The 115343-nt window shown below is 42.0% G+C and carries 114 protein-coding genes and 7 tRNA genes (1 of these 121 running past the window's edge); 23 read left to right on the forward strand and 98 right to left on the reverse strand.

Annotated elements, in window-relative coordinates:
- Window positions 1-1090 (reverse strand): M20 family metallopeptidase (locus L0951_RS05160; RefSeq protein ID WP_234110012.1); only part of this gene is annotated, 1090 nt, incomplete at its 3' end.
- Between the two features lie 502 nt (window positions 1091-1592).
- On the opposite strand from L0951_RS05160, the gene L0951_RS05165 reads away from it, so the two are divergent.
- Window positions 1593-2504 (forward strand): hypothetical protein, encoded by a 912-nt coding sequence (locus tag L0951_RS05165; protein ID WP_234110014.1) that lies wholly within the window; start codon window positions 1593-1595, stop codon window positions 2502-2504.
- Window positions 2505-2813: 309 nt separating this feature from the next.
- Here the strand turns inward: L0951_RS05165 and L0951_RS05170 are convergent, their stop codons facing one another.
- The 5 genes from L0951_RS05170 to L0951_RS05190 all read right to left on the reverse strand — a co-directional run bounded on the left by L0951_RS05170 (window position 2814) and on the right by L0951_RS05190 (window position 9942).
- Entirely contained in the window at window positions 2814-3179 is a 366-nt protein-coding gene (locus L0951_RS05170) for a restriction endonuclease (RefSeq protein ID WP_234110016.1), read from the reverse strand.
- Between the two features lie 48 nt (window positions 3180-3227).
- Window positions 3228-4739 carry a class I SAM-dependent DNA methyltransferase gene (locus L0951_RS05175; RefSeq protein WP_234110019.1) on the reverse strand — a complete coding sequence of 504 codons (1512 nt, stop codon included), beginning with the start codon at window positions 4737-4739 and terminating at the stop codon, window positions 3228-3230.
- Between the two features lie 407 nt (window positions 4740-5146).
- Window positions 5147-5605 (reverse strand): IS200/IS605 family transposase, encoded by a 459-nt coding sequence (gene tnpA / locus L0951_RS05180; RefSeq protein ID WP_234110020.1) that lies wholly within the window; start codon window positions 5603-5605, stop codon window positions 5147-5149.
- A gap of 192 nt (window positions 5606-5797) precedes the next feature.
- Window positions 5798-7132 carry a restriction endonuclease subunit S gene (locus L0951_RS05185; RefSeq protein WP_234110022.1) on the reverse strand — a complete coding sequence of 445 codons (1335 nt, stop codon included), beginning with the start codon at window positions 7130-7132 and terminating at the stop codon, window positions 5798-5800.
- Window positions 7132-9942 carry a type I restriction-modification enzyme R subunit C-terminal domain-containing protein gene (locus L0951_RS05190; protein ID WP_234110024.1) on the reverse strand — a complete coding sequence of 937 codons (2811 nt, stop codon included), beginning with the start codon at window positions 9940-9942 and terminating at the stop codon, window positions 7132-7134. The genes L0951_RS05185 and L0951_RS05190 overlap by 1 nt, the downstream gene beginning before the upstream one ends.
- A 447-nt stretch (window positions 9943-10389) precedes the next feature.
- Between L0951_RS05190 and L0951_RS05195 the strand changes: the two genes are divergently transcribed.
- Window positions 10390-11031: a DUF6266 family protein gene (locus L0951_RS05195; protein WP_234110026.1), complete on the forward strand. Its 642-nt coding sequence runs from the start codon at window positions 10390-10392 to the stop codon at window positions 11029-11031.
- A 112-nt stretch (window positions 11032-11143) separates the two neighbouring features.
- On the opposite strand, the gene L0951_RS05200 is transcribed toward L0951_RS05195, so the two are convergent.
- Entirely contained in the window at window positions 11144-11395 is a 252-nt protein-coding gene (locus L0951_RS05200) for a helix-turn-helix domain-containing protein (RefSeq protein ID WP_234110028.1), read from the reverse strand.
- A 752-nt stretch (window positions 11396-12147) separates the two neighbouring features.
- Here L0951_RS05200 and L0951_RS05205 point away from each other — a divergent pair.
- A complete protein-coding gene (locus tag L0951_RS05205; protein ID WP_234110030.1) occupies window positions 12148-13383 on the forward strand; it encodes a YaiO family outer membrane beta-barrel protein in 1236 nt (411 codons plus the stop codon).
- Here the strand turns inward: L0951_RS05205 and L0951_RS05210 are convergent.
- The 13 genes from L0951_RS05210 to L0951_RS05270 all read right to left on the reverse strand — a co-directional run bounded on the left by L0951_RS05210 (window position 13380) and on the right by L0951_RS05270 (window position 28010).
- On the reverse strand, window positions 13380-16808 hold the full coding sequence (locus tag L0951_RS05210) for a sulfatase-like hydrolase/transferase (protein ID WP_234110032.1): 3429 nt from the start codon (window positions 16806-16808) through the stop codon (window positions 13380-13382). The two genes, L0951_RS05205 and L0951_RS05210, sit on opposite strands and share 4 nt — an antisense overlap.
- Window positions 16802-17872, reverse strand: a complete 1071-nt coding sequence (locus L0951_RS05215) for a HEAT repeat domain-containing protein (protein WP_234110034.1) — start codon at window positions 17870-17872, stop codon at window positions 16802-16804. Before L0951_RS05215 ends, L0951_RS05210 begins: the two co-directional genes overlap by 7 nt.
- A gap of 4 nt (window positions 17873-17876) precedes the next feature.
- On the reverse strand, window positions 17877-18233 hold the full coding sequence (locus L0951_RS05220; RefSeq protein ID WP_234110035.1) for a response regulator transcription factor: 357 nt from the start codon (window positions 18231-18233) through the stop codon (window positions 17877-17879).
- 8 nt (window positions 18234-18241) lie between these two features.
- Window positions 18242-22159 carry a response regulator gene (locus L0951_RS05225; RefSeq protein WP_234110037.1) on the reverse strand — a complete coding sequence of 1306 codons (3918 nt, stop codon included), beginning with the start codon at window positions 22157-22159 and terminating at the stop codon, window positions 18242-18244.
- A 378-nt stretch (window positions 22160-22537) separates the two neighbouring features.
- Entirely contained in the window at window positions 22538-22801 is a 264-nt protein-coding gene (locus L0951_RS05230) for a GIY-YIG nuclease family protein (RefSeq protein WP_234110039.1), read from the reverse strand.
- 206 nt (window positions 22802-23007) lie between these two features.
- Window positions 23008-23081: transfer RNA gene (locus L0951_RS05235), tRNA-Ala, on the reverse strand.
- 155 nt (window positions 23082-23236) lie between these two features.
- Window positions 23237-24037 (reverse strand): class I SAM-dependent methyltransferase, encoded by an 801-nt coding sequence (locus L0951_RS05240; RefSeq protein WP_234110040.1) that lies wholly within the window; start codon window positions 24035-24037, stop codon window positions 23237-23239.
- 66 nt (window positions 24038-24103) lie between these two features.
- Window positions 24104-24520, reverse strand: a complete 417-nt coding sequence (locus L0951_RS05245; protein WP_234110381.1) for an EamA family transporter — start codon at window positions 24518-24520, stop codon at window positions 24104-24106.
- 43 nt (window positions 24521-24563) lie between these two features.
- Window positions 24564-25916 carry a histidine--tRNA ligase gene (gene hisS / locus L0951_RS05250; RefSeq protein WP_234110042.1) on the reverse strand — a complete coding sequence of 451 codons (1353 nt, stop codon included), beginning with the start codon at window positions 25914-25916 and terminating at the stop codon, window positions 24564-24566.
- Window positions 25917-26183: 267 nt separating this feature from the next.
- Window positions 26184-26633, reverse strand: a complete 450-nt coding sequence (locus L0951_RS05255) for an HRDC domain-containing protein (RefSeq protein WP_234110043.1) — start codon at window positions 26631-26633, stop codon at window positions 26184-26186.
- A 91-nt stretch (window positions 26634-26724) separates the two neighbouring features.
- The gene (locus L0951_RS05260; protein WP_234110045.1) at window positions 26725-27165 is read right to left on the reverse strand and encodes an HRDC domain-containing protein; all 441 of its coding nucleotides are present in this window, start codon (window positions 27163-27165) and stop codon (window positions 26725-26727) included.
- Window positions 27166-27260: 95 nt separating this feature from the next.
- Window positions 27261-27590: a single-stranded DNA-binding protein gene (locus tag L0951_RS05265; protein WP_234110047.1), complete on the reverse strand. Its 330-nt coding sequence runs from the start codon at window positions 27588-27590 to the stop codon at window positions 27261-27263.
- Window positions 27591-27671: 81 nt separating this feature from the next.
- Window positions 27672-28010 carry a single-stranded DNA-binding protein gene (locus L0951_RS05270; protein ID WP_234110048.1) on the reverse strand — a complete coding sequence of 113 codons (339 nt, stop codon included), beginning with the start codon at window positions 28008-28010 and terminating at the stop codon, window positions 27672-27674.
- Between the two features lie 231 nt (window positions 28011-28241).
- Between L0951_RS05270 and L0951_RS13685 the strand changes: the two genes are divergently transcribed.
- The 5 genes from L0951_RS13685 (at window position 28242) to L0951_RS05290 (ending at window position 34209) form a co-directional block, all read left to right on the forward strand.
- On the forward strand, window positions 28242-28370 hold the full coding sequence (locus L0951_RS13685; RefSeq protein WP_262908444.1) for a hypothetical protein: 129 nt from the start codon (window positions 28242-28244) through the stop codon (window positions 28368-28370).
- Window positions 28371-28710: 340 nt separating this feature from the next.
- A complete protein-coding gene (locus tag L0951_RS05275; protein ID WP_234110050.1) occupies window positions 28711-30444 on the forward strand; it encodes an amidohydrolase in 1734 nt (577 codons plus the stop codon).
- 351 nt (window positions 30445-30795) lie between these two features.
- A complete protein-coding gene (locus L0951_RS05280) occupies window positions 30796-31314 on the forward strand; it encodes a GNAT family N-acetyltransferase (RefSeq protein WP_234110051.1) in 519 nt (172 codons plus the stop codon).
- A gap of 41 nt (window positions 31315-31355) precedes the next feature.
- Window positions 31356-32936, forward strand: a complete 1581-nt coding sequence (locus L0951_RS05285; RefSeq protein ID WP_234110053.1) for a Na+/H+ antiporter — start codon at window positions 31356-31358, stop codon at window positions 32934-32936.
- Between the two features lie 214 nt (window positions 32937-33150).
- On the forward strand, window positions 33151-34209 hold the full coding sequence (locus L0951_RS05290; protein WP_234110055.1) for an NAD(P)-dependent alcohol dehydrogenase: 1059 nt from the start codon (window positions 33151-33153) through the stop codon (window positions 34207-34209).
- 241 nt (window positions 34210-34450) lie between these two features.
- Here L0951_RS05290 and L0951_RS05295 read toward each other — a convergent pair whose 3' ends face one another.
- From L0951_RS05295 to L0951_RS05340, 10 genes are all read right to left on the reverse strand, one after another.
- Window positions 34451-36616 (reverse strand): TonB-dependent receptor, encoded by a 2166-nt coding sequence (locus L0951_RS05295; RefSeq protein ID WP_234110056.1) that lies wholly within the window; start codon window positions 36614-36616, stop codon window positions 34451-34453.
- Between the two features lie 38 nt (window positions 36617-36654).
- Window positions 36655-37197 (reverse strand): hypothetical protein, encoded by a 543-nt coding sequence (locus L0951_RS05300; RefSeq protein WP_234110057.1) that lies wholly within the window; start codon window positions 37195-37197, stop codon window positions 36655-36657.
- A 43-nt stretch (window positions 37198-37240) separates the two neighbouring features.
- The gene (locus L0951_RS05305) at window positions 37241-37714 is read right to left on the reverse strand and encodes a hypothetical protein (RefSeq protein ID WP_234110059.1); all 474 of its coding nucleotides are present in this window, start codon (window positions 37712-37714) and stop codon (window positions 37241-37243) included.
- The gene (locus L0951_RS05310) at window positions 37714-40521 is read right to left on the reverse strand and encodes a T9SS type A sorting domain-containing protein (RefSeq protein ID WP_234110062.1); all 2808 of its coding nucleotides are present in this window, start codon (window positions 40519-40521) and stop codon (window positions 37714-37716) included. The genes L0951_RS05305 and L0951_RS05310 overlap by 1 nt, the downstream gene beginning before the upstream one ends.
- Window positions 40522-40624: 103 nt before the next feature.
- A complete protein-coding gene (locus tag L0951_RS05315; RefSeq protein WP_234110063.1) occupies window positions 40625-41893 on the reverse strand; it encodes an ectonucleotide pyrophosphatase/phosphodiesterase in 1269 nt (422 codons plus the stop codon).
- 68 nt (window positions 41894-41961) lie between these two features.
- Window positions 41962-42681 (reverse strand): 23S rRNA pseudouridine(2604) synthase RluF, encoded by a 720-nt coding sequence (gene rluF, locus L0951_RS05320; RefSeq protein ID WP_234110065.1) that lies wholly within the window; start codon window positions 42679-42681, stop codon window positions 41962-41964.
- 62 nt (window positions 42682-42743) lie between these two features.
- Window positions 42744-43445, reverse strand: coding sequence for a tRNA pseudouridine(55) synthase TruB (truB, locus tag L0951_RS05325; protein WP_234110067.1), 702 nt, complete (start codon window positions 43443-43445; stop codon window positions 42744-42746).
- Between the two features lie 120 nt (window positions 43446-43565).
- On the reverse strand, window positions 43566-44381 hold the full coding sequence (locus L0951_RS05330) for an undecaprenyl-diphosphate phosphatase (RefSeq protein WP_234110069.1): 816 nt from the start codon (window positions 44379-44381) through the stop codon (window positions 43566-43568).
- Between the two features lie 47 nt (window positions 44382-44428).
- Complete coding sequence (locus L0951_RS05335) at window positions 44429-44728, reverse strand: DUF3098 domain-containing protein (RefSeq protein ID WP_234110071.1); 300 nt, start codon at window positions 44726-44728, stop codon at window positions 44429-44431.
- Window positions 44729-44733: 5 nt separating this feature from the next.
- On the reverse strand, window positions 44734-45633 hold the full coding sequence (locus tag L0951_RS05340) for a cell division protein FtsX (protein ID WP_234110073.1): 900 nt from the start codon (window positions 45631-45633) through the stop codon (window positions 44734-44736).
- Between the two features lie 238 nt (window positions 45634-45871).
- Here L0951_RS05340 and rsmA point away from each other — a divergent pair, with 238 nt between their 5' ends.
- Window positions 45872-46642, forward strand: coding sequence for a 16S rRNA (adenine(1518)-N(6)/adenine(1519)-N(6))-dimethyltransferase RsmA (rsmA, locus tag L0951_RS05345; protein ID WP_234110075.1), 771 nt, complete (start codon window positions 45872-45874; stop codon window positions 46640-46642).
- Window positions 46643-46680: 38 nt separating this feature from the next.
- On the opposite strand, the gene L0951_RS05350 is transcribed toward rsmA, so the two are convergent.
- The 4 genes from L0951_RS05350 to ggt form a co-directional block, all read right to left on the reverse strand.
- Complete coding sequence (locus tag L0951_RS05350) at window positions 46681-51519, reverse strand: choice-of-anchor L domain-containing protein (RefSeq protein ID WP_234110076.1); 4839 nt, start codon at window positions 51517-51519, stop codon at window positions 46681-46683.
- 135 nt (window positions 51520-51654) lie between these two features.
- On the reverse strand, window positions 51655-52452 hold the full coding sequence (locus L0951_RS05355) for a TIGR02757 family protein (protein WP_234110079.1): 798 nt from the start codon (window positions 52450-52452) through the stop codon (window positions 51655-51657).
- An 11-nt stretch (window positions 52453-52463) separates the two neighbouring features.
- Window positions 52464-53384: a ribonuclease Z gene (locus L0951_RS05360; protein WP_234110081.1), complete on the reverse strand. Its 921-nt coding sequence runs from the start codon at window positions 53382-53384 to the stop codon at window positions 52464-52466.
- Between the two features lie 178 nt (window positions 53385-53562).
- On the reverse strand, window positions 53563-55245 hold the full coding sequence (gene ggt / locus L0951_RS05365) for a gamma-glutamyltransferase (protein ID WP_234110084.1): 1683 nt from the start codon (window positions 55243-55245) through the stop codon (window positions 53563-53565).
- Window positions 55246-55326: 81 nt separating this feature from the next.
- On the opposite strand from ggt, the gene L0951_RS05370 reads away from it, so the two are divergent.
- The 6 genes from L0951_RS05370 (at window position 55327) to rplI (ending at window position 60371) form a co-directional block, all read left to right on the forward strand.
- A complete protein-coding gene (locus L0951_RS05370) occupies window positions 55327-56289 on the forward strand; it encodes an NAD-dependent epimerase/dehydratase family protein (protein WP_234110085.1) in 963 nt (320 codons plus the stop codon).
- Window positions 56290-56352: 63 nt separating this feature from the next.
- Window positions 56353-57105, forward strand: a complete 753-nt coding sequence (locus tag L0951_RS05375; RefSeq protein WP_234110088.1) for a polysaccharide deacetylase — start codon at window positions 56353-56355, stop codon at window positions 57103-57105.
- A 164-nt stretch (window positions 57106-57269) separates the two neighbouring features.
- A complete protein-coding gene (locus L0951_RS05380) occupies window positions 57270-58868 on the forward strand; it encodes a T9SS-dependent choice-of-anchor J family protein (protein ID WP_234110090.1) in 1599 nt (532 codons plus the stop codon).
- A gap of 131 nt (window positions 58869-58999) precedes the next feature.
- Window positions 59000-59341, forward strand: coding sequence for a 30S ribosomal protein S6 (gene rpsF, locus L0951_RS05385; protein WP_048500129.1), 342 nt, complete (start codon window positions 59000-59002; stop codon window positions 59339-59341).
- A gap of 27 nt (window positions 59342-59368) precedes the next feature.
- Window positions 59369-59671: a 30S ribosomal protein S18 gene (gene rpsR / locus L0951_RS05390; protein WP_048500128.1), complete on the forward strand. Its 303-nt coding sequence runs from the start codon at window positions 59369-59371 to the stop codon at window positions 59669-59671.
- A gap of 178 nt (window positions 59672-59849) precedes the next feature.
- Window positions 59850-60371: a 50S ribosomal protein L9 gene (rplI, locus tag L0951_RS05395; RefSeq protein WP_234110092.1), complete on the forward strand. Its 522-nt coding sequence runs from the start codon at window positions 59850-59852 to the stop codon at window positions 60369-60371.
- 90 nt (window positions 60372-60461) lie between these two features.
- Here rplI and L0951_RS05400 read toward each other — a convergent pair whose 3' ends face one another.
- The 5 genes from L0951_RS05400 to L0951_RS05420 all read right to left on the reverse strand — a co-directional run bounded on the left by L0951_RS05400 (window position 60462) and on the right by L0951_RS05420 (window position 68959).
- Window positions 60462-61796 carry a PDZ domain-containing protein gene (locus tag L0951_RS05400; protein ID WP_234110095.1) on the reverse strand — a complete coding sequence of 445 codons (1335 nt, stop codon included), beginning with the start codon at window positions 61794-61796 and terminating at the stop codon, window positions 60462-60464.
- A 109-nt stretch (window positions 61797-61905) separates the two neighbouring features.
- Window positions 61906-63321 (reverse strand): hypothetical protein, encoded by a 1416-nt coding sequence (locus L0951_RS05405; protein WP_234110097.1) that lies wholly within the window; start codon window positions 63319-63321, stop codon window positions 61906-61908.
- Between the two features lie 145 nt (window positions 63322-63466).
- Window positions 63467-66337 (reverse strand): M16 family metallopeptidase, encoded by a 2871-nt coding sequence (locus L0951_RS05410; RefSeq protein WP_234110099.1) that lies wholly within the window; start codon window positions 66335-66337, stop codon window positions 63467-63469.
- Window positions 66338-66402: 65 nt separating this feature from the next.
- The gene (aspA, locus tag L0951_RS05415; RefSeq protein WP_234110101.1) at window positions 66403-67803 is read right to left on the reverse strand and encodes an aspartate ammonia-lyase; all 1401 of its coding nucleotides are present in this window, start codon (window positions 67801-67803) and stop codon (window positions 66403-66405) included.
- Between the two features lie 127 nt (window positions 67804-67930).
- Window positions 67931-68959 carry an N-acetylmuramoyl-L-alanine amidase gene (locus L0951_RS05420; protein WP_234110103.1) on the reverse strand — a complete coding sequence of 343 codons (1029 nt, stop codon included), beginning with the start codon at window positions 68957-68959 and terminating at the stop codon, window positions 67931-67933.
- Window positions 68960-69091: 132 nt separating this feature from the next.
- Between L0951_RS05420 and L0951_RS05425 the strand changes: the two genes are divergently transcribed.
- The 5 genes from L0951_RS05425 (at window position 69092) to L0951_RS05445 (ending at window position 71065) form a co-directional block, all read left to right on the forward strand.
- Window positions 69092-69176, forward strand: a tRNA-Ser gene (locus L0951_RS05425).
- Between the two features lie 20 nt (window positions 69177-69196).
- Window positions 69197-69271 (forward strand) — tRNA-Pro (locus tag L0951_RS05430).
- A 40-nt stretch (window positions 69272-69311) separates the two neighbouring features.
- Window positions 69312-69385: transfer RNA gene (locus L0951_RS05435), tRNA-Arg, on the forward strand.
- A gap of 108 nt (window positions 69386-69493) precedes the next feature.
- Window positions 69494-70735, forward strand: coding sequence for a tyrosine-type recombinase/integrase (locus L0951_RS05440; RefSeq protein ID WP_234110105.1), 1242 nt, complete (start codon window positions 69494-69496; stop codon window positions 70733-70735).
- A 129-nt stretch (window positions 70736-70864) separates the two neighbouring features.
- Complete coding sequence (locus L0951_RS05445; protein WP_234110107.1) at window positions 70865-71065, forward strand: hypothetical protein; 201 nt, start codon at window positions 70865-70867, stop codon at window positions 71063-71065.
- A gap of 116 nt (window positions 71066-71181) precedes the next feature.
- Here the strand turns inward: L0951_RS05445 and L0951_RS05450 are convergent, their stop codons facing one another.
- From L0951_RS05450 to L0951_RS05730, 58 genes are all read right to left on the reverse strand, one after another.
- Window positions 71182-71652, reverse strand: a complete 471-nt coding sequence (locus tag L0951_RS05450) for a M15 family metallopeptidase (protein ID WP_234110109.1) — start codon at window positions 71650-71652, stop codon at window positions 71182-71184.
- The gene (locus L0951_RS05455) at window positions 71649-72344 is read right to left on the reverse strand and encodes a hypothetical protein (RefSeq protein ID WP_234110111.1); all 696 of its coding nucleotides are present in this window, start codon (window positions 72342-72344) and stop codon (window positions 71649-71651) included. Before L0951_RS05455 ends, L0951_RS05450 begins: the two co-directional genes overlap by 4 nt.
- Window positions 72313-72798 (reverse strand): phage holin family protein, encoded by a 486-nt coding sequence (locus L0951_RS05460; RefSeq protein ID WP_234110112.1) that lies wholly within the window; start codon window positions 72796-72798, stop codon window positions 72313-72315. Before L0951_RS05460 ends, L0951_RS05455 begins: the two co-directional genes overlap by 32 nt.
- A 13-nt stretch (window positions 72799-72811) precedes the next feature.
- On the reverse strand, window positions 72812-73378 hold the full coding sequence (locus tag L0951_RS05465) for a hypothetical protein (protein WP_234110115.1): 567 nt from the start codon (window positions 73376-73378) through the stop codon (window positions 72812-72814).
- Between the two features lie 2 nt (window positions 73379-73380).
- Window positions 73381-74418 (reverse strand): hypothetical protein, encoded by a 1038-nt coding sequence (locus L0951_RS05470; RefSeq protein ID WP_234110116.1) that lies wholly within the window; start codon window positions 74416-74418, stop codon window positions 73381-73383.
- Window positions 74418-76103 (reverse strand): hypothetical protein, encoded by a 1686-nt coding sequence (locus L0951_RS05475; protein ID WP_234110117.1) that lies wholly within the window; start codon window positions 76101-76103, stop codon window positions 74418-74420. The genes L0951_RS05470 and L0951_RS05475 overlap by 1 nt, the downstream gene beginning before the upstream one ends.
- Window positions 76104-76208: 105 nt before the next feature.
- Window positions 76209-77915, reverse strand: a complete 1707-nt coding sequence (locus L0951_RS05480) for a hypothetical protein (protein ID WP_234110118.1) — start codon at window positions 77913-77915, stop codon at window positions 76209-76211.
- A complete protein-coding gene (locus L0951_RS05485) occupies window positions 77878-80052 on the reverse strand; it encodes a hypothetical protein (protein ID WP_234110120.1) in 2175 nt (724 codons plus the stop codon). Before L0951_RS05485 ends, L0951_RS05480 begins: the two co-directional genes overlap by 38 nt.
- Window position 80053: 1 nt before the next feature.
- Window positions 80054-83647, reverse strand: a complete 3594-nt coding sequence (locus L0951_RS05490; RefSeq protein ID WP_234110123.1) for a hypothetical protein — start codon at window positions 83645-83647, stop codon at window positions 80054-80056.
- An 86-nt stretch (window positions 83648-83733) separates the two neighbouring features.
- Entirely contained in the window at window positions 83734-84084 is a 351-nt protein-coding gene (locus L0951_RS05495) for a hypothetical protein (protein WP_234110124.1), read from the reverse strand.
- 87 nt (window positions 84085-84171) lie between these two features.
- Window positions 84172-84756 carry a hypothetical protein gene (locus L0951_RS05500; protein ID WP_234110126.1) on the reverse strand — a complete coding sequence of 195 codons (585 nt, stop codon included), beginning with the start codon at window positions 84754-84756 and terminating at the stop codon, window positions 84172-84174.
- On the reverse strand, window positions 84735-85139 hold the full coding sequence (locus L0951_RS05505) for a hypothetical protein (RefSeq protein WP_234110127.1): 405 nt from the start codon (window positions 85137-85139) through the stop codon (window positions 84735-84737). The genes L0951_RS05500 and L0951_RS05505 overlap by 22 nt, the downstream gene beginning before the upstream one ends.
- 48 nt (window positions 85140-85187) lie before the next feature.
- Window positions 85188-85484 carry a hypothetical protein gene (locus tag L0951_RS05510; protein WP_234110129.1) on the reverse strand — a complete coding sequence of 99 codons (297 nt, stop codon included), beginning with the start codon at window positions 85482-85484 and terminating at the stop codon, window positions 85188-85190.
- The gene (locus tag L0951_RS05515) at window positions 85477-85944 is read right to left on the reverse strand and encodes a hypothetical protein (RefSeq protein ID WP_234110131.1); all 468 of its coding nucleotides are present in this window, start codon (window positions 85942-85944) and stop codon (window positions 85477-85479) included. The genes L0951_RS05510 and L0951_RS05515 overlap by 8 nt, the downstream gene beginning before the upstream one ends.
- A gap of 57 nt (window positions 85945-86001) precedes the next feature.
- Window positions 86002-86886: a hypothetical protein gene (locus L0951_RS05520; protein WP_234110133.1), complete on the reverse strand. Its 885-nt coding sequence runs from the start codon at window positions 86884-86886 to the stop codon at window positions 86002-86004.
- Entirely contained in the window at window positions 86877-87437 is a 561-nt protein-coding gene (locus L0951_RS05525) for a hypothetical protein (RefSeq protein WP_234110135.1), read from the reverse strand. The genes L0951_RS05520 and L0951_RS05525 overlap by 10 nt, the downstream gene beginning before the upstream one ends.
- Window positions 87427-88101 (reverse strand): hypothetical protein, encoded by a 675-nt coding sequence (locus L0951_RS05530; RefSeq protein WP_234110136.1) that lies wholly within the window; start codon window positions 88099-88101, stop codon window positions 87427-87429. The genes L0951_RS05525 and L0951_RS05530 overlap by 11 nt, the downstream gene beginning before the upstream one ends.
- Window positions 88102-88103: 2 nt before the next feature.
- Window positions 88104-88403: a hypothetical protein gene (locus L0951_RS05535; protein ID WP_234110138.1), complete on the reverse strand. Its 300-nt coding sequence runs from the start codon at window positions 88401-88403 to the stop codon at window positions 88104-88106.
- Between the two features lie 34 nt (window positions 88404-88437).
- Window positions 88438-89733 (reverse strand): hypothetical protein, encoded by a 1296-nt coding sequence (locus L0951_RS05540; protein WP_234110139.1) that lies wholly within the window; start codon window positions 89731-89733, stop codon window positions 88438-88440.
- 12 nt (window positions 89734-89745) lie between these two features.
- Complete coding sequence (locus L0951_RS05545) at window positions 89746-90603, reverse strand: hypothetical protein (RefSeq protein WP_234110141.1); 858 nt, start codon at window positions 90601-90603, stop codon at window positions 89746-89748.
- Entirely contained in the window at window positions 90600-90731 is a 132-nt protein-coding gene (locus L0951_RS13690) for a hypothetical protein (protein ID WP_262908445.1), read from the reverse strand. Before L0951_RS13690 ends, L0951_RS05545 begins: the two co-directional genes overlap by 4 nt.
- Window positions 90712-91893: a phage portal protein gene (locus L0951_RS05550; protein WP_234110143.1), complete on the reverse strand. Its 1182-nt coding sequence runs from the start codon at window positions 91891-91893 to the stop codon at window positions 90712-90714. Before L0951_RS05550 ends, L0951_RS13690 begins: the two co-directional genes overlap by 20 nt.
- Before the next feature lie 143 nt (window positions 91894-92036).
- On the reverse strand, window positions 92037-92288 hold the full coding sequence (locus L0951_RS05555) for a hypothetical protein (RefSeq protein ID WP_234110145.1): 252 nt from the start codon (window positions 92286-92288) through the stop codon (window positions 92037-92039).
- 10 nt (window positions 92289-92298) lie between these two features.
- Entirely contained in the window at window positions 92299-92676 is a 378-nt protein-coding gene (locus L0951_RS05560; RefSeq protein ID WP_234110147.1) for a hypothetical protein, read from the reverse strand.
- The gene (locus L0951_RS05565) at window positions 92676-93692 is read right to left on the reverse strand and encodes a DNA-methyltransferase (protein WP_234110148.1); all 1017 of its coding nucleotides are present in this window, start codon (window positions 93690-93692) and stop codon (window positions 92676-92678) included. The genes L0951_RS05560 and L0951_RS05565 overlap by 1 nt, the downstream gene beginning before the upstream one ends.
- A gap of 324 nt (window positions 93693-94016) precedes the next feature.
- Entirely contained in the window at window positions 94017-94253 is a 237-nt protein-coding gene (locus L0951_RS05570) for a hypothetical protein (protein WP_234110150.1), read from the reverse strand.
- Between the two features lie 44 nt (window positions 94254-94297).
- Window positions 94298-95764: a hypothetical protein gene (locus tag L0951_RS05575; RefSeq protein ID WP_234110151.1), complete on the reverse strand. Its 1467-nt coding sequence runs from the start codon at window positions 95762-95764 to the stop codon at window positions 94298-94300.
- Between the two features lie 85 nt (window positions 95765-95849).
- Window positions 95850-95924, reverse strand: a tRNA-Cys gene (locus tag L0951_RS05580).
- Between the two features lie 90 nt (window positions 95925-96014).
- A tRNA-Ile gene (locus tag L0951_RS05585) sits at window positions 96015-96156 on the reverse strand.
- A 57-nt stretch (window positions 96157-96213) separates the two neighbouring features.
- A tRNA-Met gene (locus L0951_RS05590) sits at window positions 96214-96286 on the reverse strand.
- Between the two features lie 147 nt (window positions 96287-96433).
- A complete protein-coding gene (locus L0951_RS05595) occupies window positions 96434-96889 on the reverse strand; it encodes a hypothetical protein (RefSeq protein ID WP_234110152.1) in 456 nt (151 codons plus the stop codon).
- Window positions 96882-97115: a hypothetical protein gene (locus L0951_RS05600; protein ID WP_234110153.1), complete on the reverse strand. Its 234-nt coding sequence runs from the start codon at window positions 97113-97115 to the stop codon at window positions 96882-96884. The genes L0951_RS05595 and L0951_RS05600 overlap by 8 nt, the downstream gene beginning before the upstream one ends.
- A complete protein-coding gene (locus L0951_RS05605; protein WP_234110154.1) occupies window positions 97072-98553 on the reverse strand; it encodes a DNA-methyltransferase in 1482 nt (493 codons plus the stop codon). Before L0951_RS05605 ends, L0951_RS05600 begins: the two co-directional genes overlap by 44 nt.
- An 82-nt stretch (window positions 98554-98635) precedes the next feature.
- The gene (locus L0951_RS05610; protein WP_234110155.1) at window positions 98636-99076 is read right to left on the reverse strand and encodes a RusA family crossover junction endodeoxyribonuclease; all 441 of its coding nucleotides are present in this window, start codon (window positions 99074-99076) and stop codon (window positions 98636-98638) included.
- A complete protein-coding gene (locus L0951_RS05615; protein ID WP_234110156.1) occupies window positions 99073-99369 on the reverse strand; it encodes a helix-turn-helix domain-containing protein in 297 nt (98 codons plus the stop codon). The genes L0951_RS05610 and L0951_RS05615 overlap by 4 nt, the downstream gene beginning before the upstream one ends.
- Before the next feature lie 41 nt (window positions 99370-99410).
- Window positions 99411-100301, reverse strand: coding sequence for a hypothetical protein (locus L0951_RS05620; protein WP_234110157.1), 891 nt, complete (start codon window positions 100299-100301; stop codon window positions 99411-99413).
- On the reverse strand, window positions 100267-101013 hold the full coding sequence (locus L0951_RS05625; protein WP_234110158.1) for a hypothetical protein: 747 nt from the start codon (window positions 101011-101013) through the stop codon (window positions 100267-100269). The genes L0951_RS05620 and L0951_RS05625 overlap by 35 nt, the downstream gene beginning before the upstream one ends.
- A gap of 15 nt (window positions 101014-101028) precedes the next feature.
- A complete protein-coding gene (locus L0951_RS05630) occupies window positions 101029-101367 on the reverse strand; it encodes a hypothetical protein (protein ID WP_234110159.1) in 339 nt (112 codons plus the stop codon).
- Between the two features lie 331 nt (window positions 101368-101698).
- Window positions 101699-103525 (reverse strand): DEAD/DEAH box helicase, encoded by a 1827-nt coding sequence (locus L0951_RS05635; protein ID WP_234110160.1) that lies wholly within the window; start codon window positions 103523-103525, stop codon window positions 101699-101701.
- 1 nt (window position 103526) lies between these two features.
- A complete protein-coding gene (locus L0951_RS05640) occupies window positions 103527-103733 on the reverse strand; it encodes a hypothetical protein (RefSeq protein ID WP_234110161.1) in 207 nt (68 codons plus the stop codon).
- Window positions 103730-103987, reverse strand: coding sequence for a hypothetical protein (locus L0951_RS05645; protein WP_234110163.1), 258 nt, complete (start codon window positions 103985-103987; stop codon window positions 103730-103732). The genes L0951_RS05640 and L0951_RS05645 overlap by 4 nt, the downstream gene beginning before the upstream one ends.
- Window positions 103984-105264, reverse strand: coding sequence for a PcfJ domain-containing protein (locus L0951_RS05650; protein WP_234110164.1), 1281 nt, complete (start codon window positions 105262-105264; stop codon window positions 103984-103986). Before L0951_RS05650 ends, L0951_RS05645 begins: the two co-directional genes overlap by 4 nt.
- Window positions 105261-105614, reverse strand: a complete 354-nt coding sequence (locus L0951_RS05655; protein WP_234110166.1) for a Cas9 inhibitor AcrIIA9 family protein — start codon at window positions 105612-105614, stop codon at window positions 105261-105263. Before L0951_RS05655 ends, L0951_RS05650 begins: the two co-directional genes overlap by 4 nt.
- Before the next feature lie 173 nt (window positions 105615-105787).
- Entirely contained in the window at window positions 105788-106522 is a 735-nt protein-coding gene (locus tag L0951_RS05660; RefSeq protein ID WP_234110167.1) for a hypothetical protein, read from the reverse strand.
- A complete protein-coding gene (locus L0951_RS05665) occupies window positions 106503-106727 on the reverse strand; it encodes a hypothetical protein (protein WP_234110169.1) in 225 nt (74 codons plus the stop codon). The genes L0951_RS05660 and L0951_RS05665 overlap by 20 nt, the downstream gene beginning before the upstream one ends.
- The gene (locus L0951_RS05670; RefSeq protein WP_234110171.1) at window positions 106720-107145 is read right to left on the reverse strand and encodes a hypothetical protein; all 426 of its coding nucleotides are present in this window, start codon (window positions 107143-107145) and stop codon (window positions 106720-106722) included. Before L0951_RS05670 ends, L0951_RS05665 begins: the two co-directional genes overlap by 8 nt.
- The gene (locus tag L0951_RS05675; RefSeq protein ID WP_234110173.1) at window positions 107138-107695 is read right to left on the reverse strand and encodes a hypothetical protein; all 558 of its coding nucleotides are present in this window, start codon (window positions 107693-107695) and stop codon (window positions 107138-107140) included. The genes L0951_RS05670 and L0951_RS05675 overlap by 8 nt, the downstream gene beginning before the upstream one ends.
- A complete protein-coding gene (locus tag L0951_RS05680) occupies window positions 107692-107952 on the reverse strand; it encodes a hypothetical protein (RefSeq protein WP_234110175.1) in 261 nt (86 codons plus the stop codon). The genes L0951_RS05675 and L0951_RS05680 overlap by 4 nt, the downstream gene beginning before the upstream one ends.
- Window positions 107953-108047: 95 nt before the next feature.
- Entirely contained in the window at window positions 108048-108269 is a 222-nt protein-coding gene (locus tag L0951_RS05685; protein ID WP_234110177.1) for a hypothetical protein, read from the reverse strand.
- Window positions 108269-108448 carry a hypothetical protein gene (locus L0951_RS05690; protein ID WP_234110179.1) on the reverse strand — a complete coding sequence of 60 codons (180 nt, stop codon included), beginning with the start codon at window positions 108446-108448 and terminating at the stop codon, window positions 108269-108271. The genes L0951_RS05685 and L0951_RS05690 overlap by 1 nt, the downstream gene beginning before the upstream one ends.
- Window positions 108448-109185, reverse strand: coding sequence for an MBL fold metallo-hydrolase (locus L0951_RS05695; protein ID WP_234110181.1), 738 nt, complete (start codon window positions 109183-109185; stop codon window positions 108448-108450). Before L0951_RS05695 ends, L0951_RS05690 begins: the two co-directional genes overlap by 1 nt.
- A complete protein-coding gene (locus tag L0951_RS05700; RefSeq protein ID WP_234110183.1) occupies window positions 109185-110063 on the reverse strand; it encodes a recombinase RecT in 879 nt (292 codons plus the stop codon). The genes L0951_RS05695 and L0951_RS05700 overlap by 1 nt, the downstream gene beginning before the upstream one ends.
- Before the next feature lie 17 nt (window positions 110064-110080).
- Window positions 110081-110632 carry an exonuclease domain-containing protein gene (locus tag L0951_RS05705; RefSeq protein ID WP_234110186.1) on the reverse strand — a complete coding sequence of 184 codons (552 nt, stop codon included), beginning with the start codon at window positions 110630-110632 and terminating at the stop codon, window positions 110081-110083.
- A 92-nt stretch (window positions 110633-110724) separates the two neighbouring features.
- Window positions 110725-112728: an AAA family ATPase gene (locus tag L0951_RS05710; protein WP_234110190.1), complete on the reverse strand. Its 2004-nt coding sequence runs from the start codon at window positions 112726-112728 to the stop codon at window positions 110725-110727.
- 2 nt (window positions 112729-112730) lie between these two features.
- Window positions 112731-112886 carry a hypothetical protein gene (locus L0951_RS05715; protein ID WP_234110191.1) on the reverse strand — a complete coding sequence of 52 codons (156 nt, stop codon included), beginning with the start codon at window positions 112884-112886 and terminating at the stop codon, window positions 112731-112733.
- The gene (locus L0951_RS05720) at window positions 112883-113050 is read right to left on the reverse strand and encodes a hypothetical protein (protein WP_234110193.1); all 168 of its coding nucleotides are present in this window, start codon (window positions 113048-113050) and stop codon (window positions 112883-112885) included. The genes L0951_RS05715 and L0951_RS05720 overlap by 4 nt, the downstream gene beginning before the upstream one ends.
- A gap of 4 nt (window positions 113051-113054) precedes the next feature.
- Window positions 113055-113240, reverse strand: a complete 186-nt coding sequence (locus L0951_RS05725) for a hypothetical protein (RefSeq protein WP_234110195.1) — start codon at window positions 113238-113240, stop codon at window positions 113055-113057.
- An 11-nt stretch (window positions 113241-113251) separates the two neighbouring features.
- Window positions 113252-113488, reverse strand: a complete 237-nt coding sequence (locus tag L0951_RS05730; protein WP_234110197.1) for a hypothetical protein — start codon at window positions 113486-113488, stop codon at window positions 113252-113254.
- Between the two features lie 107 nt (window positions 113489-113595).
- Between L0951_RS05730 and L0951_RS05735 the strand changes: the two genes are divergently transcribed.
- Together L0951_RS05735 and L0951_RS05740 are read left to right on the forward strand one after the other, a co-directional pair.
- Window positions 113596-114288, forward strand: a complete 693-nt coding sequence (locus tag L0951_RS05735; RefSeq protein WP_234110199.1) for a helix-turn-helix transcriptional regulator — start codon at window positions 113596-113598, stop codon at window positions 114286-114288.
- A 45-nt stretch (window positions 114289-114333) separates the two neighbouring features.
- Complete coding sequence (locus L0951_RS05740; protein WP_234110201.1) at window positions 114334-114645, forward strand: hypothetical protein; 312 nt, start codon at window positions 114334-114336, stop codon at window positions 114643-114645.
- A 341-nt stretch (window positions 114646-114986) separates the two neighbouring features.
- Here the strand turns inward: L0951_RS05740 and L0951_RS05745 are convergent, their stop codons facing one another.
- Window positions 114987-115178 (reverse strand): hypothetical protein, encoded by a 192-nt coding sequence (locus L0951_RS05745; protein WP_234110202.1) that lies wholly within the window; start codon window positions 115176-115178, stop codon window positions 114987-114989.
- A gap of 105 nt (window positions 115179-115283) precedes the next feature.
- Here L0951_RS05745 and L0951_RS05750 point away from each other — a divergent pair, with 105 nt between their 5' ends.
- Window positions 115284-115343: the start of an ABC transporter ATP-binding protein gene (locus L0951_RS05750; RefSeq protein WP_234110203.1), read on the forward strand. It continues 636 nt past the right edge of the window; the window shows 60 of its 696 coding nt (coding positions 1-60); the start codon lies at window positions 115284-115286; its stop codon lies off the right edge, out of view.

The following is a 115343-nucleotide window of genomic DNA, read 5'->3' on the forward strand; positions in this document are numbered from 1 at the left end:
GTGCTGATTCGGCTGCCCTTCTTACTGCGTTGACACAATCCGCATCATTTTCATTCGCATAAAAATGCGCTAAAAACTCATGTTCCAATCCCAAATGATGCTTTTTACAGACTTCTGCTGCCAGCCGAATAACGCTTTGCTCCAGTTCCGCCAGTCCTTCATTGGTCCAGCTTCTCAGGGTCAGATGAATTTCCGCATCGCCGGCAGATATGCCATAGTCCCGGCTCCCCATGGTCACGTGCACCGGGGTTACCAGTCTGAAATCAGCGGATTGGGGATGATTATGCTGCAGCGCCTGCAGTCCGCTCAATATTTCAGCGATGGCCAACGAGGGATTCAGTCCATTTTCGGGTTCTGCGGCGTGAGCGGTCTTTCCTGTAATTTTGATGATCACGCTGTTTACTGCTGCGGTAAACGAATGATCCTTCACCACAATTTGCCCTAAAGGATAACCCGGTAAATTGTGCAGTGCATAAACTTCGTCAAATGCCAGGGTTTTAAATCTTTCGTCATTCATTACTGCCTGTGCACCTTGGCCATTTTCTTCGGCGGGCTGAAAGAGCAGATGCACTTTTCCGCTGCTCAGCGGATTTTCAGACAGCCAGGCTCCCACACCGGCCAGCATTGCTGCGTGTCCGTCATGTCCGCACTGATGTCCTTTGCCTTCATGCACGGATTTATAGGCCAGCTCACCTTCCTCCTGAATGGGCAGCCCATCCAATTCTGCTCTGAACAACAAAGATTTCCCCGGTTTTCCCGAATCAAAAGTCACCAACACGCCTGTTCCGCCCACTTCAGTTTCGATGCGGGTATAGGGCAGATCATCAAAAAACGCCACCACCGCCGCAGCGGTTTCCACCTCCTCCCCAGAGATTTCGGGGTGTTGATGGAGGTGTCGGCGTAATTGAATTAATTGGTTTAAAGTGTTTATTTCCATAACTGACAGACACTCCCGGGTCCGGTATTTAATTATTTCATGCATCATCAGCAAACATGCGCTCATGCCGGCAAATGTGTGGCAGGCACCATGTCTGAAGATTGCTTCAGTGCCGCTCAAAGATACGAAATCGTTGATAAAACTGTTTCCCATCCAGCAATACTTTTGATGCACATTCTGCAGCTTTTTGTCATAGGGAAACAAACCGAGATGCTACAAGGCTATGATTTCAACAGACACGTGTATATGATCTAACGGATTTCCAAAGAGAGTCCAAAGTGAGGACACTTCGGACAGCGGTAGGGATGGAATGTTAAGGATATTTTGCCTAGTGGATATGTGCTATATTTAGGCTTTAAGTGGGGACACTTTGTGAAGCTATGGGAATTGCCGTTTACCGGCCCGGAGTGAACACACTTCGTGCAGCGGGTCTAACGGATCCAAAGGGGGTCCGAAGTGAGGACACTTCGGACAGTGGGATAGTCGGGGGACAAACCTTTATTGATGCTTATTTCCTGCAATTTTGTTTCGATGTTAAAAAAGTTACTGATTAACAAAGATAGAAAATGTAATTTTATGCACATATTATTTGTATAATATATGCATGCGGACTTCAAAACCCATTCATGTCAATTATTAATTTAGTAACAAAAAAATGAAAAACAAAACCATTTCAAAGCAAAATATTACGTTCTTAACTTTTTTGATACTGATTTCTGTTCTTTCGTGTAAAAGCAAACAGTTGAGCGAAAACCAAAAAGAGGTAAATTATATTCCATATTACTTGGAGGTTTATAAAGCTGATAGTTTGAGGATTATTGGAAAAAATAAGGAAGCATTTGTGAAATTGGATAGTTTGTTTAAGATCTACAAACCTCTTAACCAAATTTATCTTTACGAAATGTCCAATTATGTTCGCCTTGCTGAATTGGAAAAACGAAAGGAAAACATAAGACCCGTTTTGGAAAATTTAATTAAAGATTGGGGATTAAATAAAGAAAAGATTGAAAAGGATAGTTTGATTGCTTTGGCAGTGCAACGAAACAAGATTAGTGCTGAGGAAATTAAAAATTGGGAAACAGTTTTTCAAAGTAAATTAAATAATGATTATCAGGCGAAGATGGGCGATATAAGAGCCAAAGACCAAGCTGTGAGAAAATCGTATGATGATCCAGATGCAATCAGACTGGTTGATGACAATAACTATGTTGAATTCAGTGGTCTTTTAAACAAATATGGTTATCCAACCTATCAAAAAATTGGTATGCCACTTTCTGTGTTTTTAATGGCTTTTTATCCACATATTGCGAATGCAAGCTCAGATTTTGAAAAAAACAAGAAGTTACTTATGAAATATGTAAAATCTGGAGAAGCAAGTCCGATGCATATTTTTTCATTGATAGATGGAAAATATGTCCATCAGCATAAGGTATTTTTTTTCGGTGATGATGGAATTTGGACCGGTGTTGTTGAAATTCAAAAAGTACCAAAAGATACCATTGAAAACCGAAGAAAGCAATATGGCTTACCATCTTTAGAATATGCAATTTGGAAAAGAAACCAATAACAAACCTATTATTTAACTATGAAATTTAATCTATGACTGTATACATGGAAATCCATCGCATCAGAAATAAAAGACTGCACAGTTTTTCGCTTAGTAAGTACACCCTGCATCAGAGCTACATGGAAATTAAAGTAAATTTCTTTTAGCATTCGTTAGTTATTAGGACAGCTATGTTAAGGCAAAATAAAAGGTAACATAGAAAAAATTGCATTACGATGAACATTCTCTTCCATTATTCTCCTACAAAATAAATAGAATGAAGGGCAAATGTTGTTTTTGCATATCATCTAGTTTGTAATAATAAGATTGTCACAGAGAAATAAGACGTTCAAAATCTATATGTTCTATATGTTCTCGGGAGTCTTCAGCTTCCTTAACTGCAGGTTTCAAGAAAGTACCAGCAGATACAAATATACCTACATCTATGTTACGTTTCAGTGTACCTGCTAACTTCTGAATATCGTCGCTAGAGACCGCATCGTTTTCTCCTGAGCCCAATCCAAACATACACCCTTTGAACCGGGAGGTAATAATCCCGAAATCCTCTCCCCATTTGAATGGAAAAGACTGTTCAGATACATTCAACTGTGCTGATTCGGCTGCCCTTCTTACTGCGTTGACACAATCCGCATCATTTTCATTCGCATAAAAATGCGCTAAAAACTCATGTTCCAATCCCAAATGATGCTTTTTACAGACTTCTGCTGCTAACCGAATAACGCTTTACTCCAGCTCTTTTACGATCTCCCGAAAACTTGCTAAACCAGCTTCAATATTGTCAATAATCTCCAGCGCCAGAACATCCGGATCAGGCAGGTTATCCAAATCTGTTAAGCTTTGGTCTTTCACCCAGAAGATATCCAGACTGGTTTTATCTCTTGCAATAATTTCATCATAACTGTATTTTCTCCAGCGGCCGTCTGGGTTTTCTTCACTCCAGGTTTCCTTGCGTTTGTATCTATTTTCCGGATGGTAACATTGTACAAAGTCTTCTAAATCAGCTTCTGTCAGAGGCTTTTTCTTCAGCGTATGATGAACATTGGTTCGGTAATCATAAAACCAGACTTCTTTTGTCCACGGGTCTTTACTGGCAGGTTTGTTATTGAAGAACAACACATTTGCCTTCACTCCATTGGCATAGAAAATACCGGTTGGCAAGCGCAAAATAGTATGCAGTTCCGTCGTCTTTAATAACTGCTTTCTGATTTCTTCTCCGGCCCCGCCTTCAAACAAAACATTGTCTGGCAAAACCACTGCTGCTTCACCATCAATCTTCATCAGGGATTTAATATGCTGCAGAAAATTCAGCTGTTTGTTGCTGGTGGTTTCCCAGAAATCCTGACGGTTATAACTGATGTCTTCTTTCTCAATCTCGCCGTCTTCGTTCGTAACGGTCATGCCACTTTTCTTGCCAAAAGGAGGATTAGCGAGTACATAATCGTAGGTTTCACTTTCAGCGGCTATTAACGCATCATTTGATTTGACTAAAGGTTCAGTATTTATTTCCCCAATACCGTGTAGGTACAAATTCATCAGACACATTCGGCGGGTGCTGGCAACGATTTCATTGCCGTGAAAAGTACTGTTCTTCAGGAACATCTTTTCATCTTTATCCAGTTTATTGTTTTCTGTAAGCCAGTCGTAAGCGGCCAAAAAGAAACCGCCCGAACCGCAAGCCGGATCAATAACTGTTTTCATCGGCTTCGGCTGTACACAGGCTACCATTGTTCTGATTAATGCTCTCGGTGTAAAGTATTGTCCTGCTCCCGATTTAGTGTCTTCCGCATTCTTTTCCAGCAAGCCTTCGTAGATGGTTCCTTTTACATCAGCTCCCATCATGCTCCAGTCTTCTTTGCCGATCATGGTGATGATGCGCTGCAGGTTAGACGGATCCTGTATTTTGTTCTGACTCTTCACATAGATTTGTCCCAACATTCCTTTTTCCGTACCCAATGAACGCAATGCCTGAATGTAAAACGATTCCAGTTCTGCACCGTTTTTAGAAACCAGGTTCTCCCACGAACAAATTTCTGCACCTGCTATTTCTTTACCTTCAACATCTTTCAGTCGTGGTAATTTTAGGTTTCTGTTGTAAGGTGGTTTATTTAATTCATCCACCATTTTAAGGAACAGCAGATAGGTGATTTGTTCAAGGTAATCTCCATATCCAACTCCATCGTGGCGCATTACATTCGCCAGGTTCCATATTTTTGATACTATTGCTGATTCTGTCATTTTTATTTATTATTTAAAGCTCCGCAGGAGCGATATATGAATAGCCGTGTTTTTTTTAAAATACCCCAAGCTTCGTAGGAGCGAAATATCAATAGCCGTGTTTTTTTAAAATACCCCAAGCTCCGTAGGAGCGAAATATTAATAGCCGTATTTTTTAAAATATCCCAAGCTCCGTAGGAGCGAAATATCAATAGCCGTGTTTTTTTAAAATACCCCAAGCTCCGTAGGAGCGAAATATTAATAGCCGTATTTTTTAAAATATTCCAAGCTCCGTAGGAGCGAAATATCAATAGCCGTATTTTTTAAAATATCCCAAGCTCCATAGGAGCGAAATATCAATAGCCGTATTTTTTAAAATATCCCAAGCTCCGTAGGAGCGAAATATTAATAAATATGATAATTAAAGATTATTCTTCATCAAACAGATATTCATCTTTAAAATCAATTTGATAGGCTTTTAAAAATTCAACATATTCTTCTTTAAAGGTTTTTTTTCTATGATGCTCTTCTTGATTTTTAATATATTCAATTACATTGGGAACAACCGATTGACTTACGGTAAATGCACCAAAACCGGTTTGCCATTCAAAATTGATGTTTGTTAATTTTTTCTCATTGATCCATTTAGATGAATTGGCTTTTATATCGCGAATTAAATCTGATAAATTACAATTGGGTTTGGTACCTATTAATAAATGAATGTGGTTGGGCATTCCATTTACAATCATTAGTTTCTGGTTTTTATTGGAAATAATACCTGAAATGTATTTATATAATTCGTCTTTCCATTTGTCTGAAATGAAATTGTTTCGTCCTTTTACCGCAAAAACAATATGGAAATATAATTGTGTGTAGGTATTTGCCATTGTTATTAGATGCCTTTATTATTAATATGTCGCTCCTACGGAGCTTGATAATGATATCTTATTTTTGCTATTGATATTTCGCCACTATGTGGCTATTGATATTTTGCCACTATGTGGCTATTGATATTCCGCCACTATGTGGCTATTGATATTCCGCCACGCTGTGGCTATTAATATTCCGCTCGTACCGAGCTATTCATATTTCGCCACGCTGTGGCGCGGTTTCTTTTTGCTTGGTTTAGCTTTTATCTCTTTTTGCTCTGCTTTTATCCGCTCCAGCAACACGCTTGCAGGTTCGTAATCTGCAGCAAATTTACATTCTGCCAGTTCCTGTGCGGTTAACAAACTACCTTCAAATGCTTTTTTAAGGATGCTTTGGCGCAAGGCTTCTGCTTTTTCTAAACCTGCTGCGATGTTTTGTTCTATGGAATCACAAACGGATAAACGGGATTCGATTTGTTTGACGATTTCGTTTTGGATTAAAAGGGACGGAAATGGAACTAATGTTTCTTTAATTGCATTCATTCCAACATTTCCTTGTCCAGTATTTCCAGTTTCTGCCGAGAAGAAATCATCTTTAAAATAATCAGTAGAAAAGTAATGCAAATAATACTTTGGATTACAGTCTTCATTAAACCTTATAGCAGCCAAACGCTGATTCAGTAAAAGGTTTTCATTCTTAACTAACGCTGAAAATCCATAATCTCTTTTATTTCTTGTTCCAGTAAGTGATATAACAATGTCATTATCTTTTAAAAGATATTTTCTTATCTTATCATTTATTTGATTAACAAAAACAGGATTGGAATCTAATCTAATTAAATCGGGTCTAATGTTTCCGATTCTAATTACTTGATAAATTCCCTTTTCTACGAAATCAGGACTTTTGAATGCAAAACCACCAATCGCTTCAGAAATATTGATTAATTTCTGTTCTCTTTTCTCCCCCTCAAAAGCCTTTTTCAAAACCGCTTGCCTGTAAATTTTTAATTGCTGTTGTGCTTTTTTTAAATCTGCAACACCGGCATCTAAACTGCTAAATAAACTTTCTAATTTTTTAACAATGGCTCGTTGTTCGGGAAGAGGTGGTAAAGGAAATCTAACTTTAGAAAAGTTTGTTTTATTAACAAGAGAAACAGTAACCGCTGTACTTAATTCTTCTAACTGATTTCTAAAGTTACTTGATTGTGCCTTGTAATAAATATATTTAGGATAGACGAACTTATTAGGCTTTAAAGCATTTATTTGCTGGTTAAATGCAACTTCAAATTTCGAGTTCATTGCGACCCTACCCAAGTTGCCAATACAGGTAATTAATACGGAATGTTTAGGTAAAATTCTTGCAACTTTAGCTCCTTCTTCTGTTAAAAATTCTGATGCATCTTCTACCTCTTTATTATTAATTTCTGGTGGTTTTATAAAGGGGATATTCCCTCCATATAGTAATGGATTTGCTTTTGATGGAGTATTTCCAGTTACCACGTCAAAAACATCTCCAATTTCACATTCTATCCAATCTTCCCTCATTATGCAGCTAAAACTTCATTTAATTCATTAATAATACTATCCATTTCATTACCAAACAATTGGTACATCTTTCCTCTGCCGCCTTTGCTGTCAAACGGGTTATAATCTAAATCGTCCAGCTCAATATGGTAAGAACTTACGATGTGGTCCTTGATCATCCGCAGCCATTCCATCTGCTCGTTACTAAAGCGGTTGTGCTGTCCGGCATTTTGGGCAAATATCCAGTGCTTAAAATTTTCGTCAATGGTTTTATCAAATGGCTTCAGTTCTTCATCGATGCCACACACTTTTCTGATCAGAGAAACCAATGCTGTGAGTTCATCTTTCGGGCAATCGCTTTTCACTTCTTCTAACCCCGCATAGGCATTCCAGATGTTCGCCGGAGCCAACAGCGGTTTTTCCAGTTTCAGTTTGTCCATTACTTCTTTGATCATTTTAAAAGTAATGTTGCGGCGATTGTAAGGCTGGTCGTAAAAAATACTCAGTGCCTGGATCTCGTCTTTATGGGCTTTCAGGTATTCGCTGAAATCATTGATCAAAGCCTTGGCTTTGTCCACCGATTCGTTGTCCCATTCTGCTTTGGTTACTTCATCCAGATTGATATGGTCGATAATCTGGTCATGCTGTTTGCGCACATTATCGATATGGTCGTTCAGTTTGCCATTAAATGTTAATGAGGCCGTCTTCAGCAACACTTCCTGCGCTTCGGCTCTGGCTTCTTCTTCTTTGGCAGGCGTACGTTCATTCACCGGGATTTTCGCGATAATGGCTTTTGTTTTATCGGCAATGACATCCGCATCGAAAGCTTCAATCAGTTCGCGGGTCATCTGTTTTAAACTTTTGCCTTTTGCCAGTTCCTGAATTTTCTCTTTTTCGGGGTCGGTCAGCTGTTTTTCCAGACGGATCAATCGGTTTGCCAAAGAAAGATACACATCTTCTTCCTGCACGCCCATGGTTACGGCCTGCAACAAATCTTTTAACGGAATGGTTGGGGCACGTTCCAGCGGACGGCTGTCGGTCTTTTTTGATTTGGTGGCACCTACAGCATCTACAATCACGAAATGGGTTTTCGCATCGGCAGTTTTGGTCACCAGTTTTAATTTATCGGCGGAAATGGTACGCGTACCACGTCCTTTCATCTGCTCAAAATAATTGATGCTTCTCACATCCCGCATAAAGAGCAATACCTCCAAAGGTTTTACATCGGTGCCGGTCGCAATCATATCTACGGTAACCGCAATGCGTGGGTAATAGTCGTTCCTGAAACGGTTCAGAACCGATTTAGGATCTTCATCAATCTTATAGGTTACCTTTTTACAGAAATCATTGCCTTCATCAAACACTTCTCTGATGATGTTGATGATGTCATCGGCGTGGCTGTCGGTTTTGGCAAACACCAACGTCTTAGGCACTTCATATTCCCCGTTTTCATCAAAACGCCTGGGGAAAATGTCCTTTCTCAGCGCTTCTTTATAAGCCGTCATTATGGTTCTGATTTGGCTGGTGTTGACTACCTTTTTATCCAGATCATTTCTGGCATATTCCGTGTCTTCATCTTCCTGCTGCCAGCGTTTGGCTCTCGACAGTTTATCTCTTCTGTCCACAAACCAGCCTTTTTCGATCAAACCACCATTTGTGGAAATATCGGTTTCAATTAAATATACATCGTAAGGAACATTCACCCCATCAATGACTGATTGCTCATAGGTATATTCACTTACTACATTTTGATTAAAGAAACCAAAAGTTCTTTTATCAGGCGTTGCAGTTAAGCCGACCAGAAAAGCATCGAAATAATCCAACACCTGCTTCCAGAGGTTGTAAATGGAGCGGTGGCATTCGTCGATAATAATAAAATCAAACTGCTCAATAGGAACTTTTGGATTATAAGCTACCGGAATGGCATCTTTTTTTGCCAGTTGTTTTTCTATCCAGGAAGAGTTTTCATTGGGATTGACCACATCTTCCTCTTCATCCATTTCTTCGCCCTGCAAAATAGAATACATCCGCTGAATGGTAGAAATACAGACCTGACTTTCGTCGGCAATATAACTCGAAGTCAATCGCTGCACATTGTACAGCTCGGTAAATTTGCGGTTATCATCCTGTGGTTGATAGGCTCTGAATTCCTGCTCGGCCTGTTCACCTAAGTTTTTGGTATCGACTAAAAATAAAACACGTTTAGCCTTTGCAAATTTCAATAAGCGGTAAATAAAAGTAGCTGCAGTAAAGGTTTTACCTGCACCCGTTGCCATCTGTATCAGGGCTTTTGGCCGGTTGCCTTTAAACGATTTTTCTAAATTATTGATTGCAATGATCTGTGCCGGACGCAAATTTGTTTCATCCAATACAGGATAATCTAAAAACCTTCCTCTTAAACTCTTTTCTCTTTTTGACCATTCCAACAAAGTTTCCGGCTTATGAAAACTGAAAATATTTCTGCCGCGGGGTTTTGGGTCGGTATAATCGGTAAAGCGGGTAACAACGCCCGTACTTTCATAAATATATTTTAATCCATCCGTGTTTTTGAAAAACTTTAATCCTGCCGAAGCATATTCCTTTGACTGCTCTTCCACCACGGTAAGCCGATGTCCCTCATCTTCCTTTTTGGCTTCGATTAAACCCAATGGTTTCTGATTTACGAATAACACATAATCTGCAGGACCAACACTTGTCTGGTATTCCCGCACCGCAATACCCAATCCCACACTGAAATCAATATTATTCTTTGACTGCACGTGCCAGCCAGCCTGTTGCAGCATCGCATCGATCTGATCACGGGATTTCTGTTCGGGATTCTGATTCGGCATAGGCTTCAGTTGATGAGGTAAATATAATTAATGCAGACCAATGAACAAAATGAAGCAGAGGAAAAAACGATTCTTGCGTCCTCAGTTATGGTTGGTTCTGCTGGCGTGCGCTGTCTTTTTCAAAAATAGCAAATAGGGAGTTTCCAAAAAAATGGAAAACCGTACCCCCCCTCCCCCCCTCTCCCACTTCCTTCAGTCGGCCATTCTTCGGGGCGGCTTCGGAAAAAACACCGATATAGCGAACCCCTCCCGAACCCTTACCGAACTGTTCCCGAACAAAAGGAAAACGGGCGGATCTACTGTGCGGAAAACCGGGTGGTCAAAAAAGGACAAAAACGGACATTTCAGGTCAGAATAAGTCATCTCCGGTCACGTTTCCGAAAATGCTTGTGTATTGAAAATCAACATATTAAATTTGGCCTGTATAACCATTAAAAATAAGAAATTATGGGAGAAATCAAGAAAGGAATCCTTGGAGGATTCAGAGGTACAGTAGGTACCGTAGTTGGCAGCACGTACAGAGGTAAAAGCATTATCCGCAGCCGCCCCACCGCAAGCCATAAACCGCCCACGGAAGAGCAGCTGCTGCAGCGGAAGAAGTTCCGTCTGGTGATTAAATTCCTCAACCCGCTGCAGGGCATTCAGTCTCAGCTGTTCGGGTCCAGGGCAGGAGTGAAATCCAGAGTCAACCTGGCAGTTTCCTACACGCTGCGCGAAGCGGTAAAGGTGGTAAACGGGGAGCCGGAACTGCTCTTCAACAAGGTACTGATTACCAAAGGGGAACTGTCCGGATTTAAAAATCCGCAGGTTACGCTGCAGGCCGGTGGCGTGGTGACCTGCTCCTGGGAAGATAACTCGGGACAGGCTACTGCCGCAGAGGATGACGTGTTCGGGTCTGCCATTTACTGCCCGGAGCTGAATGAGTTTGTGCTCACGGACGGCATTGCCATGCGGGCAGAACTCACCGCAGAGCAAGTAGTGCCGGACAGTTTCACCGGTAAACAGGTACAGGTGTATCTGTGGTTCCGGAACGCGGCAGGAAAGATTGCCTGCACTTCTCTGTACATGGGAGAAATGATGATCCTTTAGGGGAATCACCTCCCGCTGTTCATCAAAAAAGAGACTGCATCCACGGATTCAGTCTCTTTGTCTTTTACAGGATACCTTTTCCACCGGAAAAGTCATTCCTGCATTGCACATGCTACCGCCGTTTTCGAAGTACTTTTTTCAGAAAGGTCTTGGGGTAATAGTATTTACCGCCCAACACAAAAAAGTGCAACTGGCCGCTTTTTCTGTATCTGTAGAGGGTCTTGTCGCTAATGTTCAGGAGCATCTTGATGTCTGCACTGTCATAAAATCCTTTGTCTTCAGACTGCATTTTTTCAGTCATCGCTTTAATGGCGTCTATCAACTTCTGCAGCGCAACACCCTCTCCAAACTGTTCAGCTTCCATAGGCAATTGCCGGTCTGCCTCCGGTCTTCTGGCATTTTTTGAGCCCGCATCAATACTGCATGCGGGAATTGCAGTGAAGATTTTTGCCGTGCGTGCCCAGAAAATGTATGTCCGTTAAAAAAGTTAAAATAGGATCAAGATGCATACTTTTCACTCTTTTTTCCTACATTTGCTTTGCAGGCAGGGTATGCTGCATATCTTCAGGATACAGCGTTACCTCTTTCATCCATAGAAGAAGTCCGGAACTTTCTCAGGGTCTCATGGGCTTCTTTTTCCTGTATCTGGTGATGACTCTTTTTTTCAGCTGACCGATATTTCCGTCCATCGTTTTATTTTTAAAGTCGTTTCACCGGTGCTGAACAACCGGATTAATCTCCGGCCGAGCTGTCGTCAAAAAACGTTTTCATGATTTTTGGTCATCAGTTCACTGTCAAAACTACTGAGACCTGCATAACTGTACAATAGTGAAAACACCCCTTTTCAAGTGTCATTTAAAGAAAAAGCCCCCGCTGCTGCCCGAATCTTCCGTGTAGCAAATGATTTCGGCATGCTTTTAATAGTAAAGTCTGATCTTTAAAAAAACCGATTCGTTGCCGGAACCTTTCTGCTTTCTGCTTGCTGTGTGCTCCTGATTTTAACCAATATGGCTGAAAAGTATTTTCAAATTCTTATTTTTACCGCACTATTCAGGAAAAAAACATAGACCCTTCCTGATGCACAGTAATTTAAGAAATTTTTACACTGCCATTTTTATGAAACAGCGCCTCAGCATATTCGTTTTTCTTCTGTTTTCCTTTTCCCTGTACAGTCAGCAGCATCTGAGCGCTGATGAGCTGTTCCGGAAAGCAAGAACCACCGCCTTTGAAAAGAAAGACTATCCCGCCGCCATTGCGCTGGCACAGCAGGCACTGGAACAGTCCCCCGATTATACAGATATTTCAGTCTTTCTGGGAAGGCTGTTTACCTGGAGCGGAGATACGGAGGCGGCAAGAAATGTGTTTTCAACCCTGGCCGGGAAGAATGTGCAGGACGAAGATTTCTTTTTGGCCTATGCTTCCCTGGAATACTGGAATGACCAAAATTCAAAAGCGGTTGAAATCCTGAACAAAGGCCTGGCTTATCATCCGCAATCGGAGCCGCTTCTCCTGCTGAAAGCCAAAGCCCAGACTTCTGACCGGAACTATAAGGGAGCATACCAAACCGTGGGTGAACTGCTGGCATTGAATCCCAAAAACACAGAAGCAAGGGAGCTGGCCGTAAAAATCAATGATCTGAATGCGAAAAACGCCATCGGCATCACCTACAGCTTCTCCCATTTCGATAAGCAGTTTTCGGATGACTGGCACATGGTGGGAATCAGTTATAAAAGAGTGACACCGGTAGGATCTGTGATCCTTAAAGGAAACTATGCCAATAAATTTGCGGAAAGCGGCACCCAGTTTGAAATCGAAGCGTATCCGAGACTTTCGAAAATGTTTTATCTGTATGTGGGTGCAGGCTATTCGAATGACGTCGGCATTTTCCCGAAATACAGAACAGGTGCATCCCTCAACGCCAACCTTCCGAAAAGTTTTGAAGCGGAAATCGGTTACCGGCAGCTGTATTTTACCGACAATATCTGGTTATACACCGCATCTGTAGGGAAGTATTATAAGAACTTCTGGTTCAATCTCCGCACCTATATCACGCCGGATCATCAGAACATTTCCCATTCCTATACGGGAACGGTAAGGTACTACCCAAAAGGAGGGCAGGATTATTTTGCTTTTCAGGCGGGAACCGGCATCAGCCCTGAAGAAAACCGGAGCAACCTGCTGGAAATTGAAACCTTTAAGCTCAAAACCTTCAAACTGGGTGCTGAATACAGTTTTTCGGTACAGAAGACCAACCTGTTTTCAGTATCCGCCATGTATTTCAATCAGGAATTCCGCCCCAATGTTAAAGGAAACCAGTTTGATATTGGTGTAGGATACACCAAAAAGTTCTAGAATTCAGCCGACGTTTTTTTCATAAAATTCACCATCACCGAATCCGGCATGAGCTGATTGGTGGAATAAAATCTGGCATTGCGGCTTTTGAAATCGTCGAAGTATTTTTTCACCCTGTTCACAGCTGCAGGATCGTTGACCTCATCCTCTTCCATATTGTTCAGAAGCAGCAGCTGCTGATCTTCCAGATGATAAAACCCGTATTCGAAATCGATGAGCTGGTTTTTACTTTTCATGATCGGGATTCCGGTAGAAGTGAGATCCGAATCCGATTTCAGTCCTTTTCCTACCCAGGCCACGGTTTTCGGCGTGGTCAGCTGATAGTTGTTCCGGTAATAGGCAAGTATGGAAGGTGCAACATCGAAATGGCTCACGATCTTTTTAAAATGTCTGGCTTCTTTCAGCAGCGGCGAATAAATGAGCAGCGGCACATGGTAGCGGTCGATTTTGGACTGCAGGGTAATTTCGGGCATGCTGTGGTCGCCGGTGATCACGAAAACGGTATTTCCGAAATCAGGCCGTTTGCGGTACTCCTCGAAAAATCGCTTTAATGCATCGTCGGCATTCAGTACAGCTACGAGCTGTTTTTTATGCTGAGCTGCCCATTTTCTCTGTTCCTGCGAAAGCTCACCCGACTGCATTTTCTGTGCATATAATTTTTCGTAATAGTCCATATTATTAATTAAGAACGGACTGTGCGTGGACAGGGTAAGGATGGTGCTGAAATACGGTTTCGCTCCGGGTTTCTGCACCTGAAGCATTTTGGAAAACACAGCCTGGTCTTCATATCCCCAGCTTTCCCCGTTTTTGGCAGGCAGTTTTTTAAAGGGTGCTTTAAAGGAAGCTTCGTCCACAATATGATCCACCCCGGAGTAGTTCAGAAAATCTTTGGTTCTGTCAAATGACGCGTTTCCGCCATAGAAAAACGAGGTTTCAAATCCGTTCTTTTTCAGGATGTTATAGAGGTTGAAATGTTCCGGTGTTTTTTCAATTTCCATAAAGCCGTTCTTTCCGAAAGGCAGGGAGCCGGTTAAGGTAGGAAGTACAGAAAAAGTTCTTCCCGAAGAACTCAGGTTATTTTCCCAGTAGAGACTTTTCCGGGAGAGCGAATCAAGAAAAGGCGTGAAGTTTCCGATATATCCTTTCGGGGAACTGTAGGCGTGGCCCATTCCTTCCAGCACCACGAACACCAGATTCGGAACTTTGTCGGAAGCATTCATATATGGTCCCAAAAAATCAGGGGTATTTTCTTTTCTCCAGAACGGAAAATTGGGATCCAGCATGTCGGCATTCACGGCAAAATGATTGGTACCGCCCAGTAAACCGGCAATTTCAGGATATTCACTCACCGCATTATCGACGTTTGAATTAAAGAAGTAAGCCCATTTGCTTTTGGCAGCATTGCGGTCAAACTCATTGACATTATTCAGCGCCAGCGCATCTGCCGGCACGAAAAAAGCCAGCAGGCCAATGCCCAGGAATACAGCGCCTGCATGCACGGACTTGAACGCGGATCTGCTAGCGAGCCAAAAAGGGATTACGGCCATGACGATCAGAATTCCGGCCAAGGCAAGATTTACGGTGCTGAGCATTCCGCTGGCCTGCAGGATCTGATTCATTTCGTCTCTGTTATAATACAGCAGGTCGGCACCCAAAAGATTTTTAGATTCTGAGAAATAAATGAACAGCAGATACTGACTGATCACCACCGCAGATCCGGTGATGATGACCAGTGCCTTGGCCCAGTTCTCCTTAACAAAATTCACCAACAGGTAAATGATTCCCAATCCAAACAGAAGTCTCAAAACAAAGAGGAGGTTCTCAAAGAAAAGATTCCGGGCAATGAGGGCATCATTACTGTCGGAAAAATGATAACGGTACCATGCCCACTCGGCGGAAACGCCCAGCAGGAAAAGAAACAGAAATACCGAGGCAAAAACGCCCCAGTTCCTGAGCCCTACTTTGAGAATGGCGGCCAGTCTTTCCTTCAGCGGCAGGTCTTTGGCGGTCTGGTTAAAGCCCTGTCTGGTCATTTCGCCCCAGGCATGGGACTTTTTAAAATAATCGATAAATCCGCTGACTCCGGCACGCACGACGAGGGGGTGAAAATAAAAAGGTTCTAAAATCGCTGTGGTGATCAGGCTCGTGAAATCTTTTCTTTTGTTGTACACCTGATGACTCACCAGATCGACCAAAATAGCATAGATGGAAAAGAGAAATCCTGTAGAAATGACCAGTGCAAAGAGGACCAGAAAGAAGGGCCAGCTGATGATTCCCAATAACAGAAACACAATAAAGACAATATAACCAAAAAACTCCACCAGCGGACCGAGGAACTCAAAAAAGAACCAGTAAGGCAGACTCACCATCCCGAGTTTACCGTATTTGGGATTGAACATGAGTTTCCGGTGTTTCCAGAGGGTTTCCATGGTGCCGCGCATCCATCTGTTGCGCTGTTTTTTAAGGATTTCTTTGGTTTCCGGGGCTTCGGTCCAGCATAAAGGATCGGGAATCGTCACCACCTCATACGCTTCCTTTTTTTCTTCCATGTATTTGCGCATCCTCACGACGAGTTCCATATCCTCACCGACGGTCTTTCGGTCGTAACCGCCACATGCCAGCACAATTTTCCTGTCGAATACGCCGAAAGCACCCGAGATCAGAATCAGTCCGGAAGCGCGCGACCATGCCATGCGCCCGAGGACAAACGCACGGATATATTCCAGCGCCTGGGTTCTTCCCAAAAGGCTTTTGGGGATGTTCACGTCCACGATTTTACCGTTTTCGATCCTGCAGTTATTGGCGAGTCTGATGACGCCGCCACAGGCAATTACTTTTTTATCGGTCTGCTCCAGGAAAGGTTTGGCGAGCTTCAGGATAGCATCCTGTTCCAGAATACAGTCCACATCAATACAGACGAGATATTCCCCGGAAGAGATATTCACACCGACATTGAGGGCATCAGCTTTACCGCCGTTTTCCTTGTCCACCACGATCAGTTTTCCGAAAGCCGGATTTTTACTTTTATAAACCCCTCTGATGGCATTGGTTTCTATCTTCCCCTGAATAAAAAAAGCGGTAGATTCCAGTTCATAAGCTTCAATGAGTTTCTGCATGGAATCGTCTTTGCTCCCGTCATTCACAATGATAATTTCCAGATTGTGATAATAAAGGGAAAGCAGCGACCTTACATTTTCCACCACGGTCCTTCCTTCATTATAGGCGGGTGCAATGAGACTGAATGCCGGTGCATTCGGGTTGGCGGCAATAATGCTGTAATCGGTAAAGGTATTCTGCTTCTTGTACCTGATCACTGCGCCGAGGGCATAAATCCCGATCCATCCGTAAATGACCACTACGGCGGCACCGTAAATCAAAAACAGCCAGATGATGAGTTCGTAAATAAAATGGGCAAAAGTCAACATATTTTTTCCTGAAGGGCGTGTTTGATGATATGAATTAATTCTTCTGACGACTCAGGATTGCAGGAAACCTGGTTTAAATATTCCTGATGACCAAGGGTGAACAGCGCTTCAGCTGCCTGAATCCGGATGCCGGATGCAGGATGTTCCAGAAGCTGCTGCTTCAGAAAACCCACAGAACGCCGGTCGCGGGAAATTTCCATCACGCGGAGAATTTCGAGCTGTACTTCCAGCGGCTGTTCAGGAAAAGAAACGGCAAGAGCAGGCATGGTCTGATCATTTTCGAGCGACAGCAAAGTCTGCACCGCCCGGATTCTTACCTCAGTTGACGGATGGTCCAGTAAATGCCACACTGCATCATAAAAGGAAAGCATCTGGAATTTCCGGAGCAGACTGAGGGTGAAAATAATGACCGAGTCGTTGGAACTCCGGAGCCAACCGTTAACTTCCTGTTCGCAGTTTTCCGGGATGGCAGTAACCGAATTCAGCAGCCTGAGCTGCTGCCAGTCGGAAATCTTATGGGTTTCTGTATCAAGAAAACGCAGGCCTTCAAATCCTTTGAAAGCGACCATTGCATACTGTGCTTCCTGATACACAGCGGGGGAAGGATGGGAAAGCAGGGCCGTAATCCGGGGAACCGCAGCTTCCACTTTCATCGAAGTGAGTTCCTGAATTCCGCCTGCGATGAGGTATGCCTTTTTCTGGCTGAGCTTGCTGAATGCTTCTTTTTCCAGATTATACGCATGGAAAAGATCCTTGATTTCTTCCTGGGCGGTGCCTGAGAATTTTTTCTCTGAGCCCACTAATTTTTCGAGAAAGAGCTCCCGGAATGACGGATTGGCTGAAACCTGTTTCAATTCCCCATCGGTGGCGTTTTCCTCCTTTCCGAACACAATAACTTCTGAGACCTTTTTATCGATTATGCGCGACCAGTTCGAAATATGCAGCAGTTCCCGGTACCGGCTGAAGCTGTACAAAAGAACTGCAACAATTAGCAGCAGCACCACGAGCAGCATGCCGAGAAAAGTAAGAAAGAGTTCGTGAATGGTTATATTCAGCAGCACCATATCCTTATTTAACCGTAAACCTTTTGATCCTCAGCATCAGCTCATTGGGGCTGAAAGGCTTCACGATAAAGTCGGCCGCACCCAGCCCGAAAGCATTGAGGACCACTTCTTCCTGCCCCATGCTGGAAAGCATAATGACAGGGGTATTTCTGCCGGTCTTCTGCACCGCGGAAAGTATTTCGATTCCGGAGGCAAAAGGCATCATGATATCGGTGATGATCAGGTCAACCTCAGTATTCTGTATGGTTTCTATGGCTTCTTTTCCGTTGCGGGTGAGGATGACTTCACAGCCTTCTTTTATTAATTTATGTTCAATTGTTTTTAAAATAAGTTCGTCGTCTTCCGCGATTAAAATCAACATAATTCCTTTTAATTTATCTGTTCCTTAATTAAGTCAAGCGCAATTTTGATCTCCTGAACTATTTCCGGGTAAAGCACGTCATATTCAGGATGATCCAATTCTTTTTCCCATTGACCGGCGATTTCTGCCAATCTGAAAAGTCCGGCTGTACCGGCAGTGCCTTTGAGTTTATGGAGTATCTTTTTCAGTTCTTCTGCATCTTTCCGGTCTGCCGCCGCTTTCAGATTTATTTCTGAGCTGATCAGCTCCTGGAGTACCAAATTTAAAAACATTTTCCGAAACTCCTCATCACCTCCGACCTGGTCGTCCAGATGGTCGAGACTGAGATACTTTTCGAGCTGGATATTGGGTGCCGGTAGTTTTTCCGGTCCGTGGGTGAGATGCTTCTGCAACATTTCGGAAAGATCAGCCTGTCTCAATGGTTTCGGTAAGAAATCATCCATTCCTGCCTCCAGGCACTTTTCTTTTTCTCCCAGTACATTGCCGGCAGTAACCCCTATAATGGGAACCTGCTGATAGCCGGAAAGCATCCGGATCTGTCTGGTGGCTTCAATTCCATCCATCACGGGCATCTGAACATCCATCAGGACAAGACCGAAGGCTTCTTCCCTGCATGCTTCAAGTGCCTGCAGACCATCCGTTTTTTCTGTTAAACGGGCATTCGGCATGATGGCCTGCATCATTTTACTGTTCAGCACCATATTCACCGGATTGTCATCCACCAATAACACCTTCAGTCCTGAAGGGAATAATGAGCTCTCAGACTTTTCGTTTGCTGCGTTCGTTTCACCGGTATCCCGCACGGTATGCTGCACCGCACGTCTCAGGGTATGGTAGAGTTCTTCAGACTTAATGGGTTTCAGCAGGCAGTAGGATTTTTCGTCCTTTCTGAAAGCATTGATGACCTCATGCTCTTCGGAGGAAGTATGCAGCACGACAAGGGGTGACAATTCTTCCTGGCTGCTGAACATTTTCCTGATCTTCTCAATGGTTTCCAGACCGGAAATATGCGGCATGTGGTAATCCATTAAAATCACGTCAAAGCGCTCTCCTTTCGTCAGGATATCCAATGCTTCCAGTCCGTTAGCCGCTAATTTTGAATCAATGTTTTTATAGGCCAGCATGTGCTGCATGATGATTCTGTTATTTTCATTGTCATCAACAATCAGGACGTTTCTTACCGGGAGATCTTCAAGATCCGTATTTTCATCAGCCTCATCGGCTTCATAAGGGATTTCGATATCAAACCAGAACACTGATCCTTTTGCCACTTCGCTGGTCAGCGTAAGATGGCTGCCCATATATTTGAGAATATTGTTGGAAATGGTAAGTCCCAAACCGGTTCCGCCGAAGCGTTTGCTCACCGACGAGTCTTCCTGGGTAAACGCATCGAAAATGCGCTGCTGTTTGTGGGACGGAATCCCGATCCCGGTATCTCTTACCGCAAAGCGAAGGGTGATCTTTTCCGCATCCATGTTGAGTTTCTCCACCTTGAGCTCTATTTCACCATACTCGGTAAACTTAACGGCATTTCCGAGCAGGTTGATAAGCACCTGCTTGATTCTGGATTCGTCCAGAAAGAGTGTTTTCGGGAGCCCCTGCTCGATATTCAGCAGCAGCTCAATGCCTTTCCGCTGGGACTGATAAAGGATGACATTCACTACCTGACTCAGCAGATCATAGACATTGGATCTGTCAATCAACAGTTCCATTTTACCGGATTCTATTTTTGAAAAATCCAGGATATCAGTAATGATATTGAGTAAGCTTTCCCCTGATTCGTTGATATAATTGAGATACTGGGTCTGCATTTCATTGAGGGGAGTTTTCAGCAGAAGGTCGGAAAAGCCTATAACGCCATTGAGCGGTGTCCGGATTTCGTGGCTCATGTTGGCAAGGAATTCAGATTTGGCTCTGTTGGCAAGGTCGGCGGTTTCTTTCGCTTTTTTAAGTTCAGCATTTGCGTTTACCACTTCGGTCATGTTCTGGGCGGAAACAATAATACCTCCAACCACCTGCTCGGAAAGATACCAGGGACTCACTTCCAGATGATAATGCTGTGGTTCTTCTTTTCCGGGAACATGTATGGTAAGGTCTTCGTCCTTATGAGTTTTGCCTTTTAGGGCCTCCAGATATATTTTCTTTCTCTCTTCGGGAGCGTTGGGGGAAACCTCAAAAATGTGTCTGCCAATGAGTTCCATACCGTTCATTGAAAACTCGTCCAGCCAGTTTTTGCTTACGGTGAGGTAATTCAGATCCTGGTCAAACATGGCCACCGCAGTGGGAATATCACTTACAAAAGACTGCAGCATGGCCTCCTTTTTTGCCAGTTCGAGATAAGTGTTTTTGAAGGCATCAATATCCTGAATAATGCCGAATACCTTAATGCAGATGCCGTTTTCAAACTCAGGAATTCCTTTCACCCTTACCCATATTTCCACCCCATCCTGCCGTTTCAGTTTTATTTCCTCATCATAAGCCCTGCCTTCCTTTACAGCCCTTGTAAACAGAAAACGCATCCGTTCCCCGTTTTCTTCGCCATAAAAATTCAGGGCATTTTCCAGATCCGGAACAAAATCCCTGCTGACCTTATGGATCTCCCGAGTTGAACGGGACCAGAACACGGTGTTGTTTTTAAGGTTGACCTCCCAGCCGCCTACCTGGGCTACCTCACTGGTCTGCTCGAGAATTTTTCTGGTATGCATCAGATCTTTTTCCAAGGCTACCCTTTCGGTGATGTTCAGGGCGGTACTCATCACATAAGGATTTCCTTTTTCATCTGTTTCCACCATATTGTGATACATCCAGATGATTTCCTGACCCTCTTTGGTCTTGAGCACCATATTCCCCACGTCTTCCCCGTTTTCTGCAACCCGTTCCAGGTACTGTTCCAGGAAAGGCCAGAGGTGTTCCGGCATGAGTTTTTTCAAGGTCAATCCTTTGGTTTCTTCCGCAGAATAATGGAGGGTTTCGCGTCCTTTTTCGTTGACCGCCAGAATATTGCCTTCCATATCATGCATGCTCATGAGCCCGATGGCATTTTCAAAGAAGTTTCTGAAACGCCGTTCGGAAGTTTCAAGTTTTTGGTTTTCTTCTACCAGCCGGGTAATGTTTCTTCCGAAACAAAAAATCTCGGTGTGATTCTGATTCTGTTTCAGATGCCATTCGATCACTACATGTTGATTGCCGGCAGTCTGGATAGTGGCCGTAAAAACCAGCTCTTCATCTCTTTCGGGGAAATTATTGATCAGCTGATGTAATTCCTCGTTCCGGCTGCCCAGAATACTGAAAAAACTCATATTTACAGCCTGATGTCTTTTTAAACCGAAAGTGGATTCAAAAGCCGGATTCACTTCTTTGAGTTTAAAGCTGTTATCCAGAACACATATTAAATTATTGGTAATCGTAAAGGTTTCCTGAAAATACTCCGCCTGAAGATTTTTTTTCTTTCCGATCAGAATTTTGGTAATGGCTTCCCCCATTTTTTTAAGGGAGGAAATCTGTTTTTCTGAAATGGTTTTCGGCTGATAATCGATCACGCAGAGGGTGCCCAATGCAAAGCCCTCATCATCAATCAGAGGCACCCCCGCATAAAAACGGATTCCGCCGGCGATCACCAATGGATTCTGCGATGATCTCGGATCCTGTAAAGTGTCATTGATAACCAGCACTTCCCTGCTTGCGATGGCATACTGGCAAATGGTATTTTCGCGCGCAACAAAATCGAGCTCCATCCCCACGCAGCTCTGTATGGTCTGGGTGTGCTCTTCCATCATCGCAATGAGGGAAGCGGGACAGTCGGCAATCAGGCAGGCTCCTTCCGCAAAAACGTCAAGCTCCGGATCTTTCCCTAAATGCAGGAGATTAAAAAATTCCAATTTCTTGATTCTTTCATCTTCATTTTCAGGAACCGGATATGCTGTCATAAAATATTTTGCTTGAATGGTACAATTGATTTCAAAACTTTATACCGTTGAAATCCGCTTCAAAGATAATATTTCGGTAAGAAATTTAATAAATATTTGTAAAATTAACATTCAAAACCATTTCACCAACTGATTAAAAAAAAGGGTCACAATAGATGCTGTAACTCATTGTTAGTAGATGATATCGGGATCAAACCGACCACCTTCCCGAAGGCTTTCGGGACGCTCCAGCTATCTATTCGCACCTTGCTTATTGTGAATCAGGAAATAACGGAACATAAAAAAGCACAAAACATTGCTGTTCTGTGCTTCAACCTGTGGAGGATATCGGGATCGAACCGACCACCTTCCCGAAGCCTTTCGGGACGCTCCAGCCATCTATTCGCACCTTCCCCTATTTTGAATCAGGAACTCAATATATTTCCTGCTCTTCTTGGCTTTTATTGAACTTTCCCGTGCGATGGCCTCGCTCCGGCTTGAATATTCTTCGGTGTATTTTAATTCCCAGTCGTCGGATTTCCCGGTAAAATGGTCTTTTGAAAAATGATGTTTCCGAAGCCGCTCTTCAATATCCTGAGTTTGTCCAATATAGTATCGGTTTAATTTTGCCGAATAAAGTATATACACATAATATTTGTCCATGGAATCAAATTTACACTTAATACCAAAAAAGCACAAAACATTGCTGTTCTGTGCTTCAACCTGTGGAGGATATCGGGATCGAACCAACCACCTTCCCGAAGGCTTTCGGGACGCTCCAGCCATCTACTCATCCCTTGCTTATTGTGAATCAGGAACTAACTTAACATAAAAAAGCACAAAACATTGCTGTTCTGTGCTTCAACCTGTGGAGGATATCGGGATCGAACCGACCACCTTTAGACTGCCAGTCTAACGCTCTAGCCAGATGAGCTAATCCCCCGCGATCCGGAAGTAAATTCCGAAAATCAGTTTGCAATGATACAAAAATTTTGCTGCAAATTCCAATTTCGGGATTAATATTTTAAATTTTTAGAAAAAGTGTGTTTTCAGGGCTTGCGGTTATTAAATGATGACTTATCTGAAAATATTCGGTCACTATTTAACTCCTTTCTTTTCTGCTACCAGGGAAAAAACATGGGGGACCTTATTTCCAAACTGAGGAATCCTGTATTTTCCTTTTTCAAATTCTTCATTGTGGCGGAAGCATGCATAGGGTGACCAGTCGTACTCTTCAAATGAATTGAGCACGAGACTTTCTTTCAGCAAACTGCCGAGAACTTCGGAAGTGGGGTGATTCCACATGACATAATCCTGAACGATTTCTGCAGACTGATCTGCGTAGGTTCCTTCATAAGTTTCGACGATCGGTTTTTCGTTGAAATAACTGTATTTCACATGGGTGAAATCGTCATCAAACATCCAGACTACAGGATGGAATTCTACAAAAACAAATTTGCCGCCGGGCTTGAGAAAATGAGCAATGACCTGAGCCCATTTATCCAGATCGGGCAGCCAGCCGATGGTTCCGTAACTGGTGTACACGATGTCATACTTCTGATCTAAAACCTTAGGCAGTTCATAGACATCGGAAACCAAGAACTGAGTATCCGTTCCACACTTTTGGGCCAAATCCTTTGCGGCAGCGATGGCCATGTCGGATAAGTCAATTCCGGTCACTTTCGCTCCCATTCTCGAAAGTGAGATAGAATCCTGCCCGAAATGACATTGCAGATGAAGGATTTCTTTTCCCAGCACCTCACCCAATAATGCTAATTCAATGGAATTCAGTGAGGTTCTGCCATTGATAAATTCTTCCACAAAATAGAAGTCTGATTTCAAATGGGGTTGCACTTTGGCATTCCATGAATTACGATTGATTTCGAGGTAGTTTTGCATAGGTTGAGGTTGAGAATGAGTTAGAGATTGAGATTGAGTAAGAGATTGAGATTAAGGCTGAGTGTATTATTTCCAGATCAGGAAAAGGGTTCCCGCAATAATTAATCCTGCTCCTACTGCGGTTTTCCAGGTTAAGGTTTCCCCTAAAAAAATCACGGCAAAAATAATGGTGAGTGCCAGACTGAGCTTATCAATTCCTGCGACTTTTGAGACCTCGCCCATCTGCAGGGCTTTGAAATAAAAAATCCAGGAAAGTCCGGTGGCCACTCCCGAAATACCCAAAAAGAACCAGGTCTTGAACGGAAGACTGGCGATTCCCCTTATTTCATTGCGAACCAGCACAATGAGCCAGATCATCACCAAAACAACGATTGTTCTGATAGCAGTTGCTAAATTGGAGTTCACATTCCCGACACCTACTTTAGCAAAAATTGCAGTAAGTGCAGCAAATAGTGCCGAAAGAAGCGCATAGATCCACCACATCATTGTCTTTTTTTATTGGTTGGGGCTGAGCGCTCAAACCCTTCTAATTTTTGAGAAACTCTTTAATTGAAACCGTTTTCTGTTCTCCGGATTGCAGGTTTTTCAGAGTGATTTTATCTTCAGAAATCTCCTGTTCACCGTAGAAAACGAGATTTGGAATCCCTTTCTTCTCGGCGTAGGCAAATTGCTTTTTCAACTTCGCAGATTCCGGATACAATTCGGCCGACACACCGGTTTCACGAAGCCGGGTAATGATCTTCATGGCTTCCAGCGATTCCATTTCGCCATAATTTGCAAAAAGAAACTGCACCGCATTTTCCTCACCTTCCGGGAAGAGGCCAAGCTCTTCCATCACCAGATAAATCCGGTCCAACCCGAAAGAAATCCCTATTCCGGGAATATTTTTCACCCCGAAAACTTCAGTCAGATTGTCATATCTGCCACCACCACCAATGGACCCAATCTGAACCTCATCGGCTTTGACCTCAAAAATTGCTCCCGTGTAATAATCCAATCCCCTCGCCAAGGTAATATCAAATTTAAGATTTTCCGGAGAAATTCCTAAGTCGAGACATTTCGTTAAAACAAACTCCAACTCCTCTACACCTTTTGTCCCGATCTCATTTCCGATGAACTTCTCCTTCAGCTGCAAAATATTTTCCAGAGCATCATCGGTCTGGCTAAAAAGGAAATCCAGTTTAGAGATGGCTTCCGTGGAAATATTTTTTTCCTTTAATTCCTTTACCACTCCATCTTTTCCAATCTTATCAAGCTTATCGAGTGCCACCGTAAAGTCGATCAGTTGATCAGCAATCCCGGCATATTCCGCCAATCCGGAAAGGATTTTCCGATTGTTTAAATGAAGCGTAACCGAAATCTTCAAATCTGCGAATGATTTCAAATACAACTGCACCAATTCCACTTCCTGCCAAAGGCTCTCACTTCCTACCACATCAGCATCACACTGGTAAAACTCGCGGAATCTGCCTTTCTGCGGACGATCAGCTCTCCAGACTGGCTGGATCTGGTACCGTTTGAAAGGGAAGGTCATGGTTCCGTGATTCATTGCCACGAAACGCGCAAAAGGAACCGTAAGATCGTAACGGAGGGCTTTTTCTGAGATCTGGGAAATCAGTTTCTGGGAATTTTTAGAAGTCCAATCTTCTTCGTTGGCTTTCGAAGCGTAATCTCCGGAGTTTAGAATCTTAAAAATCAAGCGGTCGCCTTCTTCGCCATATTTACCGGTCAAAGTTGAGAGATTCTCAAAACTGGGCGTTTCCAAAGGCTGGAAACCGAAGAGTTCGAAATTTTTCTGTAATGTATTGATGATGAACCTTCTGTTGATGACTTCCTTTGCGGTAAAATCGCGGGTTCCTTTTGCTAAACTTGGCTTCATCTATTGATTTGATGATTTGTTAATATGATGATCTGCTAATTTGCAAAAATACGGAAATATTGAGACCTTAATCCAAAAAGAATCTGATCAGCTTCCACAAAAACTACAATGATAAATGAACAGGCAAATGCTGCATATCACTAAATCATCACTGATGATCAGAAAAGTTGACTGTTGAAGAAATCCCAGGGAATAGAAAAAAATGAAAAATTCATAGATTTTTTAGACATCCTTTTAGGGCCGAGCATCCGGGAAGGCCTGATTTCATCAAACGCTTTCCAGAATTCCAATGATTTCTTCCCCATAATTTTCGATTTTATGTTTACCGAAACCTTTAATGTCCTTCAGTTCCTCTTTTCTGTTGGGTTTATATTTTGCGATCGAAATCAGTTCTTTATTGGTTGCGATGAAATAACTGGGTATGCTTTGATCTTTGGATTTCTCAGCGCGCCAGAGTTTCAGCGAGTCCAGAATTTTCACCTCATCTGAATTAAGTTCGACATCTGGATCTGCAGAATACTTTTGCGATTTCACTTCATTGACGGTCATCTTCAATTCCTCGTAATAAAGGATAACGGACCAGTAACTTTCATCGTCGCGCACGAATGCAGATTCGTATTTCAATATGGTATTTTCCTGAAGAAAATGATCGAGGATTCGCTGGTCTTGATAAATGAACTCCTCGGATAAGCGTACTTTTATAAATTTTACTTTCATGATTGGTTGTTTAAAATAAGTAATGGATAACATTGTCTGAACTTGCCGGATCTAAGCGAAATCAAAGACTCGGAAATGAGGTGATCGCACATCAAACATTCTGAAGAACCTCCATAATTTCTGAACCGTATTTTCTGATCTTGCTTTCGTTGAAACCTTTTATATGTAAAAACTCTTCCATCGATTGAGGCTTGTACTTTGCAATAGAAAATAAATGGGTATTATGACAGATCATAAATGGCATCAGTTGAAGTTCCTTGCTTTTGGCCATTCTCCATTTTCTCAGTTCAGAAAATATCAGTTTTTCATCTTCCGATAAATCATTTTCACTGGCAACAAAGAGTTTTTGTGGAACAGAAGATGCACTTTTATCTTTGTAATAAATCAGAATGGACCAATAAATGGTTTCATCGTCGATTAATTTCGCATTCATTTGCACGATTTCATGCCGTTCCAGAAAATCGTTGACCATACATTCATCCGGATGCTGAAATCTTTCGGAAATTCTGATTTGCAGGACTTTTACTTTCATGACTGAGAACTTAAAAATTATTAGTTAAAAAAACTTTGTCAAAGTCAGCAAAATGAATCCGCAGCACTTTGACAAAATGATGCAGCGCAGCCGAATTATTTGCTTCCCACCATCACGAGTTCTTCTACGCGGATTTCGGTGAAATAGCGTTTGACTCCTTCTTTATCCTCGTAATTTCGGGTGACGAGTTTGCCTTCCACGGCGATCTCTTTGCCTTTTTCCACATATTTGTGCATGATCTCTGCAAGTTTTCCATTGAAAACCAGATTATGCCATTGGGTTTCTTCCACTTTCTGACCGAGACCGTTGGTATAATATTCTGTAGTGGCTAAACTTACTTTTGCAATTTGACCTTTGTCGAATTTGATCATTTCGACGTCTTTTCCTGTTCTACCGATTAGGGTAACTTTGTTTCTTAATGACATGGTTTAGGTTTTATGAATAATGAATAATAAGTGATAAACTTTGCCAATCCGGAAACTTCGGGATTGGCAAAGCAGGAATATTTAGGCAGGTTTGTTTCCTCCTACCATCAGCATTTCATCCACACGGATTTCGGTGATGTAGCGTTTCACGCCGTCTTTATCATCATAGCTTCTGTAAACGATCTTTCCTTCCACAGCAATTTCATCCCCTTTCTTGACGTATTTTTCTACGATTTCTGAAAGTTTTCCGTGGAAAACCAGGTTATGCCATTGGGTTTCCTCCACCTTATCACCAGCGGCGTTGGTGTAATGGTCGGTGGTTGCCAAACTGACTTTCGCGATTTGTCCGTTTTCGAATTTTACGATTTCGACATCTTTTCCTGTTCTACCGATTAGGGTAACTTTGTTTCTTAGTGACATGATCTTCAATTTTGATAATTAAACATTAGAAGTGCGGCTCACTGATTTTCCGCAAATCTCTGTTGCAAAGGTTCACCCCTTTTCAAAACATAGTCGGTAGAGAATCATTTAATATCGTTTGTAGTCGTTTGCAACGGATAATTTATTAATTATCAATGTTTTATTTTTTTATAGCTCGTCAGGATTTTAAGAATAATGGTAGTGGCATTTTAAGAATTGAAATAGAGAACCATGGCATATTTAAAAAAAAATCTTGCCGATGGAGGTTACAGGGGAGAAATTATTGAACAGCCAGAGATTAAAATTGGTTATTCAATTAATGAGGTAATCAAAAGAAATCTACTGCTAATCCCATTTTAGAAGGAAGAATCATGGAGAACACTTTTTACCGCTCAGAAAAGGACCGAAGTCAATTTAGCCTTAAAAAAACTTTAATGTGGTTTTCAGAAACTGGAGTTCATCTACCCGCTATCACAAAGTGATGGAACTAAATTGAGACAGGATTTTAATGACACACAAGAAATTCCTTTTATGTTTAAATAAAAACCTTATTTTTACGAATCCTGCAAAAAAAAATCAGGTAGTAAAAATATAGTCTATTGAATTCCCAAACTGCTGTCTTCTACAAAAATAATTATTAATCCGGATCAATAAAAATTGAACATTTTCTTTCGCAAACCTCATAATTCTTTCTAACAATATGAAAAAAACAAACCAAAGCCTCATCTTACTTGTATTAATGGCAATGATTTTTTTTAGCTGCACTACCAAAAAGGAAGCACAAATTGCCGACCATGTTTTTACCAACGGCAAAATATATACGGTAAATGACTCATCACCATGGGCTGAAGCGGTGGCTGTGAAAGCGAATAAAATCATATTCGTGGGCACAGCTCAGGAAGCAAAATCCTATATCGGAAAAACCACGGAAGTGACCGATCTAGGTGGCAAAATGTTGATGCCCGGATTTGTGGAATCACATATCCATCCAACGGTAGCCTGGGTAACCGAAGGTGCAGATTTGCAAACGGACGACAAAAAGGAAATGTTTCAGCGCTTAATAAAATGGGCAGATGAAAACCCGCAGAGTCCTGTAGTAAGGGGATTTGGCTGGCGATACAGCATTTTTCCGAAAGAAGGACCGGATAAAAAAACACTGGATTCCTTATTTCCTGATAAACCTGTTTTTCTCATTGCGATTGATGGACATGGAGCCTGGGTAAATTCCAAGGTGTTTGAAATGACAGGTGTTGATAAGAATACACCGGATCCGATGCCCGGCTTCAGCACTTATCAACGATACCCGGAAACCGGAGAGCCAACAGGATTTCTGGTAGAAATCCCTGCCTTCATTGGCATTCTAGGTAAATTAATTCCGACTGATCTAAACGCTGTTAAACAAGGTATGGAAACGTACATGCAAAAGTTTTCAGAAGCCGGAATTACTACAGCTTTTGATGCAGGAATCTTGGGAATTGCACAACACGAAGGTTATGACCTTTACCAGCAGCTGGAAAAAGAAGGTAAATTATCCTTAAGAATTTTTGGAAGCTATTATTACAACAAACCCGATGAAGATCCTTTTGCACCATTCCTGGAACTGAATTCAAAATATCAGTCAGAGCTGGTCAAAGCTTCCATTCTTAAAATAAATGTGGATGGCGGCGATGCGCAGTATACAGCGGCCATGCTGCACCCTTATGCAGGAAAAAAGGACTTTAAGGGCGAATTGCTGATGAAAAAAGAAAGACTAAATGAAATCGTCAAAGAAGCAAATGATAAAGGAATACCCACCTTTGCACATATTATTGGCGATGCGGGGGTAAGAGCATATTTGGATGCAGTAGAATACGCCAGAAAGAAGAATCCGGAGGCCAAAACACGACACACCGCTTCGCATATTGTTTTTATGGACAATGCAGATATTCCCCGCTTTAAACAGTTAAATGTTTCCGGACAAATGTCAGCTCAATGGGCAACTCCAGACCCCTCCATTTTAGTAATGAGCGCAGACAGACTGGGATTGGATTTCATAAAGGCGAATTATATGAAAATGGGATCGCTGGTGCGCAGTGGGGCAAACGTCGGCTTGGGTACAGATTGGTTCGCCGCCGGATATTACAGCACCTACAAACCCTTGGAAGCAATCTATGTAGCCATGACCCGATCCATGGTGCAAGGCAAAGGCTTGATGGATCAACTGCTACCGGTTTCAGAAGTGATTACCCTGGAACAAGCACTACACGCCAGTACAATGGGTTCTGCATATATCCTCAACATGGAAAAGCAGATTGGTTCGATAGAAAAAGGAAAACTTGCTGACTTTGTCGTATTGGACAAAAATCTATTTGAGATCCCGGTAACGGAAATAAAAAACACCCAGGTTTTGCTTACAGTAATGAATGGAAAGGTTCAACATCAAAAAGAGCTCTGAAATTTTATTTTCCAAAAAACTTTACCGGGATCCAACCACCTAAAGATCTAAGGAGAAGGTCATTTCACTGAATACACCTTTTCCGTGGCATCTCCGGGATTTTTCATAACAAAAGCCGTTTTCACGAATTGTGAGACGGCTTTCTTTTCATAATCATAATTCATAACCGGTATTTTACAGAAATGCAGCATTTATTCATGAAGATGAAGCGCCTTTTCAAATATTAAATCGTAAAAATTTGTAAAAAGGGCATAAAACCCGTCATCAGCTCATTCCAGACAGACCGTTAATCACTCGTCACAAAATTTGAAATTTAGTGTAGGAATCAGTTCAATTTTCTAAATTTGATTAATGAAAAGTTCCGCACCAATTAGTTTTAGAAAAGCGGCCGATTCTGATTCCAAGAAGATCTGGAAAATTCTGCAGCAGGCTATTCAGAGAAGAAAAAAAGATGGATCCAGACAATGGCAAGATGGCTACCCAAACCTCCAAACCGTCCGTAGCGATATTGAAAAGGGAATTGGCTATGTTTTAACCGAAAATGAAAACGTGATTGCTTACTGCGCCATCCTGTTGAATGAAGAACCTGCCTATGACGAAATCATAGGAAAATGGCTGACTTCAGGGGATTTCCATGTTGTTCACCGCGTGGCGGTTTCCGATGAAGTAGCCGGAAAAGGTTACGCCAAAGAAATTTTCAGTAGAATAGAGGAATTCTCGAGCGCGAAGAATATTTTCAGCATCAAGGTGGATACCAATTTTGACAACGAGGTCATGCTCCACATTTTGGAAAAACTAGGATATGTTTATTGCGGGAAAGTCTATTTCCGCGGTAGCGAAAGATTGGCGTTCGAAAAAGTTCTTCAGTAACTCCTTTATCAAAACACACACCATTTCAACCCATTATACCCATGCTTGATCATCTTACATTCTATTTAGTAGTAGTGGTTTTGATCACTTTTTTGATCATGCTTGCAGACAAGATAAAGGTTGCCTATCCGATTTTGCTCGTGTTGGCTGGTTTGGGAATCAGTTTTATACCGGGAATTCCGATGATCCATATCGAACCCGAACTGATTTTCCTGATTTTCCTCCCTCCTTTGCTTTACGAAGCGGCATGGACCACTTCCTGGAAAGAACTTTGGCGGTGGCGCAGAATCGTTTTGAGTTTTGCTTTCATTGTGGTTTTGCTTACCGCAATCGCAGTTGCTTTGGTGTCCAATTATTTTATTCCTGGGATTTCTTTGGCACTAGGGTTTTTGCTGGGCGGAATCGTTTCTCCACCAGATGCGGTGAGCGCAGGTGCAATTCTGAAATACATGAAAATCCCGAAAAGATATCAATCTATTTTAGCGGGAGAAAGTCTGTTGAATGACGCCTCTTCATTGATTATTTTCAGGTTTGCGTTGGTTGCTGTTGCAACGGGACAGTTCATTTGGTCGGAAGCTGCAGCAAGTTTTCTCTGGATGTGTTTAGGCGGCGTCTTAATCGGGGTTTTGGTGGGATTGGTTTTCTATAAAGTGCACCGGTTCTTCCCAACGAGTGCCAATATCGATATTATTTTGACCTTTGTTGCACCTTTTGTGATGTATATAACCGCAGAGGAACTGCATGCTTCAGGCGTGCTCTCCGTGGTTGCGGGCGGACTTTTCCTTTCTTACAGGGCGCACCAGTTCCTGAGCAGTTCGTCCAGACTTCGTGCGGTAACCGTTTGGGAAAGCATTGTTTTTATACTCAATGGAATCGTATTCATGCTCATTGGTCTGGACTTGCCCGAAATTGTTCAGGGATTGGAAGACACCAGTGTTTGGACCGCTTTCAAGTACGGCGTGCTGATTACCGCCATGTTGATCCTGGTCAGGATCTTAGCAACTTATAGCGCCATTGTGGTGAGTTTGGTGATGCGCAATTTCATTACCATAGCAGATCCCGATATGCCGGCCAATTTGAAGACGCCCATGATTTTTGGCTGGAGCGGTATGCGCGGTGTGGTTTCATTGGCTGCAGCACTTTCTATTCCACTTACTTTGAGTGACGGCTCGCCTTTTCCGCAAAGAAACCTGATCCTTTTCATCACGTTCGTGGTGATTCTTTTAACGTTGGTTGTACAGGGTATGACTTTGCCATGGCTGATTTCTAAAATTAAACTGGAGGACCGTGATTTCATTAAGCCAGAAAAACAAATCGATAACGAAATAAGGCACGAACTGGCAAAAATCGCGATTGCTAAGGTTCGGAAGGATTATCAAAATCAATTAGAACAGTTTCCCGCACTCGCCGAACAACTTCAAATCTGGGAAAACAGAGTGAATTCGTCTGAAATCATTTTCAACTATGACGAATACCGCGACATTAACACAGCGATTCTAGAGGAACAGCGTAAATGGCTCATTGCAAAAAACCGCTCAGAACTGCTTCTAGATGAAGAGATTATCCGAAGACATCTTAGGTTGCTGGATCTACAGGAAGAAAAATTGAATTTGGGAAGTTAAGATTTTCCGGTCAGTTTCAGTGATTTTTTACTCCAATTCACCCCCTATGATAGTTCACTTTAAACTTTGCCTTTTATCGGTTTTAAAGAGGTCTTGTTCCATCTTAAAAAAAAGTTAATCTCACAAAATTTGAACGTATAGCTATCGAACTATAATTAACTTTGCATGCAGTAAAGAAAAAAACTCTATTTTAAAATCAAAACATTTCAATACAATGAACACTCATCAAGTCAAAGCATTCGGAACTGAGGCAAAAGATGCCGATCTTAAACAAATGAATATTGCAAGGCGTGAAGTTCAGCCAAAAGACGTGGAAATCGACATCCTCTATTGCGGGGTTTGCCACAGTGATTTGCATACCGCAAGAAACGACTGGGGCGGAACGAAATATCCAGCAGTTCCCGGGCATGAAATCGTGGGAAGGATTACGAAAGTGGGTTCGGAGGTTACTAAATTCAAAGTGGGAGATTTGGCCGGAGTTGGCTGTCTGGTGGATTCCTGCAGAACCTGCGAAAGCTGCAAACAGGATTTGGAACAATATTGCCTGAACGGAAATACCGGAACATATAACAGCACAGACAAATACCTGGAACAGCAAACTTATGGCGGTTACTCTGAGAAAGTAGTGGTGGATCAGGATTTTGTTTTAAGAATTCCAGAAAACTTGGATTTAAAGGCAGTCGCGCCACTTCTATGTGCGGGAATTACCACCTATTCACCATTGAGGCACTGGAATGTGGGTCCGGATTCAAAAGTTGCTGTGGTTGGTTTGGGCGGACTCGGTCACATGGCGATCAAGATTGCGAAAGGAATGGGGGCGCATGTTTCACTTTTTTCCAGAACTCCTTCCAAAGAGCAGGAAGCGAAAGCGATGGGTGCAGATGAAATGATTATTTCCACCGATGAAGCACAAATGAAAAGCGTTGCCGGAAAGTTTGATTTGATCATCGACACTGTTCCTTATGACCATGATATCAATCCCTATATTTTAACGTTGGGAGTTTCCGGAACCTTGGTTTTGGTGGGATATCTGGGAGCCATGGAAGATATGCTGAAAACGGTTCCGATGATTCTGGGCCGCCGTTCCGTAGCAGGTTCGGTAATCGGCGGAATCAAGGAAACCCAGGAAATGCTCGATTTCTGTGGCGAGAAAAATATTCTTCCGGAAATTGAAATGATCAGGATGCAGGATATCAATGAAGCTTATGAAAGAATGTTGAGAAGTGATGTGCGATACCGCTTCGTGATCGACATGCAGAGCCTGAAAGGATAAATCGAAATTTTTAGACATAAAAAATTGCCACGAACTGACGAAGTAATTTTCGTTGTTTCGTGGCAATGTATTATGAGGCAATCTAAGAACCTATCTAAATCATATTTCAATAATTGCCATGAGGGAATTTGCCTATTCCCCTATTCACTTCCAAAAAGCGTGAATTTTCGAAAAAACAAACCCCAATTCACTCCCATTCGGGATAGGGAAATTAAATTTGGGTTTATAAAATTCAGAATTTCTAAAAACGATATTTCAAATTCAGTCCGCCAAAGAAATAGGCTTTTGACGGTCCCGGATTGACATCGGTAGTCGCAACTCCATAATATTGCGAACCGGGATCACTGTCTTTCACATTATTTCCCAGGAAAAGAAAAGTGTAATTGATTTGGTTGGTCAAATTATTTCCCGCGACGTACGCATCCAGATCAAACTTCCCGAAACTGTGTTTGTAACCCAATTTCGCATTATACTGGGTGAAACCGTCCACATACGGATTTGGGTTTTGGGAATTAAAATTATTGAAATCCGTGTACACTTTATCCATATAGCTGAAGGTATTCATCAGGTATATTCCAAATTGAGTATCAAAGTCCATGGACACCGTCAATTTGGTGCGGGGAACGCCCACCACTGACATGTGCGAATAATCCTGCAGAACGCCACCGGTCATGGTCTTGAAATCTTTGTACTTAAAATCGTAATAAGACAGATCTACCACAGGACGGATGCTGCTTAAGAAACTATTCTTGGGATGGTAAAGATAACCCACACTCAGTTCCAGTCCCTGATTTTTTTGACTTCCGGTATTTGCCCAGTAGTTGTAATTCCCACCAGAAAGCTGAGTAAGTTTATCATTGACATCAATCCTGAAAACCGAGATTTGGTAATCCAGATGCGTATGGTTCAGTAATCCGTGGATGCTAAAATCCCACATTTTAGCCCGTTCCGGTTTCAGGTCGTCATTGGCTTTCCCGGTTCCAGTGATAAATGCGGTTCCAGCACTTGGCGCATTATACCCTTCGCTGTAGCTGAGGTTGAAAATCTGGTTGTGCCATGTTTTCTGCAATGCGAAATGTGGCGTGAAAACCGTGGAAAAACTCTTCTGGAAAGACAAATCCTTGTTGTAATTGGGAACTAATCCCGGCAAAGCCAACAGATCAAGTCTTTCGTAATTAAGCGAATTCCCACTTACTCCGGTCAACAAGGTCAAATCATATGGAATATAGGTGATCCTGTCAATTGCAAAGATCGTGTGGGAATGGTTGTAATTTCTAAAATAACTGCCGCCTTTTCCTAAATCCTGAACCTGATTCGGTATCGCATCGTTGGTTCCGGTAAACCGGTAATTGGTCACCAACGAGCGCGAATCGGTATATTCCACGCCGGCTTCTACCGAATTATGGAAATTTTCATTGAGTTTGTTTTTAAGGCTAAAAGTGGAACGGAATCCATAATTCGGGTTCATGCTCTGTTCATAAGCTCCTGCCGCGATTCGGGTAGCATCCAGATGGGAATAATACACTGAAGTCATATTGCTGAAATTCGGCAAAATATTCCAGTGATGGGAAACCGTGACCCTATCGGAAATAAACTTATTTCCCGCATTTTTCTTGGCATAGGCATCATTCCCGTTGTCGATTCCGGCGTAATAATCCGCATACGAAATCTGTCCGGAAACGCCTTCATTAGAGAAATTATGACTTGCATAAACCGTCAAAGACTGTTTCGGATTCAGCTTGAAGTTGCCCATGAAAGCGTAATTGTTCTTCAGGCTGCTTCCTCTCGGACGATATCCGTCACTTTCCAAGTGACCATAGTTCAGCATCATGGAATAGTGATCACCCACCGCATCAACACGGGTATTGGATTGCAGCAGTCCGAATGAGCCGGCCGCCATTTTTTGTGATAAAGACACGCCTTTCCGGGTTTCGGGACGCATATAAAATCTCACTGCACCGCCAACTCCGCCTCCGTACATTGTGGCAGCAGGACCTTTGATGACTTCGATATTATTGATGAGCGAAAAATCGATATCTTCCAAAAGCGTCACACCGTCCGCATTGGTCAGCGGAACTGAATTCAGGTAAAACTTTGTTCCCCAGTTGTTGAATTTCTGGTCATTTCCATAACCGCGCACCACCACTCTTTGCCCGCCCAGATTGGTTCGTTTATCGACCTGGACTCCTGCCATGGTATTCAAGGACTGTTCTACAAATGCGGAATTGTTCCTGCTCAGTTCGTATTCGCTGAGGGTTTCGGTACTTTGTGCGTGTCTCTGGAACTCTGCACGCTCTTTTTTCACTTTGGTTCTGCCGCTGATCTGCACGGTATCGATTATTTGTTCCTGCTGCGCACAGAGGAATGTTGCTGCAAAAACTGCAACAATTGATAATGTTTTATTCATAAATGAAAATATTACTGTTAAAAAAAAATATTGAAAATCTAACAGTAATTTTCGGGAGGAATTTTTAGTTTGCAGAGATAGCTATCCGTAAAACTGAAATTCAGCGAAGGAAATTCAGTGGAATAGAAAATTATTTTCAGAAATTCAATCCTTTCCGTTTGCACACCTTCACAGAAATGATTGGGTGGTTGATGAAAAACTAATTTGGGAACTCCGATTTCAGGAATCTGATGGTTTTTGAAACTCAGATGTTCGGCAATGAATTTTTGGATTTTCCGAATCTTATTTTCTTTAGCATCCTTATAGCAGTGATAGATGGTTTTCCCATCGATCTCTTCCTTCATGATCACATCAAACATTTCATCATCCAAAACAAATTCGTGCTGATCGATCCACTGTGCGTTTTTCAGCTGATCATGCGCAAATGCTAAGACTGTCTTCCTCTTAAAATTTTTGTTGATCAAATCCACCTTGACCTTATATTTAACATGATTTCTAAAAGCGGTAAGAATCGGCAGATTAAATACAAAAACTGTAATTAATGCCGTAATCAAAAGAAGATAAAGCTTTTTAAATCTCATTAAAATATAAAAAGTGGATAAAATCTACCCACTTTAGTCTAAATTATTGAACCGGTTCCTCTGTATTTTTTATCACGTTTTCCACATGGATTAATTTCGGAACAGGTAGTTTTCTCACTGTCTTGCTGCCGCTTAAATGATAATGCAAAATCCCGCATCTTAAATCTGAACTTCTTGTTTCTTCTGAAGTTCCAAAATCGACAAGGGGCTTTGAAACGCTGGTTCTTGCAATGACGGTGTAGATGTTATTTTTAACTGAAACGGAAACGGGTATCTTTTCGTCCCCAATTTCCAGATCAGAAAAAGTGGGTTTCTGCTTCAGCGTTGACTTTATTCTAATGGTGAAAATTTTCCCTCGAACCCCCCGAACTCCTCCCAACCAATCGGTTTCGGTTGCGCTCAGGATTTTCAATTGAGAAGCGGTGGCTATTTCAGTCCCGGCTGCGGATGATTCTTTCGCTGCAGGACTGCAGGAAAAAATCATCAACATCGGTACCATTAGAATTTTTAAAAACATTATCTGATAATTACTGGCGAAGTATATACGATTTCCGCACCATTATGAGCTTTCAGGATATAGAATCCTTTTGGCAGATTGGTGATCATTTCCTCGTCTGATCCCACGTTTTTCTTGGTAAAAACTATTTTACCTGAAGCGTCGTACATGTTCACCTCCACTTTTTGGGTTTTTGCCGATTCAAATTTCACAAAAACCGAACCTCTTGACGGATTTGGGTACACCTTGAAATCCCTTTTTGAATCTGATTGATCGTTGGTTGCCATGGTTGACTGGGTGTTGGTTGAGGTCCAAGCTCCTCTTCCGTAGGTTGCTGCCAAAACAGTTCTGGTAGATGGTCTGTAATCCAGTTGGGTAATTCGGGTATTTCCAATAGCTCCGGAGAATTGTGCCCAAGTTGGAGTTGCCGCATCAAAATCAGCAGTTCCCCAGATTCCCAGTTCTGTCCCGATAATCACTTCTTTCGGTTGATCCGGATTCATAAAAATAGCTCTGACCGGCATATCCGGTAGATTTCCTTCTTTATTTTTCCAGCTCGCACCTCCGTCATTGGTGTACCACACATTGACCATGGTGGCTCCATAGTTGGAGACGGTTACCAATATTTCATTTTCATTCGCCCCAAACTTAATATCGGAAACGGTTCCGGTGAAAGGTGTGGTAATACTGTTGTTAACCGGTGTAGTGTCTGCGTTGGTAATTTTAATCAATTTTCCAAGATTGGTTCCGGCAAAAAGTGTGGTTGAAGCCGTGGTAAAAGGCGAAACTGTAAGTTTGGAAATCGCATCTGATCCGGCGGTCCCGGCACTGATTGTTGAACGGGTATAAACGCCGTTACTGTTCAATCCCAAAACACGGTTTAGCAAGTAGCCTCCTCTTGTGGAGAAGAAGACATTCCTGTTTCTGTCTACTGCCAAAACATTGATGAACAATCCTGTTGTCCCTTGACCAGAGTTGATCAGCGCATAATCTGCTCCGTTTGGTGCAGTGATGTAATGGTAATTGTACACATAACTGTAAATTTTGTAGTTTCCGGTTGGTCCATATTCGGTATTACAACCGTCGCCGCCATAATAAGATGAAACATCGTAGAAATCATTGGCCAATGGTGAACCGGCAAAAAGTGAGGTTCCATTATCTTGAGCACCCGCTAAGAATTCTTCGTTTGATGGAGTTTTAACAGGGTTCAAGGTAGCCCCGTAGAACTGGGTGACATTGTATCTGTTATTTCTCATCGGAATTGATGTGGAGGAATTGAGGCTGTTTTTATTGGCAGCGAAGAAAATCCCGCCATCATTTCCAAAAAGGATTTGATTGGCATTTTTCGGGTTGAAAACAATGGCATGCTGATCTGCATGAACCATTGAAACAGAAAGTCCGCCGAGGTTATTGTTATTGGACCATTTGCTGATTTGGATCCAACTTCCTGCACCATTTGTAGATTTAAAAAGGTCTATTCCACCTGAATAGACGATTTCATCATTTTCCGGATCCGGCACGATCACCAGATCATAAAAAGCCTGCCCTCTGGTAAAATCGTTATTGGGAATGCCAGTGTCTGCGTCTTTTGGTAAACTGATTACCGGCGTGGCATCATTGGATGCAGACCACGAAGTGCCGCCATCAGTGGTTTTAATAATTCTCACTGGTTCAGAACCGGCAGATGTGCTTAATAAAGCATAGGCTTTTAGCGGATTGGTCTTCGATAGTCCAAATTTTACTCTGGAATTGGCATCGTTAACGTCATAAATTTTGGTGAAATTCACTCCATCTGCAGCACGGTAGATTTTCCCTCCCGAACTTGCTGAAGATCCGAAACGTGAACTTCTGGTAGAAACCCAAACCGCATTATCCGCCGCAATTTCAATTTGCTGCACAGACAAGCCGATACTGGCATTCTCTGGAACCACCATGGAAGTTGATTTGGTAAAAGTGGTTCCCCCATCGGTAGATTTATAGAGACCGGCTTGGTAAAGACCCAACCATCCATCATTAAAATAAATACGGTTATTGGCTCCACTTACTCCCGCATATATTTCGGAAACACCATTGTTGTTCCTCACCTTGATATCGTTTACATAGTAATTCCCATTCTTGATGGTCGAGGTATAAGGCGATCCTGAGAAGACAAAAATATTCGTCCAGGTGACTCCACCATCAGTGGACTTCCATATTCCGGAACCTACTGCATCACCGGTTTCCGCCTCGCCGGTTCCTACATAGAAAGTATTGGTATCATTCGGATCATAAGCCATGCAGGTCACAGAGGTGTTTGACCACATTCCGCTTAGCGGTGTCCACTCCGAGGAATTATTGGCAACATCATTGTTGACCCACAAACCCCCTGAAACTCCTCCGGCAAAAACTCTTTTTCCGGTAGGGTCATTCGGATCAAACATGATGGCGCGGGTTCTTCCTCCAACATTGTAGGGACCTCTTTCTGTCCATGGTTCGCCAATCACTCCCTTTTGGTTTCCACCAAGGTTTGCAAGAAGAGAAAGCGATTGAGTCGGTTGGTATTTTCCAGCATCCAAATCGCCTTTGATGGCCGTCAGTTTGTAAAATTCCGGTTCGCCGGTAACTGGGTTCATCGTGTTTTTATAATCCTGCTCGTTGTAAGCATTTGGCGGGATTCCGTCTTTTTGAGCATGAATTTTTCTTAAACTTTTTTCATACTTTGCAAACTGCTTCTGCAATTGCTTTCGCTGCTGTTTTACTGTAGCTTGTTTCTGTGCTGTCTGCGGGGTCTGAGAAAATCCCAGCAGGGAAAAACAAACAACGGCCGATAATAGAATTTGACTTTTCACTATAAAATTTGATTTTGTTTAATTTTTTAAGGACTCAAATATAAAGATATTCTACCGATCTATTTTTAGAAAAACGGAGATCACTCTTAAAAATTCTGAACGCTTATTTTTTCAAAATACGCTTTGCTGTAAAGGGTTTTCCATCAATTGGCTGTTGAATTTCTAAGTCCAGAAGCCGGGTCACCACCGGATAAATATTCACATTCCTGAATTCACCTATTTTCTTGCCCTGTTTAAATCCATCACCAAACGCGATGAAGGTTGCTTTCATTTCAGGGGTTATAAATGGATTGTACCCATGTTTTCCTTCCGAAGTTTTTTTTCCTTTTTCTAAAAATATCTTTGGGGCATGCGGAACCAGCAGTATTTGTCCGATCCGTTTGTAGCGGTCGTCTCTTTGGGCATATTTCAGTTTCCGCGGAAATTTTTCAGCCAGAAAAACATCGTATTCGGAAGTTTTATTTTTCTTCAAATCTTGAAAAATCCGCTTTACTTCGGAAGGATTTTTAACCACCACTCTTAGTAAAGTCTGAGCGTTGTATATGTCAAATCTGCTTTTATCTAAAAGCACCTCCGGAATATCTAATGGTTTTTTCCGGTCTACATTCAACATTCCGTGATCCGAAACAAAGATGAAATTGACATTTTTTAGACCTAAAGATTTCACTTGCTCCACTAAAGTTCCTACCGCTTCATCTACCAACTGAACCGCTTTTTCCGTAGGATCACTTTCGGTTCCATACTGGTGACCGCTCGCATCAACCTCCGGAAAATAGAGGGTGATCAGGTGCGGACGAACATTCTCCGGCAATTTCAGCCAGTTCATCACCTTACCTACTTTTTCAAGTGGAGAGAATTTTTCGTGATAATGATAATAATAGCTTGGACGAATTCCTCCCGCATCACTTGCGGAACCCACCCACATCATAGATGCAGAAAGGATTCCCTGGTTTTCGGCCAAGCTCCATAGCGGAATTCCACCATACCAACTGCCATCTTCCGCATTTTCCACGTTGCTCATGGCATAGCGTTTCCCACGTTGGTAATCATAGAAGTTATTATCTATCAAACCATGATGGGAAGGATAAAGCCCGGTAATCAAAGTCCAGTGATTTGGAAAAGTAAGCGTCGGAAAACTTGGAATCAGTGCTTTTGCGGAAGCTCCATTTTCTGCAAGTTTTAAAAGGTTTTTTGCATTATATTTTTTAGCGTAATCATACCGAAAACCGTCGGCAGAAATCAGGATGACATATGGTTTCGAAAGTGCGTCCGCCGAATTGAACCGGTTTGGAATGGTCACTTGAGCGGTGTCAACTTGTGAAAATACCTGTACTGACAAGAAAATCAGTAAAAGTTTGAATATGTTTTTCATTCCGATGATTTAGTCGCCAAATGTAGAAATAGTTTGAGAAACTACCGTGTTAACTTTTCTTATCATTCCTATTCCACGGTCTTTTCAGAATCTTCCAAAAGTAATTGGAGCTCCTGCATTTCTGCAGCCGTCAAATCGCGCCATTTCCCAGTCGGCAAATCAAGTTTGATGTTCATGATCCGGATGCGTTTCAGTTTCTTTACTTCGTAACCGAGGAATTCGCACATTCTGCGGATTTGACGGTTCAAACCTTGCGTTAAAATAATCCGGAAAGACAAGGTATCGATTTGCTCTACCTCGCATTTTTTGGTAACAATTCCCAAAATCGGGACGCCATTCCTCATTTTGTCTAAAAATTTCTGGGTAATTGGCTTATCGACCCGAACGATGTATTCCTTCTCGTGATTGTTTCTGGCACGAAGAATTTTGTTGACGATGTCGCCATCAGAAGTCAGCAGAATTAATCCTTCGCTGGGTTTATCCAATCGCCCAATGGGAAAAATCCTTTTGGGATGATTGATGAAATCGACAATATTGTTTTTTTCACGTTTCGTGTCTGTGGTGCAAACAATTCCCACAGGTTTGTTCAGCACGATGTAAACATGCTCCTCCTGCGGTTTTCTGATCGAAACGCCATCCACCAAAATTTCATCTTCATCCGAAACTTTGGTTCCCAGTTCGGGAATTTTTCCGTTGATCGTAATTCTTCCCTGCTCCAGGAGTTTATCGGCTTCTCTGCGCGAACAGAAACCGACTTCGGAAAGATATTTGTTAATACGGACATTCATAAGTAATGAGCAATGAGTAATGATTAATAGTGTTCCTTAGCGAAGTCTAAGGAGGAGTAATTTTATGGTTCAGAAGAAAATCTAAAATCATTTTCCAGAAATTCCGAGGAGGCATCTTCAACCGAATATTCCCCGATTTTTGTGCGGCGCAAATTCGTGAGATACGCTCCGACTCCCAATTCCTGACCGATGTCGTGTGCCAAACTTCGGATGTAGGTTCCTTTAGAGCAACCCACAACAAAACGGACAAATGGAAGTTCAATTTCAATATCTTTAATATAGTGAATCGTTGTTTTTCTGGATTTCATTTCCACTTCCTCGCCTTTTCTCGCCAAGTCGTATGCTCGTTTTCCATCAATTTTAATGGCGGAAAAAACCGGCGGTTTCTGATCAATTTCTCCAACGAATTTCTTTAAAGTTTCATGAATGAAACTTTCGGAAATATGCGAAAAGTCCTGGTGAAGGATTTCCGGTTTTTCGGTATCGTAAGATTCGGTTTGAACCCCGATTTTGATTTCGGTGAAATATTCTTTCGGCGCGTCCTGGATTTCCGGGATTTTTTTGGTGAATTTCCCGGTGCAGACGATGAGCAAACCAGTCGCTTTCGGATCTAAAGTTCCGGCGTGTCCGATTTTGAATTTCTTGGGAAGGTGGAATTCTCGTTTCAGTTTGTACTTCAACTTGTTCACCGCCTGAAAACTGGTCCAATCCAAAGGTTTGTCCAGGAGGATGATTTGGCCTTCTAAGAAATCTTTATCAGTCATTTGATTCCCAATTTTATTAGGGATTCCCAATTTGCAGCCCGACCTGAGTGGAGCTCTTTTTTGTGGAGCTTGCGGAACAAAAAAAGCGGGAACGGAGGGCGGAAAAAGCTGCCCAAAAAATTATTTGTTAAACATAGTAAAATAAACCAACAACGCAATTCCCACCACAATTCTGTACCATCCCCAAGGTTTGAATCCGTATTTCGTCAAAACCCCGATGAAGAATTTGATGGCAACCACCGCAACCACGAACGCGACCACGTTTCCGATGAGAAAAAGTTTCAGATGTTCTCCCTGTAAAAGCAGGTCGTAACCTTTCTGCATGGTTCCGTCATGGTTCCATTCTTTCAGGAAAATGGAATAAACGGTGACCGCCAACATCGTGGGAACCGCCAAAAAGAAGGAAAATTCTGCCGCGGCTTTTCTGGTCAGTTTCTGCTGCATTCCACCGATGATGGAAGCGGCACTTCTGCTCGTTCCGGGCATCATCGCCAAACACTGCCAAAACCCGATGATGATGGCACTTTTGTATGAAACGTCTTTTTCGTCATCGATGGTATGGACTTTAAATAACTTGTCGATAAAGAGTAAAACCACGCCGCCCAAAATCAGCACGATCGCAATGGGAATAGGATCTCCTAAAACGGCCTCGATCTTGTCGTCAAACAGTTTCCCTAAAACCAATGCCGGAATTACGGCAACTGCCAGTTTCAGATAAAAGCTAAGGTTTTTGAAATTGAAAAACTTTTTCCAATACAGATACACCACCGCCAAAATAGCCCCAAACTGTATTGAAACCTGGAACATCTTCACGAATTCATCTTCCTGAATTCCGAAAATGGAGCTCGTGAAGATCATGTGTGCGGTGGAAGAAATCGGTAAAAATTCGGTTAAACCCTCGATAATTGCAATGATGATTGCTCTGATTAAATCCATCGATTACTAATGAAAAATTATAAATTAAGAATGAATCAAATGGGAACTTATTTGTTTCTTCTGAGGATGGCATAAACCTCAACAGCGAAACCAGCGATGACCAGCAAAGGTGCGATACGGATTCTGCGGATAGAGAAAATGCCCTCATTCCAAGAATTTGGGTCATATTTTCCATCTACGGTATTGGCGTCTGCTCCCATCATCAGTAGAAAACCTACCACAATCAAAGCCAGTCCGATCAGCATGAATTTGTAATTCTCTTTGCCGAAATAGAAATTATTTTCCGGAGTTTCCGCCTGCTTACTACCGAAACTGTCGGCATTGAAACTATTATTTTTTTTGCTCATCTATTTTAAGAATAATAAAGGTCGTCCACATTTGAACGTAAAAATCGCCAAGTCGCGAAAATAGTGCTAAACACTGTAATCAAGACACCGAGGATGAAAATTCCGATCACGAGGATGATCAGTTGATTATTGTCTTGCGCGAACGGAGTCCCGATCTGGGTGATGAAATAATACCACGCCCCGAAAAGTACCAACAAACCAAGAACTGCACCGATGACGCCAAGAATTGCCGCTTCTTTCACAAAGGGCTTCAAAATAAATCTGCGCTTCGCTCCCACCAACTGCATCGTTTTGATAATGAATCTTTTAGCATATATTTTCAACCGAATCGAGTTGTTAATTAAAACCACGGCCAAAACCAAAAATAAGATGGAAAAACCAAAAATCCACTTCAGGATGTTGTTCAAATTATTGTAAACTTCCACCATCAAGGTAGAGTTATTTTTCACATCCACGATTCCCGGTGTGGCTTTGATTTGCTTGATGGCTTCGTCAATTTTTGCGGGATCGACAAATTCTGGTTTTAGGGCCACCTCCACCGAAGAGGGGAAAATGTTTTCCTCGAAAAGTGCGCTGGATTCTATCCCCATACTTTTCTTTGCTTCAGCTGCAGCCATTTCTCGCGTGATGTAGGTCGCTCGTTTTACAGGGGTAAGTTTCTGAATTTTCTGGAAAGTCTCCTGTTCCATTTTCTCGATTTTCAGCGAATCTTTTGCATCATAATTTTCGTCAAAATAGGCGTTCACCACGAGTTGCTCCTTGATATAGTCGGAATATTTTTGGGCATTGATCAGAATTAAACCCATTAAACCCAATAAAAATAAAACCAACGCAATACTGACTACTACGGTAATGTTGCTGGAACGAAGCCTTCTTTTGTTAAAATCCTCTACTGATCTAGCCATTAATAAAAAAATTTCTGCTAAAATAGAAAAAAACTTCCGTAATTTGCCGTGAAATAAAGAATTTCGGTGTTAAAAAAAACTTAATGAACGGGAAGATGGGAGACGTCCGCATATCGGCAGAAAGGGGAATTGGAAGCCGACAATCGTCTTGATAAGGGATTTATTGAACTTTCAATAACCTATTCCACAAAACTCTAAACCAAAACCCACTCCACGGAAATCGCAACTCGCAACATATATGGTTAAAGCCAAAAAACATCTCGGTCAACATTTTTTGACCGATGAAAATATCGCCAGAAAAATTGTAGAAGGACTTAGTTTTGAAGATTACAGGCAAGTCTTGGAAGTAGGTCCCGGAATGGGCGTTCTCACGAAATACCTTCTGGAAAAAGATGCCGAAACTTTCGTGGCAGAAATCGATCTGGAATCCATTGATTATTTGAAAAAACATTTTCCAAAGCTTCAGGATCAGCATTTCATTGGCGATTTCCTGAAGGTGAATATCAATGATGTTTTCGAGGGTCAAATTGCGGTGATCGGCAATTTTCCTTATAATATTTCATCGCAGATTTTATTTAAAATCATCGACCATTACGAACAAATCCCAGAAATGGTGGGAATGTTCCAGAAAGAAGTTGCCGAAAGAACTGCCGCAGTTCCACGAACCAAGGATTACGGAATTTTATCTGTTTTGGTTCAGGCGCTGTATGATGTGAAATACCTTTTCACGGTTCACGAAAACGTGTTCAATCCGCCGCCAAAAGTGAAATCGGGAGTCATTAAACTCACCAGAAATCCGAAAACCGGACTATCCGGAAACGAAGTGCTCTTCAAACAAATCGTAAAAGCAGGATTCAACCAAAGAAGAAAAAAGCTATCGAACGCATTGAAAGTACTGATGATTCCAGAAAATCTGAAAACCCATCCGTTCATGGACAAACGTGCAGAGGAACTCTCGGTGGAAGATTTCATTGCGTTTACCAATCTTTGGCAGGCAAATCCTAAATAAAAAAATGGCATCCGAATTTGAGATGCCATTTTTTTGTTTTAATGAGTTTTAAGCATGATCCATCCCGTTTTGGTATGTTTCTCCTTGGTAATTGGATCATCCCAACTTACCACGTACCAGTAACTCGCAGATGGAAGCGTTTTTCCCATCTGTTTTCCGTCCCAATAAGTTCTGTTCGTATCTGCACGGAAAACCTCTACTCCATAACGATCATAGATCACTGCCTGAAATTCTTGATATACGCTGATTCCACCAAAATCGATTCGGTCATTGATCCCGTCATCATTCGGAGTAATGACGTTGCTTAGTTTAAAGGTAAAATATTCTGCCGAATTCAAACAAGTGGTATTTTTTACCCGAACCGCAATCTGATAATTCACGTTACTGTTTACACCCACAAACACATTGGAACTTTGCCAAGTAAAGCCTCCATTAATAGAGTATTCCAGCGGATACTCCATCGCATTGTCCGCTATGATGGTTAGATTATTATTCTCGTAAAGTACTTTCACCAATGTTGGCGGAGTCCCGGGAACCACTTTTGCAGTAAACGAGGCTGAACAAACGGTATTGTTAATAGTCACCGTATAGTCTCCTACGGCAGTAGCAGTGATGGTTTGGGAGGTCTGTCCATTACTCCAAAGATAAGTATAGCCTGGTCCGGACCCCGCGTCAAGCACAATGGAACCTCCTGCACAAATTGGTCCACCTTCCACATCGGAAGTTATTTTTGGCAACACGGTAATCGTAATTTGAGTAGGAACAGATGCACAACCGTTTGCTCCGGTTCCGGTTACCGTATAAGTTGTGGTAGTGGTAGGACTCACCGTAATTGAACTGGTGGTTTGGTTTCCACCTGCCCACAAATAAGTTTGAGCTCCTGCTGCAGTGATGGTCACAGATTCACCTTCGCAGATTTTAATTCGTGGTGCAGAAACATTCACTGTCGGTTTCACTTTATTTTCGGTGACTGTTACCGATTTGCTTCCCGCACAATTAATTCCATTAATGGTCAAAGTATAAGTTCCTGCCGCGCTGACTACCGGATTCAAAGTATTTGCCCCGGAAACAATTACCCCTCCATTCGTAGCTATCCATTGGAAGGTATCTCCCGGTTGATATTGGGAAGAACTTCCATCCAGCGTAATTTGACTGTTGGTACAGGTAATTACTTGTGGTGCGGCAATCTGAACAACGATCGGTGGAGTTTTTACCACCGTTACCGTTTTCGAAAACTGGCAACCTCCCGGCAATGTTACGGTCACTGTATAATTTCCCGGAGCCGTAACTACAATTGAACTGGATGTTGCGCCCGTATTCCAAACATTTCCTGTCGCGGAACTTGAAGTCAGCGTGGTAGAATATCCATTACAAAAGCTCAACTGACCGGAAATCTGAATATTGGGGTCGGCAACTTTTACAATATTAATGGAAGCCGGAACTGAATCGCAGAAGGCTCCAACAGTTTTCAAAGTATAGGTTCCTGCGGCGGAAACGGTGATGCTTGGAGTGGTTTCGCCGGTTGACCAGAGGTTTCCTGAAGCAACATTCGAGGTTAATGTCACAGTAGTGTCTCCGCAAATCTGCAAACTAGAAGCAGTAATCACCGGAGTTGCCGGAATCAGATTTACGTTGAGTTGCAGATCCGAAACTTTATAACAAAGTCCGCTGGTTACCCTCACGTAAATTTTCTTAGTCGTAGATGAATACGTGTTAGGATTCGGGATAAAGTTGGTATTTCCCGCATCTGCATCAGACTGCAGTTCATAATACCTAAAATTTACTCCCGGTGTGGTGCTGATCTCTGGTTGCGCATTTGTTAATTTAAACACAGCGGAACCGGTTGCCGAACATTCGCTTAATGAGGAACTGTTCGCCATCGGATACATTCCACCGGTTATTTTCACCTGAGCCGTTCCGGGACAGGTGTTTCCCGGAACACTTGCAATAACTTTGTACGTTCCTAATTCCGTTGCGACATACGTAGAAGAAGTTGCCCCCGGAATAAGGATATTATTCAGATACCATTGGAAAGCAGTTCCGATATTGGTTTGTGCCACCAATGTTTGCGGCGTATTGCTACACATGACCGTAGGCGGTGCAATGGAAGCGGTGACCTGTGGAACCTGAGCGACCGTAACGGACTTGGTAAAGACACATGCAGTTCCTAAAGTTGCCGTAACGGTATAAGTTCCCGGAGTTGTCACCGTGATTGATGGCGTTGTTTCACCGGTACTCCAAACGATTCCTGTCGCTAAACTGGAGGTAAGCGTGGTAGAAGAACCACTGCACATATTAAGATTTCCTGTGATTTTAAGATTTGGATCGGCAACTTTGGTAATGACAATAGACGCTGAAGCAGATTCACACAGAGAATTGACTGTTTTCAGGGAATAAGTACCAGCTGTGGTGACGGTGATGCTTTGTGTGGTGGCGCCATTGGACCAAACATTTCCCGTTGGATTGCTTGACGTCAAAGTCACTGTAGTATTTCCACAAATTTCCGTATTCGATGCTGTAATTACCGGAGTATTGGGAATTATTCCTACATTTAACTGAAGTTCGGCTATCCTGTAGCAGCTGCCAGTGCTTACCCTCACGTAGATTTTCTTCGTGGCACTATTGTAAGCAGTTGGATTTGGAATAAAGTTTCCATTTCCGGCATCCGCATCCGGTTGGAATTCATAATACTGGAAGACTGCACCGGCGGTGGTGCTCAAAGATGATTCTGAATCTTTCAGATTAAATGTGTAAGTACTTGAGCTAGAACATTTGTTCTGTATCGCATTTGACACCACCGGAAAAGTTCCTCCAATAATGGTTACCTGCGCAGTTGCACTACAGTTGTTTCCTGGGAGGCTCACCAAGACTTTATAGGTTCCGGGCTGTGTGGCCACATACGAATTTGCGGTCGCGCCAGGAATGACATTTCCGTTAAAATACCAAACGAAATGGGTTCCAATATTTGTTTGTGCCACCAGCGCTTGCGGGATATTGTTGCACATCGGAACCGGCGCTGGAATAAAGGCGGTCACCTGAGGAGACTCAGTAACGACCACCGATTTATTAAACGAGCAACCAACTGCTGGTGTTACGGTTACCGTGTAAGTTCCGGGCGTCGTCACTGTGATGCTTTGCGTGGTTTCACCCGTATTCCAAACATTTCCTGCAGCTTCACTGGAAGTGAGCGTGGTGGAAGAACCGGTGCAGAAATATAAATTTCCTGTGATTTGCAGATTTGGATCGGCAATTTTGGTAATGTTGACAGAAGCTACCGTTGAAGAACAAAATCCATTCACCACTTTTACGGTATAAGTTCCGGCTGCTGTTACTGTGATGCTCTGTGTGGTTTCACCTGTGGACCAAAGATTTCCTGTGGGCACACTGGAAGTAAGTGTGATGGAACCGTTTCCACAAATCTGTGTTAAGGGTGCATTAATAGTAGGGTTCGCTGGCTGCAAACCTGCATTCAATTGAAGTTCAGCAACCCGGTGACATGCGCCATTCGAGACCCGAACATATATTTTCTTGGTTCCTGAAGTGTAATTGGTAGGATTTGGAATAAAGTTCAAATTTCCAGCTTCAGCATCGGGTTGGTTTACATAATAGGTAAAGGTGAGACCCGGAGAAGTACTGATGTCAGGTTCGGCAGTTTTTAAATTAAATACTGCGGTATTCAATGGCCCGCATGAAGTTAATGACGCATTTTGGACCACAGGATAAGGTTTCGCAAGAATTTCTACGGTGGCAGTTCCGGGGCAATTATTTCCGGGTAGAAAAACTTCCACCTTATAGATTCCCGGCTGCGTTGCCACGTAAGAATTGCTGGTTGCTCCCGGAATCAGATTACCGTTGAAATACCAATAAAAAGTAGCACTGGGGGCTGCAACCTGCGCCACCAAAGTTTGTGGTGTATTTCCGCACATATTGATCTGTCCCGGCAATGTGACACCGGCTCCATCTTGAACCTGAACACCAATATTAAATGAACCCGCTTCCAAAAAAACCGCAGAATCGTACTGCCTGTCAATTGCATCGGCAAGTACCATTTTAAAATGGTAAGTCTGACCTGGAATCACATTGGCCACTGCTTTCAGAGGTATAGTTCTTCCGTTGTAATTGGTTTCAATATTAGACATATTAAGCCCGCCAAAGTACTGAGCATTTAGAGGCCCACAGGAAAAATTAGAAGGAATAATATTGGTCACACTTACTGGTCCGGCTCCTCCCGGTAAAACTGCCATATTGGTATAAGTAGGATCACCGGCCTTTTTCAGGAGCAATGCAAAACCATCAGTAAAACCAGAACATGGAAATGAATTGTTCCATGAATATTCCTCGGAGGCAAACAAATAATTAAAAGAGATTTGGGTGGATTGCGGCACAAAATCAAATTCCACCGAGGTAGCATCAAAATAGGTTGCACCCCCACCCATTGCTTGCGATAGATCAAAATCGCCACCTGTTCCAATATTGTCACTTAAAGTACTTGCTATAAAAGAATTGCCGGCATTTCGTGCAAATCCAGTGGCAAGCACGATCCCTTTGCTGAAAGGGAAATTGGTACTTCCCTTACTGAAGAACCCCCATGAACGATTAGCATTACTGGCTGCCAAATTTGGAGAAACCGTTACGTTGGAAACATTTGCAGCGACACAGGTTCCGCCACCGGAAATCAAAACATCCTTGATCAACTGAGAAATCGAATAGGCAGATTCCGGATTCGCTGCCGCATTCACATCGATGAAAGCGCCGGCTCTGTGCGTAGCTACTGTGGCACTTTCCCGTTCAGGTTTTCTGTGGGTGGTTTGTGCATCGAAATTGCTGAAAATTGAAATAACAGAAAAAGCTAAAAATAAATAAAAAGTTTTTTTCATGGTCCTGAAATGTGTGTCAAAGATAACAATAGATATGTTAATTTTCAGTGATTTACAGGGATTATTGAGCGACAACACAAAAAAGACCACTGACCCCAATGAAATCCGCAAAAATTGAAATCTATGACCAAATAATTAAAAATCACCTGAAACACCCAGACCAAAAAGTGCAAAGTCATATCTGGAAGGATCTTCTGCGTGGAAAACCCTTAATACCGAGTCCATTTCAACCACTGTTTTCCAGTCATTTTGTTTTCTTTGAATCAAGCCTAATTTCCGGGAAATATTTCCAGTGTGAACATCCAGCGGAACAGATAAAAATCTTTGATCAATATTTTCCCAAACTCCGAAATCCACTCCTTTATTGTCTTTTCGCACCATCCAACGGAGCAACATCATCAATCGTTTGGCTGAAGAATTTTTGTAGGGGGAACTCACGTGTTTTTGGCTTCTGTGTTCCTTGCTGCCCAGAAACTTATTTCTGAACCTTTCCAGGGAATGATAGAAATCCGCTTCGCCTTGATGAACTAAGAAAAGTGTTTCCAGACTTTCATTTTCGGAATAAACTCTCTTTAGGTTTAAAATAAATTCAATGAAATCTTCTCCATTAAAAGTCCGGTGAATACTTTTATTTTCAAAGGTTTTCAGCTCCGTCGCAGATACATTCCTTACAAAATCAAATGGTGAATCCTCCATGAAATGCATCATTTTCTCAGCATCGGTGATGATAGATTTTCGGTTTCCCCAGGAAATGGTGGCCGTAAGAAAACCTGCAATTTCGATATCCTGTTTTAAGGAAAACCGGTGCGGAATCTGAATGGGATCATTTTCGATAAACTTGGGATTATTATAGAAATCCGCTTTCTCGTCCAGGAAATCCTTTAGGTCCGATAAGAAATTCGGCAATTGAAATTCGGATTTTTTCATCTTCATGTAAATCCAAATTAAACACCAATCTTTACCGGTTCCAGCGCTTTCGGTAAAAAAGTATTTGCAAAAATTTCCCGGGCTTCATCGGTAAACACAGACAAATCTCCATATCTGTTGGAAAAATGACCGAGGATGAGTTTGCCAACCTGTGCTTTTTTGGCAATTCGGGCAGCTTCCAATGCGGTGGTATGACCGGTATAGTCTGCCATTTCTTTGAGCTCGTGAAGAAAGGTAGCTTCATGATAAAGCACATCTACATGCTCAATCATCGGAACAATCTTCTCTGAGTATCTTGTGTCACTGCAGAAAGCATAGGAAACCGATTTGGAGGGAGGGCTGGTTAAAATCTCATTTTTCAACACATACCCATCACTCAAAACGAAGTCTTTTCCCAACTTTAGATTGTGGTAATCGCAGGTTTCAATTTCTGGATACTTTGCAATCTCCGCCATGTTCAGATGCCTTTCCTTTGGTTTTTCCCGGAAAAGATAACCATTGCAATAAATCCTATGACTCAGCGGAATGGTGAAAACTTCCACCTTACTGTCCTCAAAAATTTTCTCCGGAGTCTTGCTTTCCAGTTCGTGATAAACGATTTCAAAACCGCGGTGCGTCTCGGTGATTCTGAAAATTGTTTCCAGCATTTCCCGGATTCCTTTCGGCCCGTAAATATGCAGCGGCATTTCTCTGCCCAATAGCCGGAAACTGGCCACCAAACCCGGCAAACCAAAACAATGGTCGCCATGAAGGTGCGAAATAAAAATATGATTGATCTTAGAGAATCTGGCTTTTGCTTTCCGGAGTTGCACCTGGGTTCCCTCTCCGCAATCGATCAGAAAATGCCTTTCTTCCATATCGAGTAATTGTGCGGTAGGAGACGAATTCACGGTGGGAATCGCCGAATTAAAACCGAGAATAGTGAGGTAAGTGCTCAAAATAATGGAGGATTGATTCCCAATTTTCGGGATTAAAATTTAATAATGACGTCAGAAAAAGTTTTTTTTAAAACCGCAAAATTAAGGAATAAAAGCATTAGAATGAATAGATATTCAGTATTTTAGTTTTCCAAACAACATTCTGAATGTCTGCAAACCGGCTCTCGGCCTCTTCCCATCACTCCATTGCCACGGAATCATCACCTCGACCGTCTGCTACGGCGACTGCATTTCCATTTTCATCAATGACAATCATTTCTGTTCGACCGATTTGCGAAACCTTTTCAAATATATAATTCTTTTTTTCTAACAGTTTAAGGGTGATTTCAGGAAAACCATTTTCCACCTGAACAGATTCGGGAAGCCACTGGTGGTGGAACTTCGGAAGATTCACGGTTAAATTGGGATTCAGTTTAAAATCGACCACATTCACAATCGATTGAAAAACGGAAGTGGGAATCGTGGTGCCACCCGGTGTTCCCACCACGATAAAAGGTTTTCTGTTTTTCAGAACAATCGTGGGAGTCATGGAGCTCAACATTCTTTTTCCCGGTTTGATGGAATTGGCTTCACCGCCCACTGCGCCAAACATATTGGGAACTCCGGGCTTGATCGAGAAATCGTCCATTTCATTATTCAGGAAAAAACCGGCACCGGAAACCACCACCTTGCTTCCATAAAGCCCGTTCAAAGTGGTGGTGACTGCAACAGCATTCCCGTCTTTATCAATGATTGAAATATGAGTAGTTTCTGTAGATTCCTTAGTTTGGGAAATTATTTTTCCAACTGCGGAACTTGGAGTTGCCCAATTTTTATCAAAAGATTTCCAACGATTTTTTAAATAAGCATCAGAAATCAACATTGAGGTTTGATCCTGAATAAAATCCGGGTCACCCATAAATTCTGCCCGGTCTGCAAACGCTCGCCTTTCTGCTTCCACCATAATCTGCACAGCATCTGCTGAATTTTGTTGAAAATTTTCCAAATTTTCGAAAGAAGACATTTTCAGCATCTGTGCCAAAAGAATTCCACCACTGGAAGGCAAAGGCATGGAAACGATCTCATTTCCTTTATAATCAAAAACGATGGGTTTTCTTTCGGTGGCATGATAATTTTTTAAATCATTGAAGGTGATGATTCCGTTTCCGCGTTTCATTTCTCCCACAATCAAATTTGCAGTTCTGCCTTCGTAGAAGCCTTTTGCACCATTTTTTTGAATCAGTTTTAAGGTTTCAGCCAAATCTTTCTGAACCAAAACATCACCGGCTTTCCATTTTTCTTTTTGAAAAGCGGTTTTCGCCGTATTATGCTGATTAAAAAACTGCATTTGGCTGTTGAGTAAATTGGCTTCCCGCTCAGTCAGCGCAAAACCTTGTTCCGCTAAATCAATTGCGGGTTGAATTAATTTTTCCATGGGAAGTTTTGCATGTTTCAAAGTGGCAAAAAAACCTGCCACGGAACCCGGAACTCCCACCGCCAATCTTCCGTTCTGAGATAACTCAGTATTCGCTTTCCCTTTATTATCGAGGTACATATCCCGAGAAGACTTTTCCGGTGCGGTTTCCCGAAAATCAATCGCGAATTTTTCGCCATTATTTTTAACCCCGACCAAGAAACCTCCCCCTCCGAGATTTCCAGCTTGCGGATAAACTACTGCCAATGCATATTGTGTGGCAATCACTGCATCAAATGCATTTCCGCCCATTTTCAGTACTTTGGCTCCGGCTTCGCTTGCCAGTGGATGTGCAGAAACCACCAAACCGCGGTCTTTCGAACGGATTTCTTTGATGATATGAATATCGGTGAATTGCGCAAGAACAAAGTGCGCGGAAAGAGTGAAAAGCAGAAGAAACTTCTTCATTTTGAAAAATTTTACCAAAATTACAGATTTGTTTCCGAAAGCCTATAATTTGTTTAAATTTGCTTCACTTAAAATTCAATAATGGAATCCTACACGGAAAAAATCCTCATCACCGGTGCACTGGGACAGATTGGCACCGAACTCACGAACAGATTGGTAGAAATGCATGGTGCGGATAACGTCATTGCATCCGGACTGGACCGATGGGACAAAGACCTGACCTCTGCCGGATTTTATGAAAGGATGGACGTGACCAACACGCAGCTGGTGCGCCAAATCATCAAGGATTACGAGATTACCACCGTTTATCATTTGGCTTCGCTGCTTTCCGGAACATCAGAAAAACAGCCGCTTTTCGCGTGGAAACTGAATGTGGAACCACTGCTGAATTTTTGCGAAATGGCAAAAGAGGGATTATTGAAAAAAATATTTTGGCCCAGCTCCATTGCGGTATTTGGTAAAGGAATTCCGAAAGAACATGTGGGACAAGACGTGGTTTTGAATCCGACTACCGTGTACGGAATTTCAAAAATGGCGGGCGAAAAATGGTGTGAATATTACCACGACAAATTCGGGGTGGATGTGAGAAGCATCCGTTATCCGGGATTGATTTCCTGGAAAACTCCCGCAGGTGGAGGAACCACGGATTATGCTGTTGAAATTTTCTACGAAGCCGTAGAAAATGGAAAATACACCAGCTTTATTTCAGAAAACACGGCAATGCCGATGCTTTATATGGACGACGCGATCAATGCCACCCTAAAACTGATGGCCGCCCCGAAAGAAAGTTTAACGGTTCATACTTCTTATAACTTGGGTGGTTTATCTTTTACGCCTAAAGAATTGGCACACGAAATCAAGAAAGAAATGCCGGATTTCAGCATCGATTACCAACCGGATTTCAGACAGGCGATTGCGGATTCCTGGCCGGCTTCGATTGACGATTCGGTAGCAAAAAAAGACTGGGGACTTTCGTATGATTACAGTATTTCTGAAATGACAAAAGAAATGCTGAATAACCTTAGGGAAAAGCTTCTAAAATAAAACTCAAAATCTGCATTTCAGCAGATTTTTTTTGTGTATTTTTGGTTTTCAACATTTTTGCTGATGATCCTGCTCACCTTCAACCTCATTAACCATAAAAAGAAGTTTAAGAAAAATTTTGGGATTGATGATGCTGAAAATCTGGAAATTACGCTGAAAAATACGGAATCTATTCTCAGACTTTTGGAACTGCACAATGTATTATCAACTTTTTTTGTAGAAATCTCGATTGCTGACAACATGCACCCGCTTTTAAAAAAAATCATTGGCAAAGGTCATGAAATAGCACTTTACAATCATAATTCCAACGCTGAAGATATTGCGGCGGCCAAACAAAACGTGGAGGATTTTACCGGAAAAATCATTCGCGGGATGCGACAAAAAGAGCCTTCACTGTCTGTGGAAGAACTGAAAACCTTGGGATTCAATTACGTTTCCAATATTGAGAATGCCCATATTTTATTTCCTTTTAAAAGATTGGAGCGCAGCACCGAAATTGTTGAGAAAAACGGAATCAGTATCGTTCCCGAAAGCATTTCGCCGTATTCGCAGATCCCATACAATGATTTCGTTTTTCAGGTCTTGCCGATGACCTATTATGTGAATATGGTTTTTGAGACCATTAAGAATGACGATTTTGTACTGATTTATATGAACTCATTTCAATTTACAGATTTTTCAAAATACGGCTTCGAAATTCCTTTTTACCGAAAGTACAACTCTGGCGTGAAAATGACCGACAAACTGGACTACTTCTTAAGCTGGATCAATGAAAACGAACTGGCTACTTCGCGGATGAAGGACTATATCTTCTAAACAATAATTTAGGAAAAATCCTACCGTTACGCAAAACAGATAATAAATTACAATCAAAGAATAATTAATCTTACGGATTTTTTAAAATATCATTATTTCCCTTGCATTTTCAATTTTCTTTTAATAATTTTGAAGGAAGTTTAACCAAAAAATCATATTTCATTATGAAAAAACTTCTACTCATTGCCTCATTGATGGCGATTCCGTTTTTTGGAAACGGACAGATTTTTCAGGAAAATTTTGATGGGCAAGGTCCAGGAATTGGAGCATGGACCGTAATTGATAACGACGGGCTTACTCCTGCCGCAAATGTTTCTTTCATTAGTAATGGTTGGAACAGAATTGATAGACAAGGTGCCAACGGAAATTTTGGAGGACCCGCAGGTAATTTTGCAGCAATGAGTACCTCTTGGTACAATCCTGCAGGAACGTCAGACGATTGGCTGATCACTCCACAAATTACACTGCCATCACAACCTGCCTTCTTGCAATGGGATTCCAAAGCGCAAGATCCTGCTTACAGGGACGGTTATAAAGTGATGCTTGCTCCAAACGGAGGAAACACTATTGCTGATTTCACGGTGACTTTATTTACAATTAGTCAAGAAAACTCAGACTGGATTACAAGGCAGCAATCTCTCGCTCCCTATGCTGGCACCACGGTGAGGATTGCGTTTGTTAACAATTCCAACGATATGTTTATGCTATTGATGGACAACATCTCAGTTCAGCTGTCACCTACAGCAGCACCAAACTGTCCTACACTTAATTCGCCTGCGAACGCTGCGACCGGCCTAAGTTATTTGTCTGCTGTCAATCTATCATGGTCTGCTCCGACTGGCGGACAGCCGGCAAGCAGCTATGACGTATTCTTTGGCACATCTGCTAATCCAACCACGTTGCTGACTAACGTAACAGGAACTAGTGCCTCCGTACCGACAACAAGTTTGGCGCCATCTACCACTTACTATTGGAGAGTGGAGGCGAAAAATGGAGCAGGTAATTCAACAGGCTGTTCAGAATGGTCCTTTACTACTATGGCGAACCCGGCCGCCCCTTACTGCGGACCGCTAGTTTTCTCTTTCGTGGAACCAATTACCAATGTTACTTTCGCGGGAATAAATAACACTTCTCCTGCAGCCACTACTTCTGCGGCTCATGAATTCTTCCTTGACAAAATTGCGAACGTAACCGCTGGAAGCACCTATACCCTGAGTTTACAAGGATATACCGGAGGAAATTACAGCAATAAATTCTATGTATTCATAGACTGGAACCAAAACGGCAATTTTAATGATCCGGGAGAAGCTATTCTGATCACAGGAACTTTGACAAATTCAACCGGTTCCGACGGAAAAACAGTAACGCAAGATATCGTGGTACCTGCCACTGCGGTAGCCGGAAACACCAGAATGAGAATCAAAAAAACATTCAGCTCCGCATATGCTGATCCTTGCACCAACGGAAGCAGTTTTGGACAGGCAGAAGATTACACGGTAAACATTGCTTCATTAGCTGTTTCAGATGTTTCAAAAGCCCAGACCAAAGTGTATCCGAATCCGGTTGTTGATGTATTGAACATCGATGCAGCTTCAAGAGTAAATTCGGTTTCGGTTTATGACCTTTCAGGTAAAGTGGTTTCCACTCATCTTCTGAACTCGGCGAAATCCCAAATCAATCTTGCCAAATTACCTTCAGGAGCCTATATGGTGAAAATTGACACTGAAAACGGAACGCAAACCGTAAAAATGGTTAAGGAATAATTTTAATCATCAATACTTAAAAGAGAGATCCGCGAAAACGGATCTCTTTTTTATTTCGCTGAAACATTGCGAGTTCGTGAAATTATTATTACTTTTGCACCTCGAAATAATTAACAAATTTATTTAACATTATGAACAATTACGAAACTGTTTTCATTTTAACTCCCGTTCTATCTGACGCACAGGTGGAGGAAGCAGTAAAAAAGTTTGAAGATCTGTTGACTTCAAACGGATGCGAAATCGTTGCCAAAGAAAATTGGGGACTGAAAAAATTGGCTTATCCGATTCAATTGAAAAAGAACGGATTTTACACTTTGATCGAATTCAAAGGTGAAGGAACTGTGGTTGCAGATTTAGAACTTGCCTACAAACGTGATGAGCGAGTGATCAGATATCTGACTACCAAATTAGACAAACACGCAGTGGAATACGCGATCACCAGAAGATCAAAAGCAAAAACTGCAAAAGCTTAATTTTAACCCCTAAAAAAATCTAGAGATATGGCAATTGACGATATGGCTAAACAAGCCTCAGCTGGAGGAGAATCTGAAGTAAAATTCCTTACTCCACTTGACATCAACACGAAATCAGAAAAAAAATACTGCCGATTCAAAAAATTCGGAATCAAGCATGTAGATTATAAAGATGCAGACTTCCTTCTTCAGTTCGTGAACGAACAGGGAAAAATCCTTCCAAGAAGATACACTGGAACTTCCTTGAAATACCAAAGAAAAGTCTCCTCTGCAATCAAAAGAGCAAGACACTTGGCTTTGATGCCGTATGTGGCGGACTTGCTAAAATAAGACTTTAAGAAACAAGAGAAATGAGAATTAGACCTTTTGGCGAATTCTCTTTTTTTAAGTTGCTGAATAAATAATTAATTCTAACGATTTTTGGATAAAAGCAGAGAAACTCCGATAAAGACGTATGGCGTCTATTCTCTTTCTTCTTTTCTCTAAAACAAAAAAACGGACAACAACAATGGACATTATTCTAAAAAAAGACGTAGAAAACTTAGGACTTGAGTTCGATACCGTAAGTGTAAAACCAGGCTACGCAAGAAACTTCCTTTTGCCACAAGGTTTGGCAGTGCTGGCAACGCCAAAAAACAGAGCTACCCTTGAAGCTACTTTGGAAGCAAGAAAAGAGGAGGAAGCTAAATTGATCGCTGCTGCAAACGCAATTGTGGACCAATTGAAGAAAACGGTAATCACCATCGAAGCGAAAGTGGGAGCTGGTGACAAACTTTTCGGATCAATCAACAATGCGAACCTTTCTGAAGAATTGGCAAAAGCAGGTGTGGAAGTGGACAAGAAATACATCAAAATCCCAGGAAGCACCATCAAGAGAACTGGTAAATTCTCTGCATTGATCAGACTTCACAGAAGCGTGGAACATACATACGAATTCGACGTAATTTCTGACGCTCCAGTGGAAGTAGCTCCAAAAGCTGCTCCGGCTCCTAAAAAAGTAGAAGCTAAAGAGACTACAGAAGAAGCTTAAAAAATTCCTGCTAAGGAAAAAACAATATCAATCCCGCATTTTTTTGCGGGATTTTTGTTTCAGATACCTAAAATATAAAACCGATCTTTCTCAATTTCCATCCTGATAAGGAATCGGATCTTTTAGGATGATTTTAAGTTTTAAGGGCGCTCCGTCTCGATTCAACTCAAAATTAACGGCGGTCCCATCTTCTCCTTTCAGGATATCATAAATTTTCTCTAAATTGAAAGAACCAACTTTACGCCCATTAATGCTGATGATTTTGTCACCCTTCTTAAAACCCGAATCAGCGCAAGGCGAATCTTTTCTACAGCCTGCAACGGAATATTTCGGTACCAATACAAAATTGTACTGAAACTGGTCCGGAGTGAAGGGAACATTGATGCCTTCACTTTCGCGGTTGCTGCGTTTGGGTTCAATCCTCACCATATCGCTTTCCCAGGTCATCCCGTCATGTTGTATATCGAGACCGCTTTTGTTGAAAAGGAACGGATCTTTATAATGGCCGTTTTTCCTTAGATAGATCTTTTTTTCCGGATAATTGAAAATCACAAAAAACCGCCTCAGAATTTCGCTTCCCACCGAACCTTTCCGATCAGGAACCAGCCTCAGATTTTGGATGGAATATTCGTCGGGCATTGCAGTCAGCGGTTTTTCGAAGACAAAATCACGAAGATACAGGCGATGGATCCTGCTCCGTTTCCCATAGATATCCCCATTAAATCCTTGTCCCAAATAATCCTCAATATTGGGTCGGTTGTACACGAAATTGTCGATTAATTTTGGGAAAAGCCACACTGCATCGCTGTTTCCCAGATCAATGAGCATTTTGGAGTCCACCCTTTTATCCACCATTTCAATTCCCGCGGTGATATAGGGTTTGTTTCCTTCAATCGTAATGGGGAATTCCTGGAACTTTTTACTTTTTCGCAGAAAGGTCTGCTCATCATTAAAAACCGTGATTTTCTTCGATTTAAAATCAATCTGCACCGGGTGATTCTGGAAGAACTCGTATCCGATAATTCCATTGACCGGAATGCCTATATGTGCAGAAAAGTTGATGTCCTGGTCCAGAATTATAAAAACGGTATGCTTGGAATCTTTAAGGTTCTTGCCGATGGACACCAGATTGTTTTCAGATTTTAAACCTTCAATTGTCTTGGTTTCACCCAGTCCGGAAAATTTTATTTTTTCCACATTATTAAAGTTCACATCTTTGTTTTCCAGGCTAAAAAGTATGGTTTCATTCACGCCGGAATCCAGCAAAAAAGTCAGATCCACTCCATTGATATTCACAGGAATAAACACCAGATTATTGATGAACTGAAATGGAATCACTGTTTTTTTTCCATTGGAAACCTGGAATCCATCCTGTCCAAAATAAGTCGCGAAAAAGAAAATCAAAATGATCCGCAAAAATTTCATAGTATGAAGTTACAATTTTTTGCTTAATAGGAAGAATTGTATTAAAGTGGTGCAAAAACAGGGAATGCTTTTATCCGATCACTAAGAAAAGCTTCCGACCACAAAGAAATCAATCGCAGTGGCATTTCTGTCTTCGGTGCCGTTTCATTTCGTTGTCCCAAAAAGGGTAAAGTTTTAGGGCGAAATAAAAATCCGCCGAATGCAGTTTCCTTTGACTGAATAACATCGGAAGCAGATTTTCGCTTCCCAAAATCAGGGGTCCTACCCTGAAATAAGCACCAAACTGCACATCCCGATACTCATAAAGTGATGAGGAAACTCCATATCCAATAACCGGCTTTTGCACCGTGTAGGAAATATGGAAGATATTGCTTCGCCTTAAAGAGTTTTCGAAAACGGGAACCCGCTGAATCCAGTTGGCATGAATAAATTTGTTTGTTCCCACATTCTTGCTAAAATTCATGTGAACGCTTGTAGGAAGACCGATTTTGAATCCGCTTCCCCGGAAAGATTGTTGGGGATCGCCATAAACCTCATTGCTCAAGGTTTGAAGAATTTTCTGCGGATCGTCGAACTTTTTATTTTCAAACGCTGGGTTATCCGTAAGCTGAATGGCGGTTCCCGTGAAATTGTGATTTTCTCCTGTAAAATGAACATAACCGAGATCAAGGATATTCAAACTGAATTTGGTATCATATTCATCGGAATTTTCATCCTGATCAATCATGGTGAGTCCAAAGTCAATTCCAAATCCGGTTCCGGCTCTTTGAGGTTCGTAACGTTTGGTGCTGAAATTATAATTGGTGGCATAGCTTGCGTCTATGTCAAAATCATGGGCAGAAATAATCTTTCTGCCGACTCCCGAAGAGTCTGTTTCCGTTGTCCTTCTCAGTTCAAGCGACTTTTCAGAAATTACGATCGCATCCAATCCATTTTCATACTTGATATTCCCACCGATAATCCATTGTTGATCAGCGGAGGAGAAAATCTTTGTGGCAAAATTGAAACCGAATTCCGCCCAGTTCATGAAACTCATTTTCAAGGGCTGCATCACATAGCTTTCCGGTTCCAGAATTTGCTGATTGTCAAATCTAAGATAATTATCAGCATTAATCGTGGAACTCTGGGTTCTCAGTCTGGAAAATAAGCCAAATGCGTATTTCTTTTCTTTAATGGTAGTCCTGATACTGAAGGATGGACCATAAAAGTCTGAACTAAAATGGTAGGTAGTGAAATCTTTGTTGTAATAGTCAAAAACATTTGGCGTGTTTGCACCGATGATATTATTTGGAATACTCGCCGTTTTAATGGTTGATCCAGGCAAACCCAAAATGCTCTGGCTGGAAACATAGCCATAATCATTCTGCACAAAAATATCTTCGGCAATCAAGTTTACTTCCCAGGGATTCGGGTTGAGGAAAATATGCGTTGGCGAAATCCCGGCAGCATTGATTCCGCTATAAAGATCATTGCTGAAAAGGTACGATTCCTGTCCCGAAAAATGGGCAGAAAATAAGAGTGCCATCGCAAAAAAAATACTCCTATTCAACTATTTATGATTAGCATTACCTTGGTTTATCTAACAAATTTAGTTTAAAATATTTTTGAAATCCCTGAAAATAAAAAAAAGTGTACCCTCAGTTACCCTTTTTTCAATGATTTTGCCCTTTCTAATAGCCGAAAATATCTTCCAAAGTCATTTCATGCACCTTTCCCATTTGCTTCATGGCATTTTGATCCAGATTTTCACGCTTTCCGATAATCGCCGTATTGTAAGTCAATGGCTTTATTCTTTGATCATAAAAATAAGTCAAATCCGCCAAAGTCAATTTCTGAATTTCCGAGTACATGTCTTTTCGGATATCATCATCGACTCCCAATTTTTTGAGGTTTAATTGGTTAAAGAAAATATTGGTTCTGGTAACTCTGCTGGATGCGATTTGTTTCAGCACCGCATTTTTGGCATTTTCAAACTGGGCCGGAATCTGTGGAAAATCCGCCATCAAATCATCCATGGCGTTTACCGCTTCCGGGAGTTTGTTGGCCTGTGTTCCAATGTAGGTCGTCACATAATCCGGGTGGTTCAGTTCTGGATTTGCCGCATAAGAAACATAAGCAGAATAGGCTAAACTCTTGCTCTCGCGGATTTCCTGGAACACGATGGACGAAAGTCCCCTTCCAAAATATTCATTGAAAACATTGATTTTTCCAAAATTTTTCAAATCCACATTGGCTGCTTTCGCTGTTTTCGCCATTTCCGTTTGAACCATGTCATAATTCGTAAAAAACACATTTCCGGAAGTCTCCGGTTCGGGATAAATTTTTCTTTCGGGAGTCTTCAGGATTTCTTTTTGAATAAATGGTTTCACCACATTTTTAAATCCTTCAAAGTCTTTTCCGTAAAAGAAAATCTGATATTCCATTTTCAAAAGGTCCTGGATCTTTTGAGTCATTTCCTCAGACATTATGGATTTTAGTCTTTCCTCGGAGACCACATCTGTCATTCTGGAATCTTTGCCAAATTTGGCATAATTCGAGAGGGCGTTCATGATTTGCTGCTTGTCTTTTTTGGCTACTTCTCTACTTTCCAAAACCGTGTCAACATACTGCAGGTAAATCTTCTGATCCGGTTTGGCGCAGCTCATCCAATCTTTTAAAAGCTCAATTCCTTGAGCCATATTTTCTTCCAATCCCGCCAAAGAAATCGTAAGCTGATCAGGACCTGTTCGGAAATCGTTGGTAATCCCCAACTTAAAAAATTCTTGCCTGAGTTCTTCCGCCGAAAGTTTCGCGGTTCCCAGATATTGCAAAACCTGTGTTGCCAAACCAATCTCTTTGTCATGGTCACTCCCAAAGGGAAAAATAAAGTAAACCTGTGCAAGATCGTTGTACTGATTCCTTACAAAACTGACGTGCTTTTTCAACACCTTATCGGTTTCGATTTCTTTTGAATAATCAATAAAGACCGGTTGAATATCTGTGGTTTTTGCCGCCAAAATTTGCCTTAAAAACTGCGACTGATCTTCCCTGTTGATTTTTACCGGCGTTATTCCGGGATTTTCAACGCGGACTAATTTATCATTGATCCCTTTTTCTTTTCGCACCAGAACATAATTATCCTTGAAAAAATCATTGGCGAATGTCACTACATCTTCCTTGGTTATTTTTTCATATTCATTGATCTCATTGAGTTCCTCTTCCCAGCTTTGACCACTGATATAATTATTGTAAAGTGCGGTAGCCAATCCGTTTGCTGTTTCAAAATCCTTCATCCGCTGAATCTTGAAATCGGTGACAATGGCCGGAATCAGCCAGTCTGGAAACTCCCCTTTTTTAACCAAGTCAATCTGTTCAAGCAGGAGTTCCTTCGCCTCTTCGAGCGATTGCTCATTTTTCGGAACAATGACCAGTGAAAAATTACCGTAAGTTTTGAACGGAGAATTGTATGCCACTGCACGGAGCGCCTTTTGTTTTTGGTTAATATTGAGGTCTATCAATCCCGATTCCCCGGAATTGCACAAAATATTCGCAACCAGGTTGGCGAGTTTTTCCTCTGGAGTCCCATAGGAAGCGCTTCTCCACGCCATCTGCAACCGTGGAGCTGTGGGACTTTTCACTATTCTTTCCACGATTTTGGTCATGGGTTCTTCCGAAATATTTGTTTTTTCAGGGAGTTTTTTGAAGGGTAACTTTCCGAAATATTCATCAATTAATCTGATGGTTTTTTCAAAATCTAAGTCTCCCACCAAAATCATCGCGTAGTTATTGGGAACGTAGAACCTGTCGAAATATTCATGGATAGCGACCATTGAAGGATTTTTAAGATGTTCGCCTTTCCCCAATGTGGTTTGCTGTCCATTCGGATGTTTTGGGAAAAGCGCGTCCATTACCTCATAATTCACTAAGCGCGCATCGTTGTCTTGCGCCCGGTTAAACTCCTCGTACACCGATTCTAATTCGGTATGAAATAACCTCAAAGTCAATTCAGAGAAACGTTCCTTCTCGATTTGAAGCCACTTTTCCAGCTCGTTGCTCGGGATATTATTTTTGTACACGGTTTCGTCGAGCCAGGTGTGTGCGTTGGTCCCAGTTGCACCCAAAGAAGAAATTGCTTTATCATATTCGTTTGCGATCGCGTATTTGCTTGCTTCCTGCGAAACTTCGTCAATTTTTTTATAGAGCAGCTTTTTCTTTTCAGGATCGGTTTCTGTTTTATGTTCCTCAAAAAGCTGAGAAATCTGATCAAGAAGGGGCTTTTCCTTTTCCCAGTCAGCAGTTCCTAATTTTGAGGTTCCCTTGAACATCATGTGTTCCAGATAATGTGCCAAACCTGTATTATCAGAGGGATCGTTATTACTTCCTGTCCTTACCGGAATATAGGTTTGAATTCTGGGTGCATCATTATTTTTGGCCAGATAAATCTTTAAACCATTTTCCAGGGTGTAAATTCTTACGCCGTTTTTATCGTTCTTAACCTTTTTGTAGGTATATCCTGATCGATCTGAGCATGTTTCTGTTTCAAATTCCTGTGCCTTCTCCATAAGTCAATTGATCATTTTGAAAATCATTAATTCCGTTCATTTTCTCCCCTTCTGATTTCAAATATCTATAATTGATGGGGTTTGAGCATGTTTTCAGGATCCAAGATTTGATCCAGTTTTTCTTGGGACAAAACTCCTTTTTCAAGCACTAAATCGTAAACGCTTTTTCCTGTTTCCAGTGCTTCTTTCGCAATTTCAGTTGAATTTTTGTAGCCGATATATGGATTTAAAGCGGTGACAATCCCAATGCTGTGCTTCACCATATTCAGGCAGTTTTCTTTGTTCGCAGTGATTCCGTTGACACATTTTTCTCTTAAGGTATCGAGTGCATTTCCGAGGAAAATATTGCTTTCCATGATGGCATGGGAAAGCACCGGTTCCATCACGTTCAACTGAAGCTGACCTGCTTCTGCAGCGAAAGTAACGGTTAGATCGTTACCGATTACTTTGTAGCAGACTTGGTTCACCACCTCGGGAATTACCGGATTTACTTTTCCGGGCATAATGGAAGATCCAGGCTGCATCGGTGGCAGATTGATTTCAAAGAGTCCAGCTCTCGGCCCAGAAGCCAGCAACCTCAAATCATTACAGATCTTAGAAAGCTTTACCGCCAAACGTTTCATCGCGGAAGAATAGATCACATAAGACCCGGTATCCGGAGTGGCCTCCACCAAATTTTTTGCGGAAATAATCGGAAACCCCGAAATCTGTGCAAGGTTCTTCGCACAAAGTTTTGCGTACCCGACAGGCGCGTTCAACCCCGTCCCAATAGCAGTTGCGCCCATATTGATTTCCACGAAAAGGTTGGCGTTGGCATTTAATTTTGAAATGTCTTCCTCTAAGTTTTCCGCAAAAGCCTCAAACTCCTGACCAAGCGTCATAGGAACTGCGTCCTGCAACTGGGTTCTACCCATTTTGATGACACCGGAGAATTCGTTTCCTTTTTCACGAAAAGCTATTACTGTTTTTTTGAGTTTTTCTACCAGTTCCAAATTCATGTTGAGCAAAGCAATTTTAATGGAAGTAGGATAAGCGTCATTGGTCGACTGAGACAGGTTGACATGATCGTTTGGCGAACAAAACTGATAATCGCCTTTTTCTTTTCCTAATTTCTCTAAAACCCGGTTTGCAATAACCTCATTCGCATTCATATTGACCGAAGTTCCAGCTCCGCCCTGGATCATATCGATTGGAAACTCCCCGTGCAATTTTCCGGCAATGAGTTCGTCACAGGTTTCTGCAATTTTGTGGTAAAGGTTTTCTTCCAGTAAGCCCAGTTCGAAATTGGTTTTTGCAGCAGCTTTCTTCACCATCCCCAAAGCGGCGATGAAGTGCGGATACGATGAAAGCTTCTGCCCGGATATTTTGAAATTGTCTATTGCACGCTGGGTTTGAACTCCATAATATGCATTTGCGGGAACCTGGAGCGTACCGAGCAAATCGGTCTCATTTCTGAAATTTTGCATAAAATTAATTTGATGAAAAGTTAAGGTTATTTACTGAATTTTAAAAATTGATTTTGACTAAAAACATAATAAAATCGGACGAATTGACCTCGTCCGAAATTCGATTTCCCCAATTAATCCTGATTGATTATTTGCTGGGATATTTTTGGTTTAACGACTGAAGAATTGCCCAGGTTTCCCCATCCATCATCCCATCACATTTTTCAGGACGGAAATGATACTGAAATGCTTCGATTGTTTTTTTCGTGGCCTCATCCATTGAACCGGAAGTCACGATATCATAACCAAAGCTCTGCAGCGCAACTTGATATTTGTAGATAAACTGGGGCGAAGTAAGATTAGTGGAAAAGTTCGGATCGTTGTTTACTGTGGTTTCCAGGAAATTTTGTTTGGCAGCTTCATCATACCACATCCCAATCTGGTATTCGTCATACAGCTGTTTCCATGGGAATTTAGGTCCCGGATCCTGTTTTCTGGTAGGCGCAATGTCTGAATGCCCCAAAATGTTGGTCGGCGCAATCATGTATCGATTCGCGATGTCTTTGACTAATGCCGCTACTTTCTTGATCTGTTCTGCATCAAAACCTCTAAAAATTCTTTGTCCGGAAGCATCGGTCGTAAAACCTGCATTCACGATTTCGATGCCGATGGAAGTATCGTTCAGCATCCTATCGGATCTCCAGGAGCTTATTCCCGCGTGATAAGCTCTTTTGTTTTCATCAACAAGTTGGTAGATTTCTCGATCGTTGTAACTATTGACCAAATAATGAGCACTCACCGACTGCTGGGTAAGAACGGTAACTGACTTATCATCGTCTAAAGCCGTGTAGTGCAGGATGATATATTTTTGTCGAAAGTTTTGAGCTACCGCAGGGAAATAAGTGTTCACGACGTGATATCCTGCAGGATTTGCAGAAACTATGGACCCATAGCTAATGGTATTATCATTTTTCGTCGGATCGGCAATATTGACGCGGTAGAAATCGTAACCACCTTCATGTTTTACTGCCGGTTTTGGTGGAGCGGGAGGTTTTGTGGTTGCAGAAATGTTATTTCCGGTAGGTTTGGGTTTCACCTGATTATATTTAACGGGCTTTTGACTGCTACATGAAATCACCAAAACACTTAACCCAATGACAAATAATGTATTACGCATTATCGCTGATTTTTTAGGATTCATTATCCAAAAATACAAAAAAAATTAAGTAATATTTTTTGGTTAATTTGGAAAACAATTATATATTTGCACTCGCAATTACAGAAAAGGAGATCTTAAAAAAATTGCTAAGGAGGGTTGCCGGAGTGGTTAACGGAGCAGTTTGCTAAACTGTCGACCCGCAAGGGTCGCGTGGGTTCGAATCCCACACCCTCCGCAACCTTTGGACAATTTACTCGGGGCGTAGCGTAGTCCGGTCATCGCGCCTGGTTTGGGACCAGGAGGTCGCAGGTTCGAATCCTGCCGCCCCGACAATTTTGGAATTCCTTCGGGAATTTTTTTTTACCTTAATGGGTGCGTAGCTCAGCTGGATAGAGCATCTGCCTTCTAAGCAGACGGTCCCAGGTTCGAATCCTGGCGCGCTCACTATCTCGGAATCCTTTCCCACAATGGGATTCCGAGCATCTTTAAAAATTTCAACACAGGTAGTTTTACGTTGATATCAACGTCAATGTCAACATTAAAACTGCTGCAATGAGAAAAAAGCTTAAAGAACTCCCAAACGGATGCTCCCGCACCGAGGTATTCGTATCCCCAAAAAATTACAAATCGATAAAAAACAAATCACAGCTGCCAAAGTATTGGTTTGTAGAGTGCCGTTTTTTTGATCCACATTTTGCCGAAAAATATCCGGCCGGCTTTCAGTACCGGAAAAAGTTTTCCGGCGCCTCTATCCAGGAACTGAAAACGGCCGCCGAAATCTACAAGGACGAGATGGAGAATACCCTTGATGTCCTCAAGTACAATCCTCTTTCGAAAATTTACATGAACGATAGGAGTTCGGATCTTCATCCCGGACTATATTTTGTCGAGGCGTTGGAAAAGACTTTCGAGAAGCTAAAAACAAAATATAAAACGAATGAACACCGAAAGCAGGTACGCTGCATGATCGCAAGAATTAAGAGCCTGCAATATAAAGCACGTCTGGATCTCGTACGAATTACAGAAATTAGAACCTGGCATATAAAGAACCTACTAGATATTATGGATCTGACAGATTCGGTTTACAATAAATTCCGAAATTATTTAAGCACGTTGTTCAAAGAGCTTGCACAATACGGATGTGTGGACACGAATTATATCCGTGATATTTCCAAACGTGAAGAGAATCCGAAAGTAAGAAAGGTGCTGACTCCAGAAAAATTTGAATTCGTATTCAACTATCTGAAGGAAAACCTTCCGGAGTTTTTCAGATATGCAACCATATTCCATTATTCTGGCGCCAGATCTTCCGAGCTGATGAGGTTGAAGCGTTCGGATGTAGATTTTGAAAGACGCGAATTCCGAGTACTGGTATTGAAAGGAAGAAAACACAGCTGGGAAACGAAGGCGATAATTCCGTCCGCGGCACCTTATTGGGAAAGCCTACTCCAGGAAAGCATCTATGATGATGAGTATATGTTTTCGCATTTCCAATGTCCCGGAGATACTAAAATTTCAGCGCGGGCAATTACCCAGAAGTGGAATAGGCACGTCAAGAATTCTAAAGAAATTAAAGATTTGGATGGCAATATCATTGAGGTTGATGAGGACTTCTACTCCCTTAAACACCTATTCTTGGAGAAACTTGACCAGATGCAGGACGAAACACCAATAATCGACATCAACCTGGCTCAGGGTGCAGCCAGCCATAAATCAAATCGGACCACCGGAATTTATACGGTTGGAAGAAAAAACAGAGCAGTTGAATATTTGAAGAATGTGAATATTTCATGATGACAATAAAAAAGCGGCCATCGTGGGAATGGCCGCTTCAACAATTTTCAAAAGCTTTGCAATGAGCTTTGCAATGAGCTTTGCGCAAAGGTATGAAAATTTATCTGCCATAATTCCATATTTTTGACCATGGACGAAAAACAAAAAGTAGTTACCTTGATCAAGGATTTGATCATTTCGCGGGAAAATATCTTGCTGAATCTGGATGAGCTTTCCTCGCCGGAAAATAGAAAGGAGGTGGAGCGGGTATGTGATGAGCTGATGATGTCCGTTGCGTGGCTGAAGGATTACAACCAGATTTCTGATTCTGATGTGGATTTCGACGTATGAAAAAACCCGCCTTTCAGCGGGTAGATAAAACATCTCATTTTTTTTGCGTTAATAAAATAACATAAAACAAATCTTATTTTAGTTACCGTCAGTAAAGTAACTTATAAGTTAATTTTTTAAAACCGGTCCCACTGAAAGTGCATCCAGTCGTAATTTTTTTCACGCCCCAAAGAAATGAAGCCGTGTTTGTAAAAGATGTCGATCATGGCCTTGTATTCCGGGCGGGCAAAGCGTGCGGTTCTGGAAGTTTCTTTCAGGAGATTTCTTTCCGGATCCAAGTCGATTGCCAAACCCCAGGAGTGTACGGAGAAGTCGGAACCGCCGCGCATGGCTCTGTAGTTGAAGCATCCGCCGAAGAGATCGATGCCGAGTTCTTGGATTTTGGGAAGGCCATAGGTTTTCAGAATGTCTTCGAAAACAGCGCGCAAAGCCGGAGCAATTGCACGGTGACAGCTTATTTTGTTTACGATCACTTTCCTGTCCCATGCGAGGCGCATCGGGTAGGGAAGATCAATCTGAGTTAAGTAACCGGAGCCGCTTTGGCTGGGCATTCCGTATTTTATTTTGTATTGGGTGATTGTTTTCATAATATCGGTTTTCTCGGTTTATAAATCTTCCACAAAAGCTGCAACAGCGCCAGCAAAAACATGCCGGCAACCACCCACACGTAAGGGGGAAGGCCCGTCTTTAAAATAGATTTTGCAAGCTGCTCGTTCAGGGTTTTTACTTGTGCGGAAATTCTGGCGATGTATTCTTTCTGCTCGGTGATCTGCGTGTTCTTTTGCTTAATAGAAGTTTCTTGTGAAGCAACGGTTTTGGAAAGGTTTTCTGAACGGGCGGACTCCTTTGAGAATAATTCAGTAATGGTTTGCAGTTTGCTCGTTAGAACAGATTCGCTGGAGTTGCTTATCCGGGTTCCGCTGCCGCCTTCGAATTCGTAACTGTTGCCTTTGGCGTCAGTGATTTTTACGGGACCGTTTGGGTTTTCTACGGAAAAATCGGAGCGCTCTTTTTTCTCCAGTTCTTCCTGAAGTTGCGTGCGTTCCCTTTTCAAAGCAGAAATTTCCGAAGTTTTAATTTCCAGATCGGTTTTGGTTTTGGTTTCGCGGCTTTCGGTTTCCGAAATTTTTACATTCAGTTCCGCGATCTCTTTTTCATACGCTTCCGTTTTCGTTTTACTTTCTTCCGTAAGCCGGTTAATTTCTTTTTTCAGTCCGCCACATCCGGTAAGGAGCAGCAGCGTGAAACTAAAGATCAGTACTGTCAGTAGCTTTTTCATTATTTTCTTTTTTAAATTGTTCGAGAAGTTGCATAAATGATTCTTCTTTATTTTTTAATAGCTCTATTATTTGCATGGCAGAAGCGTCGGTTTTGCGCCTAATTTTGTCCTCAGCTTTTTCACGAACGCTTTTAAATTCGGTAAGAATTAAAGCTGTTGCAGCTAAAATTGAAACAAACGGAATTGCCGAAAGTGGAAAATCAAAGAAAAAAGAAATCGGCAAAAGTGCATCAAAAAGAAGTGCAAAAAACATGGAAGCGTAATAAAATACAAACTTCTCAATACTTCTTTTATAGCCTTCACTGGAGCGCATTTCATTTAGTTTCTTCGCTTTCTGAATGCCAAAATATAAATCGATCAGAATCGCAATGAGAACTCCTCCCCATGCCATTGAGACAACTACTAATTTCTGCATGATTCCTGCGTAATCGTGATTAAGATATTCTGTGATCATTTATTCTGGGTTTTTAAATTCTATTTATAGGATTCACCGGGTTTGTAAACTCCAGCGGTTTATTAATTAAGTATTCCTGAATATTACCGTACACATCAAAAATGGAATTGAACTCATCCTCCATATCCACTATCTTCTGGAAAAGCGTTTGTGCAGGCACGGTGAAGGTTTTCATCATGCGTGAAAAACGGATATAAGCGGGCAATACCTTGTAAGGGGTGAGCTGCAGTTCTGTGTAGTCTTCACCTTCGGTTCTTTCATCTTCCGGGATAAACGAAGGATTTGCGATCATGTATCCGGAGGCGTCTCTAAGTACAACCTTATAAGCATCTGAAACTATCCAGTCTTCGAGCGTCTCTTTGTAGCTGCTTTTCTTTTCACCCGTCTCGATATCTACGTGAATTAAATAACCGTGAACAGTTAGGCGATGGCTGTCACCATCGGGAAAGTATTTGGTGATGACCAGAATACGACCGATTTTACCAGGTAAATCGGGAAAATCAGATATTTGTCCGGCATACTGAATATCATCGGATTTTGGCGTGAAAGGTGCGATATTAAAAGGTGTTTTTGTTTTCATAATTAAAATGTGATTGTTACTCCTAATGTGTACCTGATATAGTTATAAGCTTCTTGATATGTTTTATATAATGGCTTTGAATTATCTGTGAAATCGGTGTTAGGAGGGCACCCTGTGAATGCAATCCGCTTATTCACAAGAGTTACAGAAAGAACCTGATTCGCAAAGTCAATTAAAAATTGCGAAACCATGTCTGGACTCGGTCTTTCATAAATGGTATTTAAGTTATATATTTCAAATATAACTGAAATTGGCATCTCAGGCTCTTCAAAAATATGTGGAGGAAATATTGCTCCACCTGTATAAACAACCCTTCCGGTAAGGCTGCTTAGAGCCGTAACTCTTAAACCCATTCTATTCGTGTTGATAAAAAAATTTTTTAAGTCAATATTTAGATTTCTAATAGAACCATCCAAAAATCTTAGTGTAGTCGGAAGTTGAGAGAAGTCCATGAAAAAAACACCCAGCGTTAAGTGTTTTAACTCGGTGAATCCGGCTGCTGTTGCATTCCATGTAGATGTGTTATCACCCAGAATAATTAATTTTTGAATGGTAGGTAACGCTATGTTTGAAAGGTTGTTCAAAGTATCAGCTCTTGCGATACTGAGAAATTTCAAATTTATAAACCGTTCTGATAAATAAGCGGTACCCCACGCTGTTCGAGTGTTACCACTTGAGGTTGTCCACACCATATTTTCAACAAGTTCAGGATTTGATATAAAAAAATAAATACCGAAATTTGTTGATGATGTTTGACCAATAGTTCCACCATTACCATTAACACCAGCGGTTAAATCAACTGTGACTTCACTAACATTAAAGAACTCTTGCATCAAATTATCATTACTGCCCCATCGAACGTGTATGACAATTCTTGGGATAATTGAACCGAAGTTGTACTTTGCCCAACGAGGTGGCTGACTGGTATTAAAACCAGCCTGACTGTACATATTATGCTTAGTGAATGTATTAGTTAGTCCATCAGACTTAACAGTTCTTAATACCTGTGTATTTCCAATTTTTTTGTCAATTACTCTCATTATAGTATGTGGAAATTTTTAACTGCGTTTTTTTGTTCCATACTTAAAGCATTCCATTCCGATGCGGTTGCATACCAATTGTCCAACTGTTCACCATTAAAAATACTTATTTGACCTGTCGTTGTACACTTATAAAATTCACCCGAAATAATACCCAAAGCAGATAATTGAGCTAAAGTAGGTGGATTAAATATACCAGTTCTAACAGAAGCAAATTCTCTGAAACCTACATCACCTGTGGTTGGATTGTAGCTTAAATATCTATTACTTCCTCCATCAGTAGATTTGTTAAGTAGATTTTTAAGCTGATATGAAAATCCTGCTGTATTCCAAGTAAAGGTATTTCCCTGCGTAAAAATTCTCGCAGAAACGTTCGATAAATCCGTATTAGAAAGATTAGATCCAACAGCCGTCCACGCTCCATTTTCATACTTTTGAAAACCTTTTGGATTTTCATTCTGATAAATCAGCATTCCTTCAACCGGTGAAGCAATTGCGTTTTTTTGGGCAATCGTGTAACCGCCAAACGTGATGATTTTTAGTTTTAAAATAGCGTTTCCTGCAAACTCAACACCGGAAGAAACCCAGTTCCCACCGGCATCCCAATAATGAAGCATTTTATCAGCGACGCCCTTTAATTTCGTTCCCCACTTCACCCCACCATTCGCGGAACTATCAGCTTCCAAAACCTGCCCATTTATAGCGTCTTCCGGGAAATTGGCACTTCCGCCAAATTCCACCAAAATCAATTTCTTTTCCTTGATCTTAAATTTCGCCCAGGAATTCTTCTTTAAAACATAAGTTTCAGCAAATGTGGTTGCTTTGAAATTATAGGTATCTTCGATCGAAGTCGGCTCTAAAGTGACGTTAAAGTCGCTGAAATTCCTAAACCAAAATTCTTTTCCATCCCATAGAAACATCCCCATTTTCGAGCCGATTCCGCCAATTTTGGTACCGATTGCGCTCGGAACAATATCGAACGAAGAAGCCGGTGTAATTCCCATACTGATTATTTTCGCAGCTGTCGAATCCAGTTGAACAGTACGCCAATTGTCCTCACCGACTGGTTTATAACCCGCAATATCATCCACAGAAACTCCGGAATCAGAAACAGTGATCGACGCGACCACCAACGCACCATCCGGTAGCGTGTAATCTTCAGTAAGGTAGAATATCTGCGAATCGCCCATCGCAAAAATAATCAGCATCTTAGTTTCACCTGCGGCAACCGGTGTGAATGGAAATGAGTCAGCTACAAATTTTTTCCAAACCTTTCCCCCGATCGCCACGGTGTTTTCACCTGATGGATGAACCGCCAAATTTACATGGTCAGTAGTGGCGGTGATGGTTCCTATAGTTAGTACTTTGTCTCCGTTTATTTTGGCTTTCCAGATTTCAAGATGTGGATCTATGTTGGATGCGTCCACATTTGCCTTTACATCGTCATAAGAATCACGCAAAGGCTTCAGTTTCTTAGAATTTATGATCAGTTCATCACCGTTCAATGACAAGTATTCGGTACCGGCGATATCTATCAAAACAAACTCTGCAGGAAATGCCGGAAGATTGTAGACCTCCCCCAAGGTATCTACCAGATGATAGGTATTCTCATCCGTCTCATTTGTTTTCTTGATGTAGAACCTGGCGTTGATCGTCGCAAAACGGATATCGATATCGCCATCCAAAGACTCTATGATCTTCAGACCGTTTACCAGTTCGATAATTTTTACTTGATGAGGTATTTAGAAAATTGGCTTATGCCCATAAGCTGAAACAAAGATAAAAAAATATTACCAACCGGTACACGCGGTAGCCCCTACTTTTTCAATAATCTTGTGGGCAACGATAAGAATACACGGACTCAATCCTGTTTCTACACGTGGAAGTATGCGTGTCTGCTCATTCCCATACTGATCCAAATAAATCACATAGTCCTCTCCTGGGTGTCCCTCCGGATGAATAGCTCTGTATCCGTAATTTTGCGTTGGAAAAGTCGGCTGACTCTTTGTATAGTTTAAGACGTTTGAGATTGCCTCACCTCCACAATTGTCAACAAGTTTCAATCTGAACTTATTGTCACCAACAAAAAGAGCCGCGGTAACGTCATGGTTTCCAAAATCAAAATTGGTCCAGTTCCCATTGTTTTCACGCTGCCAAATGAACTGAAGCGGCTCGCAGTTGATGTCGTGAACTTCAGTTCCGAGCCTCATGGTGATGCCGTCTAATGTTCCACTTTTATCTGCAGATGTTCCGTCGCTCCAAATGATCGAAGCCTGTAAAATTATTGGAATGACCTCGCTCAAGTCGGTCATGTTGATCGTCTGGGTCATGATGTTGGATCCTGTGTTTCCCAAATGGTCTATAATTTTGTACTTGAAATTCACTGTGTAATTCCCATAAACTCCATATTCGTTATCAAAGCCATTAGGCGTGTAAACCAGTTCATCCTTGTCGCAATAACTTATGATATCGCCAGCGCTGATAAACTTGTTCATCGCAAAATTGTGGAGCTTTCCTTTCGTCGGGATCTGGGTGATCAGAACTTTCAATCCACATTCGTAAACCACGCCAAAAAAGTTGGTATAATTTACAAATAGCTGATTCGTCAAGAATGTTTCACCGGAAAGCGGAGTGTTTTCAGGCGCATGATGGTAGTCGAAATTGTATGTGATGTCGTCTGCCCTGATCTGGAAGAAGTCACCGAAAACTGAATCATCAAAAATCTTTCCAGGGATGCGCTGCGCCTCCAGCTTTGAAAACGTGAATCCCTTCTCATCACTGTCCTGCTCGCGCTCAAACGGTTTTACGCTAAAGAATACTTTATCAAAATAAACGTCGTCACAGTCCATGGCCACAGAAAAAGGGGTGTAGTTGGCATCATTCATCAACACTTTCCAATTTTCAAAGAACAGGCGTTTAACCTTCCCTGATCGGTATTTATTCTCTAACTGATAGGAATCGTTATATTTCTCGGCCTCAACCTCTTCAACATCGTGCGAATACCACATCGGTACCCTGATCTGCTGCGGCATCTTATTGTTATCGAAATAATTCGCATTATAGAAATTCTCACTATGCAAAAACGTGATCAAGGTAGTATGGCTAAGGTCGCCATCATCTTTAGTCAAATTGAATATGTTGCTGAAAATATTCCGTTTAGACGTGACAAATGAGAAATAAAAAGAATTGCACTCCGTATTGACCATGTTCGTCGAAAGGTAGAAAACAAAGTAATGCTTCCTATTTACCTCGGTAATTTTACAAACATAATGGATATCTGCAAAATACCGGGTCCCACCGATACTGTAGAGTGCGGTAACTATAATGGACTCTCCTGGATCAAGTCCAAGGTCCAGGTAAAGCGCATAAATTTCGCCAGGCTTAAGCTTCAGGAATATTTTATCCTTGTCCCAAATATCGATTCCATAGCGGTCATTGTTGGGATTTGTTTCCGTGAATCTAAGGAACTGGAACTTTTGTTGCTGCAGGTTGTTCATATCTTGTTTCTCCTTTAATGTTAAATAATTTTTCGTCCTCCCACGAATAACTCATCGAAGATATCCATAAGGACACCTCCTTGCCGCTGACCTCGTCATAGAAAGTGACATATCCTTTATCGTTTATTATTTTATCGGCCAGATCCAAAAATGTATTGAACTTGACACGTTCGGCATAATCGAAAGAATAAATAGTTCCGTCCATGGTAGGTTCCGGCAAAATATCCGGGACAATATCTTCAGCTTCCACGATCTCAAACTGATTCGTAATAACCGTATTATCGGCCGTAGTTTTGGCCTTCTGGTTGTTGAGGTAGGAAGTATTTTTCCAAGAAATTATATCCTTGGTAAATTGCGATATATTTGATAATGCTTCCGAAAAATAGTCGATGATCAGTCTTTTCACGGAAAGTCTCAAATTATAGGCAGTTTCCGGAGAAAAAAGGTTTTCAACAATGAATCCCTCGTCATTCCGGTTCATCAGCACTTCGTCGTTCGTTATTGTGTCGATCACATAGATATCCTTATCATTTGGAATCGTCTTCGTGGAATCCTTATTGAAAGATTCCCTCCGGATATTCTCAATCTTGTACTGGTCGGCAATATATCCGATATTATTTTCAATCTTTCCGGAATCTAAAGGTTGTGAGTTAGCCAGATACCACTCGGAACTCACATGGATCGAGTCGATGGTGTTGGAGCTCGCCTTGTCGTCTTCATATTTGCTGTATCCGAGCGAAAAATTTGACTTCATGATTGAGTCGTTCGGCTGGATGGAAAGCGAACCATCATTGCAGGTGAACTTCATTCTCGCAACCTCTGTATTTTGGTAGAAATCCGTCTCATGGCCGATAAATATCTCGTTACCGTTTACCTGAAAATAACAGTTGAAGCTATTTTTTATGTAATCGGTGAATCCTTTCCAAGTCGCGTAATAAGGCTGATCATTGTACTGTCGTAGAAAAAGACCGGAAGTTGCGTAGATGTCATAGAAATTTCCTCCAGGTTCCGTGAATCTCGGTGCAACGATTGTCGCTGAATCATTCGTGATTGACTTGACCGTCTGCTTTCCAATATCGATCAGCCGGTTGGCTTTCGTCACGGTATCCTCATATCTGCTGATCGTCCAGAACTGGATCGACGGTTTCTTCATCACATTGATGTGTCCTCCAAATCCGCTTCCCGCGCCAACAGTGATCTCAAAACATACCGCCTCGCCCTCTGCGAGAATGTAGTAGCGTTCCAAGGATTCAATATCGATACTTCCTCCGCTTGTTCCTGGCTCGTCCCAGATAAGCTCCTCGGATTTCTTCGTCCCGTTTGGATTCAAAATCACGATTGATCCATAAAACTGCGCAAGCTTATTGAAGCTCCATTGCAGCTGCAGATCAGTCAGCCTTAATGTGACCTCGGTTCCATTGTGTGCGGAAACGAACTTTGTGAAGGCGGTATGGACTTGCGGAATGGTTCTGAATCCCTTAATTTCTCCAAGCACCTGCACCTCATTTCCAACATTCAGTGCCTCGTTGAATAGGTTGACGCATAAAATGAAACGTTGTACGTCCGGATCTCCATAGTCCCCGGCCACGTCGACCGAAAATGGGTAATCATTTTCGCTAAGCGTCACGCGGCTGTCAACATAGAACTTTTTAAACTTTGTGAGCAGATCAACAAGGTTAATCGGCGTGATATCCTTGTCGTCGATCGATTTGTCTGAAACTAGATTTACCACTTCGGACTTCTTGGCCTCGATGATCTCCAACATCGTGTTGACGTCCACCTTGCATTTGAAGTAATATTGAAAATCTGTATCAACCGAACTCATGAGCAGGCGTGCCCTGTAAAATTCATTTCCGTCCACCTTCATGATTAGGTATATTGCGCACTGCCATTTGTACACTCGGAAATATTCGCAGAGTTTTGTGAACTGGAACCCATTCTCGAAAATCCGTGGCGGAAAATTCAGAACAATGGAATCTGCGAAGGTCATATGCCTTCCGTATCCATTCTGGTTCTGTCGGATTTGAAATTCTGCCTTCTCAATACCTACCGGCTTGTCGATCTTTACCGTAAAATCTTCCTTTTCAAAAAAAAGGAAGAACTCCACGGTGTTTCTTTCAATTGGCTGTACGCTCATTTTATGTCAGTCTTTGTGGTTTTGGCGATTCCTTGTCGCGGTATATAATTCTGGTATTTCCCTTGCTTTCAATTCTGACTAGCTCTCCATCCAAGGCTACGTAGTGCTCCTTTTTTTGTTCCGCAAGCAGTTTTCGGTTTTCCTCAGCGAAAGTTTTCCCTAATTTCTGGTAGTCGATTTCCAATCGTTGTTCGGTATGCGTTGAAACTGGTAGGTCGAGCCGCCTTATAATTTTCGACATATCCGCAGGAATGATCTTGTCACCCTGGGCGATCTGCGTTAGTCGAGCGCCAAATCCCTTTCCTTGGTCTTTCAGATTCCAGTTTTTGTCGTAATGCAATTCCGGGCCTTTTTCGTCCACAATAGCCATCCCTGATCGTTCCGCCCAAAGCGTTCCTTTCTCGTATGCCGGAACCTTGGTATTCATAATTTTTGATATCGCCATATAACCCGTTGTAGTGACCAATGCGAGTCTCGCAACCATCATAAAGGTGTTTGCCTCTTTCAATGCCGCCGAAATTCCGACGTACATGTTAAGGTAGGCCTGGAAAACCGAGAGCGCCTTCCATGTGGCCGTTCCCTCAGTTGCAAAAGCTTTTGTGGCACCTGCCATTTCTGCCAGTCCTGCCGCATAATCTTCTTTTGATTCAGCATTATAAAGGTGCATCATGGATGACTCAAGTCTCTTGATCGCTCCAATTTCCGCAACAAATTCAGACTGCAGATCTAATGACTTAAGAAAGGTATCCCTGGTCATCGCCAGCTGCTCCTCGTCAAATTTCATGTTGATGAGCTTGATCTGCTCACCAATCTCTGTGGCATTTTCAGGATAAAGCTTAGCCTTGTCTTCCAGATATTTTACATCGTGGTCTTTTTTTGAAGCCAACAATTTCAACTGCGAATCGAGGTCGAATTCGGAAGATTTTTTCTGAACAATTCTTTCCTGCTCAAATTTGATTCCCCAAATATTGTTTTGGAATTCCAGTAAGTTTTTATCCAGATCCTTCTGATCTTTGTTCGATTTTTTTCTCAGTTCCTTGACCTGTGAGAGATAATCGAGTTCCGCCTGTGTCAGTTTTTCGTTCTTGTCTAGTTTCGACTGGATCTCCGCCTCGTCAAATTTGAATTTTGCCTTCAGGATTTCAAGGTCTAAATTCAGGATTTTATTGAGCCGCTCTTTCTCATTGTCGATCAGCTTCTGGGTAAGCTCCTTAGCCCCAGTAATGAGTGAATCGTTTGAAAGCTTGTATTGGTTGGCGGTATTTTGCGCACCCTCGATCTTGACATCCTTCAATTTTTTCGCGAAATCCTTCTCCAGTGCCAGCTCGTCATTTTTCAGTTTCTGTTTTACTTTTGAAACCTCACCGGCATTTTTAGCGTTCTTGATTTCAAGTTGCGCCTCATCGATAAGCAGCTTCTTTCTCTTCTCGAAAATAGTTGCGTAGAAAGCTTCTTTTTGCTCTGCTGTCATCTTTTCCTCATCAAAAGATTTCTCAAGGAAGTCGAGTGCGAGCTTCCGTGCCTCTATTTCTGCTTTTGCATTTTCGTACGCTCTTTTTCTGGCGGCTTCTGCAAGTTTCTTCTTTTTTTCCTCATCTTCGGGAGAATCTGGAGTTTCTTTATCAGATGCATATTTGTTTTTTCCGCCTTTCTGGGTAGTTAACTCGCTATCTTTTCCAGTTGGAATCGTGAATTTTGTCAGCTTATTTTTACCGTCGAATGCCTCTTTGACACCTTTAGCCCCATCCTTGATCGAATTGAAGTAATCCACCGCATCAGCCTTTGATGCGGAAAAGAATTTCTTGCCATTTTGCGAAATGTCACCGAACATTCCCGCGGCTTCGCTGGCTGCTTTCTTGAAGTTACCTGCCTTTATCTCGTTGAACACATTGCCGATCCCGGTAGCCATGCTGGCAAAGTTTCTTCCAAGCAACTTGATTATTTCCCATAATTCCTGAACCTGTACTTTCACCAGTCCGAAAGTAGTCTTGAATATCAATCCAATAGCAGAAATTCCTCCTCGAACCATGGCACTCTCATTGTAGAGGTCTACGAATCCATTCACGATATCGTAGATTTTTTTTACGAAATCTAGCATATATTTCGCAGTCATCAACTTGAAGTCGACCTTCATCTTTTCAAATCCGCCACCGGTCTTGTCAAATAGTCCAGCCCATGCACGTTCCTGCATACCGGTGATTTTGGTGAGTTCTAGGTTGGATTCCTGGAGCGGGGAAAGCTTCTTGTTCTGAAGGTCATAAGAATCAGAAACCGTCTTGAGAACGTTCGCATATCCACCGGCATTAAGGGCAGCCTTTCCAAACATTTCTTTAGCGAGTTCAGCCTGTTGCTGCTGGTTAAGCCCAACTTTCTCGCTCTTTACTGCAATTTCCTGCATTGCATCAATAACAGATGTCTTTCCGGTTCGAATCCTTTTCAGAAGGTCATCGGTAAAAACTGATCCGAAAGCGGATTTTAGTTTCGACTGAAGTTTATCGCTTTGCGCGGATAGACTCATCGCCCCTTTCTGCATCGCGGTCATCATAGATCCAGCATCAAGTCCGTTTTTCTCAACTCCGAGAAGCATTCCACGGAGCTGATCCAGGTCCATGCCTAGATTTTGCGCTGCAACAGCTGAGTTTTGCAGGTCAGAAAGAAATTTGTTTTTGTCGGTGGTCTGGAGAAGTCCTTTCTGTATGGAAGCAAGTGATGAGAACTCGTCTTTTGCAAGGCCTAAATCGAGTGACTTGTTTATTGTTTTGGCCAGTTCCATAAAGTCTACCTTCATTGTGTCCGCAGTCGCAGAAATTTCAGCACGTAAAGCCTTCAGGCTTTCACCCTGCGTTCCGATCGCTTTCTTGATATATCCAGTCTGGCTGCTTATCTTCTCGTTATAGTCGTACCACGCCTTTAATCCGACGATTAAAGCCGTAATCGCCGCAACCGCCAAACCTACGGGGCTCATGATTAAGGTGAGCAATGCTTTACCAAGTCCTTCCACTGACGACTTTGCGGTGAGCAGACCTCCGGAAAGGTCTCCTGTTTTGACTTGATTGATGGCTGTTCCAAGGCCGCTGAAGTTCGTCTTCAGATCGGAAATATTCCCCTTGAATCCCTTGAGGGCAGATTCGTAGTTTCCGACATTTCGCTGGAATCTTCCAGTAGCTTGTTCCAGGTCTGAAACTTCCTTGGTAAGCGCATTAATTTTTGTTTGGAGTTCTTTTCCGCCCGCCTCCTTCCTTTCGGCTGCGGAAAGTTTGTCGTATGACCCGATGAGCTGGGAGAGTTCGGCACGAAGGCGTTTTAAACTTCCCTCTTGTTCGGTGTCGATCTGCGCTTTAATTTTTGCCTCCCTGTTTGCTTCTTGGGTTGCGAGCTTCACTTTCTGGATTTCAAGCGCTTCATCTGACTGTGCTTTTTTTAGAGCAAGTTCCGCACGCTCCAATTCAGAGAGAATCTTCTTCCTCTCCTCAGTCTTTTTATTGGCTTCGTCTGTGACTTTTGCAAGTTTCTGCTGGTTGGTGATAAAGTCTTTAAACCCAGGATTTTTAGCGAAAGTATCCGCAAGTTCTTTTGCGTTGCTGACGATTCCCAACAACGACTTATCGCTCTCTAAAAGTTTTTGGTTGAATTTTTCTACGTTGGTGACCGCCTCTGTAATGCCGTCAACTGTAAATTTTGCTATACTTGGTCTTGGCTTATGCCTGACATGTCTGCTGGATGAGTGTGGAAAAAGAAGTCAGCATAAAAACCAGTATTCATCTCTGGTTCAAATTCTGGAAAATCATAATCAATCTTGACCGTCACATAGTAGGTGAAATGGTTCACCGCGCCGTACCATTTTTGGTAATTACCCCTTAGAATTCCTCCGTTCTGGTTTGTCCTCGGATAATTTTTGCACACCGTTTCCAAAACCCGAAGCTCAAGAATATTGTTGAAGGCCAAGTATTGTTGGTAATGGTCAAGTAGGTTGAGGTGCTCCACAAACTCAGCCAGATCTTTTTCGTCATTTACAAATTGATCAAATACCATAATTAATCCAACGATTGAGATAGAGCATCAGCATCATGAATGCCAATACAAGCAGAATTAGAATATCTTCCTTTATTTCCTTCCTGGTCATGCTCTATTCTTAATATTTTCAAGCTGTTTAGCCTTTTCTTCCAAACGGTTCATCGCGAACACGAATTCAATTATCGGGGTTGTGAACCTGTCGAAATTGAACCCGTTTTCCTTCACCAAAATTAAGCTTTTTTCTAGATCATCGGCGCTTTTTTCGCGGCTATTTTCTTCATTTTCATTTGCTTCCAGAGTTTTCTCAAGCTTTTTCAACTCGTTGTGAAGGCCTGTGATATATGAATTAATGCTTTCAGGTATAATCCTGAGCTTCCTTGCGGTTGATTTCACTTCATCGGTGATGCCGGAAGTAGATATAATGATCTGTAAAATTTGAAGGTTCATCATCTGTATGGACTTTATGATGAACATGATCTGATTGGACAAGGCCGACTTTTTTTTGACGGTGAAAAGTGAATTGTACTCATCTATGATTTCCAACAATTTCTCCTGGAGAATTACTTGGTCGGGGGCTTCACCAGATTTTACCAAAAACGAAAGATCACCGGTCCTGTTTATCTCGAAAAAGTTGTGGATCGGTAATTCCCTGCAGTTCTTGTACAGGTTTATTGCTTGCTTCCCCTCCAACAGTCTTGTTCTGGTTTTCCGTTATCCCACCTTCCAGATAATTGGCCGTCATCCCATATTGTTGCGGTGATATCATATTCAGCGCCACCTTTAAGGTATTTTCCCGTGATGGTGGCATAATTTGAAGGCTGACCGATTGTAATCTGCCCGCTGATATTAACCGGTGTACCGTTTGAAATGTTGAACACGCTATTTTTCAGCTTCCCATTTCCATCGATTTCAAGTACCCAGGTCCCGCCGTTTGCCGAGCAGAACTTGTCGCTAAATAAATTTCCGGACCATTTGCCTGCAAACTTGTTCACTGCTGGTGGTTCTGGTGAATCTTCCCTTGAGCAACCGAAATTGAGCAGGAGCGGTATTAAAAGTAAAAGTAGTTTTTTCATATTTCAAAAATACAAAAAAAAGCAGTCAAAAAACTGCTTTTCAAATATTTAAATCTGTTTCGTTTTCCGTTTTTTCGCCGCAGGAAATTCCATCATCGCCTCTGGTTTCTCCTCAGTAAAACTTTTGACCGTTTCCGATTGGAGAACAGTTTCAAACGACACAGCGCCACCCGACAGTGACGGCACAAAATAGCATTCAATTGTTCCATTTTTTAGTCTTAATTCTGCTTGTTCCTTAGTCCCTGTAACTATCTCCTTCTGTTTATCCTGCCAAAGTACCTGGTTCTTTGAGTAAGCCTCACGAAGCTTGTACTTGAATTGTGAGTTTTGTTCGCATTTACACATCGTAATAATTATTTAGTTGTTCGACAAATTTTGGTTCTATAAGCTTGATGAACCGCTTCTGGTAAAAATCGTAAAGTCCAAAAATAGTATCCGGATCTGTAATCTCCCCATGGAACTGGATCGTTTCAAATAGTTTATCCTTATTGATTCCAGTCGAATTAAATTGGAATAGAAGATCTTTTCCATTTATTGCAGCGGTTAGAAAAGTACGCGACCAGAAGTCCCCGGTATTATTAAGCGTCCATGGTGTTCCGGCAATCTTCCTGCCTCCTGAGAGTTCCTCGGTCTTCTTTTTATAAAAACCGATAACGGATCCTTTCGAATCCTTTCCGTCATCTCCCCACTGCTGCCTTTGTATATCGATTACGTTTTCATCTTGTATAATTTCAACACCAAATCCATCCAAAAATTTGTTGGAATCAAACTTATTCGCTTTTTTAATCCAGTCTAAAACATCCATCTAAATTATAGAAAAAAGGGGCTTACATTTAGCAAGCCCCGATAATGAAAAAACTTACTAAGCAGTAAATTTCAGCTTGTTCGATTTGTAGAAGAAACTTCCTACCGCGACAACAAATCCATTAACCGTACCATCATAAAGATAGATTGTGTAGTCCTGTCCCGCAGTCAGTCCGCCTACAGTATAAGATCCGTCGCCATCATCCGTGAACGTGGCTCCCGTCACTGGATTTCCATCGGAACCCAATGCGCGGAAATTTGCACTGGCCAAACCAGCAATTCCAGAAGTTTGATCGCAGGCAAATGTAATGTTCAACTTGGTGCTGGTAAGCTGTGTCAGCAATACCTCATCAACGGCATTCAAAGTGAGCCAGTCAACTTCATCTGAAGCCACGGTGGTCCATCTGGAGTCATACTCCTTGGATCCGAGCTTCGAAAGCTGGATTCTGAATGACGATTTTGCGGAAACGGAACCATCATTGTCAACCATTCCTGCATATCTGGAAAGATTGATATCGAATCCTTTCAAGTATCCGTCGGTAGTTTCAGCGAGGTTCAGGTATCCGTCCTCATCTACTTCCAGTAAATCCCAGTTTTTTGAAGCCAGAGTATCAAGCGCTCTGGTCAGGCAAGCATCGGCTGGATATTTCAAAATCCAGGAGTACACTACTCCGGAAACATACATGTCCATTTTTCCAACCTGCTCATAGGTGGGTTCCTGGTGGTTTGGTTCTGCTGCAATATTGATCGGTAGCGGTACCAATATTCCTTTTTGGATCAGCTTGTTGATTGTCGCATCATCCAAAGTATCATTCAACTTGTCAAACTTGTATCCCTTCTGAATCAGGAATCTTCGTTCTATATATCTTTTGAGAATTCTACATCCGTTAGTTCCAGTTCCAAGAATGGAAGATGCACAGTCTCTCGTTGTTTTTATTGACATAATTCAATTGTCTTTAGGCAGTTATTATTAGTTATTAAATCAAATTTCAGTAAAATGGCGTCCCAAATGTCGGTGGACTCGTTCTCATTTCCCCCGGAACTATAGTTCGGGATCTTTTGGTACGAGTAGGCAGGATATCCGTTTTCACGCTTGATTGAGAGATTCTTATTTCTGGAAATATTTTCGAGGAAAACCTCGCATATACTTGTAAGAATCGGCATCGTCTCCTTTTCCCGCGTGGTATTCAGCCATTCCGCCTTGGTGTCGCAACAAACGACGAACTTTAAGTTCGTGAAAAGGTGCTCACGCTGGCTCACCGCATTTCCCACCCATTTGTCAACCATCCATATCAGAGGATATTTCGGGTTGACTTTCTGCTGGAAAGCCCGCAAACCTGACGTCTCCTTGTTCTTCATGATCTGCCACTGCACCAACTCCTTCTGGTCTCCCCACGAGTATGAAACAGCCTTTGTCGGGCTGGCTTCCGAGAAGTCCATCCCTTTAATTGCGGCACCGATTACCCGTTCGAGTGGAAAAATATTAAAGGTCATAAATGTTGATGTTGTTAAAGCAGATTTCCTCGAAATTTGGAAAAAGTCCAGAGTGCTCCTTCAGAAATTGGTGCAGCCCTACCTTTCCTCCGTGTTCGCAAAATCTCACCTTCTGCCAGAAATAGTTAAATGCAGAAGTCCTCTTAAGCTTGTTGGAGGTATAGGAACTGTTTTTGTCTTCAGGAACTTGCTCGCCGGTCCCGGTTGTCTGGCTTAGGTTGTTGAAACTCCACATGTAGTAGATGTAGTAGGCAATCAAAGATTCTTTGAACTCCACAAACTCCCCTTTTAGCAAAGTTTCAGTCCCATAAACCAGTCCCTCCCAGAAATGGTGGTCGCATTCGCTACATCCGCAACCGCAAGAAGGAGAGTCTGAGAAGTTACTCACAGACTCATCGTCCTCGCTGTACTTTCTACCATCGATAAGCAGTTTCCATTTGGGATCTGAATCAGTTTTCAGAGTGTATTTTTTCGAACCATCTTCACCGGTGATCTCGAACTGGCTTAGGAGTTCGTCAGCAAGACATTTTCCAAGAACAAGTTCCAGGCATTCCCGCTCCCATTTTGCAATGAGTTTGAAAATCGTAAAGTCTTTCAAGCAGTTTTCATCCATATTCGGAATATGGATGTCTCCTGTGAAGAATGATGGGTCAACAAAATACATTTCTAATTAACTTTTTTTACTACCGTCTCTTTGAGGTTGTAGGTTTCAAACGCCGATCTTGAGATGGTATAAACCTTATCTCCAGCTTTGATGTAAGGGGTGTCCTTCACGAATTTCACCTTTACTTTTTCGGTAAGGTCTATGACCACTTTCTTTCCGGACTTCACGTCCTCCATTTTTTGGTCATAGAGTTCTTTCGTTGAAACTTTCGCCGTGTCTTTTTCAGCAGCTTTGGTTTCTGGTGCTTTTTCAGCAGCTTTGGTTTCTGGTGCTTTTTCAGCAGCTTTGGTTTCTTCAGCCATTTTATTTGATTTAAAAATTAGTTACACTTAATGATTACTCCGCAGTAATCAAGTTTTTGATGTTGGCGAAAGTATCGGAAACGATTCCCGTCTCAGCTCCATCCGGAATCACTACAGCCATCAACTGTTCGAGAACGTTGCCGACTAAGTTTCTTCTCAAGTCATCGTTATCGTTGTAACCTTGGTGGTACTCGATAGAGCCGTCGATGAACGCCTGAACTACCGACAAGTCGCCGATGATTAGGTCATCATTTCCTAAAGTTGCATCTTTCACCAACTCGATCATGGTTCCGCCGTAGTCTATACTTGAACCGACAAGCTTGATGGAACCTCCGTTGGAAAGCATGTAATGTCCGTCACCTGCCGCTTTTAATGTGATCATATTCGCATAGGCATAAGGACTCAGCAATGCCGCATTAGGTGTGTATCCAAGCTTTTCCAGATAGGCGATAACAGCCACAATAGCGTCGAAATTGTTCGGAGCGCTATGGATGGCCAATTCAGGAACCGCAGTAAACGGAACAGCGGCATCTTTTACCGCATCCGCGATCGCAGTTGGAATTTTTTCCAAAATCAATTCGTTGAATCTGTTCTGAAGATCAACTCCCATTCGCTTGAACACTCTGATAAGCATTCTCGAAATTTTCCAGAAAACAGCCACAAACTGCATCTCTACAGTTGTCGCTTTATATTCTGCTTTTACGATTGGCTTCAATTCGCATTCGTCAACCAATTCCGCCTCACCGATGATTTTCTCTGAAAGAACCGTCACCGAAGTTTCTCCTTCAGTCGGAACAACGGTCACATAGTCATAGATTTTGGAAACTGGCTTCGGTTTTCTGTAAAATCCAGGGATTAATCTTGTGAAGAAACCGAGAACTCCGCTCACAACTGAATGAGCTCCAGCAGCCGGATAAGTAGCGCTCGAAACTTCGGTAGCAACCATCGTGTCGGTTGAAGTCCAAGCCTTCATCGTGATGTTTCCTTGAACAAGCTCGTTTTTGTCCAAATCCTTTGTTCTTTCCTTGTACTGCTCCTCGAATTGCTTCGCAATCGAGGTCATTGGTGCTTCTTCCTTATTTCCTGAAGCCTTGCCCAGATTTTCGATCATCTTGTCAGTTTTTTTCTGGTAAGCGTCAAATGTTTCCTTGCTGATGCTTTCCGGAAGTTCCTTCAAGGCTTTTTCTGCCGCTTCTTTTCCAGCTTTCTCCGCTGTCTCCTTGATGACTTTGGCATCGTGCGCTTCCTTAGCCGCGAGGTATTTAGTCTGCTCTTCAGAACTCATCGCCTCAAACTCTTCAGCTGTCTTTTTAATGAATTTTTCGTCCATTGTTAAAAAATTTTAGATTAGTAATAAATTTTGGGAACGCTTCTTTTCTTGAGGCGGATCACTCGAAATGTCGTCCGACGGTTTCTCATGATTGCTGGGTTGTTCCTCTTTGGTCTCTGTAGTTTCGAGGGTAGGTGTGATTTCGTTTGATCCGAAAAGCACAGCCGATCCCTCCCTTAGTTTTGCCTCGGTGACCACCCAGAAAAAACCGAGTTCGTCGGCTCTTTCCCCATTGATGACTTGAGGCCTGTACTTATTCCAGTACTCCATTTCTTTTTCGTCATTCTCATCATAGATTGCAAGTCCGATATGGACGTACATCATTCCAACAGAATGGTTCTTGACGTACTGGTTTTTGTACTGCTCGAACATGAATGGATTTACCGATTTCTTGATGGTCGCCTCGAAGATCAGGCACTCGCTCTGTCCCGATGCGTTTACGCCCAACTCTGTCCAGTTCTTGAATTCAGTGTAAACTTGTACGTCTGACTGATGCGAGATTACTTTATCGAAGCTGGCATTATGCTCCTGAAGGAGGTAGAATCCTTTGTTGGCGTTCTGCTCCAATGTTTTTTTCCAGATTCCCGGGATATGCACGTCCAGATGGGAATCTAGCCAGTTGGTTGAATTCATCACCACCTTAACTTGGATGGTATCCACATTGTCCGGAACTGGATTCGTTCCGGCATTGGCCTTTGAAACATCAACCGGTTTTCCTTCCGCCAAAAATGTGTATTGGAACTTCGCCGCATCTGTGTGGTGCTCCTTCGCCTTCTTCAGGTTTACCAGCTGCTGCTTGTTCTGCTTGAGATACGTCACTACCTCCGTTTTGGATTGGAATTCTTTGTTTAGGAATGGTATTCTGATCATTTTCTAACTGTCTCTCCGGCTTGTGCCAATTTTTGTTTTACAGATTTTTTCAGAGCGTCCTTGTTGATTTTAGGAAGCTTGTTTTCTTTTTCGAGCGTCTCGATATCGCTAACCGATAATTTTTTCATCTTGCAGTATTTTTATGGCTTCTTCTACCGTAATGAGGTTTTCATTCTTTAGAGTGACCACGTTGTTGATGATATTATTTTTTTTCTCCGAGTCCTTTTTATCTGTATCCTCTAATTTTGACTTGAACACGGATAGATGTGAATAGTCCAGCTTGATCTTAGTTCCCGTCAATTCAGAATATACGGAGTTGATGGACTCGCTGAAATTGTCTGCCATAGGGATCACGATTTTCTCATACATGTCCACATCTTCACCCTCCTTGTCGGATTTCATTTCTGCAGTGGTAATAATGTTCTGCAGTTTTCGCGGAATTCCATAGAGATTCATGATTACCCTTCCTGCTTCCTGTTTGAATTTTGCGTTGAAGTCGTAATCTTTAAGGCTCTCCGCAAGATTGATCGCTTTTAATGCCGTGGATGATATGGTGAATGATTTTCCACGAAGCAGGCCGCTGGAATTGATATTTTCCTCGATCTGATCTTTTTGCGTTTTCTGCGCGCCTACGATGATAGGCTTGTCAAGCCCTTGAGATAGCTCGCTTTCCTTTGTCGCCTCCGGAGAAACGATGATATTGCCCGACATCTTGATCTGGTTTGAAATTGCCTTATTTGCAATGTAGATTTGGCTTAACTCATCTTCAAGCGCCTGCATTCTTGAGATGCCTCGAAACTTGTTTTTGGGATCCTGGGAAATATCGAAGAAAGGAATGATCTGGGAAAAGTTTATTTTTGCAGGTCCTATTGGTTCATACATGAAAGAATATTCCTCCTGTAGGAATTTTGGCTGCTGCCCTTGGTGGTCGATGTGGTCGTTATTTAGTACCAAAAGCTGTGATCCCTTTTCGATAAAGTTCACATAAGCTGCATTTTGGTGGTATGGATACAGATAGCAGTAGCCGCCGCTCAAAAGATTTCGTACGAACTCCTGAAATAGCTCCTTCGAGGTCTGGTTATTGTTCGGGCTTTTGAGGAATGTTTTGAGCGGCCCATCCGCAACCGGATCTCCAGTCTTGGCGTCAAATTCTAGAATGTTGGCATTGTTGAAGCAGTCAGATACGAGGATTATGGATCTGTTGAGGTAGTAATTTTTGAGCGATAGGCTGTAGAACTTATTCGTTTTGTATTCTCCCCATGACTCTCCGAAGATGTATTGGAGAAACATCTTCGTGTCGGAGTTGATTTCCGAGTTATCGTTGAAGTTAAGTGAAAAAACTCTGCGTAACCAGTTGCCTATCTGAACGTTTTGGCTTATGCCGGAAAACTTTTACAAATATACTAAAATTTGCATACCGGTAATGTTTTACATTACTTTTTTAAATTGATATTCAGAAATTTATTCAAAAACTTTATCGTCTTTGAAATAGGCCCGTTAATTTCACGGTCGATCATTGCGATTGCCAACGCATAGATGATTACGTTAAGAATTGGAATAGCCATCACTAATATCATTGAGAGCAAATCCTTAACGGTAAATTCGTCCTCATGGTAGATAATCAGTACCATGATTAGCAAAGAGAGAACGATCGAGAACAGGTAGAGGTTTGTAGCTGTTTCCATTTTCAAAAGTTTATTTTGTTTCTAAAATTTCAGATTTCTTCGTGGTCATAAATGTTGGCGATAGCGGTCTTTCGTTGGTCACATAATGCACCCCTTCTTTAATGCCGATATCGTTCCAACCTTTGAGCATTGATGGAACGGTATTGGAAAGTAAATTCGAGTAATAATCTCCCACAAATGCGAAATAAGCTCCGGGCATAGCGCGCATAATCCGGATTGATCTTCGGGCTTGAATTTGGGTAGTTTTACCCATCCCACGCCCGGCAATCATATAGAGGTTGGTAGGATCCAGCACTTCAATGGCCATACCTGCTGAATTCACATAATGGATTTCGGCGTTTCCTTTGTAGGTCCCGGTTTGGTTTTCGAATATTCTGTTGGATGCCATTATTTTTTTACTAAAATCCGTTCTTTTCCTGCTTCAAAATATTCTTCATCTATTTCTGTCGCGATTCCGTTAAAGACAATATCCGGATGTTGCTCCTGAAGGTTAAGAACCGCTTCCATTGTGCTCATGGAGCCCGCAAAGAAATCGGCGACCGTTATTTCTTTTTTGTCTTTTGGAATGGTTAAATTTAAAAGACGTTCAAGTAAGCGCACTGGTTTTTGCGTCGGATGAATAGCTGTGTAGTGGTCTCTTACTTGTTTAATGATTGTTTTTTCATTTAAACCAAACTCTACAGATTGCATTACATTTACACATCTATCACCTGTTTTTCTTTTATCTGCATTTACTTCAAATTTTGTAAAAGTTTCGCAATCAGTTCTATCTGTTCTAATGATACTTTTTTCATTTAAAACTTCTTTAAAACTTCTTGCGACAGAAACGCATCTATCTTCTTTTGTAATATCTGAAGAAATTGAAAGTAAATTTTTATTCCAACTATCAGATTTATCGCGAGTATTATTTTCTAAAAAATCTTCAACTGCTTTTAATGATTTTTGATTTTTAAAAATAGAACGCATCCTTTTTATGTCGCCAATAATACTATCTATATCATTTCCTTTCATTTCTAAGTAAGGCACTTTCACTTTATTAATAGTTCCTTTGCCTTTTGTGAAAATTGAAATTGTTTCGTGAACTCTTGACAATCGCATTAACGGACTTGTGCAGTGGCTTTTATTCCAAATGATCTCCTCTTTAAAAATAAAGCCCAAATCCGCAAGTATCGTATTCCACCGGTAGAAACTTTCGCCCCTTCCAAACATAATCACGAAGCCTTTTTTGGTTAAAAGTCTTTTGCACTCGCTAAAGAATTTCGGTTCATCAAAAACCCTTTCGAGCTTCTGGTTTTTCAGATACAAATACGGCGGGTCAATGCAGATAATATCAATGCTTTCGTCTGGCAGCGTTGCCATGATTTCGAGATTGTCTGCGTGATGAAGGTGAATGTTTTCGGTCATATTTATTTTCTAGGGTTATCTTCCATATTTAGGAATCTGAAAGGGATTTGATCTACTTCCAGTTTAGCGGCTTCTTTCATTTCTTCTTATTATTTTGGTTATCAAGTTGGTAACGGTTATTAATTTTATCGCAGTCATCAACGACGAGAAACTTCCTCTCCTCCGGATTAAACTGAAATATGTTGACGTAGTAACACTGGTGGCATTGAACATTCAGAGTGTGGTTCAAATAATTAAACCGGGTCCGCGTCTTAACCGGAATAAGGAACTCGCCGTTGTCGTTACCGATCTTCGTGTCACAGCGTTTACAAAGTATGTCTAAATTCATCTTTTAAATCTAAGTTTTGCGGTTACCGGTTTACCATTTCCGAATACTCGGAAAACGATGAACTCGTCTATGTCATTTTTTTCGGTGATCAGTGTCACCAGAAGTTTTTTTTCCCTCTTTTCCACGGACGACTTTATGCATTCGCAGTGGTCTTTGTCGAAATCATTGAAATAATCGTCAAATTCAACGATTAAATTGCAGATCTGCAACCCGAAAGATCTGGGACATATCAATACAAAATTTTCATCGATACAGATATTTGATAGCGCTTCAATCCTCATAAGAAAATATGCCTGTAATTAATCCATAGATAGTCCAGACCCAGTGTCAAAGAATCCTCAGGGTCGTCACATTTGTCTTCATGCGTTCCGTCTCGGTTGAATGTTTCCAGATGCTCGATGGCTTTATGGTATTTCGGGTTGTCGTTCCATACGAAACCGACTTTCGCCATGAGGTGTGATTTTGCGATGATCCTGGATAGCTTATTCGATTTGGCGGTCACCGGAACGACTGCTGCCTTCAATTTTTTCTCTACCTCGCCAATAAACGTCTGCTGATTATTCTGCTCGATAACGGCTATTTGAGACTTATTCCGTTCGTGCATTTCGATGAAAATATCCTTCATGTGTAAGGTTGCGACCCGCTCCAGAATTGCGTCATAAATAAATGGCTTCCCTTGGTATATTGCCCAGAACCATACTGAGAAGTAGTCGTTTCCGGTGGTCTGGTTTGCATCCGTAGATGTAAAAAGCAAATCAGCCCCAATTAATAAATCATTGACTGTTAACGATTCGTTCTTGACAAATGGCTGATACATCAATCCCTCAGCTCTTTTTGGCTTTTGCTGGTATTGTGAGGCAAAAATGATATCGTTTTCATTCTCCAGCTTCCGCAATTCGGCAATGGTATGTATTGCCTCGCACAATGCATTGCCATCTTCGTCAATTGCCTGAAGTATCAGGTCCTCAAATCCCTGTTTTTGCAGGTGTGCCGACAAATCGTTCGTCGCGATTCGCTGCTGGATGTTGATGATCGGAGTATTTCTGGAATTCACACGGTTCTTGATGGTCGAATCGTAACGATTGTTCACCTTGTTCATCGCGGTAGGGCTGTCTGCATCTTCCGGCTTATTCGCGTCGTCAATCAGAATCGCACCTCCAAATTTTTCCGATGGATTCCATCCGTCCCAAAATTCAACGATGAGGTCTCCGGCTTGTTTTGCTTCTTGCTCATCGTCTTCGTACTCTTCTGGCGAAGCCCCTGCACCGAATCCCGTCACCTGTCCACCTGCGGAAGTTGCGTAAACACCTCCTCCCTCTGTGGTATACCATTTTTCCTTCGCCTTTGAATCCTTCTTGATCTGCACGTGCGGGAAAAGCAATTGGTAGGCATCGGAAAGTATGATGTCCTTCACGGCTTCTGAATTGTCGAGCGCCAGTTTTTGAGAGTAGGAGATGTGGATGAATTTCGCCTTTGCGTTATGGGCCAGACAATAGGCGATGAAGTATTTTATAGCGATCTGCGTTTTGCGGTAACGTGGCGGAAGATTGATGTTCAGCCGGGTAATTTTTCCTGCAATGACCTCCTCAAGTTTGTTTACAATTCGGACCTGGTAAGGGTAAAGGTTCGGATTGTAACCGTCGTAATCTTTCTGGATGTAGTAGATGAAGTTCTCAAATGAAGAAAGGGCGATTTCCCGAAGGATATCGACCTTTGACTTCTTTATTTTAGTTGCAGTGCTCAACTTGCTTAGAAAAAACCGGCACAAGTTTTTGGGCTTATGCCGGAACTTAAAAAAATAACCATGAAAATTCAAAAATGAGAATTCGAGCCCAGTGAGAGATTCGAACTCCCGACCGTACCGGGTTGCAACCGGTCCCATTTGACCACTCTGGCAACTGGGCAAACTGCGGGGATTATCGATTTTAATTGGTGCACCAATCCGGTTAATTACTCCGTTTTCCTCAATAACCCCCTTTCTTTAAAAATGTTTGTGGAAAAGTCAGGATTCGAACCTGAGAGTGGTTTACTAGAATCAATCTAGAGGAATGTTTTAGGATTCATCGCTTGATTATCACTCAAAAGCTTTCAGGTATAAATACCATCCCTGACGGTCACCAATTTCGCCACTTTTCCAGTTGCAGGGTTTCCACCTGCCGCGGAATCTTCAAGCGGTTATGAAATTCCTCTGCGTTGCGGGAACAGGACTCGAACCTGCGACCTCTGGGTTATGAGCCCGGCGAGCTACCTTCTGCTCCACCCCGCGATATATTGTAAAAGCACGCTTTTGAACGCAATTCTGGCAGATCCATACATTTAAAACACATTAAAATAATAAACACGAGGATGGTCTGCCGGCTACGTGCTTTAAATCAAAAACGAATGTAATACATTACAAATGTAGTAAAAAAAATCACTTGAACTTATACTCCTTCTTCAAATATTCTCTAAATTTTTCCTCCATCGAATCGGAAAGCACATTTCCTCTAACATGGACGGGGTTCTCGGCGTCTCCAGAAATCTTCACGTGTCGTGCCGGATAGAGGTCTTCCAGCTTTGAAATCTCCTTTTTGTAGGCGAGCATCACGCGCAAACCTTGCGGAGTCCTTTTGAAATCCTCGCTCATTCCTCTGATATCCTGCTGGAGCTCCGCGATCCTCGCATCGCGGCGGTTAACAAGCTCTATGGTCTTGTCTTTTTTCCAACGGTTGTAAGCTTCCGCGATATAGCGTTCAGACTGCCTTCCGGATATGCCCCAGTTAAGAACCTGCTTCTTGATGAGGTAATCCTGAACTCCGTCGATTATCCAACCCTGGATGGTGAAGATCCTCTTTTCTTTCTCGACCGATGATGCTCTCTGTTTAGCCATCTGGATACATTCGTTTTATTACCTCAATATGCCTTTTGAGTTCATAAATACGGTCCCTGAGCTTTATTGCTTCACGTTCGCGCATGATGCGAATTTCTTCGGAACTTTCCTTAATGGGATCCTCGTAGGCACGAAGAGCGTCCTCGTTAATACTTTTCTCATTTTCGAGATACTCCACAATATTATCTCTCATTTGAATCAGGTTTTGATAGTTTGTCGCGCTCATTGAGGAAGTCGTTTAAAGTTAAATCACCGTTCAAGTGTTCAAAATTAACATTTATTCCCCGTTTCTCGCAATAGTTGATATATCGGATGATGTCGCCCTGAACATAGACCGGCTCAACCTCTGTGAACCCTCCTTTCCTTCCCGTATGTTCTGACGCAATAAGAGTAGTCCCCGATCCTAGGAACCAGTCGATGACGATGTCTCCCTGATTTGTAGTATCCAGAATCGAGTCGGCAATCATCACCACAGGTTTTGGTGTGGGATGGTTTTTCAGTTCAAATCGGTCCGGGTTTGATCTGGAGATTGAGCTCGGATATTTCCACACGTTTGATCTGATTCGGTCCTTAAGTTCCAGGTGGCTCAAATGTTTGGCTCCGTCTCCATTCTTGAAGATATAGCACCACTCGTTGTTGTCTTTGTAGAATTCTCCGCCCTCATCGATGAGGTCTTTATTCCAAAGAGCTTTCGATTTTTCGTCCGAGAAGATAAAGCAAAGTTCCTGCTGCGCCCGGTAGAACGAACCGTTGGCGATGAGGTCCTTTGCCCAGACGCAAACTTGTTTTGGTTGTGGATTTCCATAGATTCTCCGAGCCGCTTCGGTCATATGCCACGAATGGCGGAAGTCCATGAAGATGTAGTGGATTGCTCCAGGAACGGTATTGTCTACCGAAACCTGCATGATGCTGGCCAGAAATTCCATGAACTCCTGATCTGACATCTCTCCGGCTCCTTCCGCAAAATCTTTGTGGCGCTTGGTGGAATTGTTGGAAAAGAAATTTGCCGGAAGATTGTAAGGCGGGTCGCAATTCACGATCCTGGCTTTTTCACCCTGCATCAGCTCCGCAACTCTTTCTGAATCCTTGAACGATCCGCAAAGGATTCGGTGGTTATTCAGCTGGAAGATATCGCCTTCAGAAACTATTACATCCTTATCCAAAACATAAACCTCATCTTCCTCCGCAGACTCGACATCGAAAAGGTTGAACTTCTGCTCAAATCTTTCCATCGAGAAATCCGGAATCGAAATCTGGTCCCGTAAGGTTGGGACGTCAAGATTAAACTTCTGGACGAAGTCGAATAATCCCTGCTGTGTGATTTTCGCGTAAGCTGAAGAATAGACCAGAACCAGTTCCGCCGCTTCTTCCTTGCTTTCGCAGTCGATGAAAGTTGCAGGAAGCGTATCGGGGATTTCCACTCCCAAAGTTTCCAAGTGTGCCAAATCGAGATAGCGGTGCTTTCCGTCCAGACAGTAGATCGTCCCTTTGTTTTCCCAGACTTTGAATGGATCTGCAAATTGGTATTTAATCAGCGAGTTGATGAGCTTCTCATTTCCTCCGTCAATCCATTCCTTGAAATTATCGTCTTGGATGAAGTCGAGTTCCCTCCATCTGATTTGGTCGAGCTTTAGAATCCTGCTTTTTATTTCCTGTACTTGCATAAGGCAAAGTTATGAATTTTTGTAATGTAAAACATTACCACTTTTTGCCACAAAAAAACACCTTGTAACAATCTTTGCATTCTCATAATTCCTCGAATATCAGTTCAACTCTTGGCACAGTTCCATAGATCTTGCGGCTTGCTACCTCGCAGATCTGCGAGTCGTTATTGAAGACGATTCCCTCAAGCGAATCGGCTACACCCTTGAAAAGGTTGTCCTGCAGGTCCGGTTTTGTGTCTTTGTAGATGATGCCTCCGGAAGCGAGGATGTTCAGCTTTGCTTTTGTGAAGCCTTTCAAAGGCGGGAAGACAAAAAGCGCCTTCACCTTTATCGGCCCGGTAAATGGCTTGAAGCCTTCAGGAAGCTGCGACTTGGCATCGAAAGCGAAATTCCGCTCGTTATCTACCACCTCCTTTTTCTGGAATTTGTGGAGGAAATGGTTTCCACTCTTTCCTTTTCGAATTGCGAACCTGGCTGATTGTTTCGGTTGGGGCCTGCCCAGTATTTTTAGTGATATTTTCATTTTTCTAGATCTTTGTTTCTTAGATGATAATGGACTGCCTGTCTGCTCACATTCAATTCTTTGGCGATCTCCATGGATGACATTCCAGAATTGTGAAGTTTCAGCACATCGTCACGGTCTATCCCCTTCGGTGTACGCTGGCTGTTTTTTTGCTCCCGCTTTTCCAGGTGCTCCCCGGAGATTCCTCGTGGAATAAATACCACTTTCCTGTCGATTGACTTTGCAACAGCCAATGCGTTCATCGCTTTTTCTCTTTCCCTCGTTGAATTGAGGTGAATATTATCGTTAGTCATTTATTTAATTTTCTATTATACGCCACAATTCGACTTAACCACTACTTTCTCAACGATTTACCTTTGAGCTCGATGATGTTGAACATCTCGAACATCCTGTCGTAAACCCTTTGTCCATACTTGGTTCCGATAGCATCCAGTGTGTCATCAACAGATGAACCCGAGTAGTTCATGCTGATGATGGTTTTAGCTCCTGTGACGTACCTCATCTCGAAAATATCCTTGAAAACCTCAATTTTACCGTAATTTGATGCAGTATTTTCCGTCATTACGTCATCAAAATACTTCATTCCTGTGCTCATCCTCTTCCAGAAAATTTCCTTCTCCTCCGGATTCGAAATTGACTCGAAAGCTTTCACAACCTCGTTCGTTGTATGGTAGCCGAATCCAAGTTTGTACCTTTTGAGAAATTGGTTCGTTACATCGACATCGTAAACTCCCAACGGTTTACTGTTCGCTAACCGGATCATCTGGTGGAAAGTTTTGATGATAGATGTTTTCCCAGTCCCGTAATCTCCAATGATCATCAGACCTTTATCAATGTTTGGCTTTGATTTTTGATTTAATATTGGATATTTGAAAAATCCTTTTTTCTTTAGAAGATAGGCTGCGATTGTTCTTGCCAACATTCTTCCTTCACTATTGTTTGCGGATTCATCGAAATCCTTTCCGTTGAAAAAATTGAACGCTTCCAGAAATCTGCCATAGAAACTTTCGAAGTCGATGGGTCGAAGTTCCGGCAGAACCACGGGCTCTTTCTGCGGAATTGACTTCTGGTATTTAGCCAGATTTTCTTGGTACCTTTTTTCCTGTTCTTGGTACCTTTTGGCTATTGGGTGTTCTGGATTTGCCTTGCAAAGTAGTTCGACGATGTGCGATTTTATCGGCGGGGTTAAATTATCGTCGCTGTGCTTTTTTCCAATTGATTCCATTTTGCGTTTGGTTTTGGGTTTGTGATTTTACTGTTTTTGGTGCCGCGTTCGAACGGAGCCAGAATTCGAAATTTTTCGTGAGATCTGTTTCATTTCTCCAGGTGTTCTCGTTGTGCCGAAATTTGAACTCCACGAAATCTTTAATGCATTCATGAATTCGTTCTTTTGGTACTTTGAACATCATGGACCATTGGTCGATAGAAATCTGTTTTGAAATTAAAATTTTCTGAGTTGTAGATGATGAAAAATTTCCGCTTTCTTTTTCTACTTCTCTTCTATTCTCTTTAACTTCTCTTTCTCTTTCATCTTCTCTTTCTAAAGGTGGGTTTTTTTGGGTTTCGTTTTTTGGTTTTTTGGGTTTTTCACCATCAGAAATTTCCGTAGAATTTGATTCTTTTTTTGGTCTTCCACCCTTTAATCCGTTTTCCCGGTTTGCCAAAGTTTTCCGTAATCTTTTGTTCACGCTTTTGTGGGTAATATGGTCACCTTCTTTGACCATTAAATCGGTAATTTTTTCCCATACCTCATCCTTGATTGTGGTACCAAGACGACGCTCCACGATCAACTTATTGGAAGATATCCACCCATCGTTGGAATACATCATGAAGAGGCATTCCAGATAGATATATCTCTCAAACGGTTGCAACAGAAAGAACGAATCGCTCGTCCACCAATCTTTGGGATAAAAAGTAAAGCCTAGTTGATTTGACATAAGTGTTTTTTAATTTTAAACTCCGGTTTCGAAAGAATAACCGTCCTCTTCCAGTGGATTGATACTGCCATCACGGACTGCGTCCTGATAATCCGCTTCCAATATCGGTTCAAAGTGCGCCCAGCATTCCAGGCAGTAGTTTTCTATACCATCGGTGGTCATTTCTTCACGGTCGAATCTGTGGCCGCATCCGATGCATTCGTCCATGTCCTCTATTTTTTCGATGAGATCGGTGGCTTCCGCCTTTAGATCCATTTGCTCGCGGTCCTGCACCTCGAAGACTTCTACGTATCGCTTAAGCATTTCCAAAAGTTCGCTTTCAAGGGTCGGTTTTGTTGTGGTATTGTTTTCCATTTATCTATGTTTTAGAAGTTTTTGAGTTTGTACGTCCGGCTCCCAGAAAGATAGTTTTCCAAGTCCGGTTTTCGATGTCTTTGATGCCTAATTTCGGGTTATCTTTCCGGGGCGTGCAGATCAGCGACGCAAAAGGCTGTTTTATGGATAGTGCTTTCATCTTTTAGCTTTATATGGGTGTTTAGCGGATTTAAAATATTTATGTGTTTTCTTATTTCGAGAAGTGGGGCTCCAGTGAATAATGTTATAATCTTCTGTTGGCCCAAAAATCACTTCCCTTTTTTTTGAATTTCTATTTGTTGCTACAATTACATATTTTTCCGACATGATTCTACTTTTTAAAAACATTAATAATACTGTCCACCACGTTCACCGGAACGATATCGTCGGCACCGGTAACCGCGTCGGCAATCTGCTTTTTCTCCATGATGAGGTCATACAGCCACTGGTCCAGGGTATTCTCCCCCAAAAGGGCGGTCGAGCGAACCGAGTTCGGCTGACCGATCCTGTGGCATCTGTCCTCGCACTGCTCCAGATCTGCGGCATGCCACGGAAGCTCGGCGAAAAGCACCTCAGAACTTGCGGTAAGCGTCAAACCGACTCCGGCGGCTTTGTGGGAACCGATGATGACGTTCGTCTTCGGATTCTTCTGGAAAGAGTCCACACTTGCCTGCTTCTGCTGTTCGTTCTCTGAACCGGTCACCCGGACCGATTGCGGATAAGCGTCGTTGATGGCATCTACCACGGCTTTGTGCTTGCAGAAAACCACGATCTTTTCACCCGATTCGGTAACCTCGTCAACGAACTCCTTCACGGCATCGATCTTGCCTTTCGCCGAAAGCTGGAGCAACATCGTGAGCTTCACGATCATTTCGGAACGAAGTTTTTTCTGGATTTCCTTGTCCGTAAAATCGTTGTTCTGCAGGAAATACCTGAAGTCTTTTTCCGCCAGATCGTACTCCTCTCGGTTGGTGATCGGTACGGTGATGGTCTGCCTAACTTTTGCCGGAAGGTCCTTCAGAACCTCGTGCTTTTCTCTGCGGAAAAAGCAGTTTTTATTCAGGAGGAAATTCAGCTCCTTAAGATTGGAAGCTCCGGAACCACCCTCGCAATACCTGGCCTTAAAACCGTCGATCCCTCCAAACCGTTTCAGTCTGCAGATGATTGCCAATTGTGCGAGCAGGTCGATCGGTTTGTTCACAACCGGAGTACCGGTAAGGCCAATGATGTAGTTTTTTCCCCGTGTAACTCGGAGGGCGATTTTAGACCGTTGAGAGGCCGTGTTTTTCAGTTTGTGGATCTCGTCTATGATCACGGATTTGAATTTTTCGATTCTGGGATCCATCTCGATATCTCCGGAGTTTTTCATCTCTCCCTTTTTCGGATATTTCTTCACGAAATATTTCCGTAGGGATTCGTAATTCACAATAAAAACATCCGCCTTACCGATGTCGTTGTAAACGTGCCACGAGGTCTTGATCTTATCGTTCAGGATTATGGCTTTTCGGCCGGTCCACTGCTCGAACTCTCTCATCCAGTTGATCTTTAAGGCAGATGGGCAAATCACAAGTGCCGGGAAAACCTCCTCGCCGTTTTGTGCAGCACCTTCCAATGTGGCGATAGACTGCAAAGTTTTTCCAAGGCCAGGCATATCGCCGTTGATAAACTTTTTCAGTTGCAGACCACGTGCTACGCCATTTTTCTGGTACTCGCGCATTTCTCCAATTTTGAGCGGGATGTTGGTCTCCAGTTCCGGCATCGGCTGGATCGTGTCCACCTGCTCCGGAAGTTGGTCGCCGATCTTGATATGCGAAGCTCTGCAGGATTTCCCCACCGAGTAAACCTCCTTCATGAAGTTGATAGGAATAGTCCAGGCTTTCTTCTCCCAGTTGAACCGGGCCGCAGAAACGTATTTCCGCCACACCACCTTCTGGTTGTCCCGGTGGAACTCGAACGGCTGGTTGATCAAATTGATCTGCTCACGCTCCAGCATTACCGAACCCACCACATTCGGCTGCTGGATATATCCTCCGGAAAATATGGAGGTATGCCACTCCACGATGTTGCAGATTCCTTTTACCCGGTCAGTCTGGTAATCCTTGAACCGTCCGAAATCTGTCCGGATGTGGAACTCGTTTTTAAATTCTACTACCTGCATTTCAATCTAAATTTTTACAGAATTTATTTTGCAATTCTCGATATTGCTCACTAAGTTGTGCGCGTTGTTTCTTTTTTTCTAATTCAGTCACCTTACCGTAACCCTGAATTGGTCTTTCAGAAATTTTCTTCCATTTTTTTTCCTGGTATTCCAGTGATTCCAAAATCATCGAAATCTCTTCTTTTGTAAATACTTCATAAAGTGTCATTTCACCATTGTGTTTTTAGGATTCTCATATTCTCTGGAAAGTCGATCTGCGGTGATCGCTCTCGCGTTGTGGTCTGGAACCATCGTCTTATAAATGTTGAGAAAGTCGTTGATAGTTTCATTTTGGATCTGTTTTTTAAATTCTTCAATTAATTCTAAAGCAATCGAAAGCGATCGTTTTTTGTCCCAGAAATTTTCAAACATACTATCAGAAATTTCCCTTCGCAGTAGTATCAATAATTGCTGTGATGTCATGATGATGCTATTTTTCTAATCTTATCCATGTTATTGTCAACTAAAGACACGATTTGGTTATGGTGCTTGCTAGGTTTATTTTTATATCCGTAAGCCTGGGAAATTTTATAATCTCTCAAGGAAATCTCAATTGTTTCCACCGGCTTATTATTGATACGGGCTGATAAAATAAGGCTGTATTTCCGGTTATAATACTCACCTTTGAATACGCAGTGCTTCAATACTTCACCTTCGTTCAAAAACTCATAAACTGACCGCAACGGTGAAATCTTAATTCTTCCTTTCTGCAGTTCTAGGCCGAAAAAATTGGATTTCTGTTTGATGAACTTTGGATTTTCCTTGTCCGCTTTTTTCAAATGGTTTGCTAATTCTTTCCCATACTTTATTTTGTCCACCTTATCGATGTAGAAGTCATGAGCCGCGCGCATATTTTTTGGACAAACGAAATGACTGTTGTGAATATCTTTGTTGAGGTATTGGAGAGCTTTAAGTAAGTCCAGGTAAATACTCGGATCTTTGATTTTGTATTTATTCCTCATGCATATTTTCAAAGCAGGCCAAAAATTGTAGATTGAAGCATAATTCCAGTTTGCCAAAATTTCGTAATAACCTGCCTTCATCAAAGTTTCAGCTTTTGATTCAACTACCTTATTTATAGCGCCATTCAGCGTCATGTACCTCAATTTATGGGAAATTCCTTTTTGCAGATATTCCGGTCTGAATTGCGATTTGAAGCAATATAGATCTGGTGTAATATCGTAATTCTTAGTGTACCAGCCTCTATTTCCATAATTCCTAATCTCCATCTCTCCGAGACAATAAGAACCGTTGAAACCATTGATCAGACAAGAATAAATCACATGCTTTCCGGAAGCTTCGTACCAGTTCTGGGTGACCTCATGAATTCTTAAGTCATGCTTGAAACCTTTCCGGAAGAATTTTATAAACTGAAATACTCTCACCACCTGGAAATCGTAATTATCGTAATGCATCAATTGCGCAACTGCAAAATAATAATTACCGTCAAAATCCTTTCTTTTCCTGGTCTGAACTATGCGTAATTTTTCACCACAATTTTCACATGTTACCCGTTTCCTAACGATTTGTGAAACATCGATATCTTCACCACATTCCAGACAAAAACCGGCATTTTTGGTGCAGTATGCTTTTTTAATGAAGAAATCATCACAGGCATACTGGATCTGTTCTTTTGAAAGTCCTGGAAGTAATTTTGAAGCTCTTGAAACTGCGATCTGTATTTTGGTTTTTGGCTTCATAACAAATCAAAAATTGACATTTGACCATCATCTACTTTTTTATCAACCGCTTTCTTTTTTGATGCTAGCTTCGGTGCAGCACTTCCCACGGTACTCACCACCACGTTGCATTTATGTGAAGCTGTTTTGGTTACTTTTTCGTCGAGATAATATGCTTCTGCGATGGCAAAAACCTCATCATTGGTCAAAGCGTTTACCTTCATTTCCTTTACCTTTCCAAGGATGAAGTTACAGCAGTCGGTTAAAGTTTTCTTTTCATTTTTTAGTGCTTCCAGAAGTTTCTGGTTTGCTGATTTTGCCTGTTCGATATAATCCTGAATGGCTTTCTCAAATGCGTTGCTTGCTTTCATTTTAATATTGTTTTGAAAATTGTTTATATATTTTTCTGAAGTTTGACCATCTCGATCTCCATCTTGTGATCTATAAGCATCGATTAAAAATTTCTTGCGCTTCTTCACCGTACTTTGTCCGAATAAAATCATCCATAGATCCTTGGTATTTGAAACGCGACTTAAGTTTTCGATTAATAGATTATTTTTCTAATGGATGCTTTGTGATTGTATACTTTCTCAATATTATAGATGTATAATTTTGCGGAAGCCTGCTTATCCATTAGCATCGGTGCCTCATTTATTTTTTTTCTCAAAAATTCAAAGTCACATTTGCCTTTGTCAGAAATCATTTGGAGTGCCATGATCAGATTTCTATCGCTGTAAAATTTGTATCGACCGAAAAGCGAACTAAGTAACTCCAAGAACTTATCTGCTTCATCGTGAAAATTTGCCACGAAAGATCCTTCACGAAAAGTCTCGATAATCGCCTTTTTTCTTTGGAAATTTCCGTTCATCAGAAGTTCGGAAGTCACTGCGATACCAATCTTATGTTTGTCACAAAGTTTCTTGAGTACGACGTATGATTCATTTCCAAGCTCGATATAGCAGTTCAGAAAATTATTGTCAGTCCACTTATCTTGTTTGCTGTTCATCGTAGCGATTTGGTAAAGATTCAGCTCTTCCGAAACCACGTAATAGATTGGCAATCCTAATTCAAATGAAGCTGTGAACCTGTGCTGTCCATCAACCACAAACAGTAACTCGTCTTTTTCAAAAACGATTACCGGACAGTATGGAAAAAGATTAAGACCATTGGAAACGTCTTCTTTTATTTTATCCACTTTTCTTCGATTGATTGGTCGGTTTCCATCCATCATTTTAAAAACCTCGTAATCGGTTCTGAAATTAATCTTTGGTGGGTTCATTGTAATTTTTGTTAAATAGTTTCTCGATTTGTCTATTGCAGCTCTTCCGAGTCCGGTATGTTTTCTTAGCCTCGCCGTTGAGGTAGAAGATGGAGTGCTTCTTTCCGACCTCGTCAATCGCGGTCATCATTCCGACTTTGTCAAGGAGTCCCTGCATAAAGCGGTATCTCTTTTTCGTTTTGGGAATTGTTATTTGATCAGCCATCACTTTCCTTTTTACGAAGTACAAAGTCCGGGAACGGACAAAACTTCTGGTGGTCATCGCAGATCAGAGAAACAGTTCGCATTCTGATGCTTGGGATGTAATACTGATTTGAACTTCTGGTGAGGTCCGAAATCAGGTGGCCCGCCTCCACAACTCCAAGGTGGTATTTCGTGAAAACCTGCTCCTCGAATATTCTCCCGTTCATGTTGATGGATGTCCCGGCCACGATGTGGTCCACTTTCTTGCGCCACGCCACGATATCACCTATTTCGATTTTCGTGTCCTTCACCGGGATGATATCGAATTCCTCGTGCAGATCTTCTGCGAACTGGATCCTCGCATGGGTTCCAGTCCGCTTCAGAACATAGGAAAGACAGGTGTCCTTCTTGCTGATCTTGGTATCCTTCAGCCTACTCATCACTTCCAAAATCTTCTAGATCGTCAACCATTTGAAAGGCCTCCTCATCTTCTTCGCCGAAATCCAATGTTCCTACTACCATCTTCGGCGCCTGTTTGCCTTCCATGTACTCGTAAACCTCGTTTTTCAGTTGCTCTACCGCTTCCAGCAATTCCGTTGCATAGTCATAATTTTCAGAATCGTCGAACATTTGGAAGGGTGTGCTGAAATTCACCTTATTGCCGGACTCCAGCACTTTATGGCCAGAAATCACCACTCCCTCCGTATCTCCATTTCCGCCGATGGTGAATCCTGTGACCTCAAATTTTCCAAGTGAATCGTGTATTTTCCCGGACTTTATGCAAGAATCGAAGGTTTTCTTCGTAGTTTCCTCGGTAAGCAGCGCGAAGTGCGGAACCAGGGCTTTGAAGCTTTCACGAAGGTCGTCATGGATCGGCGCGTCTGACGAGGTGGAGATCTTGTTTTCGTAGTTGTCGGTTTTCTCCAAATACTCGTATGCCAGGAAAATCCCGTTTTTGATTTTTGCTTTTTTGATTTCGATGTTGTTCATAGATTTAATGTTTGTTTTGTGTTATTAAAATTCCACTCTTCCAATTCTTTGTCTTCCGGATGATTTACGGCTGATTCGTGCCATTTGAAGTAGTCCGCTTCACAAATCCAATGGTTAAGAACGGCGACGTAGTATCCCTCAAGTAAACTATCGTTGCAGTGGTCGCATATTCCATATCCTCCTAGCGACTCCACAAGTTCACTTCGCGTCATTTTGATGACTTTAAATACTTTGTCTGATTCAACTACTTGCGCCATCTTCAATTGGTTTTTCAAGTTGTTTTAGAAGTTCGTTGGCGTTTTGCACATGCTTTTGCACTTTTCGCAGGAACATTCGTTTTCGGTGTATTTCATTAGTTTCTTTCTGGTGTTGGATAATCCTGCTGCTTTTCAAGTCGATCAATAGTTTCCTTCATGGCCTTTATCATGTCTTTACGTTGCCCGTTTGAGATGTAGTTTGACATCCCCGGCTCATGGAATTGAAAAACGAGCAGTGCAAAACCCAACCCCGGAATTTCTTTTCTTATTTTATCAGCGAGATCTCTCATTTCCTGACCTCCGATTTGTTTTGTCATCACTCTAGATCTTTAATGTTGCACGGAAACATTTTGCCTTTTTCATTCTGATAGATCACAGCGTTTCCGCTTATGCTGATGATCTTCACTTTTTCGCCTTTCTTGCCCCAGAAGTACCGCTTCTGGTTTTTCTGGAAAGTGTTGTCCTTAACCAGTGTTCGAGTTTCTCCAGCTTTCATCAGAATGGCGTTTTGTTGAAGCTCAGTTCCATACCGTTTGAAGCCACGCTCACCGTTTTCCCAGTCATCTCCGAAACCTTCTTCCGGAAGTTCAACTCGTGGGAGTTGCTGTCCGATAAGTGGATCAGAACAATGTTATTAACCGCCGTCAGATCGTTCGCCTTCAAAAAATCCATGCAGGTATCCAGATTCATGTGCGATTTATAGATCCTGTCCCGGAGAAACTTTTTGTCCCTCAATTTTTCATCAATGATCTCGGTGTCGTAATTGGCTTCAACGATGATGTTGTTGAGGCCTTTGAATGTGAAATTGGAATAGTAGGTATCGGTGAGGAAGAGCGTTATGCCACAATCTGGATGATAGATTAGGTATCCACATGGCTCGTTCACATCGTGGTTGATCGGGAACGATATCACCTTGAATCTCCCCACCTCGAACTCGTCTCGCTGCTTGATTTCATAAACCCTCCTCCAGTAAGCAGACTGAATTGTTTTTCCCAGGAAAGTTCCCTTTGTTGCAAATACCGGAATTCCGGATTTCAAAACCTCCTCGATGGATTTTGCATGGTCGTTGTGCTCATGGGTCACGATGCATCCGGAAATCTTGTTCACTTTGAAATCAACAGCCTTCTTGATCTCCATGATGGAAACTCCACATTCGATAAGGAGTGCCTCCTGCTCGTTTTCGAGCAGGTAGGCATTGCCTTTGGAACCGGTACCTATTACTTTCAGCTTCATTAGAATCCAGGACCTGCGTTTTCAGTTTCAACTTCTTCGGATTTCACTTCAGGAACCTCTTCATATTCTACCGCATCGGAAATATCTTTGAACGCTATTTCCTCCTTGTTGGCGTTCTGCTTGATCTCATGCTTCACATCCTCCGCTACCACATCGATTGTTTTTTCACCATCACCGTCAGATTCGGTATAGAGAACAGCATCATCAGATGTTCGAATAAGTGGCTTGCAAGCTCTGTTGATTACCGTTTTCATTGCCATTTGATCTGGGAAATTTTTGTGAGCCGGAGAGTTTCCTTTCATTGCTCCCTGATTCCAAGAATCTCGTATTTGCTCAATACTCATGATTTCCATATCGCGGGAACCATCCACCATTTCCAACATCGCATAAGCTCCCATTACTTTTTTAGAGCCCATTGACTGCAAGGTTTGGGAATGCTTCACCAGCTTGTTTCTTCCTGTTTCAGGATCTACTTCGAAAATGAAATCATCACCATCGAATATGGCCCGTGACTTGATGTCCTTGAGGCCTCCAAATCTTTTTGCAAGTGCAATATTTCCAGTATATTCGATCGAACATTCCAGTTTGTCTCCGTAGGGAATAAAGTCACACTGTTTTTTCATCGGTGAAAGTCCCCAAACCACCATCTTTAGTAACGCATTTGCTACTGAAGCTTTTGTGCATACTTCCAGAACAGGCTTTCCGTTTGAATGCTTCTGTTCAGAAAGGATCAGGTATGCAGATTTAAGTGCATTCTCTGGCGAATAACCTTCCGGAAGTCGCAATTCACCTGTCTGTGTAAACTGGTCTACTTTTGCCAATACTTGCGCTGAAATATCCTTTTTTACAACTTCAAGCGCTGTGTTTTCTGTGCTCATTTTTTATTGTTTTTGAATTAATTTAATTGAAATACACCCATTTTGAATAGGGCATAAACGATGTCGGCTTCATGGAAGGCATCGTCGGCTCCGCGGTGTAGCTCCACATATCCTGTGTCGCCAAAAAAGTGTCTGTGAGCCTCTTCCACCTTTGGCCATTTGAATCCGTACTTTCCAGGTATTTTGCAGACGTCGGTGGATAGCTTCATCGGGCATGGAAGTTTTTTAGGGAAAACAAAACCCCTGCTTTCCATGAATCCAAAGTCAAAGGTGTTATTGAAGGCCGTGGCTCCGGCTTCATATTTATTCAGGATTGATTGGATTTCAGGTGCCAAAACATGTAGGAACTGGGAACTAAGGATCTGGTCCGACGTCAAGGTAGAATTCTGAACGATCCATGAGTTCTCAATCTCCTCACTGGTTACTTCTTCCTCACGGCATACCTGATCAAACAGTATTTGTTTCTCGCCAGTTGCAAGGTCCAACTCTACGATTCCAATTTCGACAATCTTTCCGCTTGAATAGGAAAAACCGGTTGTTTCTATGTCGATGATTAAAATTTTTTGCATTTTGTTATTTTGAATTATTAGGTGTAAAAAGCGGGATTTCCACCCGCCGGGATCTTTCTTTCATCACCACCATTTGTGCATGGGTGTATATTTTACGCTACTCTTAATTTTCTGTCTCCCGCGGAAACGATGAGGTTGATAATTTGGGATTCAGAATCAATCAGATCCACAACAGACTCCCGGTTATCAATAAAAATAGGAGCTGAAACTTTATAGAACTCGCACAGGGTATTGATAATGTCAACGCCTGCGTTGATTTTGGAAGCCGTATTCGCATCGCTGAACGGCACGCCATTGATCAGAGCCTCACAAGTTGGAACTTCAGCTCCATTGATTTGAGTTTCAAAAAGTTTGAACTTTACGAAGGAGAATTTTTCATTCACCCTGCTTTCAATCGTTTCAGTTTGAAGTTTGATGAAGTTGTCGATGGTGTACTGCTCCTTTTCGATATCGGCGATCTGCTGCGCGAGTTTACATTCCTCCTCCATGAGTTCGTTGATACGCTTATCAGCATTCTTGATCTGCACGTTTGCGTTGAGCAGCAATCTCAATTCGGCGATTTCGTCATTTATTTTAGCTTTCTCGTCCTTCAGTTGCTGATTTTGGTTTTCCGGAAGATCGAACTTCAGTGCCTCAAGTTGCGCCACCTCTCTCTTCAGCTCCAGATATTCGATATTGGTTGCGAGCATCGTATCCACAACCTCATCAAGATTCAGCACCGATTTTGATTGGTTGTTCTCAATCAGCAGATCCGCCCGAAGTCCGTTGATCTTTTTATCGAGGTTGATTATGAACTCCGTCCCTTTAGCGATTCTTTCCTCCAGGGTCTCCAACTCAGTTTCCAGATTTGCCTTTTCGGAAGCGTGTGCTTTTCCGTTTGCGGAAATATTTGCCAGCTGATTTTGCTTGTCAGCGATGAAATTTTCCTTCATCTCCGCCTTTTTCGCCTCCACATCGGATGCCTCGAAATCTCTCTTGCAGGTGGGACAGCAGAACTCCAGATCGCTGAAAACTAACTCCCTCGAATTGACCTCCGACCAAAGTGTTCTCGCGTCTGCCATCAACATTTCGAGTTTTGCGATCTGAAGATTGATAGTATCGCGTTTATCGGCGAGCGTATCTCTTTTTGCTTCGGCAGATTTCAATTCCGCCGTCGCCTCTGCGATTTCATTCTGGAGCTGAACCGCTTTGGAATTTTCGGCTCTATGCTCGTTTTTTGCTTTCTCTTTCGCATTGAACTCGAAAGCGTTTATTTTGGATTTTAACTCGAAAATCTTTTCCTGGTTGGCGTTTCTCTTCCTGATCACTTCGTCATAAGCCGCCGCTTTGTCTTGCAGCTGGTTATCCAAGCTCTCAATCAGTTTTTCTTTGGCCAGAATTTCTGCATTCAAATTTTCCTCATCCACCGGCTCCGTCTTCGAACGTTCAACCTCGTCAATTCTCGTAGGAATCGTCTTGATGTCGTCCTTTGCTTTCTTGATTGTTGCCGCGATCTGCTTCTTGTATTCATCCAGCGACTTATTGCTAAGCTGGGAAACAAGCTTTTCATAGTCTGAATTTCCGGCAGCCAGTTCATCGTCGGAAACTTCTCCCGCAATCTGGATGAGTACATTTCTCCGGTCCTGCCATTTTAAAGCGTTGAAAGCCGTAGGTGAAGTGATCAGCTTGAATATCGATTCATCAAGTATCTGGGAAACCTTGTTCTGGAATTCTTTTTGTGAAAGTGGAACCTCATTCCAATAGTAAAGAGTTTCGTTTCCGGTGAATTCTGACTCCAGTGCCCCGCGCTGTTTTACCCATTTTTCCTTCAGGATCCTCTTGATGGAAACCTCCTCACCATCTACCAGAACCAAGGCGCTGACTTCGTGTTCTATTTTCGGAATCGCCATATTGAATGCGTCCAAGGTCTTGATCTCGAAATCTTTTCTATCCGTGGAATCTTTACCGAACATCAACCACGTGAACGCGTCGAATACTGAAGTCTTTCCAGTACCGTTGGCTCCGAATATGTTGGTGTTTTCATTGAAATCTATGGATAAGTTCTTAATGCCCTTGAAGTTGATCAGAGTCATTTTTTTAAGAATAATTTTGCTCATTTTTATAGTTTTTGAAATTGTTTTTTATTTTCCAGTCGCTCGATTGCTGATTTAACCCGGAACCTGATGAATTTCAGGTCGCAATCGATTCGGTAGTCTATTCCGGTGTTCCCGAACGGAACCATCTTGAATTTTCTGAACCTTTTCTTCAGTCTCATCTGTTCGCGAATTTTGCGGGATAGACTTGACTAGCGATGCGAAAGCCGAAAATGAACATGGTTCCGTAAATTTTTGGCTGGCCGTTGTCTGTGAATGGGATCTCATCGATGGAGATGAACAGTTTTAAGAACTTCACAGTTGCTCTCTTGATAGGTTTTTTCATTGTCTTATGGTTTTGAAAATTGTTTTCTCGCTTTCTGGCGTATTGCTTCTGCATCTACTTTGGCATTTTGTCTTTTAGGGGCGGTTCCCACGCCGCCCAAAAAAGACTGGATCTCTGCTTCAACACAGGTAGCATACGCTATTATTGTCTGTACTTGCGAAAGAAGCTCTTTCGCTTTCCTTTGGTTCATTGCCTCCATGATCAAATCGCATCAATTACTGCTTGTTTGTCCTCCTGCTCGAAAATTTCTGAATCTTTAAGACCAGACTCCCGAAGCGTTTCAATCAAGGCCACGTTTGACCGGATGCTTTTGCTCGCGCGCTGCAAATGCCGGATGATGTTGTCCGGCGCCATATTTCCGTTTATTTTCCTGATCAGTTCAGCCAGAAGCTCTGGAGAACTGACAATTATTTTACAGTATTTTTCTTGTGCAATCATTTTTTTGTTTAACTTTGTTAACAAACATGAAGCAAAAGTAAGCACAATATTTAACATTTGCAAGTAAATATGCAAAATATTGTGCATTTTAATTTAACTTATTGATTATGAACGCAGAAAAAATTAAACAAATACGCAAAGAACTTCAATTGACGCAGGCACAGCTTGCCCAACTGATTGGCGTTTCGAGGAATACCATAATCAATTATGAGAACGGCGGAGTCATTCCTGAGTCCAAAGTTGTGCTTTTGAAAACAATGAATAAGACCAATAAAGCACAATATTCAACATTTGATCAGGATAATGAACCGCAAAACATTGTCGCTGAAAACGCCATTTCTCTGATCCCGGCCATGAAAGCAAAATCAGAAGTCCACGTTCCTTATCACAATGTGGACTTTGCCGGAGGATGGAGTAGCGAGCAAATGTTTTCAGATAGGCAGCCCGACTTTTACATAAATAATCCAGAGTTTGACAGGTGCGATTTTGCATGCAACCTGGTTGGAAAGTCGATATCGAAAGTAATTCCCGACGGATCTATTGTCGGATTTAGAATAGTTGATGATTGGCAGATCTATTTTCCCCAGAATGAACTTTACGGAATCATCACCAAAAACGATTTCAGGACCGTTAAGCTGATCTCGAAGACAAGGGACGGATCTACACTTATTTTGAAGCCCCTTCCGTCTGCGGAATTTTCGGACCGGTATAAGGACCAGGAGGAACCTGTCCCGGTTCAATTTGTAACAAGATTTCTTCAGGTTATCGCCTACGCCTGTTTCGAAAGACTGGCCATGTAGAATTCAAATTAAGATCTTTATATGATGTTTACTTCGGACATAAAAATGCTTGAATTGAAGGAAATTCTGAAAGCGAAAGGGGTCATCCGGTTCGACAAAGATTTTTGCGATATCGTTGGGATCCTGAGGCAGAACCTATACCAGATTCAAAATCCGGAAAAGGTAAAGAGGATCCAGCATTTTACGCCGCAACATATCGAAAATGCCGGAAAATATTTTGGCGCGGATATGAATTTCATATTCGGATTATCACCGGAACCATTTATTTCAGGGCAAAAGCGAATCGATAAGCCGTCAACAAAAAGGTCAACTTCAACATCAAAAAGTAAGGAAAAAACAGAAAAACAAAATTTATAAAACGCTGTAATTCAACGCTAAAATTTACCTCATTGCGAAAGCGCGTCCCTTCTAAGCAGACGGTCCCAGGTTCGAATCCTGGCGCGCTCACACAAAGAGAAATCAGAAATGGTTTCTCTTTTTTTTATCAAAATTTTTGGAAAACTGCTTAGTAGAATCCTGAAAACCGTCTTGAATCGTAAAAACCTCAAGTTCCTCCCTGCATATCGACGGAGAACGCAATTCTTTTCGCGCCCATTTAAAGTTAAATTTCAGATGATTTCGCTTTTTTAAAGCAAATAAAATTATCCTGAAATTTCAATGATCTCAGGTTAGAAAATGTACTTTTAAATTTTGGGATATTATATCCGAACGAAAACATTTTCATCGTAATGCACCACCAATTTGTCGCCTTTGGTAGTCATGAACATGAGGTTCCCTTTTTTTATCCATGTCTTGCCTGGCTCAATCTGGTCCTCAAAATACATAATAATCTGTTTTACGTTTCTGAATAACGCATTCTTTGAATCAGTAGTTTTTGGCTCTGTTTTCATCCTGTGTGATTTTTGTATTTTTATGCAATAAAGATAAGGAAAATTACGCTATAAAGTAAATCTGCCTTAAATGTTTACATTTGCACTGCTCAAAATTAAATAAGAATGTCACTACAAATCAGTAATCTTACCAAAAAATTTGGTGAACAGACCGCACTGAATGAT

This window comes from Chryseobacterium sp. R2A-55 (genome assembly GCF_021401085.1).
Lineage (GTDB): Bacteria > Bacteroidota > Bacteroidia > Flavobacteriales > Weeksellaceae > Kaistella.

What these genes read in the sequence shown, in the direction of transcription:
- L0951_RS05510 (WP_234110129.1), bottom strand. Translation starts at nt 85,484, where the DNA reads ATGTGTAAATGCGAACAAAACTCACAATTCAAGTACAAGCTTCGTGAG.
- L0951_RS05285 (WP_234110053.1), top strand. Translation starts at nt 31,356, where the DNA reads ATGCTTGATCATCTTACATTCTATTTAGTAGTAGTGGTTTTGATCACT.
- rplI (WP_234110092.1), top strand. Translation starts at nt 59,850, where the DNA reads ATGGACATTATTCTAAAAAAAGACGTAGAAAACTTAGGACTTGAGTTC.
- L0951_RS05690 (WP_234110179.1), bottom strand. Translation starts at nt 108,448, where the DNA reads ATGAAAGCTGGAGAAACTCGAACACTGGTTAAGGACAACACTTTCCAG.
- L0951_RS05315 (WP_234110063.1), bottom strand. Translation starts at nt 41,893, where the DNA reads ATGAAAAACATATTCAAACTTTTACTGATTTTCTTGTCAGTACAGGTA.
- L0951_RS05670 (WP_234110171.1), bottom strand. Translation starts at nt 107,145, where the DNA reads ATGAGTAGGCTGAAGGATACCAAGATCAGCAAGAAGGACACCTGTCTT.
- L0951_RS05740 (WP_234110201.1), top strand. Translation starts at nt 114,334, where the DNA reads ATGCTTGAATTGAAGGAAATTCTGAAAGCGAAAGGGGTCATCCGGTTC.
- L0951_RS05535 (WP_234110138.1), bottom strand. Translation starts at nt 88,403, where the DNA reads ATGGCTGAAGAAACCAAAGCTGCTGAAAAAGCACCAGAAACCAAAGCT.
- L0951_RS05265 (WP_234110047.1), bottom strand. Translation starts at nt 27,590, where the DNA reads ATGTCATTAAGAAACAAAGTTACCCTAATCGGTAGAACAGGAAAAGAC.
- L0951_RS05565 (WP_234110148.1), bottom strand. Translation starts at nt 93,692, where the DNA reads ATGACCGAAAACATTCACCTTCATCACGCAGACAATCTCGAAATCATG.
- L0951_RS05545 (WP_234110141.1), bottom strand. Translation starts at nt 90,603, where the DNA reads ATGATCAGAATACCATTCCTAAACAAAGAATTCCAATCCAAAACGGAG.
- L0951_RS05560 (WP_234110147.1), bottom strand. Translation starts at nt 92,676, where the DNA reads ATGGCATCCAACAGAATATTCGAAAACCAAACCGGGACCTACAAAGGA.
- L0951_RS05685 (WP_234110177.1), bottom strand. Translation starts at nt 108,269, where the DNA reads ATGACAAAACAAATCGGAGGTCAGGAAATGAGAGATCTCGCTGATAAA.
- L0951_RS05540 (WP_234110139.1), bottom strand. Translation starts at nt 89,733, where the DNA reads ATGGACGAAAAATTCATTAAAAAGACAGCTGAAGAGTTTGAGGCGATG.
- L0951_RS05680 (WP_234110175.1), bottom strand. Translation starts at nt 107,952, where the DNA reads ATGGCGCAAGTAGTTGAATCAGACAAAGTATTTAAAGTCATCAAAATG.
- L0951_RS05735 (WP_234110199.1), top strand. Translation starts at nt 113,596, where the DNA reads ATGAACGCAGAAAAAATTAAACAAATACGCAAAGAACTTCAATTGACG.
- L0951_RS05245 (WP_234110381.1), bottom strand. Translation starts at nt 24,520, where the DNA reads ATGTGGTGGATCTATGCGCTTCTTTCGGCACTATTTGCTGCACTTACT.
- L0951_RS05450 (WP_234110109.1), bottom strand. Translation starts at nt 71,652, where the DNA reads ATGAAAACAATCACCCAATACAAAATAAAATACGGAATGCCCAGCCAA.
- L0951_RS05505 (WP_234110127.1), bottom strand. Translation starts at nt 85,139, where the DNA reads ATGAAAAAACTACTTTTACTTTTAATACCGCTCCTGCTCAATTTCGGT.
- L0951_RS05655 (WP_234110166.1), bottom strand. Translation starts at nt 105,614, where the DNA reads ATGAAAGCAAGCAACGCATTTGAGAAAGCCATTCAGGATTATATCGAA.
- L0951_RS05525 (WP_234110135.1), bottom strand. Translation starts at nt 87,437, where the DNA reads ATGACCTTTAATATTTTTCCACTCGAACGGGTAATCGGTGCCGCAATT.
- L0951_RS13690 (WP_262908445.1), bottom strand. Translation starts at nt 90,731, where the DNA reads ATGAAAAAATTATCGGTTAGCGATATCGAGACGCTCGAAAAAGAAAAC.
- L0951_RS05470 (WP_234110116.1), bottom strand. Translation starts at nt 74,418, where the DNA reads ATGAGAGTAATTGACAAAAAAATTGGAAATACACAGGTATTAAGAACT.
- L0951_RS05615 (WP_234110156.1), bottom strand. Translation starts at nt 99,369, where the DNA reads ATGACTAACGATAATATTCACCTCAATTCAACGAGGGAAAGAGAAAAA.
- L0951_RS05595 (WP_234110152.1), bottom strand. Translation starts at nt 96,889, where the DNA reads ATGGCTAAACAGAGAGCATCATCGGTCGAGAAAGAAAAGAGGATCTTC.
- L0951_RS05605 (WP_234110154.1), bottom strand. Translation starts at nt 98,553, where the DNA reads ATGCAAGTACAGGAAATAAAAAGCAGGATTCTAAAGCTCGACCAAATC.
- L0951_RS05530 (WP_234110136.1), bottom strand. Translation starts at nt 88,101, where the DNA reads ATGTATTTTGTTGACCCATCATTCTTCACAGGAGACATCCATATTCCG.
- L0951_RS05460 (WP_234110112.1), bottom strand. Translation starts at nt 72,798, where the DNA reads ATGATCACAGAATATCTTAATCACGATTACGCAGGAATCATGCAGAAA.
- aspA (WP_234110101.1), bottom strand. Translation starts at nt 67,803, where the DNA reads ATGCAAAATTTCAGAAATGAGACCGATTTGCTCGGTACGCTCCAGGTT.
- L0951_RS05350 (WP_234110076.1), bottom strand. Translation starts at nt 51,519, where the DNA reads ATGAAAAAAACTTTTTATTTATTTTTAGCTTTTTCTGTTATTTCAATT.
- L0951_RS05330 (WP_234110069.1), bottom strand. Translation starts at nt 44,381, where the DNA reads ATGGATTTAATCAGAGCAATCATCATTGCAATTATCGAGGGTTTAACC.
- rpsR (WP_048500128.1), top strand. Translation starts at nt 59,369, where the DNA reads ATGGCAATTGACGATATGGCTAAACAAGCCTCAGCTGGAGGAGAATCT.
- L0951_RS05550 (WP_234110143.1), bottom strand. Translation starts at nt 91,893, where the DNA reads ATGTTTCTCCAATACATCTTCGGAGAGTCATGGGGAGAATACAAAACG.
- L0951_RS05375 (WP_234110088.1), top strand. Translation starts at nt 56,353, where the DNA reads ATGATCCTGCTCACCTTCAACCTCATTAACCATAAAAAGAAGTTTAAG.
- L0951_RS05620 (WP_234110157.1), bottom strand. Translation starts at nt 100,301, where the DNA reads ATGGAATCAATTGGAAAAAAGCACAGCGACGATAATTTAACCCCGCCG.
- L0951_RS05380 (WP_234110090.1), top strand. Translation starts at nt 57,270, where the DNA reads ATGAAAAAACTTCTACTCATTGCCTCATTGATGGCGATTCCGTTTTTT.
- L0951_RS05455 (WP_234110111.1), bottom strand. Translation starts at nt 72,344, where the DNA reads ATGAAAAAGCTACTGACAGTACTGATCTTTAGTTTCACGCTGCTGCTC.
- L0951_RS05335 (WP_234110071.1), bottom strand. Translation starts at nt 44,728, where the DNA reads ATGAGCAAAAAAAATAATAGTTTCAATGCCGACAGTTTCGGTAGTAAG.
- L0951_RS05240 (WP_234110040.1), bottom strand. Translation starts at nt 24,037, where the DNA reads ATGCAAAACTACCTCGAAATCAATCGTAATTCATGGAATGCCAAAGTG.
- L0951_RS05730 (WP_234110197.1), bottom strand. Translation starts at nt 113,488, where the DNA reads ATGATTGCACAAGAAAAATACTGTAAAATAATTGTCAGTTCTCCAGAG.
- rluF (WP_234110065.1), bottom strand. Translation starts at nt 42,681, where the DNA reads ATGAATGTCCGTATTAACAAATATCTTTCCGAAGTCGGTTTCTGTTCG.
- L0951_RS05700 (WP_234110183.1), bottom strand. Translation starts at nt 110,063, where the DNA reads ATGAGCACAGAAAACACAGCGCTTGAAGTTGTAAAAAAGGATATTTCA.
- L0951_RS05175 (WP_234110019.1), bottom strand. Translation starts at nt 4,739, where the DNA reads ATGACAGAATCAGCAATAGTATCAAAAATATGGAACCTGGCGAATGTA.
- L0951_RS05660 (WP_234110167.1), bottom strand. Translation starts at nt 106,522, where the DNA reads ATGAACCCACCAAAGATTAATTTCAGAACCGATTACGAGGTTTTTAAA.
- truB (WP_234110067.1), bottom strand. Translation starts at nt 43,445, where the DNA reads ATGACTGATAAAGATTTCTTAGAAGGCCAAATCATCCTCCTGGACAAA.
- L0951_RS05725 (WP_234110195.1), bottom strand. Translation starts at nt 113,240, where the DNA reads ATGAACCAAAGGAAAGCGAAAGAGCTTCTTTCGCAAGTACAGACAATA.
- L0951_RS05220 (WP_234110035.1), bottom strand. Translation starts at nt 18,233, where the DNA reads ATGTTGATTTTAATCGCGGAAGACGACGAACTTATTTTAAAAACAATT.
- L0951_RS05205 (WP_234110030.1), top strand. Translation starts at nt 12,148, where the DNA reads ATGAAACAGCGCCTCAGCATATTCGTTTTTCTTCTGTTTTCCTTTTCC.
- L0951_RS05625 (WP_234110158.1), bottom strand. Translation starts at nt 101,013, where the DNA reads ATGTCAAATCAACTAGGCTTTACTTTTTATCCCAAAGATTGGTGGACG.
- L0951_RS05215 (WP_234110034.1), bottom strand. Translation starts at nt 17,872, where the DNA reads ATGGTGCTGCTGAATATAACCATTCACGAACTCTTTCTTACTTTTCTC.
- L0951_RS05520 (WP_234110133.1), bottom strand. Translation starts at nt 86,886, where the DNA reads ATGTCAATAAAAACAACGAGAGACTGTGCATCTTCCATTCTTGGAACT.
- L0951_RS13685 (WP_262908444.1), top strand. Translation starts at nt 28,242, where the DNA reads ATGGCATATTTAAAAAAAAATCTTGCCGATGGAGGTTACAGGGGAGAA.
- L0951_RS05675 (WP_234110173.1), bottom strand. Translation starts at nt 107,695, where the DNA reads ATGAACAACATCGAAATCAAAAAAGCAAAAATCAAAAACGGGATTTTC.
- L0951_RS05440 (WP_234110105.1), top strand. Translation starts at nt 69,494, where the DNA reads ATGAGAAAAAAGCTTAAAGAACTCCCAAACGGATGCTCCCGCACCGAG.
- L0951_RS05645 (WP_234110163.1), bottom strand. Translation starts at nt 103,987, where the DNA reads ATGACATCACAGCAATTATTGATACTACTGCGAAGGGAAATTTCTGAT.
- L0951_RS05420 (WP_234110103.1), bottom strand. Translation starts at nt 68,959, where the DNA reads ATGCGTAATACATTATTTGTCATTGGGTTAAGTGTTTTGGTGATTTCA.
- L0951_RS05610 (WP_234110155.1), bottom strand. Translation starts at nt 99,076, where the DNA reads ATGAAAATATCACTAAAAATACTGGGCAGGCCCCAACCGAAACAATCA.
- hisS (WP_234110042.1), bottom strand. Translation starts at nt 25,916, where the DNA reads ATGAAGCCAAGTTTAGCAAAAGGAACCCGCGATTTTACCGCAAAGGAA.
- L0951_RS05300 (WP_234110057.1), bottom strand. Translation starts at nt 37,197, where the DNA reads ATGAGATTTAAAAAGCTTTATCTTCTTTTGATTACGGCATTAATTACA.
- rsmA (WP_234110075.1), top strand. Translation starts at nt 45,872, where the DNA reads ATGGTTAAAGCCAAAAAACATCTCGGTCAACATTTTTTGACCGATGAA.
- L0951_RS05600 (WP_234110153.1), bottom strand. Translation starts at nt 97,115, where the DNA reads ATGAGCGCGACAAACTATCAAAACCTGATTCAAATGAGAGATAATATT.
- L0951_RS05665 (WP_234110169.1), bottom strand. Translation starts at nt 106,727, where the DNA reads ATGGCTGATCAAATAACAATTCCCAAAACGAAAAAGAGATACCGCTTT.
- L0951_RS05485 (WP_234110120.1), bottom strand. Translation starts at nt 80,052, where the DNA reads ATGAGCGTACAGCCAATTGAAAGAAACACCGTGGAGTTCTTCCTTTTT.
- rpsF (WP_048500129.1), top strand. Translation starts at nt 59,000, where the DNA reads ATGAACAATTACGAAACTGTTTTCATTTTAACTCCCGTTCTATCTGAC.
- L0951_RS05225 (WP_234110037.1), bottom strand. Translation starts at nt 22,159, where the DNA reads ATGACAGCATATCCGGTTCCTGAAAATGAAGATGAAAGAATCAAGAAA.
- L0951_RS05305 (WP_234110059.1), bottom strand. Translation starts at nt 37,714, where the DNA reads ATGTTTTTAAAAATTCTAATGGTACCGATGTTGATGATTTTTTCCTGC.
- L0951_RS05355 (WP_234110079.1), bottom strand. Translation starts at nt 52,452, where the DNA reads ATGAAGATGAAAAAATCCGAATTTCAATTGCCGAATTTCTTATCGGAC.
- L0951_RS05555 (WP_234110145.1), bottom strand. Translation starts at nt 92,288, where the DNA reads ATGGAAACAGCTACAAACCTCTACCTGTTCTCGATCGTTCTCTCTTTG.
- tnpA (WP_234110020.1), bottom strand. Translation starts at nt 5,605, where the DNA reads ATGGCAAATACCTACACACAATTATATTTCCATATTGTTTTTGCGGTA.
- L0951_RS05270 (WP_234110048.1), bottom strand. Translation starts at nt 28,010, where the DNA reads ATGTCACTAAGAAACAAAGTTACCCTAATCGGTAGAACAGGAAAAGAT.
- L0951_RS05635 (WP_234110160.1), bottom strand. Translation starts at nt 103,525, where the DNA reads ATGCAGGTAGTAGAATTTAAAAACGAGTTCCACATCCGGACAGATTTC.
- L0951_RS05480 (WP_234110118.1), bottom strand. Translation starts at nt 77,915, where the DNA reads ATGAACAACCTGCAGCAACAAAAGTTCCAGTTCCTTAGATTCACGGAA.
- L0951_RS05630 (WP_234110159.1), bottom strand. Translation starts at nt 101,367, where the DNA reads ATGGAAAACAATACCACAACAAAACCGACCCTTGAAAGCGAACTTTTG.
- L0951_RS05445 (WP_234110107.1), top strand. Translation starts at nt 70,865, where the DNA reads ATGGACGAAAAACAAAAAGTAGTTACCTTGATCAAGGATTTGATCATT.
- L0951_RS05715 (WP_234110191.1), bottom strand. Translation starts at nt 112,886, where the DNA reads ATGAGACTGAAGAAAAGGTTCAGAAAATTCAAGATGGTTCCGTTCGGG.
- L0951_RS05200 (WP_234110028.1), bottom strand. Translation starts at nt 11,395, where the DNA reads ATGGAAGCTGAACAGTTTGGAGAGGGTGTTGCGCTGCAGAAGTTGATA.
- L0951_RS05370 (WP_234110085.1), top strand. Translation starts at nt 55,327, where the DNA reads ATGGAATCCTACACGGAAAAAATCCTCATCACCGGTGCACTGGGACAG.
- L0951_RS05640 (WP_234110161.1), bottom strand. Translation starts at nt 103,733, where the DNA reads ATGACACTTTATGAAGTATTTACAAAAGAAGAGATTTCGATGATTTTG.
- L0951_RS05185 (WP_234110022.1), bottom strand. Translation starts at nt 7,132, where the DNA reads ATGAGGGAAGATTGGATAGAATGTGAAATTGGAGATGTTTTTGACGTG.
- L0951_RS05195 (WP_234110026.1), top strand. Translation starts at nt 10,390, where the DNA reads ATGGGAGAAATCAAGAAAGGAATCCTTGGAGGATTCAGAGGTACAGTA.
- L0951_RS05710 (WP_234110190.1), bottom strand. Translation starts at nt 112,728, where the DNA reads ATGAGCAAAATTATTCTTAAAAAAATGACTCTGATCAACTTCAAGGGC.
- L0951_RS05230 (WP_234110039.1), bottom strand. Translation starts at nt 22,801, where the DNA reads ATGGACAAATATTATGTGTATATACTTTATTCGGCAAAATTAAACCGA.
- L0951_RS05745 (WP_234110202.1), bottom strand. Translation starts at nt 115,178, where the DNA reads ATGAAAACAGAGCCAAAAACTACTGATTCAAAGAATGCGTTATTCAGA.
- L0951_RS05210 (WP_234110032.1), bottom strand. Translation starts at nt 16,808, where the DNA reads ATGTTGACTTTTGCCCATTTTATTTACGAACTCATCATCTGGCTGTTT.
- L0951_RS05705 (WP_234110186.1), bottom strand. Translation starts at nt 110,632, where the DNA reads ATGCAAAAAATTTTAATCATCGACATAGAAACAACCGGTTTTTCCTAT.
- L0951_RS05720 (WP_234110193.1), bottom strand. Translation starts at nt 113,050, where the DNA reads ATGAAAAAACCTATCAAGAGAGCAACTGTGAAGTTCTTAAAACTGTTC.
- L0951_RS05465 (WP_234110115.1), bottom strand. Translation starts at nt 73,378, where the DNA reads ATGAAAACAAAAACACCTTTTAATATCGCACCTTTCACGCCAAAATCC.
- L0951_RS05405 (WP_234110097.1), bottom strand. Translation starts at nt 63,321, where the DNA reads ATGGCACTCTTATTTTCTGCCCATTTTTCGGGACAGGAATCGTACCTT.
- L0951_RS05495 (WP_234110124.1), bottom strand. Translation starts at nt 84,084, where the DNA reads ATGGTATTTGATCAATTTGTAAATGACGAAAAAGATCTGGCTGAGTTT.
- ggt (WP_234110084.1), bottom strand. Translation starts at nt 55,245, where the DNA reads ATGAAGAAGTTTCTTCTGCTTTTCACTCTTTCCGCGCACTTTGTTCTT.
- L0951_RS05190 (WP_234110024.1), bottom strand. Translation starts at nt 9,942, where the DNA reads ATGCCGAATCAGAATCCCGAACAGAAATCCCGTGATCAGATCGATGCG.
- L0951_RS05340 (WP_234110073.1), bottom strand. Translation starts at nt 45,633, where the DNA reads ATGGCTAGATCAGTAGAGGATTTTAACAAAAGAAGGCTTCGTTCCAGC.
- L0951_RS05260 (WP_234110045.1), bottom strand. Translation starts at nt 27,165, where the DNA reads ATGAAAGTAAAAGTCCTGCAAATCAGAATTTCCGAAAGATTTCAGCAT.
- L0951_RS05650 (WP_234110164.1), bottom strand. Translation starts at nt 105,264, where the DNA reads ATGAAGCCAAAAACCAAAATACAGATCGCAGTTTCAAGAGCTTCAAAA.
- L0951_RS05280 (WP_234110051.1), top strand. Translation starts at nt 30,796, where the DNA reads ATGAAAAGTTCCGCACCAATTAGTTTTAGAAAAGCGGCCGATTCTGAT.
- L0951_RS05290 (WP_234110055.1), top strand. Translation starts at nt 33,151, where the DNA reads ATGAACACTCATCAAGTCAAAGCATTCGGAACTGAGGCAAAAGATGCC.
- L0951_RS05515 (WP_234110131.1), bottom strand. Translation starts at nt 85,944, where the DNA reads ATGGATGTTTTAGACTGGATTAAAAAAGCGAATAAGTTTGATTCCAAC.
- L0951_RS05275 (WP_234110050.1), top strand. Translation starts at nt 28,711, where the DNA reads ATGAAAAAAACAAACCAAAGCCTCATCTTACTTGTATTAATGGCAATG.
- L0951_RS05165 (WP_234110014.1), top strand. Translation starts at nt 1,593, where the DNA reads ATGAAAAACAAAACCATTTCAAAGCAAAATATTACGTTCTTAACTTTT.
- L0951_RS05410 (WP_234110099.1), bottom strand. Translation starts at nt 66,337, where the DNA reads ATGGAGAAGGCACAGGAATTTGAAACAGAAACATGCTCAGATCGATCA.
- L0951_RS05400 (WP_234110095.1), bottom strand. Translation starts at nt 61,796, where the DNA reads ATGAAATTTTTGCGGATCATTTTGATTTTCTTTTTCGCGACTTATTTT.
- L0951_RS05295 (WP_234110056.1), bottom strand. Translation starts at nt 36,616, where the DNA reads ATGAATAAAACATTATCAATTGTTGCAGTTTTTGCAGCAACATTCCTC.
- L0951_RS05255 (WP_234110043.1), bottom strand. Translation starts at nt 26,633, where the DNA reads ATGAAAGTAAAATTTATAAAAGTACGCTTATCCGAGGAGTTCATTTAT.
- L0951_RS05695 (WP_234110181.1), bottom strand. Translation starts at nt 109,185, where the DNA reads ATGAAGCTGAAAGTAATAGGTACCGGTTCCAAAGGCAATGCCTACCTG.